Annotated in this window: 73 protein-coding genes, 1 tRNA gene, 2 pseudogenes and 1 other annotated feature (1 of these 77 cut by a window edge); of the genes and pseudogenes, 41 read left to right on the top strand and 35 right to left on the bottom strand. The window is 62.7% G+C overall.

Annotated elements, in window-relative coordinates:
- Window positions 1–39 precede the first annotated feature (39 nt).
- A protein-coding gene (locus tag AC0IPL_RS16490) for an IS3 family transposase (RefSeq protein ID WP_474274872.1) occupies window positions 40–1268 on the bottom strand; the annotation gives its coding sequence in 2 pieces (ribosomal slippage) (window positions 40–980 and window positions 980–1268; 1230 coding nt in all).
- Window positions 871–987, bottom strand: a sequence feature (AL1L pseudoknot). It overlaps the preceding gene by 117 nt.
- A 399-nt stretch (window positions 1269–1667) precedes the next feature.
- Here AC0IPL_RS16490 and AC0IPL_RS16485 point away from each other — a divergent pair.
- Window positions 1668–1865 (top strand): annotated as a pseudogene (locus AC0IPL_RS16485) (integrase core domain-containing protein); the annotation flags it as partial.
- 163 nt (window positions 1866–2028) lie between these two features.
- On the opposite strand, the gene AC0IPL_RS16480 reads toward AC0IPL_RS16485, so the two are convergent.
- From AC0IPL_RS16480 to AC0IPL_RS16440, 9 genes and pseudogenes are all read right to left on the bottom strand, one after another.
- Window positions 2029–3027, bottom strand: a complete 999-nt coding sequence (locus tag AC0IPL_RS16480; RefSeq protein ID WP_474275764.1) for a C45 family autoproteolytic acyltransferase/hydolase — start codon at window positions 3025–3027, stop codon at window positions 2029–2031.
- Between the two features lie 5 nt (window positions 3028–3032).
- Entirely contained in the window at window positions 3033–4484 is a 1452-nt protein-coding gene (locus AC0IPL_RS16475; RefSeq protein ID WP_474275762.1) for a biotin carboxylase, read from the bottom strand.
- A 20-nt stretch (window positions 4485–4504) separates the two neighbouring features.
- Window positions 4505–7246, bottom strand: a complete 2742-nt coding sequence (locus AC0IPL_RS16470; protein WP_474275760.1) for an aminotransferase class I/II-fold pyridoxal phosphate-dependent enzyme — start codon at window positions 7244–7246, stop codon at window positions 4505–4507.
- A gap of 51 nt (window positions 7247–7297) precedes the next feature.
- Window positions 7298–8266 (bottom strand): carbon-nitrogen hydrolase family protein, encoded by a 969-nt coding sequence (locus AC0IPL_RS16465; RefSeq protein WP_474275757.1) that lies wholly within the window; start codon window positions 8264–8266, stop codon window positions 7298–7300.
- A 140-nt stretch (window positions 8267–8406) separates the two neighbouring features.
- Window positions 8407–8756, bottom strand: a pseudogene (locus AC0IPL_RS16460) (IS30 family transposase); the annotation flags it as partial.
- 68 nt (window positions 8757–8824) lie between these two features.
- A complete protein-coding gene (locus tag AC0IPL_RS16455; RefSeq protein WP_474275755.1) occupies window positions 8825–9184 on the bottom strand; it encodes a hypothetical protein in 360 nt (119 codons plus the stop codon).
- Between the two features lie 119 nt (window positions 9185–9303).
- Window positions 9304–10020: a hypothetical protein gene (locus AC0IPL_RS16450; RefSeq protein WP_474275752.1), complete on the bottom strand. Its 717-nt coding sequence runs from the start codon at window positions 10018–10020 to the stop codon at window positions 9304–9306.
- Window positions 10021–10051: 31 nt separating this feature from the next.
- Window positions 10052–10894: a CsgG/HfaB family protein gene (locus AC0IPL_RS16445; RefSeq protein ID WP_474275749.1), complete on the bottom strand. Its 843-nt coding sequence runs from the start codon at window positions 10892–10894 to the stop codon at window positions 10052–10054.
- Window positions 10895–11610: 716 nt separating this feature from the next.
- The gene (locus AC0IPL_RS16440) at window positions 11611–12603 is read right to left on the bottom strand and encodes an App1 family protein (protein ID WP_474275747.1); all 993 of its coding nucleotides are present in this window, start codon (window positions 12601–12603) and stop codon (window positions 11611–11613) included.
- A gap of 182 nt (window positions 12604–12785) precedes the next feature.
- On the opposite strand from AC0IPL_RS16440, the gene AC0IPL_RS16435 reads away from it, so the two are divergent.
- Entirely contained in the window at window positions 12786–14201 is a 1416-nt protein-coding gene (locus tag AC0IPL_RS16435) for a mechanosensitive ion channel domain-containing protein (RefSeq protein ID WP_474275744.1), read from the top strand.
- Between the two features lie 145 nt (window positions 14202–14346).
- Here the strand turns inward: AC0IPL_RS16435 and AC0IPL_RS16430 are convergent, their stop codons facing one another.
- Window positions 14347–15405, bottom strand: coding sequence for an ABC transporter ATP-binding protein (locus AC0IPL_RS16430; RefSeq protein WP_474275742.1), 1059 nt, complete (start codon window positions 15403–15405; stop codon window positions 14347–14349).
- A gap of 52 nt (window positions 15406–15457) precedes the next feature.
- Complete coding sequence (locus AC0IPL_RS16425; protein ID WP_474275739.1) at window positions 15458–16249, bottom strand: IclR family transcriptional regulator; 792 nt, start codon at window positions 16247–16249, stop codon at window positions 15458–15460.
- A gap of 141 nt (window positions 16250–16390) precedes the next feature.
- Between AC0IPL_RS16425 and AC0IPL_RS16420 the strand changes: the two genes are divergently transcribed.
- The 10 genes from AC0IPL_RS16420 to AC0IPL_RS16375 all read left to right on the top strand — a co-directional run bounded on the left by AC0IPL_RS16420 (window position 16391) and on the right by AC0IPL_RS16375 (window position 28383).
- Complete coding sequence (locus tag AC0IPL_RS16420) at window positions 16391–17644, top strand: ABC transporter substrate-binding protein (protein ID WP_474275736.1); 1254 nt, start codon at window positions 16391–16393, stop codon at window positions 17642–17644.
- Window positions 17645–17765: 121 nt separating this feature from the next.
- Window positions 17766–18704 carry a carbohydrate ABC transporter permease gene (locus AC0IPL_RS16415; protein ID WP_474275769.1) on the top strand — a complete coding sequence of 313 codons (939 nt, stop codon included), beginning with the start codon at window positions 17766–17768 and terminating at the stop codon, window positions 18702–18704.
- On the top strand, window positions 18704–19552 hold the full coding sequence (locus AC0IPL_RS16410; protein ID WP_474275734.1) for a carbohydrate ABC transporter permease: 849 nt from the start codon (window positions 18704–18706) through the stop codon (window positions 19550–19552). Before AC0IPL_RS16415 ends, AC0IPL_RS16410 begins: the two co-directional genes overlap by 1 nt.
- Complete coding sequence (locus tag AC0IPL_RS16405; RefSeq protein WP_474275731.1) at window positions 19549–21615, top strand: alpha-galactosidase; 2067 nt, start codon at window positions 19549–19551, stop codon at window positions 21613–21615. The genes AC0IPL_RS16410 and AC0IPL_RS16405 overlap by 4 nt, the downstream gene beginning before the upstream one ends.
- Window positions 21612–23327: an IlvD/Edd family dehydratase gene (locus AC0IPL_RS16400; RefSeq protein ID WP_474275729.1), complete on the top strand. Its 1716-nt coding sequence runs from the start codon at window positions 21612–21614 to the stop codon at window positions 23325–23327. Before AC0IPL_RS16405 ends, AC0IPL_RS16400 begins: the two co-directional genes overlap by 4 nt.
- Window position 23328: 1 nt before the next feature.
- The gene (locus tag AC0IPL_RS16395; protein WP_474275727.1) at window positions 23329–24099 is read left to right on the top strand and encodes an SDR family NAD(P)-dependent oxidoreductase; all 771 of its coding nucleotides are present in this window, start codon (window positions 23329–23331) and stop codon (window positions 24097–24099) included.
- A complete protein-coding gene (locus AC0IPL_RS16390; protein WP_474275725.1) occupies window positions 24096–25031 on the top strand; it encodes a 2-dehydro-3-deoxygalactonokinase in 936 nt (311 codons plus the stop codon). The genes AC0IPL_RS16395 and AC0IPL_RS16390 overlap by 4 nt, the downstream gene beginning before the upstream one ends.
- Window positions 25021–25626 carry a 2-dehydro-3-deoxy-6-phosphogalactonate aldolase gene (locus AC0IPL_RS16385; RefSeq protein WP_474275723.1) on the top strand — a complete coding sequence of 202 codons (606 nt, stop codon included), beginning with the start codon at window positions 25021–25023 and terminating at the stop codon, window positions 25624–25626. The genes AC0IPL_RS16390 and AC0IPL_RS16385 overlap by 11 nt, the downstream gene beginning before the upstream one ends.
- Entirely contained in the window at window positions 25623–26468 is an 846-nt protein-coding gene (locus tag AC0IPL_RS16380) for an SMP-30/gluconolactonase/LRE family protein (RefSeq protein ID WP_474275721.1), read from the top strand. Before AC0IPL_RS16385 ends, AC0IPL_RS16380 begins: the two co-directional genes overlap by 4 nt.
- A 7-nt stretch (window positions 26469–26475) precedes the next feature.
- Window positions 26476–28383: a beta-galactosidase gene (locus AC0IPL_RS16375; RefSeq protein WP_474275719.1), complete on the top strand. Its 1908-nt coding sequence runs from the start codon at window positions 26476–26478 to the stop codon at window positions 28381–28383.
- Window positions 28384–28635: 252 nt separating this feature from the next.
- Here AC0IPL_RS16375 and AC0IPL_RS16370 read toward each other — a convergent pair whose 3' ends face one another.
- On the bottom strand, window positions 28636–29157 hold the full coding sequence (locus tag AC0IPL_RS16370; RefSeq protein WP_474275717.1) for a winged helix DNA-binding protein: 522 nt from the start codon (window positions 29155–29157) through the stop codon (window positions 28636–28638).
- Window positions 29158–29361: 204 nt separating this feature from the next.
- Here AC0IPL_RS16370 and AC0IPL_RS16365 point away from each other — a divergent pair, with 204 nt between their 5' ends.
- Genes AC0IPL_RS16365 through AC0IPL_RS16340 form a run of 6 tightly spaced genes read left to right on the top strand, consistent with a single transcriptional unit; the run spans window position 29362 to window position 34787 of the window.
- Window positions 29362–30333: a TRAP transporter substrate-binding protein gene (locus AC0IPL_RS16365; RefSeq protein ID WP_474275715.1), complete on the top strand. Its 972-nt coding sequence runs from the start codon at window positions 29362–29364 to the stop codon at window positions 30331–30333.
- 58 nt (window positions 30334–30391) lie between these two features.
- Window positions 30392–30940, top strand: coding sequence for a TRAP transporter small permease (locus AC0IPL_RS16360; protein ID WP_474275713.1), 549 nt, complete (start codon window positions 30392–30394; stop codon window positions 30938–30940).
- 9 nt (window positions 30941–30949) lie between these two features.
- Window positions 30950–32245: a TRAP transporter large permease gene (locus AC0IPL_RS16355; RefSeq protein WP_474275711.1), complete on the top strand. Its 1296-nt coding sequence runs from the start codon at window positions 30950–30952 to the stop codon at window positions 32243–32245.
- A complete protein-coding gene (locus AC0IPL_RS16350; protein WP_474275709.1) occupies window positions 32245–32991 on the top strand; it encodes a 5-oxoprolinase subunit B family protein in 747 nt (248 codons plus the stop codon). Before AC0IPL_RS16355 ends, AC0IPL_RS16350 begins: the two co-directional genes overlap by 1 nt.
- Window positions 32988–34004: a 5-oxoprolinase subunit C family protein gene (locus AC0IPL_RS16345; RefSeq protein WP_474275707.1), complete on the top strand. Its 1017-nt coding sequence runs from the start codon at window positions 32988–32990 to the stop codon at window positions 34002–34004. The genes AC0IPL_RS16350 and AC0IPL_RS16345 overlap by 4 nt, the downstream gene beginning before the upstream one ends.
- A 9-nt stretch (window positions 34005–34013) precedes the next feature.
- Window positions 34014–34787 (top strand): LamB/YcsF family protein, encoded by a 774-nt coding sequence (locus tag AC0IPL_RS16340; RefSeq protein WP_474275705.1) that lies wholly within the window; start codon window positions 34014–34016, stop codon window positions 34785–34787.
- A gap of 188 nt (window positions 34788–34975) precedes the next feature.
- Here the strand turns inward: AC0IPL_RS16340 and AC0IPL_RS16335 are convergent, their stop codons facing one another.
- Window positions 34976–37471 carry an ATP-binding protein gene (locus tag AC0IPL_RS16335; protein WP_474275703.1) on the bottom strand — a complete coding sequence of 832 codons (2496 nt, stop codon included), beginning with the start codon at window positions 37469–37471 and terminating at the stop codon, window positions 34976–34978.
- A 5-nt stretch (window positions 37472–37476) separates the two neighbouring features.
- Window positions 37477–38199: a winged helix-turn-helix domain-containing protein gene (locus AC0IPL_RS16330; protein WP_474275701.1), complete on the bottom strand. Its 723-nt coding sequence runs from the start codon at window positions 38197–38199 to the stop codon at window positions 37477–37479.
- A 252-nt stretch (window positions 38200–38451) separates the two neighbouring features.
- Here AC0IPL_RS16330 and phnD point away from each other — a divergent pair, with 252 nt between their 5' ends.
- The 13 genes from phnD (at window position 38452) to AC0IPL_RS16265 (ending at window position 53270) form a co-directional block, all read left to right on the top strand.
- Window positions 38452–39432: a phosphate/phosphite/phosphonate ABC transporter substrate-binding protein gene (gene phnD, locus AC0IPL_RS16325; protein WP_474275699.1), complete on the top strand. Its 981-nt coding sequence runs from the start codon at window positions 38452–38454 to the stop codon at window positions 39430–39432.
- A 126-nt stretch (window positions 39433–39558) separates the two neighbouring features.
- A complete protein-coding gene (gene phnC, locus AC0IPL_RS16320; protein ID WP_474275697.1) occupies window positions 39559–40332 on the top strand; it encodes a phosphonate ABC transporter ATP-binding protein in 774 nt (257 codons plus the stop codon).
- A complete protein-coding gene (gene phnE, locus AC0IPL_RS16315) occupies window positions 40329–41123 on the top strand; it encodes a phosphonate ABC transporter, permease protein PhnE (protein WP_474275695.1) in 795 nt (264 codons plus the stop codon). Before phnC ends, phnE (AC0IPL_RS16315) begins: the two co-directional genes overlap by 4 nt.
- The gene (gene phnE / locus AC0IPL_RS16310) at window positions 41123–41932 is read left to right on the top strand and encodes a phosphonate ABC transporter, permease protein PhnE (protein ID WP_474275766.1); all 810 of its coding nucleotides are present in this window, start codon (window positions 41123–41125) and stop codon (window positions 41930–41932) included. The genes phnE (AC0IPL_RS16315) and phnE (AC0IPL_RS16310) overlap by 1 nt, the downstream gene beginning before the upstream one ends.
- A 108-nt stretch (window positions 41933–42040) precedes the next feature.
- On the top strand, window positions 42041–42943 hold the full coding sequence (locus tag AC0IPL_RS16305) for an HAD-IIA family hydrolase (RefSeq protein ID WP_474275693.1): 903 nt from the start codon (window positions 42041–42043) through the stop codon (window positions 42941–42943).
- A 263-nt stretch (window positions 42944–43206) separates the two neighbouring features.
- The gene (locus AC0IPL_RS16300; protein ID WP_474275691.1) at window positions 43207–45264 is read left to right on the top strand and encodes a putative bifunctional diguanylate cyclase/phosphodiesterase; all 2058 of its coding nucleotides are present in this window, start codon (window positions 43207–43209) and stop codon (window positions 45262–45264) included.
- Window positions 45265–45726: 462 nt separating this feature from the next.
- A complete protein-coding gene (gene dctP, locus AC0IPL_RS16295; protein ID WP_474275688.1) occupies window positions 45727–46725 on the top strand; it encodes a TRAP transporter substrate-binding protein DctP in 999 nt (332 codons plus the stop codon).
- Window positions 46726–46778: 53 nt separating this feature from the next.
- Window positions 46779–47450 (top strand): TRAP transporter small permease, encoded by a 672-nt coding sequence (locus AC0IPL_RS16290; protein WP_474275686.1) that lies wholly within the window; start codon window positions 46779–46781, stop codon window positions 47448–47450.
- The gene (locus AC0IPL_RS16285; protein ID WP_474275683.1) at window positions 47447–48736 is read left to right on the top strand and encodes a TRAP transporter large permease; all 1290 of its coding nucleotides are present in this window, start codon (window positions 47447–47449) and stop codon (window positions 48734–48736) included. The genes AC0IPL_RS16290 and AC0IPL_RS16285 overlap by 4 nt, the downstream gene beginning before the upstream one ends.
- 319 nt (window positions 48737–49055) lie before the next feature.
- Entirely contained in the window at window positions 49056–50015 is a 960-nt protein-coding gene (locus tag AC0IPL_RS16280; protein ID WP_474275681.1) for a dihydrodipicolinate synthase family protein, read from the top strand.
- Window positions 50006–50932, top strand: coding sequence for a 4-hydroxyproline epimerase (locus tag AC0IPL_RS16275; RefSeq protein ID WP_474275678.1), 927 nt, complete (start codon window positions 50006–50008; stop codon window positions 50930–50932). Before AC0IPL_RS16280 ends, AC0IPL_RS16275 begins: the two co-directional genes overlap by 10 nt.
- Before the next feature lie 58 nt (window positions 50933–50990).
- Entirely contained in the window at window positions 50991–52229 is a 1239-nt protein-coding gene (locus tag AC0IPL_RS16270; protein WP_474275676.1) for an NAD(P)/FAD-dependent oxidoreductase, read from the top strand.
- Between the two features lie 15 nt (window positions 52230–52244).
- On the top strand, window positions 52245–53270 hold the full coding sequence (locus AC0IPL_RS16265) for a trans-3-hydroxy-L-proline dehydratase (protein ID WP_474275674.1): 1026 nt from the start codon (window positions 52245–52247) through the stop codon (window positions 53268–53270).
- Between the two features lie 45 nt (window positions 53271–53315).
- Here the strand turns inward: AC0IPL_RS16265 and AC0IPL_RS16260 are convergent, their stop codons facing one another.
- Window positions 53316–54335 carry an Ldh family oxidoreductase gene (locus AC0IPL_RS16260; RefSeq protein WP_474275672.1) on the bottom strand — a complete coding sequence of 340 codons (1020 nt, stop codon included), beginning with the start codon at window positions 54333–54335 and terminating at the stop codon, window positions 53316–53318.
- 150 nt (window positions 54336–54485) lie between these two features.
- On the opposite strand from AC0IPL_RS16260, the gene AC0IPL_RS16255 reads away from it, so the two are divergent.
- Window positions 54486–55166: a GntR family transcriptional regulator gene (locus AC0IPL_RS16255; RefSeq protein WP_474275670.1), complete on the top strand. Its 681-nt coding sequence runs from the start codon at window positions 54486–54488 to the stop codon at window positions 55164–55166.
- 102 nt (window positions 55167–55268) lie between these two features.
- Window positions 55269–56783 carry an aldehyde dehydrogenase (NADP(+)) gene (locus AC0IPL_RS16250; RefSeq protein ID WP_474275668.1) on the top strand — a complete coding sequence of 505 codons (1515 nt, stop codon included), beginning with the start codon at window positions 55269–55271 and terminating at the stop codon, window positions 56781–56783.
- 97 nt (window positions 56784–56880) lie between these two features.
- Here AC0IPL_RS16250 and AC0IPL_RS16245 read toward each other — a convergent pair whose 3' ends face one another.
- A complete protein-coding gene (locus AC0IPL_RS16245; protein WP_474275666.1) occupies window positions 56881–57453 on the bottom strand; it encodes a TetR/AcrR family transcriptional regulator in 573 nt (190 codons plus the stop codon).
- 104 nt (window positions 57454–57557) lie between these two features.
- Here AC0IPL_RS16245 and AC0IPL_RS16240 point away from each other — a divergent pair, with 104 nt between their 5' ends.
- Window positions 57558–58124 (top strand): carboxymuconolactone decarboxylase family protein, encoded by a 567-nt coding sequence (locus tag AC0IPL_RS16240; protein WP_474275664.1) that lies wholly within the window; start codon window positions 57558–57560, stop codon window positions 58122–58124.
- Window positions 58125–58890: 766 nt separating this feature from the next.
- On the opposite strand, the gene AC0IPL_RS16235 is transcribed toward AC0IPL_RS16240, so the two are convergent.
- From AC0IPL_RS16235 to AC0IPL_RS16195, 9 genes are all read right to left on the bottom strand, one after another.
- Window positions 58891–58965: transfer RNA gene (locus AC0IPL_RS16235), tRNA-Gln, on the bottom strand.
- A gap of 1070 nt (window positions 58966–60035) precedes the next feature.
- Complete coding sequence (locus AC0IPL_RS16230; protein WP_474275662.1) at window positions 60036–61181, bottom strand: M56 family metallopeptidase; 1146 nt, start codon at window positions 61179–61181, stop codon at window positions 60036–60038.
- Window positions 61171–61566 carry a BlaI/MecI/CopY family transcriptional regulator gene (locus tag AC0IPL_RS16225; RefSeq protein ID WP_474275660.1) on the bottom strand — a complete coding sequence of 132 codons (396 nt, stop codon included), beginning with the start codon at window positions 61564–61566 and terminating at the stop codon, window positions 61171–61173. The genes AC0IPL_RS16230 and AC0IPL_RS16225 overlap by 11 nt, the downstream gene beginning before the upstream one ends.
- Before the next feature lie 323 nt (window positions 61567–61889).
- Window positions 61890–62168, bottom strand: coding sequence for a DUF2160 domain-containing protein (locus tag AC0IPL_RS16220; RefSeq protein ID WP_474275658.1), 279 nt, complete (start codon window positions 62166–62168; stop codon window positions 61890–61892).
- Window positions 62168–62965, bottom strand: a complete 798-nt coding sequence (locus tag AC0IPL_RS16215) for a carbohydrate ABC transporter permease (protein WP_474275656.1) — start codon at window positions 62963–62965, stop codon at window positions 62168–62170. The genes AC0IPL_RS16220 and AC0IPL_RS16215 overlap by 1 nt, the downstream gene beginning before the upstream one ends.
- Window positions 62966–62976: 11 nt before the next feature.
- Window positions 62977–63840, bottom strand: a complete 864-nt coding sequence (locus AC0IPL_RS16210) for a carbohydrate ABC transporter permease (RefSeq protein ID WP_474275654.1) — start codon at window positions 63838–63840, stop codon at window positions 62977–62979.
- On the bottom strand, window positions 63840–64934 hold the full coding sequence (locus AC0IPL_RS16205) for an ABC transporter ATP-binding protein (RefSeq protein ID WP_474275652.1): 1095 nt from the start codon (window positions 64932–64934) through the stop codon (window positions 63840–63842). Before AC0IPL_RS16205 ends, AC0IPL_RS16210 begins: the two co-directional genes overlap by 1 nt.
- A 7-nt stretch (window positions 64935–64941) precedes the next feature.
- A complete protein-coding gene (locus AC0IPL_RS16200) occupies window positions 64942–66006 on the bottom strand; it encodes an ABC transporter ATP-binding protein (protein WP_474275650.1) in 1065 nt (354 codons plus the stop codon).
- A 162-nt stretch (window positions 66007–66168) separates the two neighbouring features.
- Window positions 66169–67902 carry an ABC transporter substrate-binding protein gene (locus AC0IPL_RS16195; RefSeq protein WP_474275648.1) on the bottom strand — a complete coding sequence of 578 codons (1734 nt, stop codon included), beginning with the start codon at window positions 67900–67902 and terminating at the stop codon, window positions 66169–66171.
- 277 nt (window positions 67903–68179) lie between these two features.
- On the opposite strand from AC0IPL_RS16195, the gene AC0IPL_RS16190 reads away from it, so the two are divergent.
- On the top strand, window positions 68180–69307 hold the full coding sequence (locus tag AC0IPL_RS16190) for a THUMP domain-containing class I SAM-dependent RNA methyltransferase (RefSeq protein ID WP_474275646.1): 1128 nt from the start codon (window positions 68180–68182) through the stop codon (window positions 69305–69307).
- 382 nt (window positions 69308–69689) lie between these two features.
- The gene (locus tag AC0IPL_RS16185) at window positions 69690–70505 is read left to right on the top strand and encodes a TIGR03084 family metal-binding protein (protein ID WP_474275644.1); all 816 of its coding nucleotides are present in this window, start codon (window positions 69690–69692) and stop codon (window positions 70503–70505) included.
- 39 nt (window positions 70506–70544) lie between these two features.
- Here AC0IPL_RS16185 and AC0IPL_RS16180 read toward each other — a convergent pair whose 3' ends face one another.
- A complete protein-coding gene (locus tag AC0IPL_RS16180) occupies window positions 70545–71381 on the bottom strand; it encodes a 2-dehydro-3-deoxygalactonokinase (protein ID WP_474275642.1) in 837 nt (278 codons plus the stop codon).
- Between the two features lie 317 nt (window positions 71382–71698).
- Here AC0IPL_RS16180 and AC0IPL_RS16175 point away from each other — a divergent pair, with 317 nt between their 5' ends.
- From AC0IPL_RS16175 to AC0IPL_RS16160, 4 genes are all read left to right on the top strand, one after another.
- The gene (locus AC0IPL_RS16175) at window positions 71699–72718 is read left to right on the top strand and encodes an AraC family transcriptional regulator (protein ID WP_474275640.1); all 1020 of its coding nucleotides are present in this window, start codon (window positions 71699–71701) and stop codon (window positions 72716–72718) included.
- Between the two features lie 458 nt (window positions 72719–73176).
- Window positions 73177–73884 (top strand): sugar transferase, encoded by a 708-nt coding sequence (locus AC0IPL_RS16170; RefSeq protein ID WP_474275638.1) that lies wholly within the window; start codon window positions 73177–73179, stop codon window positions 73882–73884.
- A 133-nt stretch (window positions 73885–74017) separates the two neighbouring features.
- On the top strand, window positions 74018–75004 hold the full coding sequence (locus AC0IPL_RS16165; RefSeq protein WP_474275635.1) for a P-loop NTPase family protein: 987 nt from the start codon (window positions 74018–74020) through the stop codon (window positions 75002–75004).
- A gap of 125 nt (window positions 75005–75129) precedes the next feature.
- A complete protein-coding gene (locus tag AC0IPL_RS16160) occupies window positions 75130–76401 on the top strand; it encodes a GumC domain-containing protein (RefSeq protein WP_474275633.1) in 1272 nt (423 codons plus the stop codon).
- Between the two features lie 40 nt (window positions 76402–76441).
- On the opposite strand, the gene AC0IPL_RS16155 is transcribed toward AC0IPL_RS16160, so the two are convergent.
- Window positions 76442–77812 (bottom strand): oligosaccharide flippase family protein, encoded by a 1371-nt coding sequence (locus AC0IPL_RS16155; protein ID WP_474275631.1) that lies wholly within the window; start codon window positions 77810–77812, stop codon window positions 76442–76444.
- 233 nt (window positions 77813–78045) lie between these two features.
- On the opposite strand from AC0IPL_RS16155, the gene AC0IPL_RS16150 reads away from it, so the two are divergent.
- A complete protein-coding gene (locus AC0IPL_RS16150) occupies window positions 78046–79254 on the top strand; it encodes a glycosyltransferase (RefSeq protein WP_474275629.1) in 1209 nt (402 codons plus the stop codon).
- Window positions 79255–79397: 143 nt separating this feature from the next.
- Here AC0IPL_RS16150 and AC0IPL_RS16145 read toward each other — a convergent pair whose 3' ends face one another.
- The 7 genes in view from AC0IPL_RS16145 to AC0IPL_RS16115 are tightly spaced (each overlapping or abutting the next) and all read right to left on the bottom strand, a layout consistent with a single transcriptional unit that may run on beyond the window.
- A complete protein-coding gene (locus AC0IPL_RS16145; RefSeq protein WP_474275627.1) occupies window positions 79398–80246 on the bottom strand; it encodes a glycosyltransferase family 2 protein in 849 nt (282 codons plus the stop codon).
- Window positions 80243–82750, bottom strand: coding sequence for a hypothetical protein (locus AC0IPL_RS16140; protein WP_474275624.1), 2508 nt, complete (start codon window positions 82748–82750; stop codon window positions 80243–80245). Before AC0IPL_RS16140 ends, AC0IPL_RS16145 begins: the two co-directional genes overlap by 4 nt.
- Window positions 82747–83685: a hypothetical protein gene (locus tag AC0IPL_RS16135; RefSeq protein WP_474275622.1), complete on the bottom strand. Its 939-nt coding sequence runs from the start codon at window positions 83683–83685 to the stop codon at window positions 82747–82749. The genes AC0IPL_RS16140 and AC0IPL_RS16135 overlap by 4 nt, the downstream gene beginning before the upstream one ends.
- Window positions 83682–84371, bottom strand: coding sequence for a 4'-phosphopantetheinyl transferase family protein (locus AC0IPL_RS16130; RefSeq protein WP_474275621.1), 690 nt, complete (start codon window positions 84369–84371; stop codon window positions 83682–83684). The genes AC0IPL_RS16135 and AC0IPL_RS16130 overlap by 4 nt, the downstream gene beginning before the upstream one ends.
- Window positions 84368–88933, bottom strand: a complete 4566-nt coding sequence (locus AC0IPL_RS16125) for a MupA/Atu3671 family FMN-dependent luciferase-like monooxygenase (protein WP_474275618.1) — start codon at window positions 88931–88933, stop codon at window positions 84368–84370. Before AC0IPL_RS16125 ends, AC0IPL_RS16130 begins: the two co-directional genes overlap by 4 nt.
- On the bottom strand, window positions 88930–89949 hold the full coding sequence (locus AC0IPL_RS16120) for a glycosyltransferase family 2 protein (RefSeq protein WP_474275616.1): 1020 nt from the start codon (window positions 89947–89949) through the stop codon (window positions 88930–88932). The genes AC0IPL_RS16125 and AC0IPL_RS16120 overlap by 4 nt, the downstream gene beginning before the upstream one ends.
- Window positions 89949–92036, bottom strand: partial view of a type I polyketide synthase gene (locus AC0IPL_RS16115; protein ID WP_474275613.1) — the 3' end only. Its footprint extends 4392 nt past the window's final position; only the last 2088 of its 6480 coding nucleotides appear in the window; its start codon lies off the right edge, out of view; its stop codon occupies window positions 89949–89951. The genes AC0IPL_RS16120 and AC0IPL_RS16115 overlap by 1 nt, the downstream gene beginning before the upstream one ends.

The raw sequence follows: 92036 nt of genomic DNA, 5'->3' as shown, positions 1-92036 counted from the left end.
TGAACCGCGCCGGGTTTGCCGGAGGCTGATTTCAGTTAGTTACGCGGCTCGTGCCTCAGTTTCCAGAGCGGCGTAGAAATTGGCCTCTGCTTCTGCCGGCGGAATGTTCCCGATAGGCTCGAGCAGACGGCGGTTGTTGAACCAGTCCACCCATTCGAGTGTTGCGTATTCCACCGCTTCGAAGTTTCGCCAAGGACCGCGGCGGTGAATGACCTCGGCCTTGAAGAGACCGTTGATCGTTTCGGCCAGCGCGTTGTCATAGCTGTCCCCAACGCTGCCGACAGAGGGCTCGATACCAGCTTCTCCCAACCGCTCTGTGTACTTGATCGACAGGTATTGGCTGCCGCGGTCGGAGTGGTGAACAAGCCCCATCGCCTTTGTCGGCCGCCGCTCGTGAACAGCCTGCTCCAGCGCATCGAGAACGAACCCGGCATGCGCCGAGGTGCTGACACGCCAACCAACGATCTTGCGGGCATAGGCATCGACAACGAAGGCGACATAGGTGAACCCCTTCCAGGTGGCGACATAGGTGAAATCGCTCACCCGGAGCATATTTGGAGCAGGCACCCGGAATTGCCGGTTCACTTTATCCAGCGGGCATGGGGCCTTCTTGTCGGGCACAGTCGTCTTGTGCGGCTTGCCCCGGATGATACCTTGAATACCCATGCTCCTCATCAGCCGGGCGACCGTGCAGCGGGCGACGTCGAAACCTTCCCGTTGCAATTGCCGCCAGACCTTCCGCACGCCATAGACTCGCCAGTTCTCTTCGAAAACCCGCCGGATCTCGGGCCGCAATGCCGCGTCACGCCGGGCACGGTCCGACCACCGGGCCGGATCAGCCCGCTTCGCCAGGTGGTCGTAATACGTGGAAGGGGCAATCGGCAGGACAGTGCAGATCGGCTCGACCCCATACTCCGCGCGATGCATGTCGATAAATGACACCATCACTTCGACCGGCGGTCGAGCTCCGCCATCGCAAAATACGCTGATGCCTTGCGGAGGATCTCGTTCGCCTGGCGCAGCTCGCGGTTCTCCCGCTCCAGCGCCTTCAGTTTGTCGGCCACATCGGTTGGAACGCCCGCCCGCTTGCCGCTGTCGACCTCTGCCTTCTTCACCCACTCATTCAGAGTGTGCGCCGAACAGCCGATCTTCGCGGAGATCGACATGATCGCCTGCCAGCGGGAACTGTGCTGGCCCTGGTTGTCCAGCACCAGGCGCACCGCACGCTCGCGAACCTCAGAAGAATACTTGTTTGTTGTCTTGCTCATTGTGGCTTCATCCTACTCAGGAGTTGAAGCCTCCGGCAAACCCGGTGCGGTTCAGAGGGATAAGATGCACGTCGTGGCCGAAGGCGGTCATGGGTTCATATGATTGCGGAGAGGGCAGGTGGAATACGGCGGTTGTCGGCTCTCGCAACCAGCGTTAAGTCGCCAGATACATCAATGGCTTCGGATACACCGTCCGAGGCCTTCTTCGTGTTCGGGCCTTCCGCACCCGCCGCAAGGCGCCTCCACGGGCCTTGCGAAGAAAGGGCATTCTGGCGTCGATCATCCCTCAAAGAAGGGACGATAGGGTTCGCCGCGTTTGATGATCCCGTATGCGGTTCGGGCCATTTTAGCTACGATTTCGGTATACGCTTTGCGGCGCAAAAGAATTTTTTTTTTGCCTTGGCATACATCCCGCCCGGAAAGCCTCAGCAGAACGCCTATGTCGAGCGCTACACCCGGACGGTCCGGCACGAATGGCTGGACTTGTACATTTTCGAAAGCATTGAGGAGGTCCAGCAGATTGCCACCGATTGGCTCTGGTCCTACAACCATGAACGCCCCAACATGGGCAACAGCGGGATGACACCCGCCCAATAACTGAGAATGGCCGTGTAAATTCTACGATCAAGTCCCCGAAAAAAAACGGGGGGATTACCCGCGTGCCGCGGCTGGCCGCGAGAGCTTTTATCTGTGCCGACAGCAATTGCCGCCAGCACAAGGCGTGTCTTAGAACGCGCTGCCTCGCCTGTCGGTTGGGCGTCTATGGACCCACCGCGAGTCGATTTTGATGGACGGGGTACTCGATTCCAAGGTGACCAGATTCGAACTGATCAAGTTTTTTCCGCCAGACCCGGCCCGGCCAGAGCAAGTCCACAAAGCGTTCGGCGGGATGGTAGGCTGCGGTATAGAGCGTGCCGAAGCCCCTGTCGAAGGCCAGAGAATACAGGGGCGGCTTCAGGAAGGCGCCGACGAACTTCTCTTGTGGCTCTTCATGCAGTGTCAGCCGCTGCAGCAGAAAGCGCTCCCGTTCGACGGAGGCTGTCAGGCGGGCGTGGCTGGTCCACTCGACGCGTTCCTGATGGTTCGTGGCAACGGACGCACGGGTGATGACGGTGGGGCGGTCCGGAGCGAGGTATGCTGTGAAAAAGCCCCGGCTGCGGTCCATCACGGTCACGTTGTAACTCATGTGGCAGGGCACCCGCCGCAGCACCTCCTGAGCCTCATCGAGCGTGGTACAGACCTGCAGAATGTACCTGAGTATGAGAGGCACGCCAAAGCCCTCCCCGACCGCGCGGCGCCCGCCGAAGGTCAGCGAGACGGTCAGCCCGGCATCGTTCATCCCGTCGAGCAGGCCGAACAGCCCGTCCGACGTGCCCATGACCTGGCATCCGTCCCAGCCGGTCTTCAGGAACACCGCGTCGAAGGCCGCGGGGTTGTAGTCGTAGTTGCGCACCAGAAGCGGTTCCTGGCCGGGCCAGATCGCCTGGCTGCAACCGGCCAGATAGCGCGGCGGGCAATAAAAGCTGAGGAAGCGGGCTTCCATGTCGCCGCCACCCACCGCCGCGCAGAGCTGATCGTAAATTCCCATGAGCTCGGGCATGTGGGTCTTCAGCGCGCGCCTACATTCGGCATAGGTAGGGCGGCCACATAGGCCCTCGCTCGCCCACCAGTCCAGATAGGCGGTGCGGTACTCGGAAAAAAGCCGGGCGAGCACTTGTCCCGGCTCGTTTTCCTGCAGGGCACGGAACGTGAGTTTCATTTTCCCTACATAATCTTGAATGCCGGATCTTCAAAGGCCTCGGCAGAAGGAAGTGGGCTTGCGGCATAGGCGGACTTAATTCCGTCGATCCAGCGCTTGGACTTTTCAGTCAACTGGAAGCCCTTGGTCATCGACCGGCCGCGGGTGACAAGAATGCCAAGGTCGGCGCCTTCGTAGCGGTAGTCGCCAACGTTAGAGATGCGCAGAAAGAACGCCTCGTCTTCGCTCTCGACCGCCCGGCGGTGATAGTCAAACCGGTCAAACACCACCTCGCCATCCGGCTGCATCCGGTAGATGCCGGATTGCGGTGCCGAAGTCACGATGTCGACGGTGTCGTCGGTGTGTTTGATCACCATCTGCGACCAGGAGTCGATCATGTTCGGGTCGGCCCAGCGGTCGTTCAGTTCCCCGACGTCCAGCTTGAACGGCTTTTTCGAGAACTCCAGCAAATGGAACAGGAAAAGGGGCGCGTCAGCATGGGCAAAGGCCGCGTGGTTGGTCATCGAAGACGCTCCGGTGATGCGCGGGTTCAGCTCGCCCAGCCAGATCTCTCCGGTTTTCTTGTCGATCAGGAAGTCCAACTCGAAATAGCCGCGGTAGCCTTCCTTGCGCAGCTGTTCGCCGAACTTGAAGGTCAGCTCCCGCGCCCGTTCGCGGGTCTTGGGCGGGAAGGCTGTGGCGAAAATCTCGTTGCCGCACCAGCCGCCACGGTAAGGGGTCAGCTCGTTGAAGCCGACAAGCTCGGTCATCAGCGGCCCCACGATGGTGCCTTGGGAGGTGGCGCAAGCCTCGATCGCGGAGCCGCGGCAATCGATCCGCTTCATGATCTTGATCTCGCCCTCGCCGACGATCTCATGCTCGTGTTTGCGGAAATCGGCCTCGGACTTGACGAAAAACGTCGTGTGGCCGGAATCGCCGAAGGCGCTTTGCAGCACCAGATCGCTGCCGAGGTCCGCCTTCTGGCAAATTTCTTTCAGGTGCTTGTAGCTTTGCACTTCGGACAGCGTGTTCGGCACCGAGGGCACGCCTGCCTTGTTGCCGACGCGGACGGTTTCGATCTTGTTGTCCATCCTGGTGCGCAGTTCTGCCTTGGGGAACCACAGTTCGCCGCCGAGTTCCTCAACCAGTTCCTCGGTCTTTTCATCGAACATCAGAAACACGAACTTCGGCTTGCCGCCGCGCGCCTTGATGTAGTCCCGTACCTCCTTGTGCTGCAGCAGGTAGTTGTTGATGTCCTCGATCGACTGGAACTCGTCATGCGGCAGCTCCGACGGCACCAGCACGTTCGGGTGACGGCCGTCGAAACAGTCCATGTAGCAGATGTACTTGAAGTTCTTCACCCATTCATCAAGCCCAAGAAGGTTAAAGTTCGTCGCTGAAACAAAATAGACCGGGTCCGCGTTGGTGTGGAAATAGCGGCGGATCTCCGAGATGTTTTTCAGAACTTTCTTCGGCATATATCTTCTCCCTTGTGAATCTATTTTTGGACGGACTTCAAAGCCTCTTTGGTGAAAACACGCAGCCCCAAATCTTCGCGGTAACCGTGGATCTCGCTGACGTCGAGCGCCCGCATGAAGGACATTATTTCCGGACTGATGACCTGCCCGGGCACCAAGATAGGAAAGCCGGGCGGGTAGGGAATGATGAAGCTTGTTGAGACCAGCTCCTCACCCGCCTCCAGCCGCTGCATCAGTGCGTCATCGGCAGGGATGTAGTCGCAGTAGTCCTCGTTGTAGGCGAGGAAGAACGCGGTGCGGATGTCGCCCTCTGGCGTTTCGGCACCCGCCCGGAAGGCATCGTGGAACCGGCTGAAATCTGGAAGTGGCGGCACATGTTCGACCAGCGCGGACACCCTGTTATCAAAGGATCGGCGCTCCATTTTGGAGGCATCGTCCAAAAGCTCGTCCAATTCGTTGGCGATCTCCACCAGCACTTCGATCAGATATGCGACTGAAGACCTGGTGGTGCCGATATTGGTCATGAACAAAACGGTATTGCGGGAGGTCTTGTTGATCTGGATCCCGTATTTGTCCATCAGAATCTTGGTCTTGAAGGTGTCGCCGTCCCAGCCGGTGCCGCCCACCGCAAGGGTGACGCGGGTCGGGTCCAGAACGAACTCGTCCTCCCGCCACATGTGCCAGGTATCCGCCCAGCCGTGATCCGGGTCGTAATAGGCCTCGACCCCGCTTTCGCGGAACGGCTCGGGGATCATATCGCCGGCAGTCAGGACGCGGAAGTACTTCTGCAAAAGCGGGTTGTCGGAGATGGCCCGGCGGATCGACATTGCGCTTTCGATCTGCTTTTGCACAAATTCGAACCCCTCCAGCTCCACCTGGCGCCGTCCGACGTCGAGCGAGGCGATGATCTGGTAGTTGGGCGAGGTCGAGGTGTGGGTCATGTAGGCTTCGTGGAAGGCCTGTTCGACCTCACCTTTGAAGTCCTGGTCGTTGACGTGGATCATCGAGCCCTGGCGCAGCGAGGTCAGGGTTTTGTGGGTCGACTGGGTGGCATAGGCGCGCACCCGTGCGTCCGGAGGCGGCACGAGCCGTGTATCCAGCCACTTGGCCTCATCCGCGTCTTTCAGCGCCTCCTGCTGAGCCTCCCACGCGGCTTTGGCTTCCGGGGTGCGCAGGGTTTGCCGCAGCGTGTTAGCGACCCCCATGGCGGTGCGCTGCCGGTAGGTGGGGTCGAAGCGCGCGAACGCGAACCAAGCCTCGTCCCACAGAAAGATCAGGTCTTTCTTGATCGCGAGACACTCCTCCATCACCCGCTGCACGTTGTAGACGATGCCATCGAAGGTGCAGTTGGTCAGCAGCACCATGCGGACCCGGTCCAGCTTGCCCGCGGCCTTGAGCTGCAACAGGGTGTGCTTGATCTCGCGCAGCGGCACTGCGCCATACATCGAGTGCTCGTGCAGCGGGTAGCTGTCCATATATACGACGCTCGCGCCCGCCAGCACCATCCCGTAGTGGTGCGACTTGTGGCAATCGCGGTCGACCAACACGATATCGCCGGGCCGCACCACTGATTGCACCACGATCTTGTTGCAGGTGGAGGTGCCGTTGGTTGCAAAGAACGTGTGTTTCGCCCCGAAAGCCCGCGCCGCCATGTCCTGCGCTTCCTTGATGGGGCCGCGTGGCTCCAGCAGGCTGTCGAGCCCGCCGGAGGTGGCCGAGGTTTCGGCCAGGAAGATGTTGGAGCCGTAAAACGCCCCCATGTCCTGGATCCAGTGCGAGCGGCTGATCGACTTGCCACGGCTGATCGGCATTGCGTGGAACACGCCCGTCGGCTGTTTCGAATATTCCTTCAAAGCTGTGAAAAACGGTGACTTGTACCGCCGGTCGACGCCCCGGAGGATATTGAGGTGCAGCTCCTGGAAGTCTTCCTGGTTGTAGAATACCCGGCGGCAGCGGCCCAGGTCCAGGCCGGCGATCTCTTCGGCCGAGCGGTCGGTGACCAGATAGGCGTCCAGCTCCGGCCGGATTTTTTCGATCAGCCGACAGGATACCGGCCCGTATTCATGTGGCTCTATCGCATCGACCTCTTCCGCTTCACTTACGCGGGTCAGGTACTGGCTGAGGATCGGCAGCTCGATCTTGGATTTCAGCGACAAGCCGGGGCGAACCACCACGGCCTGTACATTGTAATTGAACAGCACGCCAATCAGCGCATCCTCCAGCGAGGGCACGATCACGGGTTCATAGATGAACGGATCCTCGACGCGGCGCATCCTGAGCAGGTTCTGCCGCAGAAACCGTTCCTGAGATTCCGACACGTCATCGACAATCAGAACCTCGAAATAGGGCCGCCCCAGGGCGCGGGCTTCCGGTGCAAGCGAGGCTTCGTCTTCGTAATCCTCGTTGTCGATTTCATCGGACGACAGCGGAATCGACCGCCGTCGGTAGGCGCCCGAGGTCAATGCCCGGGCGATGCGTCGGACCGCGGTCGAAAGGTCGCCGGTATTGCCCTGCTGCAAGAGCCGCCGCAGGTGCTCGAAGGCATGGATGCCGGGAAACGCCCAGTACCGTTCGATCGGGGCCAGCACCTCGAAAAGGTGCTCGGCTGTGGTCATCAGCTTTTTGCCTTGTCGGCTGTCAGCGCGGTGCCGCGAGAGACCTTCCGCGGCCTCCCGCAATGCGCTCCACCGGTCAGCGCGCAGCTGTGTCGCGCTGTAATAGTCTCGGATCGACGGGAATTTCTTCTTCGATTGCAAGTTCAAGACCTGCCCCCCTTTCTGTCGCGTCCGGACCAGAGCCGCTATCCGGTCCGATTAACCTGAGCCCGCCTTTCCGGGAAAGGCGGAGTAGTAGTGCGGCGTGAGTAGTGACTGGTCGGCCTCTTCCAGCGAGGTTCTGGGATCCGGCGCCTGCAGCCCGCGCAGCGAGCCTTGCCCGGGTGTCTCCAGTGGGCCGAGCGTCTTGAGGTAGGCATCAGCACCGCTGGTGCGGTCGTAGACGGTGAATTCGGCCTCCCGGTCGCGGAAGCTCTTCAACACTTGACCCAGACCCTTGAGGCCGGTTTCGCGCTGGCGCCGGACCTGGTCGATGTCAATTTCGATCGGGAACATATCCTCCTGGCCCGCCGACTGATGCAGCACCGTGGCCGAGGGGTCGACGACGATGGAGCGACCGACACCGCCAGCGCCGAGCCCATTCACATCGATGACGTAACACTGGAACTGGGCTGCCGTCGCGCGGGCGATGGCCAGTTCCGCTTCCCGGTCTGTGGTGCCGGTCAGCACCGGATGCAACAGCACCTCCACCCCCTGGCTGGTCAGCTGGCGCGTGGTTTCCGGGAACCAGATGTCATAGCAGATCGACAGTCCGAAGCGGCCGACTTCGGGAACGTCGAACACACAGAAATCAGTGCCCGCCGATATGCCCGCCTCGTAGGGGCGGAAGGGAAACATCTTGGAATATTTGGCGACGATCTCGCCTTCCGGGTTGATCACGACCGAGGTGTTGAAGATCCGGCCGTCTTCGGTTTTTTCAAACATGGAGCCTGGGATCAGCCAGATGCCGAAACGACGGGCATCCTCTTGAAACTGCTGCAAGGCATCGTTCGGGAACGGCAATGCGAAGCGGTCCAGCGGCCCGAACGGCGCAAGTTCGGAAAACAGAACCATCTGCGTCCAGGGAAACCGGGCCATGAGAATTTCGATTCGGTGCCGCATGGCCTCGACATTCGAGTGCAGTGCGGCGACATGCATTTGAACACCAGCAATTGCAAAAGGTGTCATATTGGGTGGATCTCCAACTAACTGTGTTGCAGCCACTCTATTGGCGCATGGCCGTCCTGGCTAGGGTCACCACACGTTGGTTCTCGTGGCAGGCCGGGATTCGCCCGTCAAATCTCCTGCGGTGGCCGTTGTCATCGTTCCGCCTGAATGGTCACGTGGCTCACGCGCATCGGCTGGCCTTCGAACCAAAGGCGGCCGACAGTCTGCTCTGGGGAGCACCCTTCCTTCGACTTTGTGACCACTACTTTGCGCACCTCTTTCGATCGCACCAGCTTGCGGCGGCGGCGCGCGCCTGGCAGCCGCAGCCCCTCGCGCCGTCACACCGTAGTAGCCGTCCAGATGCGGCAATTCACGCTCTTCGAAGCGATTTCGCTTGATCTCGCGGTAGACAGAGGAGCGATGCCTCCGCGATCCTGCTCACAGGCATCCGCGCCTTCAGCATATCTGCGACCGCGCGCCGTTCATGATAATCAAGTTCTGTATGAGCCATCTTCGATCTATCCCGCTTTCCAGCAAGACGCGGAAACTGTCGCAACCCATTCTGGAATGGACCCCCACTCAATTTTCATCGTATAATTTCAAGATCTCGCCATCCACGACGGAAGTCGACGTCTGGCTCCCCTCACTCGTTTGTGTGCTGTCAATCGTCACATCTCCGGTGGCACCGTCACCAAGCACCATATCGACCTGAATCCAGTTCGCAATTGCGTATGTATTCGAAATCACTGGCATGCCAGGATATCCAGAAGTTACGGAATTAGAGTTTGCAGTTGGACCACGCATTTGCATGGAAAGGTGATTTTCACGGCTTCGGTTTCCAAAATTCCAGGGTTTTGAGCCTGTGCTGAATGTGCCACCTGCGGCCAAGACGTCCGGGCAAACCAAGGCAGCGATAAGTAGTGCTAGGGCGGTTTTCATTTTCCCCTCCCAAATTCCGTGAATGTTGCGACCCACGAAAAACCGTGGGTCGCACTATACGCCAGGCGCACTTACGCCAGGGGGTCGACATCTATTAAATGCGGCTGGCGTGTCCCTGCTTAATTGATGCCGTCAACAGTAACGGACAGGTTGTTGCCGAGCGCCGTCGCAACAGAAGAGACTGCCGGATCGACCAGAGTTCCAAGGCCGGACACATTGTTGAAAGCCACGGTATCGACCATCGACGTGGAGCTGTTCATAGCATTGGCCACCTGGACGTTATTCCCGATCAGGAAGGCATCCTGCAGAGAGTCCGTGGCAAGCGTGGCGGTCATGTTGTTGACCACAGACGTTGCCGCTTTGTCGACCGTACCGTTGAGCACTCCGGACGTCGTCGCTGTAGCGGCGACCAGACCGGGCAGAGAAACGTCGACCAGGGTGCCGGTCAGGCTGGTCCCAACCGTCAGGTCCGTGCCCGAGTATGACTGGTTCATGTCGAATTGGGTCGATACATCCGCGTCCAGTGACGCGTTGTTGGCCAGGGAGGTCGCCTGGGTCGCCACCGCGGCGACGTCGTCTAGCTCAATCCCGTTCAGGCTCACGGCGTCATTGACAACGCCCGTGGTAGAGCTGAATGCCACGTACTCGCCGCTGGCAATCTGATCGCTTTCCACTTTTGCCAGCCCGCTTGGGTGGACCGAAACAGCAGACGCGGCGGCTGTCGAGGCGGCAGAGGCGACCTTGGAATCCCAGTTCCAGCTGATCCCATCAAAAGCCAATGCAGGGCCTGCCGCTGCAATTGCGATAACAGATACGCTAAGTGTGTTTAGTTTCATGGTATTTCCGTCCCTTGAGTGATTGCGATTTCTAAGTGTTGGTTTCTTGGGGGTATCCCCCTCCTGGCGCGCAGCCCTGCTTTTGTTGAGCAGGCAGGCCAAGACCTTCCGTGAGGATCTGGTACGTCGCCAGTTCCACCACTGATCTGACGCCCAGCTGCATCGGTTCATTCCGGATGCTGCCAGTGTCAAATTCCACAAACTGTTTGCCGAAGAACCTGAAGATCCCGGCTTCGTATTCCTCGCCCACGATCTGCTTTTGCAGGCTGGTGACATAGGCGGTTCCCAGGGACCGCATATCGACCAGGCGCACATCCAGACCGACGTTGATCACAGCCACACGCCGACCGCCGCCGACCCCGGCAATAAAGCCCCGTTCGCCGCCCGACATGATATTGTAATTCAATTCGGTCAGCGCCCCGAGAACCAGAAAATGCGCTGGTGCGATATTCACGTCTCCGGCAGGGCGTTTGATGTAATCTTCTTTGACGAGTTGCTGTTCGGCCAACGCAATGCGCGGGTCCAGTCGTTCAGCCAAATTCACCTGCCGAGTTTTGTACAGAGCGCTTATCATCATCTCTGAAACACCTTGGGTCAGCTCAGTGCTGTCATTGATGGAGTCGATGGACTTCTTCCCTGTTTTATCGGAGATCATCCCAACGGCAATTGTCGGCCTATTTGTCCGCGGTTCCTTCGCCAGTTCGAAAAGACAGGCCGTATACGGGGTGTTGTTGTCAGTGACAGGGGGGCCAACCATCGGGGGCACGTTTTCCCCTATTGTCACTGATTGACTACAAGCGCTCAGCGCAAAAAAGCCGGAGCTTGCGAGAGTTTTGGAAACATTTTTTAGTCTAATAATTAAATCTGAAGTCATGTCGTTTGCCCCTGTGGTACAATTGAACATATCTGACGTCCATTGTTATGAAATATGGAATTGGGGTACATGCTTGCCCCAATTGACGTATCACCTACACTTCCGATGCGGGTAATCTCCAATGGGGGTGAGAAAAATATACACTCGGATAGGTGGGCGATGCGGCAAGAATCAGAGTTCATCCAATTTTCGCTATTACCGACCTCAGAGAAAGGCTCTGGGCCACATCGCCACGGAACACGTCGAAGCTGCGTGGCTCCCTGACGATCTGGTTCCGCGGTGCCATGATTTGGAAGCCTTCGCCGTTTGGCACGCAACGTCGGCAGCCGCTATCGCGCTGCACAAAGAGCTGTTTGTTGGGAACGTCCCCCTACCTTTGCCCCGCGCGCTGACACAGCCTCGCGCAACTCCTGGCTGCGGCGCCTCACTGGGGCTGCGATAACGCGCAGGGCAGTCATTTCTCTTTAGGCCGCCGTTCTCAGACTACTACGGGTCATGCGGTTAGAAGTCTTGGCAACCGGGCGAGAGTGCAGGCTGCCGTCGATCGAGGAGAACCTCACCTTCGGCGACAGATGCGGGGTGACGCAGGCTTTCCGCAACAGCCTGAAAATCTCCTTGGCGTCACAGGGCTTATCCGCTCCCCCTGCGTCAGCCTTTTACAGAACGACGACACCATGAAGGGCTTTCATGAGGGCGCGCCTCATGAGGCGGAGCAATCAAAGATCCAGTTGCCGCGTTGCACCTTGAAAGCTGGAGGCCGAAAAAACGCGGACACCGCTGGCTTGCAGCTGTTTCAGGTCGTGCCGGTCGGCTGCGTCCAGTCCGTTTTTCGGAACCCTTAGAAGGACGGCTGAAACCCGACCAGGGTGGCGTTGGACGACGTCGCGATAGATGGACGCATCCTCCTGCCCGGTGTCGCCGACCAGCACCGCGGGCAGCGTCGGATAAGCCTTGAGAAGCGCGTCGACGCTGCTCCCTTTGTGGCTGCCGTGACCTGCAGAGATGAACTGGGTTTCGCTCAGCCCCAGGTCGCGCAGGAACATCGGACCGCGGACCAGCCCGGCCTGGCTGAACACCTGCGTGAGAAAGCCATGCATATTCCAGGGTGAGGAGCTGACGTAAAACACTGGATTGCGGCCATTCTCCGAGAGGCTCTCTAGCAGGGCAGCGGAATCCGGATAGATGCGCCGCGTCAGAGCGTTGCCGCTGAAGGTCGTCCAGAGGTTTCGCAGCAGCGAATACGCGGATGTGTGCAGCACGGTGTCGTCGATATCGGAGATGACCAGGACGCGCGCGTCCGGGCGCGGCACAAACACCGGGCAGGCTGAGGCGGTCCCGGCGTTGGCGATCGTTACCTCGATATCATGCCAGCCGGCCGGCCGGCCAACCGGGAGTAAAAGCTGAAAATAGCCTTCCTCGTCCGTGACAGCCGTGGCGCGGCCGTGGGCTACCGTGACCCCGGCGACCTCATCGGTGAGAAACAACGAAACCATTTGCCAGATATTCCGAACCACACCTTGCCCATCGCGCGCGGTGTTGCCACGGAGCCCTCTCAAGACGCGGCCACGCACGATGACATGCTCTGTGGCGCTGTAGCCGATGTGCGGGTCAATTACCAAATCCGCGCCGCTGCGATTTCGGCGCGGCAGGACGCGGTCCATCAAACGTTCGGCACCCAGGGCGATCCGGTGCAAGGCTTTCTTCAACATCCCATGGCTCCTACGCGGCTACGCAACACCAACGCGCATCGGCGTAAAAAGTGCCCTGGCGCCGCCAACAGCATCACGGTTCGCGGCGGTTGCGCTCTTGCGCTGATGCCCGGTTGCGGCAAAGACTGTCCCGCGGCCCCGGGCGCGGGCGCGGATATGGCCGAAACGGGGAGGACATGGAATTGAGCTGGGGAAACAAGTTTGCCCGGACGCGGGTGCGCGGGTGGCTGAACCTGCCAAGCCGGGCCGGGCTGGTTCTGGCCCTGGTCACCGCCGCCGTGCTGTGCCTCAGCGCGGCCAGCGGCGGGGCACAGCCAGTGGATGGCCCGGTTCAGACAGACAGCCAGATCGAAGTGGGAGACGCAGCGGTCCGCGACGGTGAAATTCACAGCCGTATCGAAAAACTTCTGGCTCAGATTGATGGGTTTGCAACGGTCGAGGTGACGGTCTCCGAAGGGGTTGTCCGATTGACCGGCGCCGTGATCGACAATGCAGCCCAGGATCGCCTGACGCAGATCGTCAACCGGGTGGCCGGGGTGGTCGCGATCGAAAATGAAACGCAGATCAGCGGCTCCTTGGAGGAACGTCTTGCCCCGGCGATGGAGCGTATCGCCGGGCGCACCCGGAATTTGCTGGCAAACGGGCCGATTTTTCTGGTGGCGCTGGCGGCCTTTCTGGCGGTGGCAGCGGGCGGCTGGCTGCTGACCAGCCGGATCGGCATCTGGACACGGCTGGCCCCCAACCCCTTCATCGGGGATGTCTACCGCGCAGTGGCGCGCATTCTGTTTATCCTCACAGGGCTGGTTCTGGCGTTGGATATCCTAAATGCGACGGCGCTGATCGGGGCGGTCTTGGGGGCCGCGGGCGTTGTCGGCCTGGCGCTTGGCTTTGCTGTACGCGATACCGTCGAGAACTTCATAGCCTCCATTCTGCTTAGCCTGCGGCAACCGTTCCGGGCGAATGATTTTGTGGACATCCAGGGCGATCAAGGCACGGTCGCGCGGCTGACGTCGCGCGCGACGATCCTCATCTCGCCCGAGGGCAATCATATTCGCATCCCCAACGCCACGGTCTACAAAGGCCGTATCGTAAATTTCACCCGCGATCCCCGGCGCCGCTTTGGGTTCGACCTTGGTGTGGATGCTGATGCGGACTTGGCTGCAGCGCTGTCCACCGCGGTTGCCGCGCTGGAGGCGCTGCCTTTTGTGCTGGGCGACCCGGAGGTCGGCGCTTGGGTCAGCGAGGTCGGAGATTCGAATGTCATCTTGACCTTCACCGGCTGGGTGGATCAGACCCAAGTGGATTTTGCCAAGGCCCGCGGCGAGGCGATCCGGGCGGCCAAATCAGCATTGGAGTCAGCAGGGTTCGGATTGCCTGAACCAATTTATCGGGTCCGGCTGGATGGAGCGCCGGACACCACGCCGCCCAAACCGCCGGCCAAGTCGGCGGCAGCGCGGCCGGAGCCGACGACAGCTGCCTTGCCGGGCGCGGCCGATCCGGCGCAACCGGAGGCCACGGGGCCCGAAGCCGCAGCAAGAGAGCGAGAGGGAGCAGGAAGCGGCGAAAACCTTCTGGATGCGCAGCAACGCGAGGAGTGAAGCGGCTGGTTTCTGGCCACGAACTGGTTTTCCACGCGGCGTCTGCCGCACCACAACCATTCGCGGGGCCCCACCAGGCACCGATTCTGTCTTCGCATCCCTACGTGTGCGGCGAACCCGCTTTCTTCGCCGCGGTCACGCGAGATTACCGCAGGCGTTCTTCTGATCCTGCATCGAACAGAAAGGCATCGCTGTCGGCAAAATCGAGACCCACGGCGGCGCCTTCTTCCAAGGCGTTCTCGCCGGGGGTTTCGACAATGATCCGGGAACCGTCGGCGCAGATCAGGTGGTCATAGGACACAGCCCCCAAACGTTCGCGCAAGTCCAATGTCGCGGCGCCCCCTTCGGTGACGGCGACATGCTGCGGGCGAAGACCGACGATCACCTTGGCCCCTTCGTCGGGCAGACTGGCAGCAGTGGTGATTTCGCGCCCGCCAAAGGCGGGGACGCAGACCTTGCCGTTGCACACCTCGCCGTCGACGAAATTCATCCCCGGAGAGCCGATGAAACCGGCAACAAAGCGGTTGTCGGGGTTGTTGTACAGCTCCATCGGGCGCCCCACCTGCTCAACCCGTCCGGCGCGCAGTACCACGATCTTGTCGGCCAGTGTCATCGCCTCGACCTGGTCATGGGTCACATAGATCATCGTGGCACCGATTTCCTTGTGCAGCCGGGCAATCTCTACCCGCATGTCCACGCGCAGTTCTGCATCCAGGTTGGACAGAGGCTCATCAAATAGGAACACGTCCGGTCCGCGCACGATGGCACGGCCAATGGCAACCCTCTGGCGCTGACCGCCAGACAAGGCTTTTGGCTTGCGTTTCAGGTAGTCATCGAGCTTGAGAATGCGAGAGGCTTCGGCGACCTTGGTCCGGATTTCCTCCTTCGGATGGCCAGTCATCTTGAGGCCAAAGCCCATGTTTTCCTCGACGGTCATATGCGGGTACAGCGCATAGGACTGGAACACCATGGCCACGCCACGCTCTGCGGCATCCAAGTGGGTCACATCGCGGTTGCCGATATGGATCTGCCCCGAGGTCGTCGCTTCCAGTCCCGCAACCATACGCAGCAGGGTGGACTTGCCGCAACCGGACGGGCCGACAAAGACGCAGAACTCCCCGTCCTCGACATGCAGATCCACGTCAAAGATGGTTTGAATTTCACCGTATTTCTTTACGGCCTTGGTCAGAGTGACGCCGGTCATGTTCGTGATCCTTTCTGTGGCGGCTGTCATTGGCCTTTGTGCCGCGCCTCGCTTAGGTGGGGAACTGCCAGCTTTCGGCAGCCTCGGCGATCTCATTGGCTGTCTTGAGCAACAGCGGGCGCAAGCTGTTCAGCCCTTCAATGGATTGTCGCCGGGTGGAGGAGGTGATGGATAGCGCCCCCATGACCCGGCCCCGCGAGGACAGGATTGGGGCGGCGATGCAGATGATGCCGGGTTCATGTTCTTCGCGGTCAAAGGCAATGCCTTCGCGGCGGATGCGATCGAGTTCGCTGCGGAAATCGACTTCGCTGGCCAGCGTCTGGGGTGTGTGCTGCACAAAGGCCTGCCTGCGGATCGCATCTTCGCGTGCGTCATCCTCCAGGTGGGCAATCATCGCCTTGCCGACCCCGGTGCAAAACCCCGGTCCGATTTTGCCCGCCTGACTGAACATATCAATCGGGGTCCGCGCGTTGCGCTTGTCGACGTACAGCACCTGTCCCTGGTCCAGCTGTGCCAAGTGGATGGTTTCGCCGACCTCCGCCGACAATGCATCCAGGTAATCGCGCGCCACCGGCGCCAGCGAGCTTTGCCGCCAGGCCGCATGGGCCAGCCTGACCAGCCGCAGACCGGGAGCATAGGTCTGCTGCTGCGCATCAAAGCTGAGCATCCCCTGATTCGTCAGTGTTTGCAGTAGACGGTACAGCGTCGCCTTGGGGTGGTGAGACGCCGCAAGCAATTCCGCAAACCGCACAGGGCGTTCATACTCGGCGACCTGGTCCAAAATTTCCAATGCTTTCCCGACGGTTCCGTCGGTGCTGCGTTGCGGCGTGCCCGGTGTCGCCATGGACGTCCTCCCCCTGTGTCCCGGCCCCAATTGGTGAAGAGACTGTTGACATGCATAGACGGCCTCCCTCATTGTTTCAATAGATGGAAACTGGTTCCAATATGTGAAACTTAGGGCCGGCCGTCAATAAGGGAGGACACTATGAATATTCTAAAGGGAACGGCTGCGGGTCTTGCGATGGTCGCTGGATTGGCGGCATCCGCGCAGGCTGCGGAGCTGAGCGGAACGCTCAAGATTTTTTCGGATATGTCGAACCCGGCGCCGCGGGCGGTGATCGAGAAGCTGGCATCAGATTTTGATGCGCTGCATCCCGATCTGACGGTTGAGTTGACCGTGATCGACCGCGAAGCCTACAAGACCCAGATCCGCAACTTTCTGACCGCCAACGCGCCGGATGTTGCCAACTGGTACGCCGCGAACCGCATGCGGCCCTATGTGTCCGCCGGCCTGTTCGAGGATGTCTCCGACCTGTGGGCGGAGCCTGAGATTGCCGAGAACCTTGCCTCGACCAAGGGGGCGATGACGCTGGACGGCAAGCAGTGGGGCGTGCCCTACACCTACTACCAGTGGGGCGTCTACTACCGCGAGGATATTTATAACGAGCTGGGGTTGGAGGAACCCAAGGACTGGGAGGCTTTCAAGGCGAACTGCCAGAAGATCCTCGACTCGGGCCGCAAGTGTTTCACCATCGGCACCAAGTTCCTGTGGACCGCCGGGGGATGGTTTGACTACCTGAACATGCGCACCAACGGCTATGACTTCCACATGGCGCTCACCAACGGCGACGTGGCTTGGACCGATGATCGGGTAAAGCAGACCTTTGCGAATTGGCGTGAGCTGATTGAAATGGGGGCCTTTATCGACAACCATCAGTCCTACAGCTGGCAGGAAGCGCTGCCCTTCATGGTGAATGGCGACGCTGCGGCCTATCTGATGGGCAATTTCGCGGTGGCGCCGCTGCGCGAGGCGGGTCTGGGCAGCGATCAGCTGGATTTCTACCAATTCCCGGCGATCAATCCGGAAGTCGAACTGGCCGAGGACGCGCCGACCGATACGTTCCACATCCCGGCGGCGGCACAGAACAAGGAAGCCGCGCGTGAATTCCTGCGCTATGTGGTTTCTGCCGATGTGCAGACAGACATCAATGCAGGGTCCGCGCTGGGCCAGCTGCCGGTCAACGCGTCCTCTTCGGTGGATGACGACGAGATGCTGAACCAGGGGTTCGAGATGTTGTCGTCGAACAGCCCCGGCGGTATCGCGCAGTTCTTTGACCGTGACGCGCCGGCTGAAATGGCGTCGGTTGCGATGGAAGGCTTTCAGGAATTCATGGTGTTCCCGGACAATCTGGACGACATCCTGAGCCGTCTCGAGAAGGCCCGCCAGCGTATCTACTGACCGCGATGTTCCGGGCGGGCCACGCCCGTCCGGACAAGCCCCGTCAGAAGGGCGGCTGTAGCCGTCACGCTATCAGACTTTGCCCGCCTCGCCTGCGCCCACCCCGGAGAGAGGCGCGCATATCCGGGAGATCCCTTTGGCTGACGTAACAACTCCACGCACTGAAAGCGCCCCGGGCTGGATCCGGCGCAACCGGCAGGCGCTGGCTCCGGTCCTGTTCCTGCTGCCGGGGGTGCTGTTTTTTCTGTTCTATGTGATTTTCCCGATCCTTCAGAGCTTCAACCTGTCGTTCTATCGCTGGGATGGTCTGGGTCAGCCGGTCTATGTCGGCATGGAAAACTATATAGAGCTGATGGATGACCGCGCTTTTGAGGTCTCCATGTGGAACAACCTGAAATGGCTGCTGCTCTATCTTCTTGCAATTCCGGCAGGGCTGGCGATTGCGTTGTTCCTGAATCAGAATATCCTCGGTATCCGGCTGTATAAGTCTCTGTTCTTCTTCCCGTTTGTCATCAGCCAAGTGGTCGTGGGGCTGGTGTTCAGCTGGTTTTATGATCCGACCTTTGGCTTGCTGAACCAGATCCTTGGCTTCTTTGGCTTTGGTACGCTCAACGTGCTGGGGGATCCGACCCTGGTGACCTATGGGATCATCGTTGCGGGCCTGTGGCCGCAAACCGCCTATTGCATGATCCTGTATCTGACCGGGTTGAACGCAGTCGATCCCGAACAGGTGGAAGCGGCGCGCCTGGATGGTGCCAAGGGTTTCAGGATGCTGTGGTATGTCATCATCCCGCAGCTGCGGCCAGCAACCTTCATCGCGTTTGTGGTGACCATCATCGGGGCGCTGCGCTCGTTTGATCTGATTTCCATCATGACCAATGGCGGGCCGTTTGGCTCATCGCGGGTGCTGTCTTTCTACATGTTTGAAAAAGCGCTGTCGGAATATGGATTTCGTATGGGGTACGGCGCGGCCATTGCGGTGGTGCTGTTCCTGATCATGCTGTCGTTCATCGCCTACTTCCTGTGGTCGATGTACCAGGAAGAGAAAGGCGGCCGCTGATGTTCCCGCGCCCGATCGACAAAGCCTCGCCCGCCTGGGCCGCCACCTATCAGGCGCTTGTGCCGATGGCGCTGGTGCTGTGGTTGCTGCCGCTGATTGCGGTGGCGGTGTTCTCCATCAAACCGGATGTGGACTTTACCACCGGCAATTACTGGGGCTGGCCCTCCGCCTTCAAGGGGGGCGAGAATTACGGCAAGGTGTTCTTTGCCTCCGACATGCCGCGCTACCTGCTGAATTCGGTGCTGATCACGGTGCCGACGGTGATCGGCGCGGTGGCGCTGTCCTGCATGACCGGGTTTGCGCTGGGCGTGTACCGGTTCCGCGGCAATCTGTTGCTGTTCTTCATGTTCGTGGCGGGCAACTTCGTGCCGTTCCAGATCCTGATGGTGCCGGTGCGCGATCTGACGCTGGATATGGGGCTGTATAACACCAAGCTGGGGCTGGTGCTGTTCCACGTCGCCTTCCAGACCGGCTTCTGCACGCTGTTCATGCGCAACTTCATCCGCGCGCTGCCGTTTGAGCTGATCGAGGCGGCGCGGGTCGAGGGGGTGGCGGAATGGCGGATCTTCTGGTTTGTGGTGCTGCCCCTGATGAAGCCCGCGATTGCGGCGCTGTCGGTGCTGATCTTTACCTTCATCTGGAACGACTATTTCTGGGCGGTGGTGCTGACCCAAGGGGCCGAGAGCCAGCCGGTGACGGCGGGGATCACCTCTTTCAACGCGCAGTACCGGGCCGCTTACCACCTGATGAGCGCCGGTTCGATCGTGGCAGCCCTGCCGCCGGTGGCCATGTTCTTTCTGATGCAGCGGCATTTCATCGCCGGTCTGACCCTCGGGGCGGTGAAATGAGTGATGCGCATCAAGTCTGGCGCATCGATGCGCCGGGTCAGACGTTGGTGCTGTCATCCGACGGCGGCATTCCCGGCGCGCTGTACTGGGGGCCTGCGCTGCACCCGCAGACGGATCTGGCCGCGCTGTCGCGAGCCTGCGAACAGGAGGTGACCGGCGGCATGTTCGACCGGCTGCCGCCGCTGTCGCTGTGCCCCGAGGCGTCACAGTCCTTCGATGGGCAACCGGGGTTGGTGGCGTATCGGGACGGTGCGCCGCTGTTTCCACGGTTTCGCCTGAAACAGGAAAACGGTCGGCAGTTCACCTGCCGGGACCACGATCTGGGCCTGACGGTTGTGTTTGATTTCCACCCGCAAGGGGACACCATTGCCGCTACAACCACCCTGCATAGTGACCACGAAATCACCCTGCACCATCTTGCGGCCCCGGTGCTGCCGGGTCCGCAGATGGGGCAGGAGGTGGTGGATTTCTGTGGTCGCTGGGTCGGCGAATTTCAGATATCGCGAACCGCGTGGCATGCGGGCATTCACAAACGAGAGGCCCGCAGCGGCCGTTCCGGGCATGAACATCCGCCGCTGGCCTATTTCCCGGAAGCGGGCGCCAGAAATGCGCACGGCACAGTCTATGCTATGCATTACGGCTGGTCCGGTGGCCATGTGATGATCGCCGAGGAATTGCCATCCGGGCGGCGGCAGATCCAGTGGGGACACGCCACCGGGGCACAGGGGCAGGGAACCGCCTTTCGCACGGCGCCGCTGTATCTGGCGGTGTCGCAAACCGGGTTCAACGGCTGCGCCACGGCATTCCAGCGCCTGCTGCGCGACCACATCGTGACCTGGCCCAGACCCGAAACGCCGCGCCCCGTGCATTACAACTGCTGGGAGGCTGTGTATTTCGACCATGACATCAGCGTGCTGAGCGAGATTGCCGAACGTGCGGCCCGGCTGGGCGCGGAGCGATTTGTGCTGGATGATGGCTGGTTCGGAAAGCGCGACGATGACCGGTCATCCTTGGGGGATTGGAAAATCGACCGGCGCAAATGGCCAGATGGCCTGACCCCGCTGATTGAGCATGTGGAGCGCCTCGGCATGACCTTCGGCCTGTGGGTTGAGCCGGAAATGGTAAATCTCGACAGTGATCTGGCGCGGGCGCATCCCGATTGGATCTTGGGGCGCGAAGACCAGATTGAGGGGCGGCACCAGCGGGTGCTGGATCTGGCGCAGCAAGAGGTGCGCGACTTTCTGTTCCAGACCCTGTCAGCGCTGTTGCGGGAGAACCGCATCGATTATCTGAAGTGGGACCACAACCGGTTGTTGCCAATCGCACAGGCTGCGCAGACTGAGGGCCTTTACTCCCTGCTGCGCGACCTGCGCATGGCGTTTCCCGAGGTCGAAATCGAAAGCTGTGCTTCGGGCGGTGGGCGGATTGATGCAGGCATTCTGGACCTGACGCAGCGGGTCTGGTTGTCAGACAGCAACGATGCGCTGGAGCGGTTGCGCATCCAGCATGACGCGGCCCTGTTCCTGCCGACGGCTGTGACCGGCGCCCACGTCGGGCCGCGCACCTGCCATACCTCCGGGCGGACCATCGATATCCGGATGCGCGCTTGGGTGGCGGCCCAGCGGCATATGGGGTTTGAACTGGACCCGCGCGAGTTGACGGATGACGAGACCACAGTGCTGACCCGCGTCACCGAATGGTGGAAAGACAACCGACACTGGCGGATGAAAGCGGATATTCTGCGCCTAGACAGTGCCGATCCTGGCGTGATTGCAGAGCTGCAACTGGCCGCCGATGGCAATCGTTTTGTGGTCTTTGCAGGCAAGGCGCGCTGTTCGCATCAGATCCTGCCGCGGCCCTTGCGACTGATCGACCTGGACCCGCAGGCAATGTACCGGATCGACCTCGTCAACCGGGATGAGCTGCACCACCTGTCCCGCGGGCAGACTGCACTCAAGAAGGCTCCGCTGACGCTAAGCGGTCAGCTCCTGATGCAGCAGGGGCTGACCCTGCCGTGGCAATTTCCTGAAACGATCTGGGTGATCGAAGGAGAAAAACTATGACCAAAGACCGTCGCAGCCGTGCATGGTACGGCAAGCTGGACAAGGACGGCTTCATCCACCGCTCGTGGATGAAAAACCAGGGCTTTCCCGATCACGCCTTTGACGGGCGGCCAATTATCGGCATCTGCAACACGTGGTCGGAACTGACGCCCTGCAATTCCGGGCTGCGCGAACTGGCGGAGGGCGTCAAGCGTGGCGTCTGGGAGGCGGGTGGCTTTCCGGTGGAATTCCCGGTGATGAGCCTGGGCGAAACCCAGATGAAGCCAACTGCGATGCTGTTTCGCAACCTTTTGGCGATGGACGTGGAGGAATCGATCCGCGCCTATGGCATCGACGGGGTGGTGCTGCTGGGGGGATGCGACAAGACCACGCCCGGCCAGCTGATGGGGGCGGCGTCGGTTGATCTGCCGTCTATCGTGGTGTCGTCGGGGCCGATGCTGAACGGCAAATATCGTGGGCAGGATATCGGCTCGGGGACGGACGTGTGGAAATTCTCCGAAGCGGTGCGGGCAGGCGAGATGACGTTGAAGGATTTCATGAACGCCGAAGCTGGCATGAGCCGGTCCAAGGGCGTTTGCATGACCATGGGTACCGCTTCGACCATGGCGTCGCTGGTTGAGGCAATGGGCCTGTCGCTGCCCACCAATGCCGCCTTGCCTGCGGTGGACGCGCGCCGGTTGGCGCTGGCACATTTGACTGGCAAACGGATTGTCGAAATGGTCGAGGAGGATCTGAAGCCTTCGGACGTCATGACCAAGGCGGCGTTTGAAAATGCGATCCTTGCCAATGCCGCCGTCGGGGGGTCCACCAATGCGGTGGTGCATCTCTTGGCCATGGCGGGCCGTGTCGGGGTCGATCTCGACCTGAAGGATTTTGAGATCGGCTCGGAGATTCCCCTGCTGGTCAACTGCATGCCGTCTGGCACATACCTGATGGAGGATTTCTGCTATGCGGGGGGCATGCCCGTGGTGCTGAAACAATTGCAGGACAACGGACATCTGCGAAACGCCAGGACCGTTTTGGGCGGCGATATCACCGCCTATGCCGAGGGTGCGGAGTGTTTCAACGACGATGTCATCCGCACGTTTGACGCGCCGGTGAAACCCGCGGCGGGCCTGCGGGTGTTGCGTGGCAATCTTGCCCCCAACGGCGCCATCGTCAAACCCTCGGCGGCCTCGGATCATTTGCTGGAACATGAGGGCGAGGCCTATGTCTTTGAAAGCATAGAGGACATGAAGGCAAACATTGACCGTGACGATCTGCCGGTGACACCGGAGTCCATCCTCGTGCTTAAGGGCTGCGGGCCAAAGGGCTACCCGGGCATGCCGGAAGTCGGCAACATGCCAATCCCGCGCAGGCTGGTGACCCAGGGGGTCAAGGATATGATCCGGGTTTCGGATGCGCGGATGTCTGGCACTGCTTTTGGTACTGTCATCCTGCATGTCTCACCGGAGGCGCAGGCGGGGGGGCCGTTGGCGCTGGTGAAGACCGGCGACCGCATCCGGGTATCGGCCTCTGGCGGCGTGTTGGAGCTGCTGATCTCTGCCGAGGAGATGGAGACCCGCCGCGCCAGCTGGCGGCCAGACGATCCGCATTACACCCGTGGCTACGCAAAGCTGTACATCGATCACGTCCTTCAGGCCGACAAGGGGGCGGATCTGGATTTCCTGGTGGGCAAGGACACCCGCCCCGTGACGCGGGAGAGCCACTGACATGGACCTGAACGCAACGTTTCACGACCTTACAGGCGTATCCGTCTTCATCACTGGTGGTGGTTCCGGCATCGGCGCCGCCCTGACCGAAGGATTCTTGCGGCAAGGTGCCAAGGTGGCATTCGTCGGGCGTTCCGACGCCAGCGCCTTTGTTGATCGAATGGAGACAGAGACCGGCAACAGGCCGCTGTTCATCCAATGTGACATCACCGACATCTCTGCGCTGAAGGCGGCGATTGACCAGGCCGCCCAGGCGCATGGCCCGATTGGTGTGCTGGTAAACAACGCCGCCAACGACCAGCGCCATGCGACGCTGGAGGTTGACGAGGATTTCTGGGACTGGGCGCAGGCCATCAATCTCAAGGCCTATTTCTTTGCCTGTCAGGCGGTGGTTCCAGGGATGCAGCAGTTGGGCGGCGGCGCAATCGTGAATTTCACCTCGATCAGCTACATGATGGGCAACAGCGGCTATCCAGCCTACACCACGGCAAATTCCGGCATCAATGGCATGACTCGCAGCCTTGCGCGCGAATTCGGCCCGGACCGCATCCGCGTCAATGCGCTGGCGCCGGGCTGGGTGCTGACGGACAAGCAGCTGGACAAATGGGCAACGCCCGAAGCTCTCGCCGCGCATCTTGAGCGCCAGTGCCTGAAGGATCACCTCGCGCCGCAGGACATCGTCGAGGCGACGCTCTTTCTCGCTTCGCAGGCAAGCCGCATGATCTGCGGCCAGGCGCTGGTGGTAGATGGCGGTGTTGTGGTGACGGGATGACCAACGCTGATCATACTCCCGCGGCATGGGTCGCGGCCGATTGGGGCACCACGCATCTGCGGCTTTGGCCGATGGATGCCGACGGGGCACCAATATGCAGGATCGATTCCGACCAGGGCATGTCGCGCCTGACAACCGCCGCGTATGAGCAAACCCTTGTGGCATTGCTGGAACCGTATTTATCGACCAACCATGTTTTGGACGTGGTGTGCTGCGGCATGGCGGGCTCGCGCCAGGGGTGGGCGGAAGCACCCTATGCTGCGGTCCCCTGTGCGCCGCCGTCCTTCGATACAGCAACCCGGGTCGGAACGCAGGATCGTCGCTTGCGGGTTCACATCCTCTCTGGTGTGAAACAGACCCGGCCCGCCGATGTCATGCGCGGCGAGGAAACCCAGATCGCCGGTATACTGGCTGAGCAACCGAAGCTGGACGGGGTCATTTGTCTGCCGGGCACCCACACGAAATGGGTCTCGGTGCGGGACGGAGAGATCACGGGGTTTTCGACCTTTCTGTCCGGAGAGCTGTTTCAGCTGGTGGGCAACCACTCTGTCCTTCAGCACACGCTGGCAGGTTCGGGCTGGGACGATGGGGCGTTCAGGGCTGGGTGCCGCGATGGCGCTGCTGAACCGGGCCGCTTGGCCAACGCGCTGTTTGGTCTGCGCGCGGAAGCATTGCTGGATGACCTTGATCCGGTCGCTGCCCGGTGTCGCGCCTCTGGCTATCTTCTGGGGATGGAGGTCGAGGCGGTGCGCGGGGCGTGGGAAGACCGTGACATCGTGATCGTGGGCGAGAATGAAATCGCGCAGGCCTACGCCTCGGCTCTCGACCAGCGGGGCGCGAAAGCTGAAATCAGTGACGCGGAACAGGTCACGCTGGCGGGGCTCAGCTCTGCCCGGGCGCAAATGATACGAGGATACAAAGATGAGCCGTAACCTGATCGCCATCCTGCGGGGGCTGACACCGCAGGAGGCGGTGTCCGTGACGGAGGCGCTGATCTCTGCCGGAATTACCCGTATCGAGGTGCCGCTGAATTCGCCGCAACCTTTCGACAGCATCGCAGCCATGGTCGACCGCGCCGCGGACCGCGCGCTGATCGGGGCGGGGACCGTGCTCGACACCCCGTCAGTGGCGCGCCTCAAGGACATCGGCGCGCAGATGGTGGTCTCGCCCGATTGCAACCCGGAGGTCATCGCGGCGACCAAGGCGGCGGGGATGCTCTCCTTTCCCGGTGTATTTTCCCCGACAGAAGCCTTCACCGCTTTGCGCGCGGGGGCCGACGGGTTGAAGTTTTTTCCGGCTTTCAAACTGGGCATTGATGGGTTCAAGGCGGTGAAAGCGGTACTGCCCGCGACTGCACCGACCTATGCGGTGGGGGGCGTCGGGCCTGAAAACTTTGCGGCGTGGAAGACGGCAGGCGTCACCGGGTTCGGCATCGGGTCGAACCTTTTCAAACCCGGAATGACGGTTGCGGACATCGCCGCCAACGCGCAGGGCATGGTCGCCGCCTATGACGAGGTTTTTTCATGAGTGTTGGGGTTTACAGCGCAATACCCTGCGCGCTGGGCGAAGGGCCCCTGTGGCATCCCGAGCGCCAGCAGCTGTTCTGGTTCGACATTCTCGGCAAGCGGATGCTGTCCGTCGTTGGCCCAGAGGAACAGATCTGGCAGTTCGACGAATGCGTTTCTGCTGCGGGCTGGGTGGACCGCGACACGTTGTTGATGGCCAGTGAAACCGGATTATGGCGGTTCGATCTGAAGAGCGAGGCGCGAACGCTTCTTTGTCCGCTGGAGGCCGATAATCCGGCAACCCGGTCCAATGACGGGCGCGCGGATCCGTGGGGCGGATTCTGGATCGGCACCATGGGTTTTGACGCGGAGACGGGGGCGGGTGCCATCTATCGCTATCACCGGGGTGAACTGCGCCAACTGGTTTCGGACGTGACGATCCCAAATGCGATCTGCTTCGCGCCGGACCGATCCTGCGCCTATTACACCGACACCGAGGTGGGCAAGATCATGCGCCAGCCCCTGGCCGCAGCGGATGGCTGGCCTGATGGGACACCGGAGGTGTTCCTGGATCTCAGCGCTGAGCCATTTGGTGCAGATGGTGCGGTCGTAGATGAGAATGGCAACGTCTGGAACGCGCAATGGGGGGCCGGGCGCGTTGCCTGTTACAGTCCCAAGGGGGTTCTGCTGCGGGAGGTCGCGGTTCCGACACCGCAGGCGTCTTGCCCGGCTTTCGGCGGTGCGGACAGGTCTACCCTATTCATCACCACGGCCGCCGACGGGGTGGAGACGCCGCCTGCCGGGCAGACCTTTGTCACCGCCACGACGGCGGTAGGGCAACGCGAACACCAAGTCATCCTGTGAGACGGCAATGAAACGAACCCTTGGCACTTGTTATTACCCCGAGCACTGGCCGCAGGAGATCTGGGCGGAGGACGCGGCGCGCATGGCGGATGCGGGCCTTACCTGGGTGCGCATAGGTGAATTCGCCTGGTCGCGACTTGAACCCACCCCGGAAGACTTTCACTGGGAGTGGCTGGACCAGGCCATCGAAACACTGGGCGGGCAGGGGCTGAAGGTCGTGCTGGGGGCGCCCACGGCCACGCCGCCCCGCTGGATGGCGGAACGCCATCCGGACATGTTTGCCGTGAATGCAGATGGCCAGCCGCGTGGGTTTGGCTCGCGGCGGCACTATTGCTTCAGCCATCAGGGGTACCTGGCCGAAAGCCAGCGTATCACCCGGCTTCTGGCGGAGCGCTATGGCGCAAACCCGTATGTGGCGGCCTGGCAGACGGACAATGAATATGGCTGCCACGATACGGTTGTCAGCTACTCCGAGGCTGCAAAAGCCGCTTTTCAGAGATGGCTTGACGCGGCCTTCGACGGAGACATCGGCGCGCTGAATGCCGCCTGGGGGAATGTTTTCTGGTCGATGGAGTACCGCAGCTTTGACGAGATCGGCCTGCCAAACCTTACCGTGACGGAGCCGAACCCTGCGCATGTTCTCGCGTTCAGACGCTTCAGCTCCGATCAGGTGGTGACCTTCAACCGCGCCCAGGTGGAGATCATCAAGCAATTCTCAGAGGCGCCGATCTCGCACAACTACATGGGCCGGATTACCGAGTTTGACCACTTCAAGGTGGGCGCGGATCTGGAGATCGCAACCTGGGACAGCTACCCGCTCGGGTTTCTCGAAGACCGTGTGGGGGCGAGCCCGCAGGCGCAGCGCACCTATGCGCGGCAGGGGGATCCTGATTTTCAGGCGCTGCATCATGATCTTTACCGCACGGTGGGGAACGGGCGCTGGTGGGTGATGGAGCAACAGCCGGGACCGGTGAACTGGGCGCCTTACAACCCGGCACCGCTGCCGGGCATGGTGCGGCTTTGGACGTGGGAGGCCTTCGCCCATGGCGCAGAGGCCGTGTGCTATTTTCGCTGGCGGCAGGCCCCTTTCGCGCAGGAGCAGATGCACGCAGGACTGTTGCGGCCTGACAGCAAAGAGGCCCCTGGCATGGAGGAAGCGCGCAAGGTTTCGCAGGAAATGCAGGCCGCGCCCGACGTTCAGCCTGCGCAGGCGCCTGTTGCGATCCTGTTCGACTACGAGGCCGACTGGGCCTGGGCAACGCAGCCGCACGGTGCTGGGCTGAGTTACTTCCAGCTCATCCTGGATCATTACAAGGCGCTGCGCCGCGCGGGTCAAAGCATCGACATTCTGCCTCCATGCACGCGCGATTTCAGTGGGTACAGGATGATCCTTGCACCGGGCTTGATGCATATGCCGGACGATCTGAAGGCCGCGCTGGGCGCATGTTCTGCCGAGGTGCTTTATGGTCCGCGCAGCGGCGCACGCGACAGCCAGTTCACAATCCCCACCACACCGCTGCCCCCGGCACTGCCGGGGTTGGATGTCACGGTGTCGCGGGTCGAAAGCCTGCGTCCGGACATGCCGGTTGGGTTGGTCGATGGCGGGACTGTTTGCAGCTACTTGGAGGAACTGGAAGGCGCTGCCGAGACGGTTCTGCAAACCACGCAGGGTGCGCCGGTGGCTGTGAGAACGGGCAAGCAAACCTATTGCGGCGGCTGGCTGGACCCGACAGGCCTAGATCGTTTGATTGCCACCTTGGGCGCGGAGGCGGGTCTGGCCATGCGCCAGATGCCCGAAGGGGTTCGCACCCGCCGCACGGCAACGGAGGAGTTTTGGTTCAACTACCGTGCCGAGCCCGTTCAGACCGAGGTCGGTCTATTGCCGGCAGCCGGTGTGCTGCGCCGGACCTTGTGAGGCGGCGGTGGTGCCTGGTAAGGGGCCGACTGAGGAACAGCCGGACAACGGCCAGCCGCGCCCCAGCGTGACCAAGCAGCTGTTTCAGCGGCGGTACACCCGGCGCGATTGCGCGCGCAATGTCCGCGCCTGTCCTCATCCGCGCCCATTTCCCGGGGGCCGCGTTTGGTCGCACATATGACCCGAAGATGCGGGCAACCTGCCGGATCCGTCCCCGCGGCGGATCAGAACAAACCGCGAAGCCCCTGCCCCCTACAGCGAGGCTGCCGCGCGGCTGGCCTGGTCGTAGTGACCTGATAGGGCGCGCAGGTTGCGCGCCAGTTCGCGCAAGTCGTTGCCCGGGACTTCGGTTCCGGCCAGTCCGTCCAGCAGGCACTGGCGACGGACATCGCGGTAGGCGGCACACAGGTCCGCACCCTCGGGCGAAGTGCGGTAGAACACTTCCTTGCCGCGCTTTTCCGACGCCAGAAGGCCCGCCTTCAGAAGTTTGCGCAGCCCGTAGTTCACCGTGTGGCTGTCCTCAATGTTGAGCAGGAAGCAGATGTCCGAGAGACGCTTGTCCTTGCCGCGATGATTGACATTGTGAAGGATCAGGATCTCCAGCGGGCTGAGGTCAGGCTGACCAGCCGCCGCCATGCACCGGGTGGTCCAGCGCGAAAACGCATTGAAAGCGACGATCAGGCCGTATTCCAGCTCCGAGAGTTCCCAGCCCTCGCCATCCGCCAGATGACGGGAGGAGACGATTCGTCGGGAATCCGGGTGTTTGTCAGCCATCAGCAGCCCCTTTCGTGTCGATAAAACCCCAGCGTTTTACCTGCATACAGGCATAAAAATACAAAGTTTCAGGGAGATCAAGCGCAGGCTGCGATCTCGGCGGGCGTGCGCGGCGTTCGGGACAATGCGCAAACGATGACATAACGTTGACAAATTGTAATCGTTGTGGGAGCATTTCGGCACATAAAGCATTGGGAGGAAAACATGCAGATCACGCGTATGCTGGGCGGCGCTTTGGCCGCATTCACCGGACTGGCCATGTCGGCACAGGCCGCAACCTGGGACATGCCGACGCCGTATCCGGACGCCACGTTCCACACCAAGAACATCGCTGAGTTTGCCAGCGACGTGGCCGCGGCGACTGATGGCGGGCTGGAGATCAAGGTCCACTCGGCGGGCTCGCTGTTCAAACATCCGGAGATCAGCAAGGCGGTGCGCAGCGGCCAAGTTCCGATCGGCGAGTTCTTCCTGTCGCTCCTGGCCAATGACAACCCGGCGTTCGGTGCCGACTCGCTGCCGTTCCTGGCGACCAGCTACGACGAGGCAGAGCGCTTGTGGGCTGCACAGAAGGATGTGATCGACGGGCTGCTCGACGCGCAGGGGCTGATGGCGCTTTATGCTGTTCCGTGGCCGCCGCAGGGGCTGTACACCACCAAGGAAATCAACAGTGTCGATGATCTGGCAGGGTTGAAGTTCCGCACCTACAACGCAACACTGGAGCAGTTCGCCAACCTGGCGGGCGCCGCGCCGACGCAGGTTGAGGTCCCGGATATTCCGCAGGCCTTCAGCACCGGCCGGGTTGAGGCGATGATCACCTCGCCCTCCACAGGAGTGAATTCCAAGGCATGGGACTTCCTGACCCACTACACGGACATTCAGGCTTGGATCCCTAAAAACATCGTGGTGGTGAACAAGCGCGCCTTCCGCCGCCTGGACGAAGCCACCCGGACCGCGGTTCTGGACGCCGCGGCGAAGGCCGAGGCCCGCGGCTGGGAGATGAGCCGCGCCGAGACCGCCGAGCAGGTCAAAGTGCTGGAGGATAACGGCATCACCGTGTCCGAGCCGTCGGAAGAACTGATCGACGGTCTGCGCGCGATCGGCGCGCAGATGCTGGAAAGCTGGAAGGGTGAGGCCGGCGAGGTCGGCGCCACCTTGCTGAACGCTTACCAGCAGTAATGCAATCACGGCCGGACGCCGGAAGCGGCGTCCGGTTTTATGGGGAGGAGGGGCAGCTATGCGGCCTGTGCTTGATTTCATCTATCGTGCGGCCGGCGGCCTGGCAGCACTGTTCATCGTGGCGATCGTGGCGCTGGTCTTTGCGCAGGTGTGCCTGAACCTGGCCGACAAGATTTCCGTGGCGCTGACCGGCGGCGGGATCGGGCTGACTATCCCGTCCTATGCTGACTTCACCGGCTTTTTCCTTGCCGCTTCCACCTTTCTGGCGCTGGCTTATGCGCTGCGGGCGGGCGGTCATATCCGGGTGACGCTGGTGACCAACCGGTTGCCGGACCGTGCCCGCGCGAAAGTGGAGATTGCCGTTACCCTGCTGGCACTGCTGATGAGCGGTTACGCCACCTGGTACATGGGGCTGCTTTTGCTGGAATCGCTGGAGTTCGGCGACCGCAGCGCGGGCATGGTGTCGGTGCCCTTGTGGTTGCCGCAGACACCCGTGGCACTGGGCCTTGTGATCCTCACCCTCGCGCTGGCGGACGAACTGGTCTGCATGTTGCGCGGCGCGCTGCCCTCCTGGGAGGGCAAGGGCGAAAATCTTCTGAGCGAATAGGGGATCACCATGTCGGTTGCCGTGCTTTCCATCCTTCTTCTGATCCTTCTGTTCCTGTTTTTGGGCGCCGGCCTGTGGGTGGCCTTTGCCCTGCTGGGCGTGGGCATCGCCGCGATGGCGCTGTTCACCGAGGCACCGCTGGGGCTGGTGATGGCCACCACCATGTGGGGCCACAGCAATTCCTGGGCCTTGGCGGCGCTGCCGTTGTTCATCTGGATGGGCGAGATCCTGTTCCGCTCGCGCCTGTCGGAGGACATGTTCACCGGGCTGTCGCCCTGGATGAACCGGCTGCCGGGGCAGCTGCTGCACGTGAACGTCTTTGCCTGCGGCATCTTTGCGGCCGTGTCCGGGTCATCCGCCGCGACCGCGGCCACCATCGGCAAACTGTCGATCCCGGAGCTGTCGCGCCGCGGCTACCCCGAAAAACTCGTGATCGGCACCCTGGCGGGCTCTGCCACGCTGGGGCTGCTGATCCCGCCGTCGATCATCCTGATCGTCTATGGCGTGGCGACGGAGCAATCCATCGCCCGGCTGTTTGTTGCGGGCGTGCTGCCGGGTGTGCTGCTGGTCGGGCTGTTCGTCGGCTATGTGGTGGTCTGGGCCTTGCTGAACCGCAGCCAGTTGCCGACCGAGGACATGGCCGCCACCTTTCGCGAGAAACTGAAGCGTGCCCGCAGGCTGCTGCCGGTGGTGCTGCTGATTGGCGGTGTGATCGGCTCCATCTATGCGGGCATTGCCTCGCCCACCGATGCCGCCGCTGTGGGCGTGGTGCTGGCGCTGCTGTTGTCATGGCAGTCGGGCTCGCTCACCCGCCAGAGCTTTACCGCGGGGCTGATGGGGGCGACCGTCACCTCCTGCATGATCGCCTTCATCCTGGCGGGGGCCTCGTTCCTGACCGTGGCGATGGGCTTCACCGGCATTCCGCGCATTCTGGCCGAGTGGATCGGTTCCCTGAACCTGTCGACCTTCACCCTGCTGGCAGCGCTGACGATTTTCTTTGTTATAATGGGCTGCTTCCTTGACGGTATTTCGGTGGTGGTGCTGACCGCCTCGGTGATCATGCCGATGGTGCTGGAGGCGGGGATCGATCCCTTGTGGTTCGGCATCTTCCTGGTGATCGTGGTGGAGATGTCGCAGATCACCCCGCCAGTCGGGTTCAACCTGTTCGTGCTGCAATCGCTGACCGGGCGCGATATTCTGACCGTGGCCAAGGCGGCCCTGCCATTCTTCTTCTTGATGATTGTGGCGCTGGTGCTAATTGCGCTGTTCCCGGCCATCGTCACCTACCTGCCGGAGCAAATGTGATGGCACAGGAAAACGCGGCAGCACCGGCGCCCGAGATCCGCACAGTGGGTGTCGACGGCATGCTGGTGAGCTTCGGCAACCGCTTGAGCGAGCCTGCCAACCGCGCCGCCTTGGCGTTCCGCGCGGCGCTGGCAAAGGAAAGCTGGGACGGGGTAGAAGAGGTGTCCACCTCGCTGGTCTCGGCCTATGTGCGCTTTGATCTGCGGCATGTCGACCACGCGGGCCTGCGGGCACGGCTGGAACAGCTGCTGGCGCAGCGCGACTGGTACGCCGCCGAGCTTCCCGGCCAGCGCCGCTTGTGGCGCATCCCGGCGGTCTTCGGCACCGATCTGGCACCGCAGCTATCGCAGGCGGCAGAAGCCGCGGGCATGTCCGAAGCAGAGGCGGTGGCCTCGCTGTCCTCGGCGCGGGTGCGGGTGCAGACCATCGGCTTTGCCCCCGGCCAGCCCTACCTGGGCGAGCTGCCCGCGGCCTGGGACATCCCGCGCCAAAGCCAACTGACCTCCCGCATTCCCGAGGGCGCGCTAGCGGTCGCGATCCGGCAGCTGGTCTTGTTTTCTGTCGCCACGCCCACGGGCTGGATGCACGCGGGCCAGACCGCAGTGCGCCTGTTTCGCCCCGATGCAGAGGAGCCTTTCCTGCTGCGACCCGGCGATGAGGCGCAATTTACCTCCGTGACGCCGGAGGAGCTGCAAGGCTTGCGGCGCGACCCGTTGGGCGGCGCCAAGGCGGAGGATCTGTCATGAGCGGCACATTGACCATTCTGCGTGCCGGACCGGGCCTGACCGTTCAAGACCTTGGTCGGACAGGCTGGCTGGCGTACGGCGTGTCGCGCGGCGGCGCGGCCGACCGGCTGGCGCTGGCCGAGGGCGCGGCGCTTTTGGGGCAAGGTGCGGAACGCGCGGCGATCGAGATGGTCGGCATGGGCGGCGAGTTTCAGGCGGATGTGGACCTGCGGATTGCGCTGACCGGCGCACCGATGCGGGCCAGCATCGACGGTGCGACCGCGGCCTGGAACGCCAGCCACCTGCTACCCGCCGGCGCGCGGCTGACCATCGGCGCTGCGCGCAGCGGAAGCTATGGCTATCTGCATGTTGGCGGCGGCTTGCAGACGCCACAGCACTTGGGCGCGCGTGCGGTGCACCTGGCCGCGGGCATTGGCGCGCCGCTGGCTGAAGGCGATGTGCTTGAGGTCGGTGAAGACAGCGGCCGCACCACGGGGTTGGGCCTGACACCTGACAACCGCTTCGAGGGCGGCACCGTGCGGGTGGTTGCGAGTTTGCAGACGTCCCTGTTTCCGGACGCTGAACTGAAACGGTTCGAGCAGACGGCCTTCCGCCGCGGTGCGCGCGGCAACAGGATGGGTGTGCCGATGAACAGCGATGGCGAAGGCTTTCGCACCGAGGGCGCGCGCTCCGTGGTGTCGGAGGTCATCGTGCCCGGCGACATCCAGGTGACCGGCGACGGCACGCCCTATGTGCTGCTGTCCGAATGCCAGACCACCGGCGGCTATCCCCGGATCGGCACGGTGGTGCCGTGCGATCTGCCGCTGCTGGCGCAGGCGGCGGCGGGGGCGGAGCTGCAATTCCGGTTCATCCCGCTGGAGGAGGCGGTGGAGCTGGAACGGGCCGAGGCGGAACGGCGTGAGGGGTTGCGCAGCCAGTGCACGCCCCTGATCCGCGACCCGCGCACCATGACCAATCTGCTGTCTTTTCAGCTGATCAGCGGCGTGATTGCCGGTGAAGAAGATGTCTTGTGAGGAGATGAGATGACCCGAACTGTCGATCTGAATGCCGATATGGGCGAGAGCTTTGGCGCCTGGTCCCTGGGGGATGACACCGGACTGCTGAACATCGTGACCTCGGCCAATATCGCCTGCGGCTATCACGCGGGCGACCCGGACGTGATGGCCGCGACAATGAAAAACGCGGTGGCGCGGGGAGTGGGCATTGGTGCGCATCCGGGTTTTCCCGACCTTCAGGGCTTTGGCCGCCGACGCATGTCCGTGCCGAACGAAACGCTGGGGAACATGGTGCGCTACCAGCTTGGCGCGGCGCAGGCGATGGCGCGCGCTGCGGGCGGCGCGGTGCGCCATCTGAAACTGCACGGGGCGCTGGCAAACATGGCCTCGGAAAATGTTGCGATGGCGCAGGCCTGTTACCAGGCAGCCTTGTCGGTGGACCCGGACATCATCGTGATGGTGTTGGCTGGCACCGCGCAGCAGAAGGCCGCGGAGGAGCTGGGCTGCAAAACCGCATGCGAAATCTTTGCTGACCGGGCCTACAACGACGATGCCACATTGGTGGACCGCAGCCTTCCCGGTGCGGTGATCCATGACCCGGCAGAGGCCGGACGGCGGATGGTAGAAATGGTGCGAGAGGGCGCCATCATCACGGCCAGCGGTAAGCGCATCGCGGCGCGGATCGACACCATCTGCCTGCATGGTGATACCCCGGCTGCGGTGGCGATCGCCGCCGACGTCAAAAACGCTCTGCAGGCCAGTGGTATTAAACTGGCAAAATTCGAAGGGGCGACTTTGTAGGTTTCGCACGCCGGACGACGGGCGGCGATACCTGCCCGCGCTCGGCAGCCGGGATCCAGACTGCGTGGCGCGGTAAAGCTACGGAAGGGCAGCAGACGACTGTTGGGACGAGCAGGGCTCCAAAGTGCTGAGGTCGCGCCGTCTACCTGTATGTACGTCTGGCGCAGGATGGCGTGTCTGCATGTGCATCAGGTCGTCAATAGGTCGCGTAGCATTGCATCCGTAACCGGTTTGGTCAGCCTGTCCAACCGGTTCACGCCTGTCAGTGCTGTGGGAACACGTGCGGCTTCTCTCGTCGACATCAGCACCAGCCGACACTCGGGGTGCAGCTCGTGCGCCAGCTGCAGGATCTCCCAGCCAGAGGCGCCATCGTCCAGGTTAAGATCGCTCAGGACCAAATTCAGCGGGTCTTTCTGCCGGATCTGTGCCGTGCCATCGGCGAAGCTGGGAGCGGTACACACAGTGTAGCCCAGATGTTCCAGCACGCGGGATGTGGCGGCCAGGTTGGCCGGATCATCGTCGACCACCAGAGCGGTCCCAGCGGGGGGCGTGCGGCTATGGGGGCTAGTGTCAGCTTCCAGCGGAGGGAAATCCAGCGTGACAGTTGTGCCTTGGGCTGGCGGCTCGGTTCTTGAGGTGATGGTCAGATATCCGCCTGACTGGTGAACAAAACCATCCACCATGGACAGCCCAAGCCCCGTGCCGTTGCCATCGTTGCGGTGGGTGTAGAAAGGTTCGGCGGCCCTTCGCAGGACGTCCGGTGGCATACCGCAGCCGTCGTCGCGGATGGACAAGCTTGCGCCACCGCCCTTTCCTGTGCCGACGGTAACCAGAACTGTGCCCGCGCCGGTGAGTGCTTGCCCGGCATTCACACACAGGTTCAAAACGGCACTTTCCAGTTGCCCCGGATCGACCCGCGCAAAGACAGGGGTTTGCGAAAGCTCGAACCTGAGAGACACAGTCTCCGGCAGCGCGATCTCCAGCAGGTCCGCCATGCCCTGGACCAACATCCCGACGTCTGTGACCTGCGGTTCCAGATGCTGCTTGCGTGCAAAAGCCAGCAGGCGCTCCGTCAGGGATACGCCCAAGTCCACGGCAGACCGGATGCGGGCGCGAAAGTGTCGGGATTTTTCCGCGTCCGCCTCGTCCAAAAGGTGCAGGTTGCCAGAGATGCTGGACAGAATATTGCCGAAGTCATGGGCGACTTCGCCGGTGACCTTGCCAAGCGTTTCAACCCGGCGGATTTCCTCCAGCCGTTCGTCGATGCGCTTTCGCTCTGTGGTTTCAGACAGCAGCCAGACCGCGCCGCCATCCGGCATCGGCGAGTGGCGTAGCTCCAGCACATGGCCGGACGCATCTGCATATTCCTCAAAGCCGCCTCGTTCCCCTGCGCTGGCCTGCCGCACGAACGCCGAGCAGGCAATAAGCCCCTGCATGTCGGTGCGGGTTTTGCCGTCGTCCGGCGGAAGCCGTAAAAGGGAGCGAAGATTGCCGTTTTCCGCTTCGATTTGGCCGTCGACCGCAGTGATGGCGACGCCATCCTTGATATTGCGGAACACGCGGGAGAACAGCGCGTTCTGTCGGCGGATTTCTCCGGTGCGGCGGTCCAGCTTGCGGGCGTTGTCGCGAAACACCTGAAAGGCGGCGAAAAGCTGGCCGATCTCGTCCTTGCTGACGCGCGCGCGGGGCAGGTCGCTGCGATGATCACCCGCGGCGAGTTTGCGCATCGCCACAGCAACGCGGCGCAGGTTGCCGGTAACGTAGCGCGAGACATAGAGCGCAGAGGTCACCGCCACCAGCAGGCTCATCAATGTGAACGCGAAGAAGGAATTCTTGGCGATGCCGAGGTTGTGCGAGGTTTCGGCTCTGGCGCGGCTCAGGCGGGCCTCTGCCTGCGCGACTTTTTCTTCTGCGTAGGTGGTCACGCGGCCGACTTCCTGCCGGATACGAAAAAGCGCGTTCTCCGCGTCAAGCGCGGCGGCAAGTTCACGGTGTTTGAGCACAAAGAGCCCACCGTTGCGGGACAAAGAGGCCTGGATCTCGCGGTAGGTGCCAAGATGCGGCGGCAGCAGGCGCGGCTCCAGGCGGGCGCGGATGGCGGTATAGCGACGGGTGAACTCACCCAATTCGATCAGGGCCGCGGCCCGTCCGGCGGCGATGGCGCTGGCCGATAGCTGCTGCAATTCGGCCCAGATCTCCCGCTCTGCCAGCGGCAGCGTTGTATTGCCTGACTGCCGCTGGATGCGTCCGTTCAGTCGCTGCATCTCGCGGTCTATCGCGATCAGGTCCGCTTTGCGTGCTGTTTGCGGAACCAGTGCAGTGGTCAAATCGTCGATGGCAACCCGCAGCCGCGCCAGGGGCAGGTGCAGTGCGGAATCTCCGGTCGCATGGGCTGAAATCCGGGCCAGGCTGTCGCGGACTTTTGCCGCTTCCTGCTCAAGCTGGAAGGGGGGAAACAGCGCATAAAGAAAAGGGGCGGAGGTCGCCAGATCGGCGGCATGGCGTGACAGATCGAGCGCCTTTGATACTTCGGCCAGTGTGTCCTGATGCAGCACGTTCATCCAGGCTTCGGTCCGGTTCAGCACCCGCATCCCGATCAGGCTGACCAGCAGGATCAAGGCGAATAGCACCGCGATGGCAGCAGAAAGCCGAACCCGAACGCTGAGAGAAGAGAGCCAAGGCACCACCCTCAGCTCCCTGAAAGCCGGAACACGTAGCCCTGCGCACGCCGGGTTTGCAGGTGAACGGGTTTGGAGGGCACACTTTCAATCTTGCGGCGCAGGCGCAGGATCAACACGTCGATGGTGCGATCCACGTAGCGCTGCATATCAGAGCCGAGCTCTTCCAGCAGCTCCGGGCGCGGGATGACACGGTCGGGGTTGCGGGCGAAATATTCCAACAGGCGGTATTCGGCGTTGGTGAGCGGGATCTCCTCGCCCTCGCTGTCCAGCAGGCGGCGGGATTGCACGTCGATCCGCTTAGCGCCAAAAACAATTTCCTGGCCGGGGTTGGCGCTTGGACGGGCGGTGCCGTGGCCATAGCGACGCAGGACTGCCCGGATGCGGGCCACCAGTTCACGCGGGTTGAAGGGTTTTATCATATAATCATCGGCCCCGGTCTCCAGACCGATGATCTTGTCGATCTCGTCGCCGACACCGGTCAACATGACGATGGGGATTTCATAGCGTTCGCGGATGTGGATCGCCAACGTCAGGCCGGATTCGCCGCGCAGCCGCAGATCGATCAGCGCCAGGTCCACCGGCGGCGGGTCGCCAAGAGCGTGAAAGGCCGGGATGTCGGCACAGCAAATGGCGTCAAACCCGCTCTCTCGCATTAGCGCAGACAGCGTGTCCCGCATGTTGGCGTCATCGTCAACGATGGCAATGAGCGGCTCTGTCCTGCCCTCCTGCATGCAACCCTCCTCCTGTCACCTGCGGATATTTTCGCGGCGCGCACGGCATCCGCCCTTTGTCAGTGTCGCAAGTCGCTGCAAAGTTTAAGGGGATGTGGGAAAGATTGTAACACTGTTAACATGAATCCTGCCGTCGCGCGGTTCCGTTAACAGAACGTGGCTCGCCTGCCCAACTGCGCCGCGCCTATCGTTGCGGGGTCAGCGCCTGATCAACCGGGGAGGTTTCCGGCAGGCGTATCTAGGGAGGATACCATGACAAAACTTTTCACCCGTGCCGCAACGGCACTGGGCGTTCTGTCGCTGAGCGCCTTTGCAGCCGCTGCCGAAGACTGCGCCGAGCGCGGCGCGCTGGACGCGCTGTATTGCGATGCAAACGGCGACCTGGTGGCAGACACGCCGACCGACCCGGCCAAGCTGAGCAACCCCGACACGCTGGTCTTTGCCTATACCCCGGTCGAAGATCCGGCGGTTTATGCCGACATCTGGGAACCGTTCATTGAGCACCTCTCGGAAAAGACAGGCAAGGATGTGCAGTTCTTTGCGGTCCAGTCGAACTCTGCCGAGGTCGAGGCAATGCGCTCTGGCCGTCTGCACGTGGCGGGCTTCTCCACCGGGCCGACGCCCTTTGCGGTGAACCTGGCGGGCGCCGTGCCCTTTGCCATCATGGGCGCCGAGGACGGCCAGTTCGGCTACAAGCTTCAGGTCTTCACCCAGGCTGACAGCGACATCAAGGAAGTGAAAGATCTGGCGGGCCGCCGCGTGGCGCATACCTCGCCGACTTCGAACTCCGGCAATCAGGCACCTCGCGCGCTGTTCCCTGACTTGGGCGTGGTGCCCGACAAGGATTACGAGGTCATCTATTCCGGCTCCCACGATCAGTCGATGCTGGGCGTGGTTGCGGGCGACTATGACGCGGCGCCGGTGGCCTCCGAAGTGGTGGACCGCATGGCGGAGCGGGGTCTTTATGACACCGCGGATGTGCGTAAGATCTGGGAAAGCGATCCCTTCCCGACGACCTCCTTCACGGTGGCGCACAATCTCGACCCTGAGCTGACCGAGAAGATCAAGGAAGCGTTCTTCAGCTTCGATTTTGCCGGTACCAAGCTGGGCGAAGAGTTTGATGGCGTCAGCAAGTTCATCCCGATCACCTACAAGGATCAATGGGCGGTCATCCGCCAGATCCAGGCCTCCAACGGTGTTGAATACACGCCGCAGGGCCTTGCCGGGAAATAACACTATCTACAAATGAAACAGCCCGGTCAGCACAGGTCTGACCGGGCGCCTTTCGCGGCCCGGTTTACGTCTCTGCCCTGTGGCAACGTGACAGGGGCGGGGCCGCGCTATGTCCGGGAGACCGTCATGCTGAAAATCACCAAACTGACCAAACGCTACGGATCTGGCGATCCGGTGCTGAAGGAGCTGGATCTGACCGTCGAGGGCGATCAGCTGACCTCGGTCATTGGTTCGTCCGGCGCAGGCAAAAGCACCCTTCTGCGCTGCATCAACCGCCTAGTGGAGCCGACATCCGGCACCATCGATCTGAATGGCACCAATTTCACCAAGCTGAGCCGCCGCGAGCTGCGCACCGCGCGGCGCCGGATCGGCATGGTGTTTCAGAGCTTCAACCTGATCGACCGGCTGACGGTGATGGAAAACGTCCAGTCCGGGCGGCTTGGCTATATCTCCACCTGGGCGGCGCTGACCCGGCGCTACCCGCGCGAAGATATCCGCCATGCCTATGAACTGATGGAGCGGGTGGGCATCGCCCATTATGCGAACAAGCGCGCCGATGAGCTGTCGGGGGGCGAGCGCCAGCGGGTCGGCGTGGTACGCGCGCTGATGCAGCGGCCCGAGATCCTGCTGGCGGATGAGCCGACTGCCTCGCTCGACCCCAAGACCTCTGAGCAGATCATGACGCTGCTGCGCGATCTGGCAAATGAGCTGAAGCTGCCGGTCATTATCAACATCCACAACGTGACCGAGGCCAAGGAATTCAGCGATCGCATCGTCGGCATGCGCTACGGGCGGATCATCTTTGACGACAAGCCGGAGGCGCTGGGCAAGGAGCAGATGGACGAGATCTATGCAGGTGTGCCCGCCGAGGACCGCGCTCAGGTCGGGGCGGCGGCATGAGCACGGTCAAGGACACCTGGCGCAAACCGCCGTTCATTGCCAACCCGTTGCTGCGCTACGGGCTGTTGGCCGCAGTGGTGGTCTATTTCGTGGTCACACTGGCGACTCTGCCCATCGACTGGGACCGCGTTTCGGACGGGATGACACGGGCGCAGCGCATCTTTAGCGGTGCCTTCCCGCCCAGTTTCGAACGCGCTGGACTGCTGTTCGACGGTTTCATGGAGAGCCTGAAGATCGCCATCCTCGCCACGGTCGGCGGCATTCTTCTGTCGGTGCCGCTGGCCTTCATGGCGGCAGGAAACATCGCGGTGAAACCGGTCTATTTCCTGGGCCGCGGCATCATCATCGTTGCACGTAGCTTCCACCCGGTGATCGTCGCGATCATCTTTGTAAAGGCCGTGGGCTTTGGCCCCTTTGCGGGCGCGTTGACGCTGGTGGTCTATTCCATCGGCTTTGTCGCCAAACTGCTGGCAGAGCGGATCGAGGAAATCGACTTTGGTCAGGTCGAGGCAATGCGATCCGCCGGGGCCGGGTTTATCGCGACCCTGGCCTATGCGGTGATGCCGCAGATCATGCCGCGTCTCGTGGGCCTCGGCATCTACCAACTTGACAGCAACCTGCGCGCCTCTGCGGTTGTTGGCATCGTGGGTGCGGGCGGGATCGGCGCGACCCTGGCCAATGCCTTTGGACGCTACGACTACGACTTTGCCTTGGCGATCACCATGGTCATCGTCGGCGTCATCCTCATCTCTGAGGCGGTGAGCGGATTTATCAGGAAACGGATTGCATGATGACCGGCCAACCATTGAACCAAACCCTCGACCATTGGTCGCGCTTTACCCTGCGCCAGCGGCTGATGCGCTATGGCGGCTTTGCCCTGACCCTGCTGGTCGTTGCCTGGGCGCTGAGCAGCATCGACGTGATCTGGGCCTGGGTCTGGGACGCACCGTCGCAGATGGGCGACCTGTTTGGCCGAATGATGCCGCCGGACCCCTCAAACCTTCCGTCGATCCTAGAGGCGATCTGGCAGACGGTGAACATCGCCACACTGGCGACGATGATCGCCGTCGTGGTCTCGCTTCCAGTGGCCTATATCGCGGCGCAGAATACCACACCAAACAAGTTCGCCCTGTGGGTCGGGCGCTTCATCCTGGTGTCGTCGCGGTCGGTGAACACCATCATCTGGGCGCTGTTGTTCGTGGCCATCTTCGGTCCCGGAATCGTGGCGGGGATCGTGGCGATCATGTTCCGCTCAATCGGCTTCCTCGGCAAGCTGCTGGGCGAGGCGATCGAGGAGATCGACCGCAAGCCGGTTGAGGCGCTCGAAGCTTGCGGCGCGTCGCGCTTCAAGATCGTGCTGTACGCCATCGTGCCACAAGTGATGCCCGCCTTCTTTGCCGTGGCAATCTTGCGCTGGGACATCAACTTGCGCGAATCCACCGTTCTTGGCCTTGTCGGCGCGGGCGGCATCGGCATGATCCTGCAAGGCGCGATCGACACTTTCAATTGGCCCGAAGTGTCGATGGTTCTGCTGACCATTCTGGCCCTTGTCGTCTTTGGCGAGGTGGTGTCTTCCTACCTGCGCAAGAAGATCTTGTAACACACACACGGTCGCAGTCGGCCTTCGGTCATTACGCCCTGACGCCTTGCCGTCGGAGGCGCAGAGACCGAAATCCGGCTGCGGCTGTTCCGACGGGAAAAGAGCGAGATGATCAGCACGGATCACGCATTCGACATGTACGAGAACCTGCGCTCGGTGCTGCCGTCCGCAGAGGTTCCGTCAGCGGCGCAGCATGGTCGCGACCTTGGCGACACAGCCGCGGATTACGACGCCTATGTCCTTGATGCTTTCGGCGTGCTGAACCGCGGCGAAGCCGCAATTGCAGGTGCGGTGGAGCGTATGGCCGCGCTGCGCGCATTGGGAAAACGGCTGGTGGTCCTGACCAACGCCGCGAGCTACACCCGTACCGAGATCCTGGCAAAGTACCATCGGCTTGGGTTCGATTTCGACGCGTCCGAGGTCGTGTCCAGCCGGGATGTCGCCTTTGCAGCCTTGTCGGCGTTGCCGGACGGGCAAGCCTGGGCTGCTGTCGCGGCCGCGGGCGACGATTTCAACGACGCACCCGAAACGGTGCGGATCGAACATCTGAACGATGACCCGGAGCTGTTGCGCACGGCGGGCGGATTCCTGCTGTTGTCCTCCGCGCGCTGGAGCGACAGGAACACGGCCGCCCTTGCGGAGGCGCTGCTGGCCAACCCCAGGCCGCTGGTCGTGGCCAACCCGGATCTGGTCGCCCCGCGTGAGACGGGCCTGTCTGTCGAGCCGGGTTTGATCGCGCATCAGATCATGCAAAAGACCGGCGGTCGGGCGGCGTTCTACGGCAAACCTTTCGGCAATGCGTTCCAAGCCGCGCTTGCCCGGCTGGACGGCATTCCGCTCCATCGCATTGCGATGGTTGGGGACACGCTGCACACGGATGTGCTGGGTGGGGCGGCTGCGGGGCTTGGCACGGTTCTTGTTACGGATCACGGTCTGTTCAAAGGACACGATGTCGTCCCCTATATTGCAAAATGCGGGATAAGACCGCACTGGATCGTTCAGACGACCTGAGAGGCTTTGGTGCGACAATGGCGGCTTCTGCGGCACTTGGTTTCAGGACGCTGCACGGTTGTGGTTTCGCGCCGCACCGCTGCGACAGCCAAAGCAACCCGCGCTGACAGATGCCGATGGACACGGTTCGGGCTAGCGGTCAAGCGGGCTCAAGTTTCTTAAAATTATAATATTTGTCAAATGGTTAACGAGCGTGCGTTGGCGCTTCATTAAGTATTCGGTGGGATTACGGTAGTCTGACGGACTATCAACTGAGGCACTCAATGTACCGAATTTTGGACTGCATCGCGATGCAGCATGACACCGGGCTGGTGGCGGTGGCCGCTTTGGTCTGCATCGTTGGTGCCAGCCTTTCCGTGCGGCTGTCCAGTCGGTTGACTGCTGCCAGCGGGCGGCGGCAGCTGATCCAGTTGGGACTGTCCAGCATGATCGGCGGCGCAACCATTTGGTCGACCCATTTCATTGCCATGCTGGCGTATGAACCAGGGTTCGAGAATGGCTATGAGCCGCTGGTCACGGGCCTCTCTCTTTTGGTTGGGATGTTGGGCGTGCTGACTGCCAATGCCGTTCTGACCTATGGGCGTGGCCGGTCTATGCCACTGGTGGCGGGCTCCCTGTTTGGTCTGGGGGTGTCTGCGATGCATTACACCGGGATGAAGGCTTTCCTGCTGCCCGGCACAATAGAGTGGAGGTCGGAATACCAGCTCGCATCCGTTCTTGCGGGTGCGGGCTTCGCAGCCCTAAGCTATCGCTTCATCGCGTCCAGCCGACAGGGCAGCAGGGACTGGATGTACGCCTCCGGGCTTCTGGTGCTGGCGATCTGTGCCATGCATTTCACCGGTATGAGTGCAATCGACGTGCGCCTTAGCCCGCTGGTAGAGGTGCCGCCCAAGGTGATCGCCGACACCACCCTCAGCATGTTGATCTTTGGCGTCATGGGGTTGATCCTGCTGGTCGGTTTTGCCTCCGCCAGCATTGAGTCGAATCTCGAAATCGAGGCGCAGGACAAGTTGGCCCATGCCGCCTTGCATGATCCGCTGACAGCGATGCCAAACCGCATGTGGCTGACACAATATTTGTCGTCCTTGCGTCTGCGTTTGCAACGGGACGAGACAGAACGCGCCGCGGTGCTGACCATTGATCTCAACCTGTTCAAAGAGGTCAACGACTTGCACGGTCACGCGGTGGGGGACAAAGTGTTGCAGGCGGTGTCGGAACGTCTGCGCGGACAGCAAGGGGCGGACGAGCATATCGCCCGCGTCGGCGGGGATGAGTTCGTTGCCGTCAAGCAAGGGTTCCGGCGGATCGAACAGGTGTTGTCTTATGCGGAACGGTTGCATGCCTCCATCATCGAACCGATTGACCTTGATGCCCTGTCCGTGCGGGTTGGTGCCTCCATCGGCGTTGCGACCAGTCTGACGGATGGCCGGGATCCACAGGATCTGCTGTATAAATCTGATCTGGCGATGTATCGCGCGAAATCCGATTCCGCGGCCAGCATCTGCCAGTTCAGCGCCGAGATGGATCGCCAGAGCCGCGACCGGTTGCAGCTGGTTCATGACCTGCGCCAGGCCGGGGCCGCGGGGCAGTTTGAGCTGGCCTACCAGCTGCAAAACGACCTGACCACGCTGGACCCGATGGGGTTTGAGGTTCTTTTGCGCTGGAATCACCCGTCGCGGGGCAGGGTGTCTCCCGCGGAATTCATCCCCATCGCGGAGGAGACCGGGCTGATCCGCGAAATCGGTCACTGGGTTCTGCGGGCCGCCTGCACCGAAGCTGCAAGCTGGTCGCACCCGTATCAGGTGGCGGTGAATGTGGCGCCGCAGCAGCTGGTTCAGCCATCGTTTGTCGAGGATGTCATGGACGTCTTGCTGGAGACCGGCTTGTCACCAGAACGGCTGGAGCTCGAAATTACCGAATCCAGCATCATCGACGACCAGGCCCATACGCTGAAGGTCATGCACCAGTTGAAGGACTATGGCGTCCGGATCGCGATGGACGACTTTGGCACCGGGTATTCGTCGCTGGCGACCTTGCAGACCTTTCCGTTCGACAAGATCAAGATCGACCGCAGTTTCGTGCGGGGCGTCCACAAAAACGCACAAAGCGCCGCCATCGTGCGGTCGACGCTTTTGCTGGGGTCCGCGCTGAAAATTCCCGTTCTCGCCGAAGGTGTCGAGGAAAAGGAAGAGCTCGCTTTCCTGCAACAGGAAAAATGCGCGTCCGTGCAGGGCTTCTACTTTGGGAAACCCATGAATCAGGCGGAGATGCGAGAGATCGTAAGCCAGGATTTGGCGCGGATGCGCGCTAAAACAGCTTAGCGGCGAAGACGCTCCTTTTTGCAGATGTGCTGCATAGGCTGAGGTGATCTGGGGGGGCAATAGCCCCCCCGGTGTCGTTCCTGAAGCGGGTGATTCTCCTTCTCAGATGCGTGCGCCCCAGCAGCCAAATCGACGGATCCCACGCTGTCGGAAATCGGCTTGTGACCCTACACGTATGTAAATAATAGGCGTTTTTTAGTTGGCCGGTAGGCGGTCAAGACTATTGGATTTTGGATATTGTATCAGTATAAGGCTCGGAGCTGCGTTTGGGAGGATGAAGCATGGCTGGGTCTGACGGACATTTTGTGCGCGCCGCTGGGGCGTCAGTTTGACCGACCGGTTCGAAATGCTTCAACAGCGTGCCGTGAACGGCAACTGGCATGCCCGCAAGAAAAACGCGCGAAGAGAAGCCGGGCAGCCGGTTGGATTTGGTATTGCCTTCACAACATGGAGAACTGAGGAATGAAAACGCTGTTGAAAGCAGTGGCGGCCAGTGCACTGGCCCTGCAGGTCGCTGCACCCGCCTTCGCTGAGGACATCAAACTGCGCTTTGCAGGTGTGTTCCCGATCGACCATCAGGGTACGAAAATGATGGAACAGGTGGCGGCTGAGGTGAATGCCGCTGGCGTTGGCTTGGATATGACCGTCTTCCCGGCCAGCCAGCTGGGCTCTGGCGAGGCGCTGTTCGAAGACGTGGCGCGCGGCAACATCGACTTTGCGTCGGCCTTTATCTACTCCGACACCGATCCACGTCTGGAGTTCCTGAACATGCCGTTCCTCGTCAGCAGCTATGACGACATGGACCGCGTGCTGCGCGACATGGATTCGGACTACAACCGCATCCTGCAGGACATCACCGACGAATATGGCATACGTGTCATGGCCGCCAACCCGGAAGGCTTTGTCGGCATCGTTGCCACCCGCGAACCGGAAAACTGGAACAACTTCGAAGACAAGGGCATGAACATTCGTGTCTGGTCCTCGAACGCGGTGAAATCCACCGTAGAGGCACTGGGCTATCGCGCCACCACCATGGCCTGGGGCGACATTTTCCCGGCGCTGCAGTCCGGCATCGTGGACGGCGCGATCTGCTGCACCAAGACCGCAACCTACTCGATCTTTGCCAAATCCGACGTTGGCACCCATTTCGTCGAGTACAACTCGCTGCTGGAGCAGACCTTCTACTATGGCTCCGAACGGACGCTGGCCAAGCTGAACGACGAACAACGTGCGGTCATCCAGGCGGCCATGGATAAGGCCTCTGCTGACTTCTTTGAGTACAACCGCAAGAACGACGAGGCCTATGGCCAGAAGCTGGTCGACAGCGGTTACACGATCCTCAAGCTGAACGACGAGGAACAGAAGGCGATGGCCGAATACGTGCGCAGCGCCATCTGGCCGACCATGGAAGGCGCCGTGGGCAAAGATGTGATTGACCAGGTTCTGGCAGCCGTTCAGTAATCACCTACAGCAGGGGCAGCACGCGAGGTTGCCCCTGTCTGCGTTTGCAACATGTGAGCGCCCTGGCGGATGGCATCGTGCCGGGAGCGGGACAAAGACGGACCTGCGGCGAGCGCGTGTTCCGGCTTTTTGGCTTTCAGGGCGCTCAACGTCAAAAAGGGGGCAAGATGGCCCGAGTAACGGACGAACTGCCGCGCGTCATCGGTGTGCCGATGAACTGGGCGATGTTTCTCATGAAAGCGATCGTCATATTTGCCGGCACGCTGATGGCCGTGACCTTTGGTCTGGTCGTCATCGTGCGCTATGGGCTTGGCGGGGACCTTTTCGCGTATGAAGAGTGGCTGTTGGCGATCAGCATCGTCGGCTTTTTCGCAGGGGCTGTGCTGGCGTCAGAGCGCCGACTGCACATCAACGCCGACATTCTGGAAGTGGTGATTACCAACCCGCGCTGGATCTGGTGGCGGGGCTTCATTGTCCTGGCGATTGAGCTGATGGTCACGGTTTTCATCGTTTATGCCTGCTATGTGTCGCTTGCCGATGATTTTTCCTTCCCGCGCCTGCGGGCAACGCCAGCCCTGCGCATTCCCTTTGTCTCTTGGCGCATTGCCATCATGGTTGCCTTCGGCTTCATGGCGATGTTCTCGGCCGCGCATCTTTATGTCCACATTCGAAAAGGTCTTGGCCTGCCTCTCAAATCTGACCTGAACCCGGAGGCGCAATCATGATCATCGTCGGAAGCCTTGTTATCGTGTGCGCCATGCTGCTGCTGGGCGTCAGCGTCTTTGTGGCCTTTGGGGCGGTGCTGATGTTCATAGCCCTGGTCGGCGATCAGTCGATCACCGGCTACCTGCCAACAGGCTCTACCGGATTGCGGTCGCTGGTGCTGCTGGCCATTCCTTTGTTCATGATCGCGGGCGGCGTGATGGAGCGTGGCCGTATCGCGGCACCGCTGGTGGCAATTGCGGAGATGTTTGTCGGTCACCTCAAGGGCGGCTTGAGCGCGGCGGCGGTTCTGGCCTGCGGGGTGTTCGGCTCTATCGCGGGCAGCGCGAATTCGACGCTGACCTGCATTGGCGGCATCATGCTGCCGCATCTGAAAAAGGCGAACTACCCCGAGGGAAAATCCGCAGCACTGCTGGTGGCGGCCAGCCCCCTTGGCCTGTTGATCCCGCCAAGCGCCAATCACATTCTTTATGGCTGGGTGGCGCAGCAGCACGTGCTCAAGTGCTTTCTGTCCACGGTTATTCCTGCTTTCATCCTGATTACGCTGTTGATCATCACCAACCGTTTCATGCTGCGCAAGCATGACGACATCAAACTGTCAGAGCAGCCATCGCCCTTTCTACCCGCGCTGAAGGCGCAGGGGCGGGTGGCCGGACCGGCGCTGATGATGCCGATCATTATTCTGGGCGGGATCTATGGCGGCATCATGACCCCGACCGAAGCCGCGGGCATCGCGGTCGTCTATGCGATCCCGGTTGCGATCTATTTTTATCGCGGGCTAACGTGGCGGGGGCTGCTGGAAACCATCCAGAAGTCCGGCGTCACCATTGGCGTGGTGATGATTATGATCTTCATGGTGCTGATCGTCTCTGACAATCTGATCGCCCAGGGCGCACCGCAGATCGCCCAGCAGATGGTCTACTCGGTTTCCGACAACCCGATCGTGATCCTGTTGATGATCAATGTGGTAATGATCCTGATCGGCATGCTGATGGATGACATCTCCGGCCTGCTGCTGTCGACGCCGATCCTGTTGCCGATCGCGCAGAGCGTCGGCATGGACCCGATCCATTTTGCGGCCGTGATTGGCGTCAACCTCGGCATGGCCAATATCACGCCGCCAACTGCACCGCTGCTGTATCTGGGCGCACAGGTTGCCGAGACCCCGGTGGCAAAAATGCTGTGGCCGACGCTGGTGTTTATTATCTTCGCCTGGTTGCCGACGCTGATGCTGACCACGTTTGTGCCGGCCGTGGCGCTGTGGTTGCCCGAGCTTCTGCTAGGCTGAGTGTGCCCGTTCCGCCAAGGGCACACATTGTACAAGAGGGAAAAGTCGGCGGTCAGCGCCGACTTTTCTGTTTCAGAATGGTTGCCAAGTCCCTGCGGCAGCGGTGTCCTGTGGATGCGTGGCAAAAATTGCGAACCAGGGTGAAAAGGCATTGGATTTTGGATCCAAAATGCACTAAGACCGTTTTGCAGAGTCGCGATCCCCGGATTTTCGACATGCGACAGGTTTTTTGGGGACTTCAGAAAACCGGGCGTGGCCCGGCCTGAGTCTCGACACGGCAGGCTGGCCCGCAAGTCGGCATATTCAATAAGGAGCAACCATGTCCCAGAATGTCTTTACGGGTACCATGCCCGCACTCATGACGCCCTGTAAGGCGGACCGCACCCCGGATTTCGACGCCCTGGTGAAAAAGGGCAAGGAAATGATCGCCGCGGGCATGTCTGCCGTGGTCTACTGCGGTTCGATGGGCGACTGGCCGCTGCTGACCGACGAAGAGCGCATGACCGGCGTTGAACGTCTGGTCGAAGCAGGCATCCCGACCGTTGTGGGCACCGGCGCGATCAACTCCAAATCCGCAGTGGCGCTGGCGGCACATGCGCAGAAAGTCGGCGCGGCCGGTCTGATGGTGATCCCGCGCGTGCTGTCCCGCGGCACATCTGCCATCGCGCAGAAAAACCATTTCAAGGCGATCCTGACCGCCGCCCCCGATGTGCCTGCGATCATCTACAACAGCCCGGTTTATGGTTTTGCCACCCGCGCGGATCTGTTCTTTGCGCTGCGCGCTGAACACCCGAACCTGGTTGGCTTCAAGGAATTCGGCGGCAAGGACGATCTGCGCTACGCAGCAGAGCACATCACCAGCAAGGACGATCAGGTCACCTTGATGGTGGGCGTGGACACCGAGGTCTACCACGGCTTTGTCAATTGTGGCGCCACCGGCTCCATCACCGGCATCGGCACCGCCCTGCCCAAGGAAGCCCTGCTGCTGGCAGCCCTGTCGCAGAAGGCTGCCGAGGGCAACGCCGAAGCCCGCCTGCGCGCGCGTGAGCTGGAAGAAGCCTTTGGCGTATTGGCCAGCTTTGACGAGGGCACCGACCTGGTTCTCTACTACAAGTACCTGCTGGTTCTGAACGGCGAGGAAGAATACCGTCTGCACTTCATCGAGACCGATGAGCTGACCGACGCGCAGCGCAACTATTGCGAACAGCAGTACAACCTGTTCCGCACCTGGTTCGCTGATTGGTCCGCGCAGGGCGGGATTATCGCTGAATGCATGTAATCGACAGCCATACCGGCGGGATGCCCACACGGGTCATCCTTGAGGGCAGCCCCGACCTTGGGTCGGGGCCGCTTTCCGCGCGGGCAGAGGCGCTGGCCAAAGACCATCTGGATTTCTGCAACGCGGTGCTGCTGGAACCACGCGGCCAGGCCGGCATGGTGGCGGCGCTGCTGGTGGAGCCGGTGGACCCGGACTGCGTAGCGGGCGTCATCTATTTCGATGCGGATGCGGTGCTGGGCATGTGCGGCCATGGCACCATCGGCCTCGCCGTCACTCTGGCGCATATGGGACGCATTTCCCAAGGCACCCACAGGATCGAAACCCCGGCAGGGGTGGTCACGGTGGAGCTGCATGACGCCAACACCGTCTCTGTCACCAACATCGAAAGCCGCCGCATCCATCACGACGTGACGGTCGAGGTCGCGGGCCACGGCGCGATCACCGGAGACATGGCCTATGGGGGCAACTGGTTCTTCATCGCGGAGTCGCCGCTGGAGGTGTCCGGCGCCAACATCACTGCGTTGACGGACCTGTCGGTTGCCATTCGCGAGGCCTGCATTCGCGGTGGCATCAGCGGCCCCGAAGGGCAGCCGGTCGATCACGTGATCCTCAGCGGCGCCAGCCCGAACGCATCCGCGCTGCGCCGCAATTTCGTGCTGTGCCCGGACAATGAATATGACCGCTCTCCCTGCGGCACCGGAAGCTCGGCTTTCGTGTCTTGCCTTGCGGCCAACGGTCAGCTGGCAATGGGCGAGGAGATCCTGCTGGAGAGCGTGATCGGCAGTTCCTACAGGCTGTCTTATCGGCCCGGTCCGACGGATGGGGTCATCCCGCGCATCACCGGCCAGGCCTATGTGATGGCGGAGTCCAGGCTGGTGTTCGCCCCCGACGACCCGTTCAAGGCCGGTATCGTCTGACTATCCGGCGGGGCGCCTCTGCCGCCCCGCTTCTTCTTTGGCTCAGAGGGCAGATCCCATGTCGCAGGATATCGTTGTCATCGGCGCAGGTGTCGTTGGTATCAGCATCGCAGCCGAGCTGGTCCGCCAGGGGCACAAGGTGCGGGTGCTGGACCGCAAAGGCGTTGCCGCCGAAACATCGCAGGGCAACGCCGGGGCATTTGCCTTTACCGACGTAATGCCGCTGGCGGCGCCCGGCATCATGCGCAAGGCGCCAAAATGGTTGCTGGATCCGCTTGGACCGCTGTCGATCCCGCCGCGCTATGCGTTGCAGATCGCGCCCTGGATGCTGCGGTTTTGGCGCGCCAGCTGGCAGGACCGCCACGATGCGTCTGTTGCAGCCCAGAGCGCGCTGATGGATCTGTCCCGCGCGGCGCTGGAACGCCAGATCGCGGCCACGGATGGGGAATGCCTGATCCAGCGTGACGGGCAGTTGCAGCTGTATGAGGGCGCGGCGCAGTTTCGCGACAGCCTACCCGGATGGGAGCTGCGCGGCCGCTATGGCATCAGGTATGAACTGCTGCGCAGCCCGGAGGAAATCGCCGAAATTCAGCCGGGGCTCGACCGCCGGTTCACCCACGCGGGCTTCACGCCGGACTGGATCAACACGACCGACCCGAAAGCATGGACAGAGCATCTGGCGCGCGGTTTTGTCGCCGCCGGCGGAGAGATCCTGAGCAGCACTGTCCGTTCTATCGTCCAGGATGGGGCGCGGGTGGAGCTGGTCTGCGAAGATGGCAGCATGACGGCAAGCAAGGTCGTGGTGGCAGCCGGCGCCTGGTCGCACCATCTGGCGCGCACCATAGGCGATCGCATTCCGCTGGAGACAGAGCGTGGTTACAACACCACCCTGCCAGCGGGGGCGTTTGACGTGCGTACCCACCTGACATTCGGCGCGCATGGCTTTGTGGTCAGCCGGATCAACGGCGGTGTGCGGGTTGGCGGCGCGGTGGAACTGGGGGGGCTGAAACTGCCCCCCAACTACACGCGTGCGGATGTGTTGCTGCAAAAAGCTGCCCGATTCCTGCCGGGGCTTGAGACCACCGGCGGCACCCGCTGGATGGGGTTCCGGCCGTCGATCCCGGATACGCTGCCCGTCATCGGCACCTCTCCGCGGGCCGAAAATGTGATCTATGCCTTTGGCCACGGGCACCTTGGCTTGACCCAGTCCGCCGCCACCGCGGAACTGGTGCGCGACGTGGTTGCGGGCAGGTCCGGTGCGATTCCGCTTCAGCCCTACCGGGCTGACCGATTTTGAGCGAGGGAGCAGTAAATGCGTAGCGCAAAGACGATCCATGTTATTTCGGCCCATGCCGAAGGCGAGGTCGGGGACGTCATCGTTGGTGGGGTGTTGCCGCCACCAGGTGAGACGCTGTGGGAGCAGCGCAATTTCATCGCGCAGGACGAGACGTTGCGCAGTTTTGTGCTGAACGAACCGCGCGGCGGCGTGTTTCGCCATGTGAACCTGCTGGTGCCGCCCAAACACCCCGAGGCCGTCGCCGCCTGGATCATCATGGAGCCGGAAGACACGCCGCCGATGTCTGGCTCGAACTCTATCTGCGTATCTACCGTTCTTCTGGATGGCGGTCTGGTGCCGATGCAGGAGCCGGAAACGCATATGGTGCTGGAGGCGCCGGGGGGGCTGGTCCGTGTGCGGGCGGAATGCCGCAACGGCAAGGCAGAGCGCATTTTTGTGCAGAACCTGCCCAGCTTCGCCGACAAGATCCAGGTGCCGCTTGAGGTCGAGGGGCTGGGCACGATCACCGTGGACACGGCCTATGGCGGAGACAGTTTCGTGGTGGTTGACGCACAGGCGTTGGGGTTTGAAATCGTCGAATCCGAGGCCAAGGACATTGCCCGCCTTGGCGTGCGCATCACCGATGCCGCCAATCAGCAACTGGGGTTCAGCCACCCGGAAAACCCCGAATGGGACCACATCTCCTTTTGTGCCTTTTGCGGTCCGCTCAGCGAAACGGAAACCGGTCTCAGCGGCAAATCGGCTGTGGCCATTCAACCGGGCAAGGTTGACCGCTCGCCAACCGGCACCGCGGTGTCGGCACGCATGGCACTGATGGCGGCGCGTGGCCAGATGCAAGTCGGGCAGACCTTTGATGCCGTGTCGATCATCGGCTCGCGCTTCTCCGGCCGCATCCTTGAGGCCGCAAAGGTGGGCGCGCGGGCGGCCATCGTCCCGGAAATCAGCGGTCGCGGCTGGGTCACGGGGATTCACCAGCATATGCTGGACCCGGATGACCCCTGGCCGGGCGGCTATCGCCTGTCCGACACCTGGGGCGCCTGAGGGCAATTTGACGTTGGGGGCTGATCCGATCAGCCCCCATGTGATTCAGGCCCCCCTGAGCGCGGTCAGGTCATCATACAGGGCTTGCGGTATTTCCACATAGCCACGCTCCAGATTGCGGGCGCGGGCGGCAAAGCGGCGCTGCGAGGGCAGGCGCGCGCCCTGGTCGATGATATCGGCAAACAGCCGCTCGGCGCGGGCGTCGTTTTCTGCGGTGCGGCCTGAGCTGAAATGCTGCGGATCAAACGCAAGGATGATCTCGCCGTGATAGGGGGCGCCACCGGCGCCATCCGCGAATTCCATGCTCTCCAGACTGGTCAGGTCGTCGATCAGCGGTCCTGCCATCAGTTCAATCATGATCGACAAGGCAGAGCCCTTGTAGCCGCCGAAGGTCAGCATCGCCCCATCCAGCGCCGCTTGTGGATCGGTGGTGGGGTTGCCATCCTTGTCGATCGCAACCCCTTCGGGCAAGGGTTTGCCGGCGCGCTTGTAAAGCTCGATCTCGCCACGGGCGAAACCGCTGGTCGCAAAGTCAAAGGTAAACGGGTCCTTGCCTGCACGCGGCCAGGAGAAGGCGATCGGGTTGGTGCCAAGGCTGCCGCGGGTGCCGCCGGCCGGGGCCACCCAGGAATGGCTGGGCACCATCGCCAACCCCGCCAGTCCGGCAGCGGACAGGCGCTCCACCTCCGGCCAGAGGGCAGAGAAGTGAAAGCAGTTGTTGATCGCAAGCGCCGCGATACCATGTTTGCGCGCCTTGTCGATCAGCGCGGGCATCGCCTGGTCCAGCGCTAGCAGGGACATGCCGCTTTGTGCGTCCGCGCGCACGATGGCGGTGTCTCCGGTGGTGATTCGGGGCTGGACCTGCCCGTCGATTTTCCCGGCGGCCATCGTCTGCTGACACATAAACAGGCGGAACAGGCCGTGCGACTGGCAATCATCCAGCTGACAGGTGTACAACATCTCGGCTATGGCGCGGGCGTGGGCCTCGCCATAGCCCGACTGCCTGAGAACCGACAGCGCCAGATCCTTGATGTCCGGGAGGGGGAGGTGTTTCGCGGTGGTCATGGCAAGACTCCAAATTGGTGCTCTGGATATTGGATGCAATATCCCGTGATGGTCTGGCAAACGGTTTTTATCTTCTGATACCTTAAAAGCTCCTGTATGGTCAGGTTGTTGTGAAATTTGCATCCAAAATCCAAAAGGGGAGGGGGCCACATGACGGGCAGGCGTGCTGTCAAGAAGCAAAGCTTACCTGAGATTATAGCAAGCGACCTGAGGCAGCGCATTCTCAGCGGTGAACTGGCAGAAGGCGAGGCGATCCGGCAGGAGCTTCTGGCAAAGGAATACGATGTCTCTAGGATGCCCGTTCGGGAAGCCCTCAAACGTCTGAGCGCCGAGGGGTTGGTGCACTGGGAGAACAACCGGGGCGGGACCGTAATCAAGCATTCCCTGCGCGAAATCGGTGAGATCTTCGATTTGCGCATTCTCATCGAGGTCGACCTGTTTCGCCGTGCCATTCCCCACATGACAGCGGCGGATTTCGAGGCCTGTGAAAAGCTGTTGGCCGAGATGGAAGGCTCTTACGAGGCGGATGACGTCAGCCATTGGGGTCAGTTCAACCATGAATACCATATGGCGCTTTACGCTGCGGCCGACCGGCGCATGTCGAAAGAGTTTCTGGAGCGCATCAGCCTGCATTCGGACCGATATGTGCGCATCCATCTCAGCGTCATGAAGCAGCGGCAGCCTGCCCGGGAAGAGCACCGAAAGCTGCTGGACCTGGCCGCCCAGCGGGACGCCGATGGGGGGGCTGTCCTGTTGCAGCGCCACATTGAACGCACCAAGACCGAGCTTCTTGAAATGATTGCAAAGCAACGACGTCTCGCGGGGGAGTGATCCGGGCGACCAGCGAAAGGGGGGTTGCGGCGGCGTTATGATTGGATACAATATCCACGAACTGCGAAACTCACCCTTGCTGCGCACGAAAGTGAACCCGACATGACCTTTACCCCTCACGGCAAACACCTGATCGCAGGCACTTGGATTGCAGGTGCCGAGACGTTCCAATCCAGCCCGGCACATGGGCCCGGCCACAGCTTCTCCGTCGGCCGCGTCGCGGATGTCGAGGCCGCCGCCCAGGCCGCCGAAGACGCGTTCTGGAGCTATGGCTATTCTTCCCGTCAGACCCGCGCGAACTTTCTGAACGCTATCGCGGATGAGATCGAAGCCCGCGCAGAGGCGATCACGGAGATCGGCAGCCAGGAAACCGGCCTGCCTGAGGCCCGCTTGCAGGGCGAGCGTGGCCGCACCACCGGGCAGTTGCGGATGTTTGCCGCGCATATCCTGGACGGTGATTACCTTGACCGTCGCCACGACGAGGCACTGCCAGACCGCCAGCCGCTGCCGCGCCCGGATCTGAAAATGGTGCAACGCCCCATCGGGCCGGTTGCCGTCTTCGGCGCCTCAAATTTCCCGCTGGCCTTCTCCACCGCCGGGGGCGACACAGCCGCAGCGCTGGCCGCCGGTTGCCCGGTGGTTGTCAAAGGCCATTCGGCGCACCCCGGAACCGGGGAAATCGTGGCTGAGGCGGTTCTTGCGGCCGCTGAGAAATGCGGCGTGCATCCGGGTGTGTTCAGCCTGATCCAGGGCGGTAACCGCCAGGTCGGCTCGGCGCTGGTTCAGCACCCGCTGATCAAGGCGGTGGGCTTTACCGGCTCGCTGGCTGGTGGCCGCGCCCTGTTTGACCTCTGCGCTGCGCGCCCGGAGCCGATCCCCTTCTTCGGTGAACTTGGCTCCGTCAACCCGATGTTCATCCTGGACGCGGCGTTGACCGCCCGCGGCGAGGATATCGGCAAGGGCTGGGCGGCATCGCTCAGCATGGGGGCGGGCCAGTTCTGCACCAATCCGGGCATTGCCGTTGTCACCTCCGGCACGCAGGCAGACGCCTTCGCGGCCGCGGCCCGTGAGGCCTTGGCGGAAACCGGTGCGCAGACAATGCTGACCGATGGCATTGCCGACGCCTATCGCAGCGGCCAGCGTCGGGTTGCGGCCACGGACGGCGTGCAGGAGCTACTGACATCAACCTGCGATCTGCGGGATGCGACCCCGTATCTGTACCAGACCAATGCCGAGAACTGGCTGGCGAACGAGGTGCTGGCCGAGGAAGTGTTTGGCCCGCTGGGCATCATCGTCGTGGCCGAGAGCGCTGACGACATGCGGGCCATCGCGCTGAGCCTTCAGGGCCAGTTGACCTGCACCCTGCATATGGATGATGGCGACATGGAGGCCGCCCAGGCGCTGATGCCTATCCTGGAGCGCAAAGCTGGCCGGGTGCTGGCCAACGGGTTCCCAACCGGGGTCGAAGTCTGCGACAGCATGGTTCACGGTGGCCCTTACCCGGCATCGACCAACTTTGGCGCAACCTCCGTTGGCAGCCTGTCGATCCGTCGTTTCCTGCGCCCGGTCTGCTATCAGAACCTGCCTGCGGCGCTGGTGCCTGATCTCGACGGCTGAGCCCCGAGCCAATCTTGATGCGGCCTTCTGGTCGTCCAACGTGTGGCGGGCCTTCGGGCCCGCTTCTTCTTGTTGGCCCCAGCCATTTCTGGCCCCGTCATAGACGGGCCAGGCTGTCTGCAATCTCTTGTGCGATTGCCTCGGCATCGACCCCCTCGCGCTCGGCTGAGACCCGCAACCCCAGAAGATCGGACTGATAGCGCCGCGCCAGTGTTTCCGGATTGTGGTGAGAGGCGATCTCGCCGATGTCCTGCGCCGCCTGAAACAGCTCCTGGAACTGCCGCTCCATCCCCAGAAGATGCCGGTTCGCCCTGGCCGCCAGCGGGTGATTGTGAGCGTGAAGCTCCAGCAGCGTCTTTGACAGCATGCAGGCCTTGGTCGGCGCTTCGCTGTTGCTGATCGCGAGGGTCGGGAAGGCCTGTAGCGCCCGCAGCGGGCCAGACTGCTCAGCCAGTGACCTCAGACGTGCGGCCCCATCCTCGGCGTATCTGTCCAGAGCGAGTTCGAACAAGGCGTCTTTGGAGCCGAAGGCCGCATAGAAACTGCCGGGTTTCATCTGCAGGCAGGCCTCCAGATCCTTGAGTGACGTACCCGCCCAGCCGCGGCGCCAGAACAGATTGCGGGCGCGTTCGATCAGGTCGTTGCGGTCGTAGTTTGGCTTGCGCGGCATGGGATCACGAGATGTTGTTGAACGATTGCTCAAATATACTGTTGAGTGATCGCTCAATAAAGGCTAAATCTGCCGTGATGACAATTTAGACAAGGGCTGAACCGATGACATTTCCCTCCCACGACCATGAAACCGCTCCCGAAGCCTCCAAGCCGCTGCTGGAGCAGTCGCAAAAAGCATTTGGCCGTTTGCCGGGCCTGCACAAGGTTCTGGCAGAAAGCCCGCAGGCCTATGAGGGCTATCAAGTGCTGCACAAGCTGTTCACGGAAACCGATTTCGACGCCGAGGAGCTGACGGTGGTCTGGCAGTCAATCAATGTTGAACACGCGTGCCACTACTGTGTGCCGGCCCATACCGGCATTGCAAAAATGATGAAGGTCTCTGACGAGATCACGCAGGCCCTGCGTAACGAAACACCGTTGCCGTCTGACAAGCTGGAGGCGCTGCGGACGTTCACCGTGCAGATGGTGCGCGAGCGCGGCAACGTGTCCGACGCGCAGATGAAAGCGTTTTTCGATGCAGGTTATGGGCATCGCGCTGTTCTCGACGTAATTCTGGGGCTGGCTCAGAAAACCATGTCGAACTACGTAAACCACGTGGCCGAGACACCGGTGGATGAGGTCTTCCAACCGCTGGCGTGGCAGCGCGGCGACACACCGTTGGAGGTCTAAGACCCTCGGCGCCGCGGGTGACACCGCGGCGCCCTTTCTGCGCGCGTCTGAGTGCTCCGCTGCTGGATGTCTCGCCCAACGGAAACGGTTCTCGGTTCAGGCGGGCCGTGAATCTGCATGCATCTTTGGCTGCCCCATTCGATGCCAGGGGCTTCTGAGTTTATGATCGGATACGGTCGTGTTTCAGGCCTCTCAATTGCAGCTATCACATGCTGCGGGCCGGTAGGTGATGCGTGGGTCGAAGGCCTTGTCAAAATGAGAGCTCGGGCCCGTTGCATGCCGCAGGCTTTCGGCCCTGACGCCTGATCGCTTGGCGGGTACCCATCCCAGAACCGGTCGTAGAGCTCAGCGACTTCGGAGTGGTCTTACCAGCGGTGGACGTCGATCTGGCGGGAGTGCCAAGGGGGCGCAATGTCTCCCATGCTTCCCTTTCTTCTTAATCTGGGATGAAAGGAAGGGCGAACCCAGGCTCTCAACCCGCCGCCTTCTATTCATTACTTATAACTAATCCCCAGCACCTTGGCGTCTCCCTGAGAAGAAGGAAGAGGGGCGGGAAGAGAGTGTAGCGGTGGGGAGGCGAAGCCTGACCCTGGTTCCGGAAGAGGCCGCACCCAAGCACAACCCTCATGGCTCTGCTTGGAGGGGCAATCAGCCCGCCAGCCCGCTCAGGCGGTGCCAGAACCGCCCAAACCAATTGGGGCAAAAACTGGGGCACTTCGGGGCCTCGTCGGCGTCCGGGCTTCTTTATTGTTTGTCAGGAGGCCGATGGCTGGGGTGGTAGGATTCGAACCTACGATACACGGTACCAAAAACCGCTGCCTTACCACTTGGCTACACCCCATCGGTGAGGCGCTGTCTAAAGTTTGTTTCGGGGGGGTGCAAGGGGGTTATTGAAAAAAATGTACATCTTTTTGCCGCGGCAGCATCAACGCGGTGGAAGCGGCTTTCGGCGCGCGGCTGGAGCTGCGTTGCGATGGGAAGAGACGCGTCTTTACAGCGGGTTGCTTTGCTTTCCTCGGCAAGACCGCCGGTCCTTCCGCAGTAGATAGGGGGAGGGCTGTTGAGGTTGCAGAAGCACTGGCTGAGCAGTTCGAAATTTTCTCAGGTCTGGCGGCGCTGCCTCGCGGTCAGCCCGCGAGGGAGAGACACATACGGCGCTGTCGGCGGGCCGTTTTTCAATGACGTGCATTTTGTCATCGGCGGACCCCATGGGCGGGGACAGTGTTGCGCCGCGGTCGGAGCTTCCGGAATTCATGGCATGCCGGACGGCAAGTTATGCGGCACACCGATCGCGAGTGGCTGGCAGCTGCGGATGACGATGGATATCCGCAGCGCTCCGCGCAACGGCCGCCTTTTGCGGGCTCTCCGGCAACGCATGGCGCCCTAGGCTGGTATGCGAAGGGATCAAATGGTGTACGATGGCGAGGGTGCGGACAGTTGCATCTGTCTAGAGGCCGCTGGCACTGACAATGACGTCGAATACTGTCATGATCAAACCGCCGAGAACCATGGCTTCGATCGCGGTTCTATAGGTCGATTTACCCACGTTTAAGGGGGCTGAACCAGAACGCATCAAGGTGGCATTACCATCACCAAAACGATCCACGCCACCACTCGGAAGCTGGATGATGCCTACGCTGTCGATGCCTTCTTCTTCCCGGTTTGGTGCACGCCGAGGTCCTCGCATACTCGTACAGTGCATGAATGGGCCTTTCTGAACCTGCAAGCTGTCAGAAAGACGGCTCTCAGCCGCCCTGCGGGAATCGGGCACCCGCCAAAGCGAACAAGGGACCGGATGGCCTAGAACTGCTGGACATACCGCATTGCACTCAGCTGTTGGGTATCTGCGTCAAATGCGCGAGGCAACGGATGGACCCGTTGGCGGATGCCGGGGAATGGCTGGGAGAGTATCTAGCGGCTTGTGGCGACAGCAAAGCCGCCGTTCAATGCCCGCACGGCGACTTCTGGCGGGTTGCTGCGGCTGGCCATGCGTTCCAGGTTGACGATGGTCGACAGCATCAGCCGGTCGTGGCTCCAGTCGCCCGGTCGCTGCAGCAACATGGCCGTTGTGAGCACGAACGCGGCCATTGCGGCGGACACCAGCGCCCAGCCAAAGGCGTCGGGACGCTGCGGCTGGCGGGCGGTGACCGCGATGATGCGCCGTTGCAACGATGCACCGCGCCGGGTTTCGCGTCGGTCGACCAGGGCCACCGCCGGGCTGCGGCGGGTGAACAACGCCGGCCCTCGTGCGGCCTTGGCGCAGGCGCGGATCAGACATTCGCAATACGCACGGACGTCGAACTGCGGCCGCGCCATCAGCGCCTGATCGCAGGCAAACTCACGCAGCAACCGCACCTCGCGCCGCCACAAGTAAAAGGCGGGGTTCCAGAACAACAGCGGCCGCAAAAGCTCCAGCAGGAACTCACACTCGATATCGCGTTGCCGAAAATGCTGAAGCTCATGTGCGATGGTCAGTCGCAGATCGCGCGGCTCGTTCAGCAAGGCCGCCGGAAGCACCACGTAGCGGTGCCGCAGTCCACGGGTCGAATAGGCCACCCTGTTGCTGTCGGAAATCAGCAGCCTTACCCGTCCGAGCCTCTTCCAGGTGAAAGCATCCGCGAGGTTCCGGTGCAGCCGAAACACCGAGGTCGCCACATGCAACAGGCAGGTCAGCGCGCCTGCCGCCAAGCCAAGGACGGCAATCCGGGCCCAAAGCGGTTGCAGGCTGGTAAGGTCTCGGACCAGGTCTTCGCGCAGGCCCAGCAGGCTTTCGACCTCTCCGGCGCTGATGCGGAGGTTGCCTTGCAGATACTGCGAGACCATCAGGTCCGAAAAATTGGGCGGATGCGGCAGGACAAAGGTGGTGAAGGCGAGGATCAGGAACGGGGAGCTGGCCAGCAACACGGTCATTCCGTTCAACAGCCGCAGCTGCGGTCGATAGGCACGCGCCAGTCTGCTGCGGGCCAGCAGCCTTCGCGCGGCCAGCCATAGAAGTGTGCCTGCCAGCAGCAGGATGTTCAGGTCAATATAGGCATTCAGCAGAACATCAGTTCGCATTGTCCCCCAGCCTTTCCTCCAACAGCGCCCGCATCTCCTCAAGCATTTCGTCGGTCACATCCTCGTCATCGACCAGCCGCGCGACGAGGGCCGCGGGCGCACCGTTGAAGAGCTTGCTCGAAAGGTTCTTCAGAGATGTTTTCTGATACTCTGCCTTGGGAACGGCGGGGCGGTAGACGAGAGAGCGTTCTTTGCGCTCACTGCTGAGAAAGCCCTTTTGCTCCATGATCTTCAGAACGGTCGCCACCGAAGTATAGGCGCGTTCCTGGACCTTGTTCAGCTCCGCCAGGATGTCCCGCACGGTGCCGCCGCCCATGTCCCAGACAACCGTCATGAATTCCAGCTCGACTTCTGTCAGCAGGGAATTTTGGTGTTTCTTGCGCATCTGGGGAGCGGTCCGGTCCATTTTTTCAGCTTCAGGTCATGTTAGGGAAAGGGGAGAGGGTTGCAAACTATTTTCTTAGCAGACGCGCGGCAGCGGTGTTTGTTGGGTCTAATTGTGCGCTGCCGCGCGCCGGTTTTCTTTGGGGCGGCAACCTGCCGACCCCCGCTGGCGGTGCACCGGCCGGCCATGGGGGGCGGTGGGCTGAGATGGCCCTGAGGGGCAGGTTTGCCCTCAGGGCCGATGGCAATGATGCGAAGGTTGGCGCGTCAAGGGCAAGCCGCCTGCGGCGGGGCCTATGGCCCCCTTGACCCGTGGGGCGGTGTTCAGACCTTCCAGAAGCAGAACACGCCCCAGGCGATCGACAGGCCCATGGGCCACCACAGCGGCATCCCCACCAGGCCCAGCCAGGCCAGGAAGATATAGGAGGTGCCGAGCAGGCTGATGAACAGCCGGTCGCCGCGGGTTGTGGTGAGGCCCAGCACGCCCTTGCGTGCCGCGCCGCCGGGGTGACGGATCTCTGCCACGATCAGAATTCCAATGGCGGTGAAGATTCCTATAAAGACCAGCGCCGTGGGCCAGGTCCAGGCCATCCATGAAAGCATCACACCCTCCCCATCGCGAAACCCTTCGCGATGTAGTTGCGGACAAACCAGATCACGATGGCGCCCGGAATGATTGTCAGAGTTCCCGCTGCCGCCAGCAGACCCAGTTCATAACCCGCGCTGGAGGCGGTCTTGGTCATCGTCGCGGCGATGGGTTTTGCGGCGACGGCCGTCAGCGTCTTGGCCAACAGCAGCTCCACCCAGGAGAACATGAAGCAGAAGAAAGCGGCCACGCCGACGCCAGCCTTGATCGACGGGATGAAGATCGTCGCAAAGAAGCGCGGGAAGGAATAGCCGTCGACAAAGGCGGTCTCGTCCAGCTCCTTGGGAATACCACCCATGAAGCCTTCGAGAATCCAGACCGCCAGCGGAATGTTGAACAGGCAATGCGCCAGCGCCACGGCCAGATGGGTGTCAAACAGCTCCACTGCCGAATAGAGTTGGAAGAACGGCAGGGCAAACACCGCGGCAGGCGCCATCCGGTTGGTCAGCAGCCAGAAGAACAGCTGCTTGTCGCCCAGAAAGCGGTAGCGGCTGAAGGCATAGGCCGCCGGCAGCGCCACGGCGATGGAGATCACCGTGTTGATCGACACGTAAAGGATCGAGTTGATGTAGCCCCAGTACCAGCTGGGATCGGTGAAGATGGTGGCGTAATTCTCCAGCGTGAAGGTCTGCGGGAACAAGGAGAAGCCCGACAGGATTTCGTTGGTGGTCTTGAAGCTCATTGCCATCAGCCAGTAGATCGGCAGCATGAGGAACAGGATATAGACGATGGGGACGATGGATCGTTTCTGCATGTGCCCCTCCCTTAGTTCTGATCGTCCTTGGTCATCAGCGTGTAGAACAGCCAAGAGACCAGGAGCGTGATTGCAAAATAGATGAGCGACATGGCAGCGGCAGGACCAAGGTCAAACTGGCCGAGCGCGATTTTCACCAGGTCGATCGACAACAGCGTGGTGGAGTTGCCGGGGCCACCACCGGTCAGCACGAACGGCTCGGTGTAGATGTTGAAGCTGTCCATGAACCGCAACAGGATGGCGATAGTCAGCACCGTCTTCATCTTCGGCAGCTGGATGAAGCGGAACACGGCCCAGTTGGACGCGCCATCGATCTTGGCCGCCTGATAATAGGCGTCCGGGATCGACACGAGGCCAGCGTAGGACAGGAGCACCACCAGCGAGGTCCAGTGCCACACATCCATGGTGATGATGGTCACCCAGGCCGCGACCGGATCCTGCGTCATGTCATAGTTGATGCCCAGAACGTGGTTCAGGAAATAGCCCAGGAGACCGATGTCGGGCAGGGTGAAGATGTTCCACATCGCGCCAACCACGTTCCACGGGATCAGCATCGGCAGCGCCATCAGCACCAGGCACACCGGCACCCAGAAGCCCTTGCGCGGCATCGACAGCGCAATGGCAATGCCCAGCGGCACCTCGATGATCAGGATCAGGAAGGTGAACAGGAACTGGCGGCCAAGTGCGGCATGAAAGCGGTCAGAGCGCAGGATCTGCTGGAACCAGTCCAGGCCTTGCCAGAAAAACACGTTGTCGCCGAAGGTTTCCTGCACTGAGTAGTTGACCACCGTCATCATCGGGATCAGCGCGTTGAAGGCGACCAGCGCCAACACCGGCAGGACAAAGAACCAGGCTTTTTGGTTTTCCGTTTTCATCACGCCGCTCCTTGTTGGTCTGTCGCGGGGGCGGTGGCTAGCCAGCCGTCCACGTAAAGCCGTGTCATGTCCTGGCGGAAGGCCAGATGTACAGCGCTGCCCTTTGCGGGCGCTTCGCCTTCGGTCACCGCGTTGATGCGCTGGCCGTCGGCCTCGCATTCCACCACCGTATGGCGACCGATGTCCGACACCTTGGTCACAGTGGCGGGCAGGCCGTGGTTGGTCAGGGCCACGAACTCCGGGCGGACGCCGATCTCGGTCTGGCCGTTGGCGGCCCCCTGTATGGGACCTTCCAGCGGGATCGCCTGGCCTGCGAACATGGCGGCACCTTGCTGCACCGTGCAGGGCAGGATGTTCATCCCCGGCGAGCCGATGAAATGGCCCACAAAGGTATGCGCGGGGCGTTCGAACAGCTCGACAGGCGTGCCGATCTGCACCACTTCACCCAGCTGCATCACCACCACTTGGTCGGCAAAGGTCAGCGCCTCGGTCTGGTCATGGGTGACGTAGATCATCGTCGCTTTCACCCGCTGGTGCAGCTCCTTCAGCTTGCTGCGCAGCTTCCACTTCAGATGCGGGTCGATCACGGTGAGCGGTTCGTCGAACATCACCACGTTCACATCCTCGCGCACCAGGCCGCGGCCCATGGAGATCTTCTGCTTGTTGTCGGGTGACAATCCGGCCGCCTTCTGATCCAGCATGCCGGTCACCTCGAGCATCTCCGCAATCGCCATCACCCGGGCATGCACCGTGGCCTCATCCCGGCCGCGGTTGCGCAGCGGAAAAGCCAGATTGTCGTAGACCGACATGGTGTCGTAGATCACCGGGAACTGGAATACCTGCGCGATATTGCGCTGATCCGGGGGCAGGGTTGTCACATCACGGTCATCGAACAGGATCTGCCCCTCGGAGGGGACCAGCAACCCGGAGATGATGTTCAAAAGGGTGGATTTGCCACAGCCTGACGGGCCAAGCAGCGCATAGGCGCCGCCATCGTTCCAGTCGAGGTCGATTTCCTTCAGCGCGTAATCCGAGTCGGATTTTGGCGCGGAAAGATAGCTGTGGCGCAGTTTTGAGAGAGTTATTTTAGCCATTGTTGCCTCACGCCGCGCGGCTGCCGTCAGGGGCAAAGAAATAGGCCTGCGCGGGGTCCATGTAGAAATCGTGCAGCTCACCGACGCGGTAGGGGTGGACGCCGTGGGCCAGTGACACCCAGCTGCCTGTGCCCATGTCGAAATGGGCGGAGCTTTCTGAGCCGGAGAGTTCGGTCACCTGCACCTGGCCGGACAACTGCACGCGGTTGCCGTCCTTGGCGACGGGCAGAACGTGATGCGGGCGAATCGCGATGGTGTAGGTCCCGTCCGCCAGCCCCGCTGCCGCGGCGGGCAGATCAAAGGTGACGCCAGCGCCCATGCGGGCGGTGCGGCCCTGCTTGGTAATCTCGGCGGTGTTGATCGGCGGATCGGAGAACACCCGCGCCGCGTCCACGTTGCCGGGGTTGCGGTAGATCTCGGCGGTGGGGCCGAACTGGGTGACGCGGCCGTCCGCCATCAGCGCGGTCTTGCCGCCCAGCAGCAGCGCCTCTTCGGGTTCCGAGGTGGCATAGACCACCACCGCGCCGCGGCCGGCAAACAGCTCCGGCAATTGGTCGCGCAGCTCCTCGCGCAGCTTATAGTCGAGGTTGGCAAGCGGTTCGTCCAGGAACACCGCGCGGCTTTCCTTGGCGATGGCGCGGGCCAGCGCACAACGCTGCTGCTGACCGCCCGACAGCTCATGCGGGCGGCGGTGCAGCATCGGTTTCAGCTGCAGGATCGCGGCGGCTTCCTCGACCCGGTCTTCGATTTCGGACTTGGCCATGCCCGCCACCTTCAGGGGCGAGGCGATGTTGTCGTAGACCGTCATATGCGGGTAGTTGATGAAGAACTGATGCACCAGGCTGATGTTGCGCTTCTGGGTGCTGAGACGGCTGACATCTTTGCCATCCATCAGCACCTGTCCGCTGGCCATCGGGTCGAGCCCGGCCATCAGTTTGATAAGAGAAGTCTTTCCTGAGCCGGTTGCGCCCAGGAGGACATTGAAATGCCCCGGTTCCAGCAGCAGCGAGGTTTCCTTGATGTGCTGAATGGCTCCGACGCGTTTGGTCACGTCCTTGAGTTCGAGTGCCATCTTGCTTTGACTTTCCGGCAGGCGGCCTGTTTCGCGCGCGGCAGAGCGGGCGCGCTGTCTTTGATGCGGGGAGAGGTGAGACTGCGGCAGCGGGGAGTGACGCCGCAACCTGGGGAGAGGACTGGCCGGGCGCAGAGCGCCGGCCAGTCCCAAAGTCAGCCTTTACTGGGTTTCCCAGCGGGCCACCAGCTCGTCATAGTTGACGGTCTGGCCCTGCGGCTTTTCGTTTTCCAGCTTGGGCTTGGCGCCGCCATTGGCGTACCACCATTCCGCGTCCTTTTCTTCGTTCAGACGCGGGCCGCAGCCACCGTAGACATTCGCCTGCTCGTCTGCGCGCTGCATACGGGCCATGGTGATGTCCATTTCTTCGGCCAGACGGTCCATCGCTTCCTGCGGCGTGAAGGCGCCGGAGTTCACGTCACCGATCTGTTGCCACCAGATCTGCGCCAGCTTCGGATAGTCAGGCACGTTGACGCCGGTCGGCGACCATGCGGTGCGATCGGGGGAGCGGTAGAATTCCACCAGACCACCGAGCTTCGGTGCGCGCTCGGTGAAGCTCTCGTGGTTCACCGAAGAATCGCGGATGAAGGTCAGGCCAACGTGGCTTTTCTTCACGTCCACGGTCTTGGACACCACGAACTGGGCATAGAGCCAGGCCGCCTGGGCACGATCCAGCGGGGTGGAGTTGAGGAAGGTCCAGGACCCCACATCCTGATAGCCGACTTTCTGGCCTTCTTCCCAGTAGGGGCCGTGCGGGCTGGGCGCCATCCGCCACAGCGGGGTGCCGCTGTCGTCGACGGTGTTGTTGCCTTCCGACTTCGGCTTCACCATGTCGGCGGTAAAGGCGGTGTACCAGAAGATCTGCTGGGCCACGTTGCCCTGTGCCAGTGCCGGCAGCGACTGGTAAAAGTCATAGGACGCCGCACCCGGAGGCGCATATTTGCGCAGCCATTCGTCCCACTTGCGGATCGCATAGACCGCGGCCGGGCCGTTGGCAGCACCGCCGCGGGTGACGCTGGCGCCTGCCGGGTTGCAGGAGCCTTCCTCCATGCGGATGCCCCATTCGTCGATCGGCACGCCGTTTGGCTCACCCTTGGAGCCGGCACCGGCCATCGACAGCCAGGCATCGGTCATCCGCCAGCCAAGGTCAGGCGCGCGCTTGCCGTAATCCATGTGGCCATAGATCTCGACGCCGTCGATTTCCTTGACGTCCTCGGAGAAGAACTCAGCGATGTCCTCATACGCGGACCAGTTGACCGGCACACCCAGATCATAGCCGTATTTTTCCTTGAAGGCGGCTTGCAGGTCTTCGCGGTCGAACCAGTCCTTGCGGAACCAATAGAGGTTCGCAAACTGCTGGTCAGGCAGCTGGTAGAGATCGCCATCGGGACCGGTGGTGAACTGGGTGCCCATGAAGTCGTCAAGGTCGAGACCGGGGTTGGTCACGTCCTTGAAGTCGCCTTCCATCATGTCGGACAGGTTGTACGCCAGTTGCAGGCGCGAATGGGTGCCGATCAGATCGGAATCATTGACGTATGCGTCATAGAGATTCCGCTTGGTCTGCATTTGCGTCTGCACCGCCTGGACGACCTCGCCCTCGCCCAGGATCTGGTGATTCACCTTGATTCCAGTGATCTCCTCGAAGGCTTTTGTCAGAACCTCCGATTCATAGCTGTGCGTGGGGATGCCCTCGGACAGCACATTGATTTCCATGCCTTTATAAGGCTCGGCTGCCTTGATGAACCACTGCATTTCTGCCAGCTGTTCATCCTTGGTCAGCACCGAAGGCTGGAATTCTTCATCAATCCATTTTTTGGCCGCCATTTCATCGGCATAGCCAATCGATCCCGCAACCACCGCGCAAACGGCTGCTGCGGACAAAAGATACTTGCGCATCTTTTCCTCCCTGAAAGTCACTTAAAGCCAGTTGTGCATTGGCTGCACCTGACAGTTACAGAGCTTTCATAACTGACAAGTTCTTGTCAAACTAATTTTTTAGTAACATCCAAGTGGCTGATATTGAATGATAATTTTGACAGATTGTACATGCTGCAAAGCAGCTGATCCATGCCGCATTGCAGCGTATCCGGTGGTGACGCAACGGCAGCCACCGCCCGCTGCGCGGAGGCAGAAAACAGTCGCCGCGCCGCGGCTTTGCAGCTAAGCAGGCGACATGAACAACACTGATACTTTTGAAATTTTTCTGACCGCCGCACCGGGATTGGAGCAGGGCCTGCTGGCCGAGGCCAAGGAACTGGGCTTTGCTGCGCCGAAGGCGGTGCCCGGCGGGGTGACGGTGCAGGGCGGCTGGGCCGAGGTCTGGCGCGCCAATCTTGCAATGCGCGGCGCCGCGCGGGTGCTGGCGCGAATCGGCGAGTTCCGCGCCTTTCACCTGGCCCAGCTGGACAAGCGGGCGCGCAAATTTCCCTGGGGCGACGTGTTGCGCCCGGATGTGCCGCTGCGGGTGGAGGTTGCGACCAATCGCAAGTCCAAGATCTACCACGCAGGCGCTGCGGCGCAGCGGGTCGAAAAGGCGATCGCCGAGACTTTGGGCGCGCCAATCACCAAGGAGGCGGCGGAGGCGGCGGTGACCGTGAAGCTGCGGATTGAGGACAACCTGTGTGTCTTCAGCGTCGACACCTCAGGCGAGGGGTTGCACAAACGCGGCCACAAATTCGCCGTCGGCAAGGCGCCGATGCGCGAAAATCTGGCGGCGCTGTTCCTGCGTGAATGCGGTTTTAATGGCAGTGAACCCGTGGTCGACCCGATGTGCGGCTCCGGCACCTTTGTGATCGAGGCGGCGGAGATCGCCTCCGGCTTGTTGCCGGGCCGCAGCCGTCGTTTTGCGTTTGAACAGCTTGCCAGTTTCAACGCCCAAATTTGGGACGAGATGAAACGGCAAGACACCGCACGACCTGTGGATTTTCTCTTTCACGGTTCCGACCGGAATGCGGGCGCTGTCGAGATGGCCACGGCCAATGCGGACCGCACTGGCGTGGCGGCGTGCACCCGGTTTGCACAGGCTGCAATCAGCGACCTGCAACGGCCCGAGGGCCCGCCGGGGCTGGTGATTGTCAACCCGCCATACGGCGCGCGAATTGGCAACAAGAAGCTGCTGTTTGCCCTATATGCGGCCTTGGGGCAGGTCCTGAAAGACCGGTTCTCGGGGTGGCGGGTCGGGATCGTCACCTCCGAAACCGCATTGGCCAAAGCCACCAACCTGCCGTTCCTGCCCTTTGGCGCGCCGGTGGCGCATGGTGGGCTTAAGATTCGCCTGTTCAAGACTGATCCGCTGCCCTAAGCGCCCGGGGCGCTTCTCAGCCCTGCACAATGCAGAGAGGGGCACCTGCGGGCGTGGGGCCGTCGTCAGCGCCGGTCTGTCTGGGCTGCAGGGGAGCAGGTCTGCCAATTGGCGCCGTACCAGTTGCTCCGCCCGTCGCCCCTAACGCCGCCATTGGCGTAGGTGTCGCAGCTGCTGACCGCGGTGCGACAGACCATTTTGCAGGAGACACGACCGCTACTGGGGGTGATCCGCCGATGGATCGGCAATGTCGACGCCGCCCGCTGGGCCTTCCAGACCATGGCCCAGGGGTGAGAGCGCCGACGTTGTGACGTTTGGTCCTGCTTTCCTCAGTGGTTTGGCGGAGGTTAGGCTCCTCATGACAGTCAGCAAAGGATAACCCATGCAGCAGGCCGAGGATTTTCGGGCCGAGAACCGCGCGCTCGCAGCGCTTCTGGTGGATCTGCCGGAGGCGGCCTTTCATGAACCGACCCAGTTCAAGGGTTGGACCATCGACCACGTGTTGGGCCATTTGCACCTGTTCAATGCCGCTGCCGAAGCCGCGTTGCGCGGGGCAGATGCGTTTTCCGCATTTATCGCGCCGGTGCTGCGGGACATGCAGGCGGGCAAGTCCATTCTGGAATGCCAGTTCCCCTGGCTGGACGGGCTGTCGGGGCGGGCGTTGCTCCTGGCCTGGCAAGAGGGGGCAGAGACCTGCGCCGATGCCTTTGCCGCCGCCGATCCAAAGCAGCGTCTGAAGTGGATCGGGCCGGACATGAGCGCGCTTAGCTCAGTCACCGCGCGCCAGATGGAGACATGGGCGCACGGGCAGGAGGTTTTCGACCATCTCGGGGTGGCCCGCTGCGAGAGTGACCGGATCCGCAATATCGCGCATCTGGGTGTGGCCACCTATGGCTGGAGTTTTCGCAATCGCGGTCTCTCGGTTCCTGAGTCAGCACCGCATGTGCAACTGACCGCCCCCTCCGGTGCGATCTGGGACTGGAACCGCCCCGCAGAAGGACAAACTGCGGCCTCTGCGGTGGTAGGAACCGCGGTGGAGTTTGCCCAGGTGACAACGCAGGTGCGCAATCTGGCGGATACCGCGCTCCGGGTCGCGGGGGAGCCGGCGGCTTCCTGGATGGAGATTGCCCAGTGTTTTGCAGGCCCGCCCGAGGATCCGCCGGCACCGGGCACGCGGTTTCGGGCAGTAGCCTCCTGAGGTTGCCTGTAGAAAGGGGCTAACGGGCGCGCCGGTCGTTCAGCGGCTGTCCCAGGCCCGCTTCAGCCCCTCCAGCGTCATCCGGTCGCAATCCGCGAGGGTCACCGGTAGGGCCTGGGCTTCCAGCACGGCCGCATATGGTGCTTGCAGCGTTGGCTCGGCGATCAAAGCCAGATTTTGCCCCAGCCAATAAGGCCGCGCCGCCGCCAGTTCGGCACCGATCAGCAGCCCCCAGAGCTGCCCCAACAAAACGGGTTGGGACGCCTGACCCAAGGCTGCTGCCGCTTGCAGCGAAGCCAGCCGAGCCGCCAGCATTTCCGGCTTTGCCATCCCGTCTGCCGCCGCATCCGTCAGCGCTGCCCGATCCCAGTTCGCAGAAATTTCCAGGCGCAGCGTGGCTGCCAGGCTCTGTGCGAGGGGCAGGCTCATAGCCCCCTGGAAGCTGACCACCTCACGGGCGCTAACATGCACCCAATGGGTAACCGGCCCCGGCAGGCAGACCACACCGTCCCAGTCCGGGTTCAACCGGAGAAACCCATCCAGACGCGGTGTGGCGCCCTGTAGCACGCCAGCAGGCGCGCGCTGGCACAGGCTGGGCAAAGCGTGGACCGCCAGCCCATCCAGATCAGTTTCCATCGGTCGCAATTGTGACGGGGTTGCCGGGATCGCCACGGGGGCCACGGCGGTGGAGCCTGTCAGCAGAACCGGCTGCGGGTTCGCGCCCATCGCCTGCCGCAGGGCCGCGGCCAGGGTGCCGGGCGCGGCATCCGGCAGGGACACCACTTGCGTCTGCGTCGCGTCACCGCCGCTGATGTGCCAGATCTGCAATGTCAGCCCGTCCAGATTGGCGGCAATGTGGCAGCGCGATGCCGTCATGGCGGGTCAGTCTCCTCTGCTTGGGGTGGGCCGCTTATGCCGCTGTTCGCCAGTGCAGGCAAGGGCGTGACCGCCGCCCGAGCAAGCGGCGCTCGGCCCTGTCTGTTGCTGACTTGCCTTGGCCATCTGGCGGGTTACCTGACCCATTGGATAGGGGGGATAGGCCAAAGCGCCCGTGGTTTATCCTGATGTCGGGGCGACCGATCCTGCATTCTGACTGTATTGTCGAAAAATCAATTCAATTGTGGCGCCGAAATAAAGCCGCGACATGGGCCATCTGGGCCTGCCCCGTTCTCCTCGTAGGAGGGTATGATGACATGACCACTCAATCTGTGCTGCAAGATGCCGCTTTCGCGCAACTCGCTGCTCGGCGGCTGCTGGCGCTGGGAATTTCCCCCACTGCGGTGTTCGAGGGGACGGGGTTTGGCCAAGCGCTGCTGGATCAACAGGCGCCCACCGCGCCCACCGGAAGAATCACGAGGTTCTTTGCCCATGCGGAAAAACTGTCCGGCGACGACCTGTTCGGTGTTCATCTGGCACGGTCCTGTGGGCTGAAGGAGGCCGGGTTGTTGGGTTACATGTGCTTGTCCGCGCCTTCCGGGCGGTGCTACTTGCATGGGCTCGCACAATATGCAGCGGTGCTGAGCGACAGCTGGACGCTGAATGCCTCTACCCTGGACAGCGACGGTCGCCTGGCTTGGACCTGCAAGTCAGGCCCGGCCTCACGGGCGCGGCACTACGCCGAGTTCTTGGCGGTGCTGTTTCTCTCCGGCCTGCGGCAAGCCAGCGGAGGTCACGTCCGGCCGACCCAGGTGTGCTTCCCGCATCTGCGCGGCGGCGGCGTGGCAGAGATGGAGGTTGCGCTCGAATGCCCCATTCGATTTGGCGCAAGCGAGGGCTGCGTTCTGTTCCTATCCGGCGACCTGGATTTGCCGTTGGCAGGTACCGACCCGCAGTTGTGGCGGCTGCTGCGGGCCTATGGTGACCTGTTACTGGGCGGCCAGGCGCCTGAGGGTACGAGCCTCGTGGCAAAGGTGGAGGAGGCCATTTCTGCGCGGTTGCCATCAGGCCCGGTTTCGCTGGCGGTGATCGCCGGTGATCTGGGGATGAGTTCGCGCACCCTGTCGCGCAAACTGTCGCAGGCCGGAACCAGTTATTTTGCGGTGTTGGAGAACCTGCGCCAATTGCTGGCGCGTCGCTACTTGAAGGACAGCAATCTGGCGCTGGCCGAAGTTGCCTTCTTGCTGGGGTATTCTGGTCTCAGCAGTTTCAGTGATGCCTTTCGCCGCTGGACGGGACAAAGCCCCGGCACCTTTCGTGCGCAGGATGGACCGTGACTGGGCGGATATGTATGCGCGGTGATTCCCGGCAGCATCTTAATCTGGCTCTGGAAACAGTGCGCTTTACTCCTGTGCAATTGTTTCCGTCGGCGAGGAGCTTTCAGGCTGATTTTGATGAATTTCTGGAGATAGGTCGCAATTTGAAAGAACTTTTGTAAATTTGTTCTAAATGACGTTGGTCGCAGAAAAGCGGCGCTCTCGGCAGCTGCCGGAGGGATGACATGAACGCGGGCGCGTGGGGGCGCGGCCACGTTGGAATACTCAAACCTGAGGTGCCGCTGCCGATCTGCCGATCTGCGGATCTGTGCAAGTGCCAGTAAGAGTGAACGGCTGCTTTCCAATGCAGCGGTCTGGCTGCAATGCGGTCGGAAGTACGGGGGTACGGAATGAGAAATTTGATACCCGTTGGGGCGGGGCCATCATTTGCGCGGCTCGAGTTTCAAGGAGGCAGCCCTGTGGGGGGCGCCGACACGCTGGCTGCGCTGCCGCTGCAGCCTGCCAATATCAACGCGGCCCTGCGCAGTGTCGCAGTGGCGCAGCCGAGCGCGGGACGCGGTGCCTATGCCATTGTCGGCAAACGGGTTCTGGACGTGCTCTTGGTGTTGCTGAGTCTGCCCGTGGTGCTGCCACTGATCGCGGTATGCGCGGTGGCGCTGTGGATCGAAAGCGGTCGACCACTCTATACCCAGCCGCGGCTGGGGCGCGGCGGGCGCAGCTTTCAAATCCTGAAACTGCGCACCATGGTTCGGGATGCCGACCAGTTGCTACAGCACTATCTGCGGACCGATCCGGCCCTGCGGCAGGAATGGGAGCAGACCCAGAAATTGAAGGACGACCCCCGGATCACACCGGTTGGTCGGGTGCTGCGGGCGACCTCGCTGGATGAGCTGCCGCAGCTTTGGAACGTGCTGACTGGAGACATGAGCCTGGTCGGTCCGCGACCGATGATGCCCGACCAGCTGAGCCTTTATGGCAATGCCCACGCCTATTTCGCGCTGCGGCCTGGCATCACCGGGATCTGGCAGGTCTCGGTTCGCAACGAAGCGGGGTTTTCCAGCCGGATGCAGGCGGATACGGAATATCTGAAAAGCCTGACTTTCGGTCGGGATGTGAGCCTCATCTGGCGCACCCTCGGGGTGGTCGTGAAGGGGACGGGATATTAACCTGTCTCTGTTTTGATCCGTGCGTCGGGGTGGTAGCTGCCAGCTGACCCGGTTGCGGCGCTCTTGGATCTGGCGCATGATATTGAGGATTTTGGCTGTCGCCAACGGCCCTTAGGAGAAAGCGGACAACAGCATGAGCGAGCAAGGCTACACACGGTTTCGCCGTCGCCGCGCTCTGGCGGTTGAAGATGGGCCAGGGGACGCCGCGCCAGAGCGGTCGACGCCACGGGACCAGCCAGACAACATATCCTCGCTGGAGTGGGAGACGCCGCGCCAGGAGCTGCCGTACAAGGAACCTTCAATCGCTGCGGTCGAGGCCCCGGACCCCGCTCCGTCTTTTGCGGCAGAGCCGGTCCTGGCTTCGCCGCCGATGCGATTGCCGGAACCTTGGGACCAGATCCGCCAGGTCCAGTTTGCAGGTAGCGGGCGAGAAGCGAGGTCCGAGAGCAACCTGCCGCTGGTCAGCAATCAACGAAACTCGGCAGCGGCCAAGTCTTTTGATCTCCTGCGCACACGACTGTTGCATACGCTGAAAGATCGCGGTTGGCGCCGGGTGGCCGTCACCGCGCCGCTGGCGGGGTGCGGCACCACCTTTTCGGCCGTCAACCTGGCGCTCAGTCTGGCACGTGTTCCGGGCCGCCGCACCATTCTGATGGACATGAACTTTCGCCGCCCCGGCGTGGCTGCGGCCATGGGGCTTGCCGCGCCGACAGCGGCGGCAGGGGCCGGGGTGCAGGGTGGTCTGGCGGACTTCCTGTCCGGCACCACCCGCATGGAGGAACAGCTGGTCCGGCCGCTGCCGTCCCTGGCGGTTGGCGCCAATGATCTGCCCGACCAGAATGCGGCGGAGCTTTTGCATGGCGCCAGCTGTGCTGCGGCGGTGGATGACATGATGCTGCGCAGCGAGGCTGACACGGCGCTCTTTGATTTGCCGCCGGTGCTGGAACACGACGACACGGTTGCGTTCCTGCCGCAGGTGGATGCGGTGCTGCTGATCTCTGATGGAACCGCCACCACCGCGGCGCATCTGGCGGCCTGTGAAAAAATGCTGGCCGGCCACACCCAGCTTCTGGGAGTGGTTCTGAACCGGGCCCGGCGAGCTGAGATGGCACTGGACTGATCCTCGCCATAGTTTCGCCCGGTTGCTGTGGTCCTGTGATCGCAAGGGCTGCGCGTGACAGACCGCCCTAAAAACCGTCAGAACAAAGGCGGGGTCTCACCCGCCCGCAGCAAGAAAGCAGACAGATGGGGCCGATATACTCGTTTGGCGATTTTCTGGACATGGTGCGGCGCAGGCTGTTCACCATACTGCGCATATTCGTTCTGGGCTGCCTGATTTCGCTGTGGGTCGCGGCCAGCCAGCAGCACGAGTATGAAACGGCCGAAGTCTTGCAAATCACGCAGCCGCAAATCGCCGGAGAGTTGGCGAAATCCACGGTCGAGGGGTCCTCGGCGCGGCGCATGCAGCTGATCGAACAGCGGTTGATGGCCCGTGGCACGGTGTTGGAAATCATCGACAAGTTCGGTCTCTACGCCGACCTGCCATCGCTCACGCCGTTGCAGAAGGTTGCACGGCTGCGCCATTCGGTGCAGATCACCGGCGTCGCTGCCGCGCGAGAGGGGTTCTCCGATGATGGCACCATCTCTGTTCTGACCATCACCGCCCGGATGCCGACCGCTGAACAGGCGCAGCAGGTGGCCAGCGAATTCGGGCGCCGCACGATTGAGCTGAGCCAGGCCACACGCATCGATCAGGCCCGCGAGACGCTCAGCTTCTTTGCCGAGAAGGAAGCCGCCCTCAGCACGCAGATTGCCGCGCTGGAGGATGAGATTGCGGCCTTTCGGCATGAGCATGAGGTGACGCTACCCGGCAGCATCGAATTTCGCCGGGCGGAAATTGCCACGATGAACGAAGGCTTGCTGGAAATCGCGCGGGAACGGATCGAGATCCGCCGCGCCGCGGACCAGGCCCAGGCCGAGGAACGCCCGGCCACCGCGCGTCGGATGCTGGCGGAATTTGAGCAGCAGCTGAAAACGCTGGATGAGCAGCAGGCGCTGCTGAGCCAGCGGAAGGCGGCGTTGGAGGCGTCGTTGCAGACCACGCCAGAGGTGCAACGCCAGCTGGGCGCCTATGAGCGCCGGATGGAACAGCTTCAGGCAGAACTGGCCCGCATGGCAGAGCGTCGCAACGAGGCCGAAGTCGGCTTTCGGCTGGAGACCGGGCGGCAGGCGGAACGTCTGACGATTTTGGAACCGGCACCGCTGCCGGATTACCCTGTCACTGGCGCGCGCAAGAACAAGGCCCTGATTGGGGCGGCCGCAAGCCTGATAGTGGCGCTGGTGGTGGCCTTCTTGCTGGAGCTGCGCCACCCGGTGTTGCGCACTGCGGCCCAGATGCAGCGTGAGACGGGTCTGGTGCCGGTGGTTTCGATCCCTGTCATGGACACCGCGCCGCGTCGTCGCGGGATGGCGCGGCTACTGGCCCGGCTTTGGCCGGGACAACGCAGAGGTGCCTGACAGGAGCGGGTTTCTCGGCCGGTGTCGTGGGCACAGGGGCTCACAACGCTTGCAGCGTCGAAAGCATCGCGCTGATTTCGGCCCAGTGCCAGCTCAGCGCCGCGCCGCCCAGCACCAGGCTCAGGCACAAGAACACCGCATCATGCAGCGGATCCCAGACGTGATGCCGCCGGGCCAGCCAGATCAACGCCGGATAGGCCGCCATCATCGACACCGCCAGCGCCGCGATTCCGCCACCTAGCCCAAGCGTGGTGACCGCAGCCAGGAACAGTCCGGTTTGCAGGCAGGCCCGTGTGGCTGAAAACAGAAAAAACCCGCGACTGTCACCGGCTGCCAGTGCCGCCTGATCATAGGTCATGGCGATCACCGCGGGCGCCAGCGACAGGGCAATCATCACGATCATCGGACCCGCCAGCGCATAGCGGTCGTCATACAGCAACCCGGCCAGCCAGGGACCGACCCAGGCCATCACCAACAGCAGCGACAGGATCGCCGTCGTCAACCCGAAGCGCAGCTGTCGCTGGCGGCGACGGTTGTCCGCAGAGGCCTCGGCCGGCTTGTCCCGGTAGACCGGGATCATCAGCCGCTGATTCACCGCAAGGCCCAGCTGCATTGGAAAACTGGCCAGGAAATAGCCGATGTTATAAAGTCCCAGAACCTCCAGCGGTACGAAACGCCCCAGGATCGCGCGGTCCCCTTGCGAGGTCAGGAACCAGAAGGCGGTGGACAGAAAGATCCATTTGCCAAAGCGGATCAATTCCTGCGCGGCTGTTCTTTCCCAGCGGAAGCGATTGCCGCGCCCCGGCAGGCCATAGCAATAGAGCGCCAGCTTGGCTGCGGCCTGGATTACCCCGCCGATGACCAGCGCCAGCACCGACTGCATTGCCAGCGCCAGCAGGATCATTGCCGCCAGTCCGATCACCTGTGCCGCCAAATCCAGCGCCGTCACCCGGCCAGCCTGCAAGTGCCGCATGGCGGTTTCCACCCGTGTCGGATGGAACCCTGCCAACGCCAATCCAGCCCCTGCGATTGGCAGATATAGTGCCAGCTCTGGCGCGCCATAGAACTGTGCCACCGGCCAGGCAAGCAACCCGGTCATCAGCCACAGGCAGAAGCCGCGGATCACCTGGATGGTCCAGGCCGTGTCCAGGAAATTTGGCTCGTCGCCGCGCTTGCTCTGGGCGATCGACAGGCCGACCCCGACGTCGGAAAACAGCGACAGCCCAACTGTGACAACCGATACCAAGGCCATCAGGCCAAAGGCCTCGGGAAACAGAATGCGGGTGAGGATCAGGTTCGAGGCCAGCCGCAACGCCTGGCTACCGCCATACCCGATCATCAGCCAAGAGGCCGAACGCAGCACCCGCGCCACCATTCCCTCGCCTGCAAAAAGCGCTGCAACCCGTTGCATGTTCGTTTCGTTCCCAATCGTCCAGTGCTGCAGGCTAGGCAGCTGCGCCGGTGCCGTCAATCGCCACGGCTTCCCCGTGGCGCATTGCGGGGCAGCACTTTGAAATACTGTGACAATTCGGGCGGCTGTGCCGCATTCTCCACGGTGTCAGAACAAGCGGGCGCTGGCGCTGGGCAAGCGGGGCCGGCGCGTCTACTGTTTCGCCAGCCACTGATCTGCCGGGAAGCGCTGCGTTGAAAATTGCCTATGTCCTGAACACCTATCCGCAGCCCTCGCACAGCTTCATCCGTCGTGAACTGCACGCGCTGGAAGCGCAGGGCGTCGAGGTGCTGCGCCTTGCCATGCGGCCCGCCGCAGTGCCGCTGGTGGATCCCGGCGACCAGGCTGAGGCCGCCCGGACCGAATACGTGCTGAAGGCCGGCCCCGCGCGGCTGCTGGCGGCGTTGGCGCGACAACTGGCCTGTGCGCCACGAGAGTTTTGCCGCGCGGCGCGGCTGGCTGTGAAACTGGCGCGCGCCTCGGATCGGGGGCTGGTGCGGCACCTGATCTACCTGGCTGAGGCCGCCAATGTAAAACAGCGCTGCACGGCGGAGGGCGTGCAGCACATGCACGCGCACTTCGGCACCAACGCCGCAGCGGTGGCGCTGCTGGCGCGGGCGCTTGGTGGGGCCAGTTACAGTTTCACCGCCCACGGGCCGGAAGAATTCGATGCGCCCCATGCGCTCTCACTCGGCGAAAAGATCAACCGCGCGGCGTTTGCCGTGGCGGTCAGCAGCTTTGGCAAAAGCCAGCTGAGCCGTTGGGCTGATGTCGGACGGTGGGACAGCCTCAAAGTGGTTCACTGCGGCATTGAGCCTGAACGCTTTGCCGATCCCGCCCCGTTGCCGCAGGGGCCGCTGCGGCTGGCCGCGATTGGCCGCTTCGTCGAGCAGAAAGGCCAGATGGTGCTGGTCCGCGCCATGGCAGAGCTGGTTGCGGAGATTCCGGGCCTGCATCTGGCGCTTATTGGCGACGGTGAGATGCGCCCGGCGCTGGAGGCTGCGATCGCCGCGCACGGTCTGCAATCGCATGTGACCCTGACAGGCTGGCTGTCGGAGGAGGGCGTGCGCGCCGAACTGGCACAGGCCCATGCGTTGGTGATGCCCTCCTTTGCCGAAGGTCTGCCGATGGTTGTGATGGAAGCCATGGCTACGGCCCGACCGGTGATCGCCACCTATATTGCCGGTACGCCAGAGTTGGTGGTGCCGGGGGAGACCGGGTGGCTGGTGCCAGCGGGCGATGCTTCGGCGCTGGCAGCGGCAGTGCGGGATCTCGACCGAACTGCACCGGACCAGCGCACGGCGATGGGGCAGGCGGGGCGTGCACGGGTGCTGGCGCGCCACGATCATGCGACCGAGGCTGCCCGGCTGGCCGCGCATTTTCGCGCAGTGATCAACCGCTAGCGACAGACCGCGCCGCCGCGCGATCCGCTCCCGCCCGTCGTCGGCGCATCTGAAAATGCTCCACGCCCAAACCTGCCAGGGGGCGCTGGCGCCGCCAGCCCACCCTGCGTGCGGGAGCCCCTCTGGCGGGTGGCACCCCCCGGTCAGCGACCGCGAGTCCAGCGCGCGCCTGAGGCAAACAGGGGCGTCTTTACCGCCAACGTGACCAGCCCGTAGACGAGGAACCCTGCCGGATCCCTGACCAGTTGCCGCAGCATCCACGCCGGCGCGGGGGGCTGCTTGTCGTCCCGCGCGGCCAGGTCTGGATAGTGCGCCGTGATCTCGGCCACGCCTGCGTTCTGCCGCCGCCGCACACGGACCAGATTGCGAAAGCCCTCGACCATCGGCCAGCAGTAGTCGGCGCAGACCCGCTGGCGTTCGTCTGGCGAAAAGTTGAGCCGCGCGAACATGTCATCAGCGATGATGTCCGGCCAGTCTTTCCACCGCTGGCGCCCGGCGCGGTTCATGGCAAACACGCCGAAGCCGGGCACACCGCGGGTGAAGAACGGCAGTTGCGTCCAGAACCGCGCATAGGCGCGGGTCACCGCGCTGCGGGCCCGCGGCACCTGTGGGCAGCCGCTGGCATAGCGTGGTTTGCTAACCCCCGTGCTGGTGCCAAGCGCCGCCACCAGCTGTGGGATCAGCTGCGGCGAGACGGTGACGTCTGCATCCAGATAGATCAGTACACCGCCGCAGGCCACCGCGTCGCCCGCATTCAACGCGGCCAGCTTGCCGCCCTCAGGTTGCTCCAGCACCCGCAAATGCCAGCGGGTAGGGGAAACCACCGCCCGCGCCCGCGCCGCGGTGTCGTCTGCGCAGCCGTTTGCCAGCACCAGAACCTCCGCCCGCATGTCCGCGGGCAACGGGTCCGAGGCAAAGACCGCAGCGAGGCAGTCCCCGATATAGGCGGCTTCGTCATGGGCCGGGATCAATACAGAAACCTGCGGGGTCACTTGACGGCCTCCACCGCATCCCAGCGTGGGTTGCTGTCGCTGAGCGTGCGCAGCGCGCCCCAGCTGCCCCATTTTCCCGGCGCGCTGACATCGACGAAGACGTTGAACAGCGTTCCCCCAACCGCAGCCCAGCCCTGCAGCAGGTCGCGGTAGAGCGCGCCCATTTCTTCGGTGTAGTTGAAATGGGTGAAAAAGGCCGTCAGCTCGGGATCATCCACCACCAAGCCGTTTCCGACCACATGGCTGCCGCCTTCGTACATGATCAGCTCCAGCCCGTGCTGGTCGGCTACCCGCGCGTGATAGGGCAGCACGCGCCCCAGAAGGTCCGATAGCGTGTCGCTGGCATCGCCTGAAATCAGGCCGTCACGCAGTTCTGCCCCAGCTTGGGCGCTGGCTGCGTCATACTGATGCTCTGCCACAAATTGGGTTGCGGCCGCCCCCGTCAACCCGCGCGCGGCGGCAATGGCGCGGGCTTGGGCGCGGCTGTCGGCAATCCAGGCGCGCAGTTCCCCCACGCGGTCGCGGGTGCCCAGGATGCCGCCGAAATAACCGGTCACCGCATAGGCGTCGAAATAGGCCGCGGGCGGTTTGCCCGCAGGTTGTTCCGCCTGCCACAGCGGTGCCGTCAGCAGCTGTTCCTCCAGCCCCAACCAGCCAGTTTGGGTCGCGATGACCCGCACCAGCCGATCGGAAGCGTCCCCGAAAACCTCGCTCCAGATTTGCGCCACTTCAGCTGCGCGACCACCGTAGAACTGCATCCACAGGTTCTCGCCGCCCCAGCGCGCCTTGGCCTGCGCGTCGGCCCAGACGGCCTGTTGGAACTGCCAGTTCCAGACCTCGTTCGAATACTCGACGTAGGTGCGCAGATCTTCGTCCAGGCCCTTGTCCACCTGCCGCGCGAACTGGCGCACGTAGCTGTCGTCGGCCATATGCGGCATCGAGAACCAGGGATCGGCCCCCAGCGTGTTGGCGAGGGCCAGCATCACCTCGACCGGGACGCCGTGGCGCGCCCAGGTATAATCCTGCGGCCGGGGGCGCTCCTCCCAGCCGGTCTGTTCTGAATCGTTGGTGGCCATCCAGTTCATCATCCGCAGCACCGAAAACCCGTCCAGCCGGTCCAGCCACAGCGGGTTAAACAGCGCACCGCCTTCATGTGCGGCCAGGTGTTCTTCCTTGACGACAGTAATGTTGCGCACGTGGTCGCCGTCTCGACCGGTACGCTGGATCAGGATCGACACCGGGCCGGGTCCGGGGGTGAAATCGAACCGGACCTCCCCCTTGCCATAGCGAACATTGCTCGCGCGGCCAGAAACCTCGACGATGCCCTGACCCTCGAACCGCAGCACGTATCGTCCGGCCAGCGAGCGTGCCTGCTCTGGCAGATCGGTCAGGATCACGGTCGCGATAGAGCCCAGTTCGGGCGGGATGGCGGTGGGCCAGCCATTGTCGTCCAGATATCCTGCGGCCTGCAAGTCCGCATGGGTGACCCCGCCCCATTGTCCGGGCAGGTGGCCGATCCAGGGGCGGGCGGTCTTGAAATGGTCGAGGAACGGTGCCTGGGTGCTCCAGTCCGAAACCCCCGCCAGAGTGACCGCGAGCGGTTGGCGCTCAGCCTTGCGGGAGGAGGCAGCCGCAGGGGTTGCCCTCGCGGTGTTGAGCCTGGGCAGCGCCGGATCTTGCGGCAGGGCGGATGGCTCGGTCGGCAGCGCGGCGGTGCGCACAGTGGAGCCCTGCGCCGCGGCCCAGGCGATGTCCTGCAGCCTGGCGGCCAGCGCCGCCGAAGGCGCCGGGTAGGGTTTGCCCCAGCGGTCCTTCAGCTGATGCGGCAGGCCGCTGGGGGGCTCGCCGGTCAGCACCGCATACTGCAGCAGCGCCAGGAAGTAGAAACCCGTGGCGTTGGGGTGGATGTCATCGGCAAAGACGTCGTGGATACTGACCAGCCCCGGCACGGTGCCGGCCCGGATGGCATCGTCCAACCGCGCCATTGCCTGTCCCGCAGGCAGCAGCCGAACAGTGCCGCCGGTCTTGGCGTTGACGGCATCCACCACGCCCTGCCAGCGTGACAAATCCTCACGCAACCGCTGCCGCCACGGCACATCGGCCCCCTCGTCGAACGGCACAGCAGTACCGGTGCCACTGTTGAGACTGTGCCAGGTCTCCTGCAGGTAGAAATCCACCTCCGGGTTTGCCGTCCTGGCCAGTTCATAGAATTGGGTAACCGCGCCTTCGGTATTGCTCCATTTGAGGTGGTTGGCCAACGGAATGGCCTCTGTCACGATCACCGCGTCGGCGGCGGTTTTCAGCCGGGCGCGCGCATCCACGCCCTCGCCATCGCTGCTGTGCTGCCAGTTGTAGCTCAATGGTGCGCCGTTGATGATCTGTGCCTCCACCGTGGCGGCGCGATCGCCCGCTGCCAGCAGCTGCTCCAGCATCGGCGGGTTGTCCGGCCCGAACAGCGAATGACCAATCATCACCACGGTCGAAATCAGCCCCCCCAGCGTCATGTGTCGTGCTCCGCTGCGGTGAGGCCCGTGCGGGGCAGGGCGGTGACGACCTGCCAGACGATCTGTTGAACCCTACGCGCCGCGTCCATGGGCAGTGCCTGTGCCGCGCTGCCATCGGCGCGGGTCAGTTGGTGCGGCAGTCCTTCGGGGCTGCGCTGATACAGCACCGCGTAATGGGTCAACGCCACTACATAGCTTCCGAGGTCGTTGATATGGATGGGGTCCAGCGCCCCGTCTATGCTGCGGGCAAACAGGTCTTCGCGAGAGGTGAGCCCGGTGATGCCACCTGCCTCGGCGGCGCGGGTGACAGCCGCCAGTGCCTGCCCACCGGGGATCAGATAAACTGGTTGGTGAGGGTTGCGGCGGCTGTGCGGCCCGGTCAGCCCGCGGATCCACAGCGGCTCCAGGTCGTCGTCGATCCGTTTCAGCCAACCGGCTGGGTCGTCCAGTTTATGCCATGTTTCATACAGGTACAGCTGCGGTGCGGGCGAGGCCGCCTGCGCCAGCCCGGCCCATTGCCCGAAATACCTGGCCGCATCAAAATACTTGAGCGCATCGCGCAGCTCGACCATCTCTGTCAGCACGACGGCATCGTAATCGCCAGACCCCACGGCGTCGCGCGCGTCGCGGTAGGCCGGTGCCTGATTAGCAACTTCAAAGTCGAGGATCGGCTCGTCTGGTTCCCAATGGCCGCGCAGCGAGGTGCCGGAACCGAGCTGGCTGTGATAGCTGTGCCCGTCAGGGGCCAGCTGTGCCAACATATGCGGCATGTCCGGCCCGACCAGCGAATGGCCCAGGTGAAAGACATTGAGCGGCCCGTCAGGTGCAGTCAGCGGTGGCGGCAGCGGCACCGGTCGGCTGCGGGTGACAAAGGCGGCCAGTCCCAGTGTTGCGATGGCCGCCGACAGGGCCAGAAATCCGCGCCGCGCCATCATGCCGACGCCCGGATTTCGGCCGTGGTCACAATCAGACCGGCGCCGATGACAAAGCGCCCGCTCACGGCCGAACCTCGCGCGAAGGGTGGCCTGTCGGTAGTGAAAATCGCCCGGTAGCTGCCCGCAGGCAGATCAATATCAAGTTCCATACCATCAAACCCGTAAAACGTTCGGCTCAGCGTATATTGCGCCTTGTAGGCCGCTTCCTTGGCCGAGAAGATCAGCTTGGCCAGCTGTCCCGGAGTGTCCTGCTGGCGCAGCCAGTCGCGCTCCTTGGGTGTGCAGATCGCGGGCAGCAAATCGTCCTTCAGTGGCGTGTCTTCCTCTAGGTCGATGCCCAGCCCCTGCACCGCATCGCTGTGGGCGAGCACCGCCATGGCGCAGCTGCGGGTGTGGCTGATCGAGCCCACCAGCCCCTGCGGCCAGACCGGCGCGCGGTCGGCGCCCACCGGCACCGGTTGCGGTGCAACCCCTAGATGCCGCATTGCCTGATGCACCGCGCAGCGGCCTGCGGCGAACTCACGGCGCCGCTTGGCCACCGCATTGGGAGACAGGCACGTGGCCTCTTCGGGCAGGGGCGGCGGCGGGCTGTCCAGCGGGTCCGCGCCCGCCAGCGCCACAGTTTCTGCAAAAAGCGGCCGGACCAACGCCAACCGGTCTGCCAATGTGGTCGTGCCTTGCGTCATCCGGCCCTTGTCCTGCGGTTCGCCCGCATTGCCCGGCGTTTCGACATGGTGTCGCTGCGGTCCGGTGTGGCGGGGCTGGTCTGCGGTTGGTTTTCATGGCTCGGCGCGCCGCTTGCAACCCCTTGCAGATGGGTCGCCAACCCGGACAGGGTGGGAAAGCGGAAGATGTCGGTGATCGACAGAGACGTAAGACCCAGCGTGTCGCGCAGCTCCCGGTGCGCCTGCACCGCCAGCAGAGAATGGCCGCCAAGGGCAAAGAAATTGTCTCCGGCACCGATGTTTGCAACACCCAGCAGCCGGCTCCAGATGGCCGCAATCTGCGCCTGCATCCCATCGCTCAGCACCGCCGCCGCGCTCGATTGCGGTTGCGCGGGTTTCGGATCTGGCAACGCCTTGCGGTCGATTTTCTTGTTGGGTGTCAGCGGGAAAGCCTCCAGCGTGACGATATGGGCGGGCACCATGGTCTCTGCCAGGCGCGCGGCCAGGGCCTGCTTCAGGTTGGCCTCGTTGACGGGCCGGGCCGCGGTGACATAGCCGATCAACTGTTCGCCGCCGTCCCTGCCGCGAGGCACCACCACGGCGCCAGTCACGCCGGGCTGGTCGGCCAGCGCCGCTTCGATTTCGCCCAGTTCAATCCGCTGGCCGCGGATTTTGATCTGATGATCGGTCCGCCCGAGAAAGGCCAGCTGTCCGTCCGAGGTCCAGCGCACCAGATCGCCGGTGCGATAGAGGCGGCCCTTGGCAAACGCCGCGTTGACGAACCGCTCTGCGGTCAGCTCGTCGCGCTGCCAGTAGCCCGCGGTGACGCCATCGCCGCCGATGTACAGCTCACCGGCCACCCCCAACGGCACCGGCTGCTGGTTTGCGTCCAGCACATAGACCTGGGTGTTGACGATCGGGGTGCCGATGCTGGCGGTGCCCTGCGATACGGCATCCACGCGGCTGACGGTGGACCAGATCGTGGTCTCGGTCGGCCCGTACATGTTGTGCAGCGTGGCACCGGTGGCGGATTGCAGCGCCTGCACCAGATCGCCGGGCAGGGCTTCGCCGCCGACCAGCAGGTGCTTCAGGCGCGCAAGGCACGGGCTGGCGTCCTGGTCCGCGGCGATCATGCGCGCCATCGAGGGGGTGCACTGCAAATGGGTCACACCGTGTCGCACGATCTGCGCCGCCAAGGAGAAATCATCCGCCGCCAGCTTCTGTGGCGCGTTGCTGCGACGGAGCACTTCGGCCAGTGGCTTCAGCCCCTCCAGCACCACATCGGGGGCGATGCCGTAGTCAATCAGGCAGGCGATTTCATCCACGCCGATGCGCTTCAGCGCCTCGACCCGCAAGCAGGCGTCCTGAACTGTTCCAAACAGGCCTGAATCCTCGAAGTACCGCTCAAAGGCAAAGTCGAGGATCGCTTCCATCTCCGTCTCCGATAGGGATCCAAGGTCCATCTCGAACGGATTGTTCACGCCTGCGGGGCGTTTGAAGGCGGGGAAGGCCCAGGCGTATTGCTTGATCAGCCCGGCGGCGGAGCGCAGGTACTCCTTCATCGGCTCGCGCGCCACCTGGCGGGCCTGCTCTCGGGTCTCCGCCAGATAGCTGTGCAGCATCAGCGTGACCTTGAAGTCCGCCGGATCGTGGCCTGCCGCGCGCAGGGCGTCGTGATAGATGCGGATCTTGCCCGCGACCTCGTCGATGCTCTGGCCCAAGAGGTGGGTCAGCACATTGGCCCCGATCGCCCCGGCCTCGCGCCAGGTCTCGGGGTTGCCTGCGGTGGTGACCCAGACCGGCAGCTCGGCCGACACCGGCCGTGGCTGGGTGATCACGGCATGTTCGCTGCCGTCCTTGCGGGCAAAGGCGACCTCCTCGCCGCGCCACAGTTTGCGCACCGTTTCAATGGCCTCAAACAGCGCGGTCTTGTTGGCGGGCGGGGTGTTTTCGGGGCGCAGGATGAAATCATCCGGCTGCCAGCCAGAGGCAAAGCCGATGCCTGCGCGCCCTGCCGTCAGGTTGTCGATCACCGCCCATTCTTCGGCAATGCGCGCCGGGTGGTGCAGCGGTGCCACGCAGGAGCCGCCGCGCACGCCGATGGTCTGCGTCACCGCCGCCACCGCCGCGCCGGTGACCGCAGGGTTGGGGTAGGGGCCGCCAAAGGCGTGGAAATGCCGCTCCGGCGTCCAGACCGCGTTGAATCCGTTCTGGTCGGCGAATTTGGCCCCCTCCAGCAGCAGCTTGTATTTTTGCGGTCCCGGCCCGTCGTCGTTGCCCCAGTAGAACAGGTTGAACTCCATCCTGCGGTCAGACAGGGCCACGGGGCCACGCGACAGCTCCAGCCGACTTTCGTCGCTGGACAGTACCAGTTTTAGCCCGCGCGACAGGGTCCAGAACAGCTCCAGCACCGAGATGTCGAAGCTGAGGCTGGTCACTGCCAGCCAGGTGTCGCCGGGGTGGTGCGGGATGCGCTGGTCCATCCCGGCAAAGAAATTTGCCACATTGGCATGGGTAACCATCACCCCCTTGGGCGTGCCGGTGGAGCCGGAGGTATAGATCAGGTAGGCCAGATCGCTGCCCGTCGCGCCGCTGTCGACGGCCTCCGCTACCGCATCAGCAACATGCTCGACCTCCAGTACCTTTGCGTCCGACGCAGGCAGGCTGGCAGTCAGCGCGGCTTGGGTCACGATCACCTGCGCCTGGCTGTCGCGGATGAAATGGGCGATGCGGTCCGCAGGATAGGCCGGGTCCAGCGGCACATAGGCCGCGCCTGCCTTCAGCACTCCCAGTGCTGCAAAGACCAGCTCGGCGCTGCGGCGGATGTGGACGCCCACATGCGCGCCGGGCTGCACCCCCATGCTGCGCAGCCGGGCAGCTATGGCATTGGCGCGGGCGTCGACCTCGGCGTAGGTGAAATTCTGGTCCTCAAAGATCAGCGCGGTGGCCTCCGGAGTCCTGAGGACCTGCGCTTCGAATGCCGCGTGCAAGGTCTGCGAGGAGTCATAGTCGGTGGCGGTCTGGTTCCAGTCCTCCAGCAGTGTCGCGCGTTCGGCATCGGGCAGCACGGGGAGCGAAGCCACCGGACCTTCGGCCCCCGCGGCGAGGGCCGACAACAGCAGCTCCAGCCGCGCGGTCAGCAGGTCAGCGGCGCGCGCGTCCAGCTGGCTGGCGTCGCAATGCAGCACCACTTCGCCGCCCGAAAGCGTGGCCGCCACGGTACAGCCCGTCAGCGGCGCATTGCCTGCCAGTGACAGGCCGACAGCGGGCATCGGCTGCGCTGTGAGCTCGGGCGCGCGGGCAATCAGGTCGCTGGCGAAACCGCCGTATTCCTGCGCCGTTGCAATCTCTTGCTTCGTTCGTTCCAGAAGCGACTGGACGGGTTCCTCGCGGCGCGCCTGTATCGGCACCCAGTCAGAGATGAACCCTGCCGCTGCCGTCCTCGCGCTGGTGGCCAATGCGACGTCGCCGCGATCCTCTGCGGTGCAGAGCAGGGCCCAGGCCAGCACCGCAGCAGCGGCGGTCGTGTCGTCGACCCCGGCCGGAAGTCGGAGGCTGCGGCTGATGGTGCCGGTCACGCCAGTGGCCGTGGTCAGCGGCAGCTGCACCGGCCGCATCGCGGCCAGCCGCCGTCGCCAATGGCTCTCGCCCGGCTGGGTGGCGGCCAGTGCGGCGGTGACCCGGGCGGCCTCGTCCGCGGCGACGCCCGGCAGGGTGCTGCCGGCCGTGCACAGGGTGCTGATGTTGATCGCAAGCCCTGTGGGCGTGGTCAGCTGCGACAGGTGCAGAGCGCCCTTGCCCGTGGCGACACACAGGCTGTCCGGGCTGACGTCCAGCACTGTTCCCGGCGCGGCTGTGCCCTCGGCCAGCTGGGCGGCGCCCGCCAGAACCAGCTGATCCGCCACACGCAGCTTGGCGGCGCACATCGGGTTCCAATAGCCGCCAGTGTCCAAAGCGCGCACCAGCCGTGCCAGTTCAGTGGCGGGGCGGGTGAAATCCAGCAGCCCGCCCGCCGCGGGTCGGTCGGCGCGCGCGAAATACCGCCGCCCGGACAAATCCTGCGGCTGACGGTTCAGCGTCCCGCTTTCCAGCTGCGCCAGCACCTCGGGGAAACTGTCCATAGCAGCGGCGTAGCATTTTGAGTTGAGGCTGAAGGCGGTCTCATCGTCGGCCACATCGAACATCCGCTGGGAGAGGATGTCCCCCTCGTCCGCGCCGCGGGTCATCAGGTGCCAGGTGATGCCGTGCCGAGGCTCACCGTTTATCAATGCCCAGTTCGGCGTGTTAAGGCCGGCATAGGCGGGCAGCGGCCCGTCGTGAAAATTCACCGCGCCGCGCGCAGCCCCGGCCAGCACGGCGTCGGGCAGCATCGTCAGGTTTGCAATCGACAGCAGCCAGTCGTAGCCGACAGGGATGTCCTGCGGGCGGTCCAGCAGCGTCAGCGCCTTGTCCGTGGCCCAGCGACGGATGTCGCGATCTTGCGAGACCACCGCTTCGATCCGGTGACCGCGCGCCAACAGCGCGTCGGCGCAGCCGATCAACAGCGACTCATTGCCAATGACAACAGTGGAAAAAGGGGTCATTTCGGCTCCTTCACAAGCGGAGAGGTCTGGCGCGTTTCCGGGGTGGCTGCGGCAGGACGCAGCCAGGCGCGCATCTCATGGCGCAAGAGATCGCGCAGAAAATGCGGCGGGCCGGGGCGTTTGCGGCCGCTGAGCAGACAGCGCAGCGCATAGAGGCTTCGCCCCGCCGCCTGTGCCAATGTGGCCATCAGCGCATAGCTGCGTCCGTGGGTCTTAATGAAATAATGCCGCCGCGAGTCGAACCAGTAGCCGGGGGTGCGCTGCCAGCCCTTCATCCCGGTTGACGCGGATCCGACGTGCTCGACCCGGCTGGCGGGCAGGTAATGGGTTCGCCAGCCCGCGCGGGCGGCGCGGTGGCACAAGTCAGTTTCCTCGAAATAGAGAAAAAATCGCTCGTCAAAGCCGCCGATCTCCTCGATCACCTCGCGGCGGATCATCAGGCTGGCGCCAGCGGTCCAGTCCACCTGCGTCTCCTGCTGCGGTATCTCCATCGCCACCACCCAGGGGCGCAGCAACCGGGTGATGACGCCGGTGCAGACGCTGGCCTCGAATTCCCCGGCGACAGAGGGAAAGCGAAAAGCGGTGCGGTGCGGGGTGCCATCGGTGCCCTGCACATAAGAGCCCACCAACCCGGCACCGGGAGACGTTTGCAGAAAGTCGCGCAGGCGCCGGATGGTATCACCCTGCACAAAGGCATCCGAGTTTAGCAGGTAATAGAAATCCGGTGCCGTGCCATCCCCTAGACCGGCCTGAAAACCGATGTTCATGCCCGCGCCAAAGCCGCCGTTGACCGGCGAGGCCAGCAGCCGCAGCTTGCCGTCCGCCAACCAGCCGCGATCCTGTGCCGCCGCGCTGATCTGTTCAAAGGACCCGTCATCAGAGCCATTGTCGATGATAAGCAGCTCACCCGGCAGCTGGCGGATCTCGGCCAAGGCCGCCTCGGCCGCGCGCAGGGTCATCTCCGGCGTGCGGTAGTTCAACAGGATGGTGAGGATGCGTCCGCGGTCTGCCATCATCACTTCGCCGCCTGTGACTGGCCGGAGGCGGGCCGGGTGGGCACGGCGGCGGCGGGGCCGCGCGCCCCCCATGCATCAGCGGCATCCAGCCGCGCTTTGACCTCCGCTGCCAACACGCTGACATTGGGCACCAGCACCATACTGTCGTGATCGCCGGGCACTTCAGTAACCTCAACCGCGGGCGCCCAGCGGGTCCAGTCGTTGTCGGCGAACACGTACTCGCGCTTGGCGCTGACCCACTGACCGCCAGTGACCTGCCATTTGCGGTCCAGCGGCGGGCGGAACAGGGTCATTGGTCCGTCCCAGCCGCGCAGCCCATAGGTTTCCACCGCCGCGCGAAAGGCCAGTTCGATCTGACGGTTGTTGAATTCGGGTATCGCGCCGCTCTGGACCGGTTTGGCCCGGCGCTTCGTCACTTCCCAGGCAAGTCGGTTGCGGGCCCACTCCAGCAGGAAGCCCGGCCCCTTTTGGCGCAGCTCCGTCAGCTTTATCAGTGCCTTGTCCCGCGGCGTCAGAGATGGGCGAACCGGCAGCGGCGTGTCCAGAAGGATCAGCGCAGCGGTGTCCTGTCCTTCGGCTTTCAGCTGCTGCGCCATTTCATAGGCGGTGATGCCTCCACCAGAGAACCCACCCAGCAGATAGGGGCCGTCTGGCTGGATCTGGCGGATCTCCGCAAGGCAGCTGCGCGCGGCGTCTTCGATCCGGTCGTGCGGGGTGTCATCCCCGACCAGTCCCTTCGCCTGCAGGCCGTAGACAGGACGGTCGCGGCCCACCAGCAGCGCCAGGTGGCGCAGGTTCAACACATTGCCGAACATGCCCGCCACCAGAAAAAACGGACGCCGTCCGGTGCCATCGCCGGGATGCAGCTGCACCAGATGGGTGTACCGCGGCTGTTCGGTGGCCTCTCGCGGGCTGGTTGCGGGGTCTGTGGTGATACCACCGCCGTTGCGCTCGATGATGCGCTGCGCCAACGCGGCAACGCTGGGGGCCTCGAACAGAACCGAGAGTGGGAACTCCACCTCAAAGCGTCTTTTGATCTGCGCAAACAGCCGCACCGCAATCAATGAGTGGCCGCCAAGATCGAAGAAACTGTCTTCGATCCCCACCTGCGACACCCCCAGTAGCGCGGCGAACAGTTCCGCCAGATGCTGTTCCACGGGGTTACGGGGGGCGACGAAATCGGTGTCGAGCTGCGGGCGTTCGAAACTTTGCGCATCTTGGACCGTGGCCGAGGCGGGGCGGTTTGCCTGTGCGATCAGCCCCGGCAGATCCAGCGAAGAGACCACCAGCTGCGGCAGATCCTGTGCCATGGCGCAGGCCAGCGCGCGCTCCAGCGCGGCGCCGCCTTCGTCCGCGCGGATTCCGTTGGCAACGTTCAGATGCAGCTGCCGCTCTTCGGGCGAGAGCGACGGCGCGCTGCGTGCAGGCGCCAGAGACAGCTGTTCGGCCGTTGCATCCGGCGGGCCGTTTGCTGCTGTGGCCTCAAAGCCGCCGGGCAGCCGCTGCATTCGAAAGCTTTCGATCTCTGCCAGCACGGTGCCATCAGGATCGGTCAGGGTGACATCAAAGGCAGCTGTGCCGCGCTCGTGGGCGTCGTGCAGCCTCACGTGGCTGTACACCTCATGGCCCAGGGGCGCATGGATGTGGATCCGCTTGTAGGAAACAGGCACCCACAGCGCATCGGCCCGATAGCCGGGGATCAGCTCCATCGCCCAGCCGGTTGCCAGATCCAGCAGGCCGGGATGCAGCAGGGTGTTGTCGTCCTGCGCCTGCCATGGCAGGCTCAGATGGGCCAGACCTTCCGCAGCACCAAGTGCGGCGGAGTGTAGCACATGCCACCGCGGTCCGAACCGCAGGTGCGCTTCCTGCGGCGAGCGCAGCCGCCCGTCTTGCGGAGACTGTTGGTTTGGACAGCGGGAGAGGATGTCGGACAGGTTGAGCGCGGCGGGACATTCTGTCGCCGCCGCAAAGGCCAGCAATGCCTGACTGTTCAGATGGTAACCCTCGGAACAATTAGAGTAGACAAGCAGTTCATAACCATTTTCGTTGGCTTCGACCTTAATCAGTGCTTTTTGCGGTTGGTCATC

The sequence above is a fragment of the Leisingera sp. SA32 genome (genome assembly GCF_056033425.1).
The sequence above is the reverse complement of the archived record's forward strand: the minus strand, read 5'-3'. Positions and strand labels throughout refer to the sequence as shown.

Bases quoted from the DNA above. Each gene is read 5' to 3' on its own strand.
- AC0IPL_RS16225 (WP_474275660.1), bottom strand. From the start codon at position 61,566: ATGCGCAAGAAACACCAAAATTCCCTGCTGACAGAAGTCGAGCTGGAA.
- phnE (WP_474275695.1), top strand. From the start codon at position 40,329: ATGAGCACGGTCAAGGACACCTGGCGCAAACCGCCGTTCATTGCCAAC.
- AC0IPL_RS16135 (WP_474275622.1), bottom strand. From the start codon at position 83,685: ATGATGGCGCGGCGCGGATTTCTGGCCCTGTCGGCGGCCATCGCAACA.
- AC0IPL_RS16465 (WP_474275757.1), bottom strand. From the start codon at position 8,266: ATGACACCTTTTGCAATTGCTGGTGTTCAAATGCATGTCGCCGCACTG.
- AC0IPL_RS16160 (WP_474275633.1), top strand. From the start codon at position 75,130: ATGGGGCCGATATACTCGTTTGGCGATTTTCTGGACATGGTGCGGCGC.
- AC0IPL_RS16445 (WP_474275749.1), bottom strand. From the start codon at position 10,894: ATGACTTCAGATTTAATTATTAGACTAAAAAATGTTTCCAAAACTCTC.
- AC0IPL_RS16205 (WP_474275652.1), bottom strand. From the start codon at position 64,934: ATGGCTAAAATAACTCTCTCAAAACTGCGCCACAGCTATCTTTCCGCG.
- AC0IPL_RS16305 (WP_474275693.1), top strand. From the start codon at position 42,041: ATGATCAGCACGGATCACGCATTCGACATGTACGAGAACCTGCGCTCG.
- AC0IPL_RS16350 (WP_474275709.1), top strand. From the start codon at position 32,245: ATGGCACAGGAAAACGCGGCAGCACCGGCGCCCGAGATCCGCACAGTG.
- AC0IPL_RS16300 (WP_474275691.1), top strand. From the start codon at position 43,207: ATGTACCGAATTTTGGACTGCATCGCGATGCAGCATGACACCGGGCTG.
- AC0IPL_RS16450 (WP_474275752.1), bottom strand. From the start codon at position 10,020: ATGAAACTAAACACACTTAGCGTATCTGTTATCGCAATTGCAGCGGCA.
- AC0IPL_RS16280 (WP_474275681.1), top strand. From the start codon at position 49,056: ATGTCCCAGAATGTCTTTACGGGTACCATGCCCGCACTCATGACGCCC.
- AC0IPL_RS16275 (WP_474275678.1), top strand. From the start codon at position 50,006: ATGCATGTAATCGACAGCCATACCGGCGGGATGCCCACACGGGTCATC.
- AC0IPL_RS16355 (WP_474275711.1), top strand. From the start codon at position 30,950: ATGTCGGTTGCCGTGCTTTCCATCCTTCTTCTGATCCTTCTGTTCCTG.
- AC0IPL_RS16120 (WP_474275616.1), bottom strand. From the start codon at position 89,949: ATGATGGCAGACCGCGGACGCATCCTCACCATCCTGTTGAACTACCGC.
- AC0IPL_RS16360 (WP_474275713.1), top strand. From the start codon at position 30,392: ATGCGGCCTGTGCTTGATTTCATCTATCGTGCGGCCGGCGGCCTGGCA.
- AC0IPL_RS16330 (WP_474275701.1), bottom strand. From the start codon at position 38,199: ATGCAGGAGGGCAGGACAGAGCCGCTCATTGCCATCGTTGACGATGAC.
- AC0IPL_RS16130 (WP_474275621.1), bottom strand. From the start codon at position 84,371: ATGACGCAAGGCACGACCACATTGGCAGACCGGTTGGCGTTGGTCCGG.
- phnC (WP_474275697.1), top strand. From the start codon at position 39,559: ATGCTGAAAATCACCAAACTGACCAAACGCTACGGATCTGGCGATCCG.
- AC0IPL_RS16405 (WP_474275731.1), top strand. From the start codon at position 19,549: ATGAGTGATGCGCATCAAGTCTGGCGCATCGATGCGCCGGGTCAGACG.
- AC0IPL_RS16250 (WP_474275668.1), top strand. From the start codon at position 55,269: ATGACCTTTACCCCTCACGGCAAACACCTGATCGCAGGCACTTGGATT.
- AC0IPL_RS16365 (WP_474275715.1), top strand. From the start codon at position 29,362: ATGCAGATCACGCGTATGCTGGGCGGCGCTTTGGCCGCATTCACCGGA.
- AC0IPL_RS16410 (WP_474275734.1), top strand. From the start codon at position 18,704: ATGTTCCCGCGCCCGATCGACAAAGCCTCGCCCGCCTGGGCCGCCACC.
- AC0IPL_RS16260 (WP_474275672.1), bottom strand. From the start codon at position 54,335: ATGACCACCGCGAAACACCTCCCCCTCCCGGACATCAAGGATCTGGCG.
- AC0IPL_RS16210 (WP_474275654.1), bottom strand. From the start codon at position 63,840: ATGAAAACGGAAAACCAAAAAGCCTGGTTCTTTGTCCTGCCGGTGTTG.
- AC0IPL_RS16215 (WP_474275656.1), bottom strand. From the start codon at position 62,965: ATGCAGAAACGATCCATCGTCCCCATCGTCTATATCCTGTTCCTCATG.
- AC0IPL_RS16180 (WP_474275642.1), bottom strand. From the start codon at position 71,381: ATGACGGCATCGCGCTGCCACATTGCCGCCAATCTGGACGGGCTGACA.
- AC0IPL_RS16375 (WP_474275719.1), top strand. From the start codon at position 26,476: ATGAAACGAACCCTTGGCACTTGTTATTACCCCGAGCACTGGCCGCAG.
- phnE (WP_474275766.1), top strand. From the start codon at position 41,123: ATGACCGGCCAACCATTGAACCAAACCCTCGACCATTGGTCGCGCTTT.
- AC0IPL_RS16195 (WP_474275648.1), bottom strand. From the start codon at position 67,902: ATGCGCAAGTATCTTTTGTCCGCAGCAGCCGTTTGCGCGGTGGTTGCG.
- AC0IPL_RS16345 (WP_474275707.1), top strand. From the start codon at position 32,988: ATGAGCGGCACATTGACCATTCTGCGTGCCGGACCGGGCCTGACCGTT.
- AC0IPL_RS16240 (WP_474275664.1), top strand. From the start codon at position 57,558: ATGACATTTCCCTCCCACGACCATGAAACCGCTCCCGAAGCCTCCAAG.
- AC0IPL_RS16425 (WP_474275739.1), bottom strand. From the start codon at position 16,249: ATGGCGACACCGGGCACGCCGCAACGCAGCACCGACGGAACCGTCGGG.
- AC0IPL_RS16400 (WP_474275729.1), top strand. From the start codon at position 21,612: ATGACCAAAGACCGTCGCAGCCGTGCATGGTACGGCAAGCTGGACAAG.
- AC0IPL_RS16190 (WP_474275646.1), top strand. From the start codon at position 68,180: ATGAACAACACTGATACTTTTGAAATTTTTCTGACCGCCGCACCGGGA.
- AC0IPL_RS16230 (WP_474275662.1), bottom strand. From the start codon at position 61,181: ATGCGAACTGATGTTCTGCTGAATGCCTATATTGACCTGAACATCCTG.
- AC0IPL_RS16175 (WP_474275640.1), top strand. From the start codon at position 71,699: ATGACCACTCAATCTGTGCTGCAAGATGCCGCTTTCGCGCAACTCGCT.
- AC0IPL_RS16395 (WP_474275727.1), top strand. From the start codon at position 23,329: ATGGACCTGAACGCAACGTTTCACGACCTTACAGGCGTATCCGTCTTC.
- AC0IPL_RS16480 (WP_474275764.1), bottom strand. From the start codon at position 3,027: ATGAAACTCACGTTCCGTGCCCTGCAGGAAAACGAGCCGGGACAAGTG.
- AC0IPL_RS16245 (WP_474275666.1), bottom strand. From the start codon at position 57,453: ATGCCGCGCAAGCCAAACTACGACCGCAACGACCTGATCGAACGCGCC.
- AC0IPL_RS16430 (WP_474275742.1), bottom strand. From the start codon at position 15,405: ATGACCGGCGTCACTCTGACCAAGGCCGTAAAGAAATACGGTGAAATT.
- phnD (WP_474275699.1), top strand. From the start codon at position 38,452: ATGACAAAACTTTTCACCCGTGCCGCAACGGCACTGGGCGTTCTGTCG.
- AC0IPL_RS16220 (WP_474275658.1), bottom strand. From the start codon at position 62,168: ATGCTTTCATGGATGGCCTGGACCTGGCCCACGGCGCTGGTCTTTATA.
- AC0IPL_RS16370 (WP_474275717.1), bottom strand. From the start codon at position 29,157: ATGGCTGACAAACACCCGGATTCCCGACGAATCGTCTCCTCCCGTCAT.
- dctP (WP_474275688.1), top strand. From the start codon at position 45,727: ATGAAAACGCTGTTGAAAGCAGTGGCGGCCAGTGCACTGGCCCTGCAG.
- AC0IPL_RS16385 (WP_474275723.1), top strand. From the start codon at position 25,021: ATGAGCCGTAACCTGATCGCCATCCTGCGGGGGCTGACACCGCAGGAG.
- AC0IPL_RS16165 (WP_474275635.1), top strand. From the start codon at position 74,018: ATGAGCGAGCAAGGCTACACACGGTTTCGCCGTCGCCGCGCTCTGGCG.
- AC0IPL_RS16475 (WP_474275762.1), bottom strand. From the start codon at position 4,484: ATGCCGAAGAAAGTTCTGAAAAACATCTCGGAGATCCGCCGCTATTTC.
- AC0IPL_RS16185 (WP_474275644.1), top strand. From the start codon at position 69,690: ATGCAGCAGGCCGAGGATTTTCGGGCCGAGAACCGCGCGCTCGCAGCG.
- AC0IPL_RS16440 (WP_474275747.1), bottom strand. From the start codon at position 12,603: ATGTTGAAGAAAGCCTTGCACCGGATCGCCCTGGGTGCCGAACGTTTG.
- AC0IPL_RS16420 (WP_474275736.1), top strand. From the start codon at position 16,391: ATGAATATTCTAAAGGGAACGGCTGCGGGTCTTGCGATGGTCGCTGGA.
- AC0IPL_RS16455 (WP_474275755.1), bottom strand. From the start codon at position 9,184: ATGAAAACCGCCCTAGCACTACTTATCGCTGCCTTGGTTTGCCCGGAC.
- AC0IPL_RS16155 (WP_474275631.1), bottom strand. From the start codon at position 77,812: ATGCAACGGGTTGCAGCGCTTTTTGCAGGCGAGGGAATGGTGGCGCGG.
- AC0IPL_RS16380 (WP_474275721.1), top strand. From the start codon at position 25,623: ATGAGTGTTGGGGTTTACAGCGCAATACCCTGCGCGCTGGGCGAAGGG.
- AC0IPL_RS16140 (WP_474275624.1), bottom strand. From the start codon at position 82,750: ATGACGCTGGGGGGGCTGATTTCGACCGTGGTGATGATTGGTCATTCG.
- AC0IPL_RS16270 (WP_474275676.1), top strand. From the start codon at position 50,991: ATGTCGCAGGATATCGTTGTCATCGGCGCAGGTGTCGTTGGTATCAGC.
- AC0IPL_RS16125 (WP_474275618.1), bottom strand. From the start codon at position 88,933: ATGACCCCTTTTTCCACTGTTGTCATTGGCAATGAGTCGCTGTTGATC.
- AC0IPL_RS16255 (WP_474275670.1), top strand. From the start codon at position 54,486: ATGACGGGCAGGCGTGCTGTCAAGAAGCAAAGCTTACCTGAGATTATA.
- AC0IPL_RS16200 (WP_474275650.1), bottom strand. From the start codon at position 66,006: ATGGCACTCGAACTCAAGGACGTGACCAAACGCGTCGGAGCCATTCAG.
- AC0IPL_RS16390 (WP_474275725.1), top strand. From the start codon at position 24,096: ATGACCAACGCTGATCATACTCCCGCGGCATGGGTCGCGGCCGATTGG.
- AC0IPL_RS16285 (WP_474275683.1), top strand. From the start codon at position 47,447: ATGATCATCGTCGGAAGCCTTGTTATCGTGTGCGCCATGCTGCTGCTG.
- AC0IPL_RS16265 (WP_474275674.1), top strand. From the start codon at position 52,245: ATGCGTAGCGCAAAGACGATCCATGTTATTTCGGCCCATGCCGAAGGC.
- AC0IPL_RS16340 (WP_474275705.1), top strand. From the start codon at position 34,014: ATGACCCGAACTGTCGATCTGAATGCCGATATGGGCGAGAGCTTTGGC.